Raw genomic sequence first — 86,070 nt, forward strand, 5'->3', positions numbered from 1 at the left:
GCACACGCCGGAGGGCGCCGGCGTGTGCCCGCATGCTTTTTGGGAAAATCCGGTCGGGCGCCTGTCCCGGATTAATGCATCCGGGGCGACTTCAGTCGTGCCGCGCGGTTGACCGATTTCACGGTGATGTCGATCAATTCGCCGTCCCGCTGCAGGGTAAGCGGAATTTCGACGCCGGCCTCGCCGGACGACCAGATATTCCGGAACATGCCGGCAAGCTCCTCCACCGGCCGACCGTTGACGCCAAGCACGAAATCCCCAACGCGGACATCCGCTTCCTGCGCAGGGCCGTCTTCAACCAGCCCCGCAACGACCAGCACGTCTTCCATTTCGGTCGTCATCATGCCAAGCCAGGGACGCGGCGGCTTCTGCACTTTTCCGTAGGTCAGCATGTCGTCCATGATCGGCTTCAGGATGTCGATGGGGACGACCATATTGCCGTCGACCTGCCCCTTATCAGGCACAACCTGCTGCACGAACAGCGACCCGATCCCGCACAGGCTGCCGTCACCCCCGATCAGGCCGGCGCCGCCCCAGTTCGGATGCGGCGGCGCGGTGAAAATCGCTTCTTCCAGCAGATACTCCCAGTAGCCGGCGAATTCCCGCTTGGCCTGGATCTGGGTCTTGATCGCCTGCGACCGCCCGCCATGCCCGGCGAGAATGGCGATATCGCCTTCCTTCAGATCCTTCGCGCTGCCGAGCGGCATCGCCGGCAGGTTCAGGGACCCCAACGCCTGAACAAGCGCGAATCCGGTTTCCTGGTCATAGGCCAGGGCGTGGCCTTCTATGGCCCTGCCATTGATATCGACAATCCAGATCGTTTCCGCTTCCGTGACCAGATAGCCGATTGTCAAAATCAGGCCGTTGTCGCGGATGACAACGCCATGTCCCGCCCGCTCCGTGCCCAGCATCCGGGCCGTCATAGCGTCTGCGGGAATCTGCGTCCGAACGGATACGATGGAGGAAAGCGCCCGATCGAGATCGTAGGAGACGTCCTCAGGCTTTGGCTGCGCGCTTCCCGGGATTTGCGGTGAGTTTTCGATTGTTCCAGCCCTCTAACAATTCCGTAATTTCGATAATACACTATATGGCAATTTTCCCCGAAATTTCACCTGTTTTCAATGTACACATACGTGATCGGACGATTGCGTCACCGGCATATCTGCCGGATGTGCAGACATTGTGCGGGGCAGGCCTGTATATTCAGGTATGACTGTCACGAACACACAATCGATTGTCGTCCTCGGCGCAGGCCAGGCTGGCGGCCGGGCCGTTGAAGCCATGCGCGCGGCCGGATTCGAGGGGCGGATCGATCTGGTCGGCGCGGAACCGTATCTACCCTATGAGCGTCCGCCCCTGTCGAAGGAATTGCTGGCGGGCGACCATGTCCCGTTTCAGGTGATGTTCGCCGCAGACTGGTTCGCGGACCGGAACATCAACCTCCATCTCGGGCAGTTCGCCGTTGAAATTGACCGCGCGGCGGCGCGTGTTCGGCTGGACGACGGAACAGAGCTTCCCTATGACCGCCTTCTGTTGACCACCGGCGGTTACGCCCGAACGCTCGACATCCCCGGCGCCGGACTGCCGGAAACGCGTACGCTCCGCACCATCGACGACAGCCGCGCCATCGCCGGGCTCCTTGCGCGCCAGGGCCACATTGTCGTTGTCGGCGGCGGGTTTATCGGGCTGGAGATCGCTGCAAGCGCGCGAACCCGCGGCTGCACCGTCACGGTCCTGGAATTTGCGGACCGGCTGATGGGTCGCGCCCTGCCGATGGCGGTAGGTACGGTCTTCGCGGAACTGCATCGGAAAAACGGCGTCGATTTGCGGCTGGGGACCGGCATCGCGCGTATCGAGGGCGCCGGCCGGGTCGAACGGGTTATCACGTCATCCGGCGACAGTCTGAACGCCGATGCGGTCGTCGTCGGCATCGGAATCGTGCCGGATACCGCACTGGCAGAGGCTGCGGGTCTTGCGGTCGATAATGGTATCACCGTTGACGAATACTGCCGGACCTCGGATCCCGCCATCTATGCGGCAGGTGATGTCACGCAACATTTCAACCCGCTGCTGGGCCGGCATATCCGGTTGGAATCCTGGCAGAACGCACAGAATCAGGCAATTGCCGCCGCGCGGAATATATGCGGTGCGGATACACCCTTTGCCGAGATCCCCTGGTTCTGGTCGGACCAGTTCGATGTGAACCTTCAGGTCTGCGGCGTGCCGCTGTATTGGAACCGGACGGTGATGCGCGGCGATATCGTCGCCCGGGACGGCATCCTGTTCCAGCGTGACGGCGACACGATCACCGGCGCCATCGGACTGAACCGCGCCCGCGACATGCGTATGGTCAAGCGCCTGATGACGGCAAAACGGACGCCCTCTCCGGCGGAACTGGCCGACGAGTCGGTCGGGATTCGCGACCTGCTGCGATAGAGCACACCTGATCTAATTCGTGAAAACCAGCAACAGCGTCCACGCATAGGACGCCACCGTCGGCAGGAAGGTCGCCGCGAAGCCGAAGGCGCGCGACGCCCCGGACCGGCGATAACCGATCCAGAAGCACAGACGCGCGAAGACGAAGGACACTGCCATCGCCGGGATGACGCCGAGATGGAACGATGGTAGCGCCAGCGCCAGCACGATCCAGCCGATGGCGGCCAGCACGACCTGTTCGAGCGTGTTCTGCAGACAGCGGCGGTCAATTTCCGCGTGGCTGCCGGCTGGCGGTGGCGACCCGTCAAATGTGGCGGAATCGTTGAAACGTGACATGCCAACGCGAACAATGGCGGCCAGCAGGCACAACCCCGGCAGCAACAGCCAGCCCAGCACGAAAGGCAGCCGATTGGTCGTCACAGCCGGGTCGACGGCAAGCTGTGTCGCGCCGACCCACATCACGACGGCCGAGTAGACCGTGGCCGCGGCGATCTGGACAACGACCCGGCGCTGATCCGCCGACAGCGCGGTCATGCGACGAGCTTTGCCGTAACGGTCGCCAGCGCCGCGCCAGCCGCCCGAACTGCCTTCTGCTGCCCTTCATCGGCCAGACTGCCATCCTCCTTGAAAGCCGATCTGGCGCCTGGCACCGTCACCTGGTTCGGCAGGACCGTCACCTGGATATTACCGAGGATCTGACGGACATGGACCAGACCCCGCAGCCCGCCCAGCGCGCCCGGCGCGGTTGCGACCAGCGCCGCCGTCTTGCCCGCGATGTATTTCAGCGCCGCATCGTCACCGGACGGACGCGACACCCAGTCGATGACATTCTTCAGCAACGGGGTGATCGAACTGTTGTATTCCGGCGCCGCGATCAGCAAGCCGTCATGTTCCGCAAAAATGCCGCGCAACCTGAGAGCGTTTTCCGGAAGACCGTTGTTCTCCTCCAGGTCGCCGTCATAGATCGGCATCTCGTAATCGCGCAGATCCAGAAGGATAACCGCCGCCCCCGCGTCGCGCGCGCCATCGGCCGCGATGCGGATCAGTTTCTTGTTGAAGGAGCCGTCACGGGCGCTGCCCGCGAAAGCCAGAATTCGAGCCGTTCCGCCCATGTCACCGATCCTTTGTGAAAATGAGGTTATGCAGAAATTACGTATCGATACGACGTGATACCACCAGTCGCCGCGCGGCGCACCGAATGGTTGTTCACTGCGGCGTGACGATCTTCCAGTAACTGTCCTTGGTCGCGATAAACCCGTCACGCAGCGTGTAGATATCCACCCCGCGAACATCGAGCGCCTGACCGGTGGCGTATTGCCCTGTTGCCCGAAATGTCCCGATGACCCGGTCCTCGCCCGCCATGAAGACCTCCGCCTCGGAGAAACGCATATCGCGGTACATCGTATCCCGCTCGGCAAGCGCCTGCCGCACCGCTTCCCGCCCGGACACGACATTGCCGTCCGGCGCATTGGGTCCGGCGGCCTGGCGCCATTCAAAATCCTCGGTGACGCAGGCCAGTATGCCGTCGATATCGGCCCGGTTGAACGCCTTCCCGAACGCCCGCATCAGGGCCATGACGCTTTCCGGCAATGCCGCCATACCACGCTCCCGATATTTTGCCTTTCAGTCCCTCACGCGATTATACCCATGTGCCCCTTTCGTGCTATGGGTTCCGGCATGTTTCGAATAGTTAAGATAACTGGAAAGAAGCCATGCCCGATACGACAACGACAGAGACCAGCCCGACAACGAGCGAAACCATCGAATGCCTGCTGCACCGCGTCAGCGTTCGCCGATACAGCGATCAGGAAGTCACAGAAGAAACCATTGAAGCTGTCCTGAAGGCGGCCTTTCGCTCCCCGACTTCCTCGAATATCCAGTCCTACACCGCCATCGTGGTCCGCGATCCGGAAACGAAGCAGAAACTGTCGGTACCGACCGGCAATCAGAAACACGTCGCACTGGCGCCTGTTTTCATCGCCTTCTGCGCCGATTTGCGGCGGATCGAATACGCGCTGAACCTGCATCAGCATAATCTCAACGATAACAACCTCGAAGTCGGCCTGGTGTCCAGCATTGATGCCGCCCTCGTTGGCATGTCAGCCTATCTCGCCGCGGAATCCATCGGGCTGCGCGGGCTGATGATCGGCGCCGTCCGCAACGATCCGGAAAAAATCGCTGAAATTCTGGGGCTGCCGCAGCGGGTCTATTGCGTGTTCGGCATGTGCCTTGGCTGGCCGGCGCAGGCGCCGGACCAGAAGCCGCGCATGGATACCGGCATGACCATCCATTACGAAAAATACGACGAAAAGGCGACGGTTGCGTCCATGGAGGCGTACGACTCCGCGCTCGCGGAGCACTACACGTCGCATGGCGTCAAGACCACGCCGGATTCATGGACCCATGACATGGACAAGAAATTCCACCCGCCGCAGCGCGACAAGCTGCGCCAGCAGCTCAAGGGACGCGGGTTCGACTTCCGTTAACAATGCGACAAGGGGCTAATCTATGATAAAACGCATGGGATTACTGAAACGGAAGCCGGAGTTCACTTCGGAGCAGTTCCGCGAGCACTGGCTGGAAATTCACGGCCCGCTGGGTCAGAACGTGCCCGGTGTCCGGCGCTATGTTCAGCATCATGTGGTCGGCGACGCACGCCATCCCGACCTGCCGCCGGCAGACCAGTCCTATGACGGGATCGTTGAAATGTGGTTCGATGACGAGGAGGCGATGAAGACGGCGCTGGCGACGCCGGAAGCGAAGGCCATGTTCGCCGACGGCGCACTGTTCATCGAATCCGTTACGTCATATATCGTCGAGAGCGAAGTCCTGGTGCACGAATAGGTCTCCTCCCGACTTGTATAAGAAACCGGCCCGCGCCCTTTTGACAGCAAGCGGACCGGTTTGTTCACAGCCGGTTATTCGTTGACAATCGGATTCCGCAGCACGCCGATACCGGAAATTTCGACTTCAACCGTGTCGCCATCCTTCATCCACAAGGGCGGCGTACGATAGGCGCCGACGCCGCCGGTCGTGCCGGTCACGACCACGTCGCCGGGCACCAGTTCGGTAAACGTCGTGATATAGGCCATCAGTTCCGGTACGCCGAAAACCAGGTCGTCGATGGTCGCCCGCTGCATTTCCTCGCCATTCAATCGCGTCACCAGCGACATCACCTCCGGGTCGGGAATTTCGTCGGTGGTGACCAGCCAGGGACCGAAACTGCCGGTGCCTATAAAGCTCTTCCCCGGCATGAACTGGATCGTGTGGCGCTGCCAGTCACGGATGCTGCCGTCATTGTAACAGGCGTAGCCGGCCACGTGACCGTAGGCATCCTCCTTTGCCACATGGCGGCCCGCCTTGCCGACCACAAAGGCCATTTCGCCTTCGAAGTCGAAACATTCCGACACTTTCGGCCGGATCATCGGCTGGCCGTGACCGACCTGGGAATTGGCATAGCGCGGAAACAGCATCGGGTATTGCGGCTTGTCACGCCCCGTTTCGGCAATATGCGTCGCGTAGTTCAGCCCGACCATGATGATCTTGTCCGGTTTGCCGATGGGCGGCAGCAACGTGACATCGTCCAGCGCCGCATCCGCCGGCCGGCCGGCGGCGAAATCACGCACCGCGTCCAGCGCGTCCGCTTCCAGGACAGATTTCAGATCCGCATGACCAAGCCCGGAAGCCCGGCCGACCTCTATGATGCCGCCGCCATCGGCGACCCCGTAGGTGTCGCCGGAGGCATCGCGATAACTGACGAGTTTCATGCGGGTTCCTCAGATGATGTTCTTGATCCGGCCGCCATCGACACGCCAGATCGAACCGGTGCAGTAGCCGGCCTGCTGCGAGCACATGAACGCCGCGACACCGCCGAATTCGTCCGGATCGCCGAACCGGCCCATCGGCACGGTCGATACGCGGCGCGCCAGCGCTTCCTCGAAGGTAATGCCGAGCCGCTTGGCGTCGTTTTCCGACGACGACCGCGTCCGATCGGTCAACACGCCGCCCGGGGCGATGACATTGACGGTCACGCCGTCCCTGCCGATTTCGTTCGCCAGCGTCTTCGAATAATTCACAATTGCACCGCGAAGCGTGTTCGACAGCACCATGTTGTTGAGCGGTTCGATATTGCCGGAGGAACCGATGAACAGGACCCGGCCCCATTTGTTTTCGATCATGCCCGGCACCAGCAGGCTGGTGATCCGGATGATGCTGACCACCATGGAATCGAACTGCTGGCGCAGCACTTCCTCCTTCAGGTCCATCGCGAAACCCAGCGCCGGACCGCCGTGATTGTTGACCAGGATATCGACCCCGCCCAGCGCCTTCACGGCGGCATCGGCGAGCACGTTCATGTTGTCCGGATTTGACACATCGCCGACCAGACCGACGACTTTGGCGCCGGTTTCGGCGGCGAGTTTCCTTGCGGCTTCATCGGCGCGCTCCTGGCTGGAGCTGCTCAGCGCGATGTCCACGCCTTCCTGCGCCAGCGCCCGCGCCGTCGAATAGCCGAGCCCCTTGCTGGCGCCCAGTACGAGGGCGCTTTTCCCCTTGATTCCCAGATCCATCGGTTTCTCCCGTAAATAGTGTTATTCGTCACGCTGTCCGTTTTTGCGGCACATCCAGCCCGACGCCGTATAAATGGCCGAACAGTTCTTCGAGCTTTGCCACGTCTTCCTTTGGCAGCGGCGGCGCCAGAATCGACGCCAGATTGGTTTTCAGATGCTCCACATTGCCGGTACCGAACAGGATGATATCGGCGCCCGGCTCATGCCGCGCATAGCGATATGCCGCGTCGATCACGCTATCCGCGCCGCCTTCATGGATGAGAAAGTCCAGGGGATTTTCCTTGTCCGCCAGCCATTGCGGCACCTTGCCCGCGGCCGCCAGTTCCTTCATGTCCGACTGCAGGCGTCCTTCAATACTGAAGATGCTGCGGACAACAAACATCAGCAGCGTGCCGATCCCCTTCTCCTGTGTATAGGGGAACGCGTTGTGCCGCGCATTCTGGTGCATCATGTGGAAGCCCAACATGATCGCCTCCCAGACATCGTCCTTCGCGGCGCGCTTCAGCACCTCCTGGTTCGGATCGTTCGGCGGCGATTCGGAGAAGCCCAGGAAGCGCAGCTTGCCCTTTTCCTTTTCCTTCAGCAGCGCCGGCGCATAGATATTCAGCGCATCGTCATACGTTTCCGGCGTGATCGCATGAAACTGGAACACATCGACATAGTCCGTGCCGAGTTCCCGCAGCGAATTCTCCAGGCTCGCGATGACCTCCTCAACCGACAGCATCCTGCCGTCCCTGCGGATTATCGATTTGGTGCCGACGTAAATCTGATCGCGCGGCATCGCCTTTATCGCCTCTCCGACGATATCTTCCGTCGTATAGTTATGCGCGGTATCGAGGTAATTGACGCCCAGGTCCATCGCCGTCCGCACCAGCGCCACCGATTCCGCCTTGCTCATGCCGCGGTTCTTGCCAAGCCGGCTGCCGCCGCCACACCCCAGACCGGCAACGCTCACGCGCATCCCGGTTTTTCCGAAATTTGTATATTCCATCGAAGCTCCTGATTATCGGGGATTCGCTCTGGTCACCCTTATAAGGGGGGATTCCCGACCGCGCGAGCGCGCAATCGGTGAAATAACAATAAACAGGCTATACCGTCCCTGTCAGGTCCTGCAGAAGCGGAATGACATCTCCGGCGAAACGTTCGATCTGCGCCGTCCGCTGCTCATAGGGCCCCAGCAGGTCGAGCACTACATGACGGGCGCCCGCCGCATGGAACGCCCGGATGGTTTCCGCAACCTGTTCCGGGGTTCCCAGCGCCGCATAACGGGCCGCCGCTTTCCTGAAATCCATATTGTAGCGAATGCTCAGCGTTTCGGTCGCCGCGTCATGCGCCGCCTCGTAACTGTCGTCCAGCCGGGCGAACAGCAGGTGCCCGGTGCCATAGCGTTCCATCCGGCGATTTGCCTGTTGCGAGGCTTCAGCGATCCGGGCCAGCGATTCGGCATACATCTGCGGTGTCACGACATAGGAAATCCAGCCATCCGCCTGCTGTCCCGCGCGGCGCAGCGCGGCCTCGGAACGCCCGCCGCACCAGATCGGCGGCCCACCCGGCTGCCGGCCCGGCGGCTTCATCGGTATATCGGTGAAATTGTAGAACCTGCCATTATGCGATACCGGTTCCCCGGTCCACAGCTTGCGCAACACGTCGATGCCTTCGCTCAGCCGCGCGCCGCGTTCGGCCCTGGGCACGCCGCAGAGTTCGTATTCCTTGGGAAACTCCCCGCCGACGCCGACGCCGAAAATCAGCCGCCCCTCGGTCAGGTGATCCAGGGTGGATACCTGTTTGGCCACCGGCGCCGGATGGCGCAAGGGCAACAGGTAGACGCCCGTACCGAAAGTCAGCCTGCGGCTGACCACCGCCGCCTGCGCGATCATCATCAGCGGGTCGAAAAACGGGATCGGAAACGAGACATGATCGCCGAGCCAGATCGAATCGTAGCCGCAGCGGTCGACCATTTCGACGAACGACACCAGTTCGTCGATACGCGGCTCCCATACCCCGGTCGCCGGTTCGGTCCGGCGATGGATCGTCTGGATGCCAAGCTTCAGCGTCGCGTCGAGAGGCAGGGTCATGGCGTCCTCACACAGGAGTCGTGCGGCCGTCGGGGGCCTTGGCAAGGAAGTCGAAATCCGCGCCTTCATCCGCCTGCCGCACATGGTCCATATACAGTTTCAGATAGCCGCGTTCGGACCCTTCATGCGGCGGCGGCGCGGTCCATTCGGCCCGGCGGCGCGCCAGTTCCGCATCGTCCACCAGCAGTTCCAGCGACCGGTTCGGCACGTCCAGTTTGATCATGTCGCCGTCGCGCACCAGCCCCAGCGGCCCGCCGACATAGGATTCCGGAGTTATATGCAGGACGATGGACCCGAAGGCCGTGCCGCTCATCCGCGCATCCGACATCCGCAACATGTCCTTCACACCCTTCGAGGCCAGCTTCTTCGGAATCGGCAGATAGCCGGATTCGGGCATGCCCGGCGCGCCTTTCGGCCCGGCATTCTGCATGATCAGGACATCGTCCGCCGTGACATCCAGGTCCGGGGAGTCGATCCGCGCGGCAAGGTCTTCCTGATTTTTGAATACGACGGCGCGACCGGTATGCGTCATCAGCCGCTCGCTTGCCGCCGACTGTTTCACAATGGCGCCTTCCGGGGCGAGATTGCCGCGCAACACGGCGATACCGCCCTGCGGATAAAGCGGGTTACCGAACGGCCGCACCACGTCCTGTTTGAACGGCGGCGAGGCCGCCTCGATCTCTTCGCCAAGCGTCCGGCCGGTGACGGTCATGCAGTCGAGATGCAGCAGCGGCTTCAGTTCCCGCAACACCGTCATCAGCCCGCCGGCTTTCTCCAGGTCCTCCATATAGTGCTGCCCCGAAGGCTTGAGGTCGACCAGCACCGGCGTTTCCTGGCCCAGGCGATCGATCGCCTCCAGGTCGACCTTGATTCCAAGCCGCCCGGCGACCGCCGTCATATGCACCAGCCCGTTGGTCGATCCGCCGATTGCCAGCAGCACGCGAAAGGCGTTCGAGAACGCTTCCGGGGTCATGATTTCGGCCGGGGTTGGCCCGCCCGTTTTCGCCATTGCCACAGCGCGGGTGCCGGCGGCTTCCGCATGGCGCAGCCGGTCGGCCGCCACCGCCGGGATCGCGGCGCCGCCGGGCAGCATCATGCCCAGCGCTTCGGTCATGCAGGCCATCGTGCTGGCCGTGCCCATCACCATGCAGGTGCCCGCGGTCGGCGCCAGCCTGCCGCTGACCTCCTCGGTCTCCGCCTCGTCGATTTCGCCCGCCCGGTACATGCCCCAGTAACGCCGGCAATCGGTGCAGGCGCCCAGCCGCTCGCCCCGGTGGCTGCCGGTCATCATCGGCCCGGTCACCACGGAGATCGCCGGGACTCCGGCGCTGGCGGCGCCCATCAACTGCGCCGGCACGGTCTTGTCGCAGCCGCCGATCATGACGGTCGCATCCATCGGCTGGGCGCGGATCATTTCCTCCGTGTCCATCGACATCAGGTTCCGCATGAACATCGAGGTCGGGTGGGAGAAGGACTCATGGACGGATATGGTCGGAAACTCGACCGGCAGCCCCCCCGCCAGCATCACGCCGCGCTTGATCGCCTCCACAAGGTCCGGCGCGTTTCTGTGGCATGCGTTGTAGCCGCTGAACGTATTGATGACGCCGACAATCGGCCGGTCGAGCGCATCGTCGCTGTAGCCCATCGCCTTGATGAAGGCCTTGCGCAGAAACAGGGAAAACCCGGCATCCCCGTAGCTGGTCAGCCCCTTGCGCATTCCCTTGCCGTCATTGCTGTCCGTCATATTCCCCATCCGTATTTTAATATCCCTCTGACGCCTATCCTATCAGGCGTTTCCCGAAATCAAATCGTGGTAAATCAGAATCGCCCGAGGTGATTCTGATTTACCACGTGAATTTGCTTTAATTCCATAAAGATAAAGCAGATCGCCTCGTCCGGCACATCGTCCTTTTTCGAGAAGCAGAAGCGGACGAAATGTTCCGGACCATCGGTCGTATAAAAGGCGCTGACGGGAGCGGCGGTCACCTTTGCCTCAACCGCAATATCACGGCAGAAGGCGGCATTGGCCGATTTCAATCCCCGTCCCCGTCCTCGCGATTGCCGACAGGCGCGTAGGTACAGCACCGTCCCTGACAAGGCAACAAAGACGTGTCGTGTTGTGCTGTCAGGCGTTTTCGCCCAGGGCGGCGCGGATCATGGCGCGGGCCTCGCCAACGGCAAGGAAGGGATGACGCTGCAGATAAACCGCCGTCGCGTAATTGAGCGCGGCCCGGCGAGCCTGCCCGCGCTGCAATTCGCCGGTAAAGGCGTCTGTCACAAGGCGCCGGTCTTCCGAATACAAAACGGGTGCATATATCATTTTGCCGCCACCATCCCAACTTCCGTCGGGGGTCAATTGACCATCCGCGTCGATTCGAGGATACCGTCGACAACGTTGCGCGCTTCCGCAACGGGGACGGCAGGGTGCCGTTGCTGATACACAATAGTCGCCAGATTCACCGCCGATTCAGGCCGGCTGCCGAACTCGATCTGTTCCCAATACGCATCCAGGATGGCGCGGTGTTCAGTAGCGCTGATAACGGCCTTGCCCATATTCGGTTCCTCATTGATTGGTTTGACGATTTGCATTGGAGGGTAATGTCTCCCGGCCGAAATCGCCCAAATGAGGGAGAAAATGACAATATGCGGATGCAATGCTGGCTCTGGCCAATTTTCGGCCAGGCTTGTAGCGTACGGGTCTGTAACCGATTGGGGGAAAACATGGGCAGGATCAGTCACAGTTCTCACTGGGGCGCCTTTACCGCGACGGAGCCTGCCGCATGAGCCGGATCGACGACATCGCCATAATCGACGCGCATCATCACCTATGGGACCTCGACCATCTGGACTATCCGTCTCTGTCCGGGCCGCCGCGGACCGACTTCTTTCTGGGCGACAACACGGCGATCCGTCGCAACTACCTGCCGGAGGATTACCGGAGGGATTCCGCGAAGCACAATGTGATCGGCACGGTGCATTGCGAAGCGGAATGCCACCGCGATTCCCAGGTCCAGGAAAGCGAATGGATCATGGCGCTGAATGCGCGCTACGGCTTCCCCAACGCCATTGTCGGCCACGCCTGGCTCGACCGGGACAACAGCGAGGAAGTTCTGGCGAAACAGGCGGCCATTCCCCTGATGCGCGGCATCCGCTCGAAACCGGTCACCGCATCCTCGAAAGATTCCATGACTCCGGGTGCGCCCGGCACCATGCAGCATTCGCGCTGGCTGGAAGGATTCTCCCTGCTGGAAAAATACGATCTGTCCTGGGATCTTCGGGTCCCGACGTGGCACCTGGAGGAAGCGGCCGCGGTGGCCCGCGCCTTTCCCGGCACGCGTATCAACCTCAACCATACCGGCTTTCCCTGGGACCGCAGCCCGGCGGGGCTCGACATGTGGCGGCGCGGTATGCACGCCCTGGCCGATTGCCCGAATGTGGTGACGAAAATCTCCTGCCTGTGCCTGCCGGACGGGCCCTGGCTGCTCGAAGACAACCGGCCCATCGTTCTGGAAACCATCGAAATTTTCGGCATCGACCGTTGCATGTTCGCCAGCAACTATCCTGTCGACGGGCTGCGCGCCAGCTACGACATGATTTACGATTCCTTCAAGACGATCGTCGCTGATTTTCCCCGCGAGGATCAGGAGAAACTGTTTTCGAAGAACGCCTCGGCGTTCTATCGGATTGATCTGTGAATTTCGGAAAGGATGCGTGATGCCTGCAAGCCATGTGGTCGACGCCAGCCCGGAAACCGTTCATTGGGGCATCTTCGATGCGGCCCTGCCGCCAGTACTGGAAATCCAGTCCGGCGATACCGTAACCCTGCATACCGTTTCCGGCGGACCTGACATCATGCCGCCCGACGGGTTCGAAATCCTGCCCGAACATCCGGTTATTCACCGGAAAGTCGCGGCCGCCCAGGCCGGCCATATCATGACCGGTCCGGTAGCGGTGCAGGGCGCGAAACCGGGCGATATGCTGGAGGTGAAGATCCTCGACGTGTCGCTGCGACAGAACTGGGGCTGGAACCGTATCCGGCCGCTTTCGGGAACCCTGCCCGAGGATTTTCCCGCAATGACGCTGGTTCACATTCCGCTCGACAGGGAAACCATGACCGGGCGCATGCCCTGGGGCGTCGATCTGCCGCTCAGCCCCTTCTTTGGCGTCATGGGCGTCGCGCCGCCGCCCGAATGGGGCCGCATCACCTCGATCATACCCCGCGCCCATGGCGGCAACCTGGATATCAAGGCGCTCGGTAAAGGCACAACGCTCTTCCTGCCGGTCTTCAACGACGGCGCGCTGTTTTCCGCCGGTGACGGCCATGCGGTGCAGGGCGACGGGGAGGTTGACGGCACCGCCATCGAAACCTGCCTGTCGGGAACGTTTCAGTTGACCGTGCACAAGGCCGGCGCGATTTCCATGCCGCGAGCCGAAACCGAGACCCATTATCTCACGACCGGTATCGATCCCTCGCTCGACGCCGCCGCGAAGCAGGCGCTGCGCGAGATGATCGTCCTCATTCAGGAGAAAGCCAACCTGTCACGCGAAGAGGCCTATATGCTGTGCAGCCTCGCGGCGGACCTGCATGTGAGCCAGACCGTAAACGTCCACAAAGGCATCCATGTCATGCTGGCCAAAGCGGCGCTGCACGGCTGAGTCGTTCGGGCATTCAGGCCGCTACGGACGGCAGCATGAAACTGACTTTCGTTCCCTTGCCCAGTTCGCTTTCGATCCTGAGCTTGCCGCCATGCATTTCGACCAGCGACTGGACAATCGTCAGACCAAGGCCGGCGCCTTCCTCGCTTCTATAGGGGTCGCGCTGACCACGTTCGAACGGGTCGGTAAGCCTGGGCAGATCTTCCGGCGGAATGCCGGCGCCGTTATCCGTAATCGCGACATCGAACCAGTCCCCGGTCAGACGCACCGATACCGTGACCAGCCCGCCATCCGGCGTAAACCGGGTCGCGTTGGACAGCAGGTTCAGCAATATACGCTGTATGGCCTTGCGGTCTGCACATAGCGGCGGCAGGTCCTCCGGGATGTCCCGCTTCAGGGAAACAACCCTGTTCGGCGCCTGTTGCCGGGTAAGTTCGAAGCATTCGTCGACGATTTCCGCGAACGAAAAGGTCTCGTTCGCATACGGATGCTCGCCCGCCTGGATTGTCGTGATATCCATGATGTCGGTGATCAGCTTCAAAAGTTGACCGGCGCTGTCATGAATATTCCTTGAATATTCCCGATAGCGCACCGGGTCATGTTCTCCCAGCAGCGACTGACTCATGATATCGGAAAAGCCGATGATCGCGTTGAGCGGCGTCCGCAATTCGTGGCTGACATTCGCGAGGAACTTCGATTTCGCGAGATTGGCTTCCTGCGCCTGGTCGCGATGCATGCGCAATTCCATCTCGCGCTGGCGCAATGCCAGTTCGGCCGTAACCTGATCAGTCACATTGGCGCCGGTGCCCCGGTAGCCCTTGAAGCTGCCGTCGTCATCCCAGACCGGTTTGCCGCTTATCGACATGTAGCGAACCTGGCCATCGGGCAGTATTCGGGGATGGAGAAAATTCCGGAACGGTCGACGGGCATCCAGGTCGGCCAGATGCTTCTCCCAGTCCTCACGCGTCGTCATCGGGCCATAGACAGTGTCACCCTGTTCGATGAATTCCCGGCGGCTCTTGCCAATAAATCGGGAAGGCGGATGCCCGGTCGCATCCTCGAACCGGCCGGAAAAATAGGTCCAGCGCAGGCTTTCATCCATTTCCCACAACCAGTCGGTAGCCGACTCGGCATAGTCCCGGAACCGCCGCTCGCTTTCTCGTAAAAGCATTTCGGTTCTCTTCCGGTCGGAAATATCCGTCGCCGAACTGAAAATTGCGGGTACACCGCCCCAATCGACAAGACGTACGAAATTTTCCAGCCAGACGAGCGTTCCGTCAGCGCGCAGTCCCTGGTATTCGTATGACGACGGCGCGGGCATGCCCTGCAGCCGGGCATCGCGGTAACCACGCAGCCGTTCGCGTTCATTCGGCGCGTAAAGCTCCATGATAGAGTCCTTAGCCATGATCGCTTCAGGATCTGAATACCCGAACAATTCGGCAAACGCCTTGTTGGCGAAGATCGGCTTGAAGTCCTGGTGAACAAGAAAACCCTGTACGGCGTTTTCCATCGCCTCACGAAATCGGAGTTCTTCGGTTTTTTGCTGATTATTCACCGGCACGTCCCTCGGCATCGCGCGATCGCGGAGGAAATGCCCGTGGCGGCCGGAACCCGCCCGCCAGAGCCATTGCAGTTCCCGGCACGGAGAACACATGACCGAATGCCCTTTTAACCAACCCGCTTGCCCGCCCCTTGCATGCCGTACCGGTACACTCGCAACCTGTACTATCATGGTATGGTAACAAGTCATACTTCCTGGTAGCGCCCTGAACAAGCCCATCGCGCGGAAATACTATTTTAACGAGCATTTCGATGTCTCGCAACAATGCGGCGTTTCCGTGCTAACGTTAAAAGTACCAAGGGACTTGAGGGAGAGAACCTATGACCGATTCCAGCGTCGATGGCGCGACACTGAAGACACTTGCGGGCAAGCTTCTGGAACTGCTGAAAATCCGGACTTTGCCTATTGCCATGAAACAATTTACCCGCCGGGAAGATATGGAGAAAATTCCCGGATTGCGGTGGCCGACCGAGGGCAGGCGACACACGACATGCCAACTTGTCACCCAGGCCCGAATGGCCGGATTCACGCTTGGAATCGGCGCAGATAATGTCCGGCCCGGCTCCAATTGCGGCGGCGTCATGGGTATCGACCAGCCGGTCGAGGCCTGCCTGTCCGGCGAACATATGGACGGTGTCTGGTTCGAGAACCGGGAGGCAGCCCACCAGCATCAGCTGCAAATGACCCGCGTACCAGCCGGAAAATTCATGGGAACCGTCGTATCGCCGCTGCGGTCGGGGCGTATCGACGATCCGGACATCGTGCTGTTTTATGGTACGCCGGGCCAGATCATCCTGTTCGTCAACGGGTTGCAGTGGAAGCGCTACAAGCGTTACGACATGACGATTACCGGCGAAAGCGCGTGTTCCGATTCCTGGGGCCGAGCACTGGCGACGAAGGAAACCAGCATTTCCATCCCCTGCTTTGCCGAACGCCGATACGGCGGCGTCGCCGATGACGAATTGCTGATCGCCATGCCGCCCGATGAGTTCGTCCGCGGCATCGAGGGACTGGAAGGCCTGTCCAAAGTGGGCTTGCGTTACCCGATCGTCCCCTACGGCCCGCAGGCCGACCCGTCGGAGGGCATGAGCCGCAGCTATAGTTGATTTTATGTCTTCCCCTCAGACGCCGGACAACCGGCGCCTGAGGGCAAAAACTAAACTCTTACCGGCGTCTTCAGCGGCTTGCCGGCGAAATGCAGGCGCAGGTTTTCCAGCACCAGGTCGGCCATCGCCCGGCGGGTTTCACCGGTGGAACTGGCGATATGCGGAGTCATGATGATGTTCTCGACATCGAACAGTTCTTCCGGCGCGTTTGGTTCGTCCTCGAATACATCCACTGCCGCACCGGCGATTCGCTTCTCCCTGACCGCGGCCACCAGCGCGTCCTGATCGACGATGGTGCCTCGCGCGACATTGACGAGGAACCCTCTGGGGCCCAGCGCATCGAGCACCTCGGCGCTGACCAGTTTCCGCGTGCTTTCCCCGCCCTGGCAGGAGACAAACAGAATATCGCTGTCTTCCGCCATTTCCAGCAGGCTGCTGTAGACGCGGTAGGGCGTGTCGTTCTTCGGCACGATGTCATAGAAACCGATATCGAGGCCGAAACCCTGCGCCCGCTTCGCCAGCGCGCTGCCGACCCGGCCCAGCCCCAGAATGCCGAGCTTCTTACCCCGCAGATTGGTCCCCAGTTCCATCCGCCCCTGCTGCCATTTCCCGGCGCGCAGGAAGCGTTCGGCTTCCGCGATCCGGCGCGGCGCCATGATAATGAACGCCATGCCCAGATCGGCCACGTCATCCGTCAGCACATCCGGCGTATGGGTCACGGGCACGCCGCGCGCATTCGCCGCCGCCACGTCGGTCGCATCGTAACCGACGCTGTTGGACGCGATGATCTCCAGATTCGGCAGCCGGTTGATCAGCGCCGCGTCCGGCCCCTGCATGCCGCCGGCGAGGATGCCGCGAATGCGGTCCCCCACCTCGGCCAGCAGCGCTTCCCTGTCGTCGGCAAGGAACAGGTTATGCAGCGTGTATTCCGCCTCAAGGTCGGCCAGCAGGAACGGCGCCGTGTGGCAGACGACCAGAAGGTCGGGCTTGTCCCCGCCAGCCATCAGCCTCGGCCTATGAAGGGCATCTTGGTCGCCATGATGGTCATGAACTGGATATTCGTATCCAGCGGCAGGTTGGCCATCATCACAACCGCGTCGGCGACATGCTGCACATCCATGCGCACTTCCGCCGCGGTCGAGCCATCCGCCTGCAGCACGCCGGCGACCATGCGGTCGGTCATCGGCGTTGCGGCATTGCCGATATCGATCTGGCTGCACGCGATATTGTATTTGCGCCCGTCCAGCGCGGTCGACCGGGTCATGCCGGTGATCGCGTGCTTGCAGGACGTGTAGGGCAGTGAGTTCGGCCGCGGCACATGCGCGGAAATCGAACCGTTGTTGATGATGCGGCCGCCCTGCGGCGTCTGGTCCTTCATGATGCGGATCGCATGCTGGGTGCACAGGAAAGTGCTGAACAAATTCACCGCGACGCAATTCTGATACTGCTCGAAGGTCAGCTCTTCCAGCCCGATCGCCGGGGTGCCGCCGCCCGCATTGTTGAAGATAACGTCCAGCCGCCGGCCGAATTTTTCGATCACTTTGGCGAACATGTTATCGACCTGATCCTGCTTGCCGACATCGGTCGGCACCGCAAGCGCGCGTTCCCCATCGGCGCCGGCCGCGTCGATGGTCCCCTGCAGCCCTTCCATGCCCCGGCTGGCAATTGCCACCGAATATCCCGCCTTGAGCAGCGCCACGGCGGACGCCCGCCCGATCCCGCTGCCCGCCCCTGTCACAATCGCAATCCTGCCGTTACCAGCCATGTCCGATACCCCTTGTAAATTGCCACCCGTCCGGGCGCTTACTGAACATATGCCGCCGCCCGCAGACGCGGCCCTGTATGGGCAAAATCTATACGCGGGCACAACCCGGAACAAGCGACGTCGATGGCACGCCGATTCTATAACGATGAGGATAGCAACACGTTGGTGCGGCATCGTATGCTGACGAAGATGGATACAACCGACCCCTCCCCCCTGCCCCATGGCGGCGATATTGCCGATGCCGAAGCCCGTTTCGGCGTTCCCGCGGCGGGATGGCTGGACCTTTCCACGGGGATAAATCCCGATTCCTATCCCGGCCTGGATGTCATGGCGGAAACCTGGCAGCGCCTGCCGCAATCCGGCGCGATGAACGGGTTGCTGGCGGCGGCCCGGCGCTACTACCGCGTGCCGGACGGCGTTGCGCTGGTCGCGGCGGCCGGGTCGCAGGCCGTGCTGCAATCCCTGCCCGGCATCGCCGCGGCGGGGCGGATTGCGATTGTCGGACCGACCTATGCCGAACACGAACGTGTCTGGCGGGAACGGGGATATGAAATCCGGAATGTAGCCAGCATTGCCGCGTCGGGCGCGGCGGATATCGTCGTGGTCGTAAACCCGAACAACCCGGACGGCCGGACCGCCCGGCCCACGGAGTTGCTGGCGCTCGCCGCGGCGATCACCGCATGGCGCGGCCTGCTGATCGTCGACGAGGCCTTTGCGGATGTTGCGCCCGAATCAAGCGTCCTGCCCCATCTTAGCGAGGCGCACCGCGTCGTGGTGCTGCGCAGTTTCGGCAAGTTCTTCGGACTGGCGGGACTGCGGCTCGGCTTTGCCGCCGGACCGCCGGAACTGATCGAACCGCTGGCGCGGCGGCTCGGTCCCTGGGCCGTCTCCGGCCCGGCGCAGGAAATCGGCGCACGGGCGCTGACCGATGACGGCTGGATAGCTGGCGCGCGCAAGCGGCTTGCCGAACGGCGCGCCGCGCTGGACGCCGTTCTGGCCGCCGCGAACCTGCACGTCACCGGCGGCACCGATCTTTTCCGGCTGGTCGACGATGCGCGCGCCCCGGAAATTTGCCGGCGGCTGGGCGCGTCCGGCATTTTGATCCGCAATTTCGACCACAACCCGAACTGGCTGCGCTTTGGCGTTCCGGGCCGCGCCGGAGACCTGAAACGGCTGGAAGCGGCGCTTGCCGGGCTACGCTGAATTACTTTAGCCTTCCCCCTTGCGACAATGCCGGGAAAACCGGCGCCGGGGGCATGCGGGAGGATTGCGGCTATGGATTACGATTATATCATCGTCGGCGCGGGTTCGGCCGGATGCGTGCTGGCGAACCGGCTGAGCGCCGAACCGAAGAACAGGGTGCTGCTGCTGGAAGCCGGTCCGGAAGACCGGAATTTCTGGATCCATATACCGCTCGGTTACGGCAAGAACGTCATCAACCCGGATGTGAACTGGTGCCTGGAATCAGAACCCGAAGAATATAACCACGGCAAGAAATACTTCCTGCCGCGCGGCAAGGTGCTGGGCGGTTCCAGTTCCATCAACGGCATGGTCTATGTGCGCGGGCAGGTCGAGGATTTCGACACCTGGGCGCAGATGGGCTGCCGGGGCTGGTCCTATGACGAGGTCCTGCCCTATTTCCGCAAGGCCGAAGACAACGAACGCGGCGAAAGCGATATCCACGGCGTGGGCGGGCCGCTCAGCGTCTCCAACGTCAATGAAAAAGCCGATATCTGCGAGGCGATGATCGCGGCCGGGATCGAGGCCGGCATTCCCTATAACGAGGATATCAACGGCCGCGTGCAGGAAGGCATCGGCTATCATCAGGCGACAATCCGCAACGGCAGGCGCTGCAGCACGGCGGTGGCCTATCTGAACCCGGCGAAATCCCGGCCCAACCTGGATATCCAGCCGGAAGCGACCGTAAAACGGGTCATTTTCGAGGGCAAGAAGGCCGTCGGCGTAGAATACGACCAGCGCGGCCAGGACCGGGAGGCGCGGGCCGGCGGCGCGGTGATCCTGTCAGGCGGCGCCTTTGCCTCCCCGCAGATTCTGGAACTGTCCGGCGTCGGCAATCCCGAACGGCTGCAAGGGCTGGGGATTCCGGTTGTCCATGACCTGCCGGGCGTCGGCGAAAACCTGCAGGACCATTACTGTGTGCGGATGCGCTGGCGCACCAAGGGGGCGCTGACCTTCAACGACCGGGTCCGGGGGCTGCGCGGCCTCCGCGAAGGGATCGACTATTTCCTGCGCAAACGCGGCGTGCTGTCGATGCCGACCCTGCCGATCGGGGCCTTCGTGCGCACCCGGCAGGAACTGGCCTCGCCCGACGTGCAGTTCCAGATCCTGCCCGGCACCTACAAGTCCATTCAGGATCGCAGGCTCGACCCGGAACCCGGCGTGACCATCGGTGTGACCATGCTGCGGCTGGAAAGCCGGGGCTATGTACATGCGAAATCGCCGGATTTCCGGGCGCAACCGTCAATCTGGCACAATATGCTGAGCACCGAGAACGACCGGCGGACTGCCGTCGAAGGCATGAAGATCGCGCGCCGGATGATGGAAACCAAGGTGTTCAGCCCGCACTACGATTACGAACTGACGCCGGGCAAGGATACCGCCGATGACGCGGCGCTGCTCGAATACGCCCGCGCGGACGGCGCCTCCAACTGGCACCCCGCCGGCACCTGCAAGATGGGCGTCGATTCCATGGCCGTGGTAGACCCGAGGCTGAAGGTGCACGGCATGGAAGGGCTTTATGTCGTCGACGCCTCGGTGATGCCGAATGTGATCTGCGGCAACACCAACGCCCCCACCATCATGATCGCGGAAAAAGCCGCCGACATGATCCTGGCTGAACCGTGACACCCGCGACGGCCCGCCAGTTCACCCGCCGGTGCGAACGAGTTTCCGCAGGCTGACAAGGCCCTTCGGCGCCTCCCGATTGGTATTGCGGTGATTGGTGAAGGACACTTCGCCGACATAAATATCGCCATGCCGGTCCACCGCGAGCCCGTGCGGCGCGATGAACTGTCCGGCCCCGTAGCCGCCGGGCTGCACGCCCAGCCGCGCCAGGGTTTCCCCCTTGCTGGTGACAATGGAAACGCGCGGCCCGATATTCGGCATGTTCATGTTCACGTTCATGCCCGGGCCCAGTTCACCGATATAGAAATTCGGATCGCCGGCCATGCCCATGCACAGTCCGCAGGGCCGGTGCATGTTGTACCACTGGGTTTCGTATTTGCCGTCACCGTTGAACACCTGCACCCGGTGATTTTCCCGGTCGGCGACATAGACCCAGCCGTCGGCGTCGCAGCAGATGTTATGCGCGATGTTGAACTGGCCGGGGTCGGTGCCGGGCTCGCCCCAGGAAAACAGCAGCCTGCCGTCCGGCGCATATTTGTGCACCCGCGCATTGCCGTAGCCGTCGGACACATAGATATCGCCCTGCGGCGACTGCGCGGTATGGGTGCAGCGGTGGAAGGGTTCGCCGCTCATATACGGCGCCGGCTGGCCCGGCACGCCGATGGTCATCAGCACCTTGCCGTCCGCCGTGCATTGCCGCATCGTGTGGTCGCCGTCATCGGTGCAGTACAGCGTGCCGTCCGCCGCCACGGAAATCCCGTGCGGCCGGTTGAATACACCCTCGCCCCAGGATCGCAGGAAATTGCCGTCCCGGTCGAACACGATCATCGGGTGTTCGCCGCGGTTGAAGACGTAAACCTGATCCTTGTCATCGACCGCGACGGCCGCCACGTCGTCAAAATACCAGCCGTCCGGCAGCTTCGCCCAGTCCCGTTCCTCTCGATAGGTGAATTCGCCACTCCCCAGCATGACCGCCATTTCAGCCTCCCCTTTCGAAATATGCCCCCGGGTCAGTACGCCCAGCCCAGCCAGTCGCAGATTCCCGTTCCCATCACTCGTTCCAGATCCTTCCCCTTCAGGAAGGGCAGTTCCTCGGTAAAATGGGTAACGCCCTGCCGGTAGCTGCATGGCAGGCGTGTCAGATCCGTACCCCAGAACATGCGGTCGGGACCGAACCGGTCGAATACCGCTTCTATATGATGGCGGATTCCCGCGAACGGGTACGGTTCGTCCGTATAGCCCGGCAGGCATGTCGTCTTCACCGCCACGTTGCCGTGCCGCGCCAGGGTCAGGACGTCTTTCACCGCTTCAAACGGATCAGCGACGTCGCGGGACATGGCCAGATGGTCGATGACCAGCCGCAGTCCCGGATGCCGCGCCGCCACTTTGTCGATCTGCGGAACCTGGCCCGGCGGCAACACCATGATGGGGATGCCTAGCGCCTCCGCCTTCGTCCAGAACCAGTCGACCGATCCGTCCTTCAACCACTGCTGCTGTTCCGCGCGCAGGAATGTCAGGCGAATACCGAGCATGCCCGGTTGCCGTTTCCAGTCCGCCAAGCGCGCCTCGTTCGCGCGGTCGCCGATTTCAAAGCGGCCCATGACCGCAAAACGGTCCGGATAGTCCTGCGCCGCCGCGATGGCGAGATCGTTGTATTCCCCTTCCCAGGAGGGCGGCACCAGCACCGCGCGGTCGACGCCGGCTTCGTCCATATCCGCCGTCAACTGCGCGGCGGACAGGGGAACGGGCCGGTGCTCCTTGCCAAAACCGTATTCCGGCCAGGGCCGTTCGGGCGTATGGGCGGCCCAGACATGCACCTGCGCGTCCGTGATCAGCATGAAACATCCCCTCCCAGGGTCCTGTCTGGCTCGTTAGCCGCTGACTCTGAACGATCACGTAAAACTTGCAAGCCGGAAAGCGCTATAGCACATCAGGTTTGAATGGAACCGCAACAGGTTCCATTCAAACCTGTGAAGGTGCTATATCTTCATAAGATAGATCAGATTCACGTGTCTGGTTGGGTCGCCAGAGGCGATCCCAATCAAACACGATCTGATCTAGGCTGTTTCAGGTAACCTGAAACGGGAGGAAGCAAGATGAACGACGCGAAAATCAGCCTGGAAGAGCGCGAGGCCGTGTTTGCCACGCTGAGACGGTACCTTTGGTGCATGGACACCGGAAACATCGACGGCGTGCCGGCGAATTTTACCGACGACGCCACGATCCGCGACGTTACCGGCAAGCTGTGGAACAGGGAAGCGGGCGGGGTTTTCGGTTTCGCGACCCATTTCCTCAGCCCCTCCGACAGGCCGACAGGCCAGCACTGGATCCAGCATATGGCGGTGAAGGATCCGGGCGACGGCACGCTTCTGGTCATTTCCTACTGGGCGGGCATGAGTTGGGACAACGAAACGGACGAAAAATCCGTACGGCTGATCGGCTGCTATCGCGACACAATGGTCAAGGTCGATGACAAATGGCTGATCCGGCACAAGATCATCGACCCCTGGAACGCCGCAACGATTCAGGAAGTCGGCCCATTGGCCTGAATAATTCGGCCGTATCCGCTTCATCTCCGTTCCGTCAGCGGCCGGGCAATCAGGCGGTTAAATAATGCCGTCGATCCCCGGACATGGCATATTCGGTCCGGGTAGCGAAGAACGGACCGGGGACCATGGAATGCAACAACTGACCGAATGGGCCCAGGCCGCCCAGAAGGATGCGCTCGCCCATCTGGTGAGTTCCGCCTTCTATCTCCAGATTGGCATTGTACTGACGGCCCTGATCGTATCGTGGATCCTGTCAAAAAGCGTCGTTTCCCGAATACGGATTTTCCGCGAAGAACCGCAATCGGGCAATTACCTCGACCTCCGCATGACGATACACAATGCCGGCGCACTGGTGCCCGTGCTGATGGCCGCCATAATGCTCGGCATCGCCACGCCGGTCAGCGCCGAAGCGATAGGCAGCTTCTGGCTTGTCCGAGCGGCGCAGGGCGTGGCCTTTATCTACCTCGTCTACAGTCTCGCCAATCACTTCATAAGCAACAAGACGATCACCTTCATCCTGAAATGGATCGGCGTTCCCATTGCCCTGCTGTATATCGCCGGCTGGTTGAGCATATTTACGGAACATCTCGACAGCATCTCGTTTGAAATAGGCAACATCCGGATATCGCTTTACGCGGTCCTGCGCACCTTCATTTTCGGCATCGTCCTGTTCTGGCTCGGCCGTGTGTCGAACGCCACCGGCCAGCGGCTGATCCGCAATCGCGACGCAATGGACGCCGGCACGCGCGAGGTCATCGCCAAGCTGTTCGAGATCGGCATTTTTGTGCTGATCTTCCTGTTGCTGATGAATGTGATGGGCATCGACCTGACGGCGCTGGCGGTGTTCGGCGGCGCGCTTGGCGTCGGCCTCGGTTTTGGATTGCAGCAGATCGCCTCGAATTTCATTTCGGGTATCATCATCCTGCTCGACCGCACCATCAGTATCGGCGACTACATCGAACTGGAAGACGGCCGTACCGGTGTCCTGCGCGAACTGACCATGCGTTCAGCAACGCTGGAAACCTTCGACGGCAAGGACATCATGGTCCCGAATGAACGCTTCATCACCACCGCCTTCACCAACTGGACCCACAACAACCGCAAGCAACGATATTCGCTGTATTTCCAGGTTGCCTATGACACGGACCTGGAAAAGCTCTTCGACATCGTTCGCGACGTCGTCGCGAGCCATCCCAAGGTGCTCAGCGGCAACGACCTGCCCATTGAAGAACGGCCCGATGCCGAAATCGAAAAATTCGGCGATTCCGGGATCGAAATCCTTGTCGAATTCTGGATGATCGGTATCGATGACGGTGAAAACCGGGTCGGCGGCGACCTGAACCTGATGATCTGGACGGCGCTGAAGGCCAATGGCATCAATATTCCGTTCCCGCAGCGGGAAGTCAGGGTACTGGGCGAGAAGGTTCACTGATCATTGGCCGGGAAGCGGCGCCGCTGCTTGACAGGCGCCGCCCCATCAGATCAGCATAACTTCTGAATCACGCATAACGCGCAGGGAGAGACACATGGGAAAACTTCGACATATCGGCGTCACGGTTCCCGATCTGGAAGCGGCGGCGCAGTTCTACGAGAAGACCTTCGACATGCACCGGGTCCGGGAATCGGACATTGCGATCATTCTGTCAGACGGTACGGTCAGTCTCGCGATCCTGAAATTCAGGACGGACGAGCAGGCCGGCGACGAGCGCGGCAAGGACTTCCACGGTTTGCACCACATGGGATTCGTCGTCGACGATATCGGAGAATCCAGCAAGACGGTTGAGGCCAATGGCGGCAAGTATCACATGAAGCTGCCGTCGCGCCCGGAAAGCATGTCGGAGCTCAAATTCCGCGACCCCAACGGCGTCGTATTCGACATCGTGACACCGGAATACGGCAAGAAGTCCTGGCACGCTTCATGAGCAAGCTCAGCCGGGGCCGCCAAGGCATGTGCGCAGTCCGGCTGCGAGATTTTCCAGCAGTGTGAAATAGGCGTCCGGGCCCGGCGGAATTTCCGCGCCGACCGGGTCCAGGGTGCCAGCCTTCGCCTGTGTACCTTCCAGCACCGTCGCAACCAGCGCCGGCGCGAATTGCGGTTCGGCGAATACGCAGCGTGCGCCGGTCGCGTGGATTTTTTCCCGGATTTCATACAGCCGCTTCACACCAGGGCTGCGCTCCGGGCTGATGGTCAGGGACCCGACAGCATTCATACCGTAACGGCGCTCGAAGTACTGGTACGCATCGTGAAACACGATGTAGGGGATTGTGCGGACTGGCGCCAGGGTATCGCGCAAACCTTTATCCAGCGTATCGAGCCGCCGCAATAGCGCTTCACCATTGGCGGCATAGGCCGGGGCATTCGCCGGATCGGTTTTCTGCAGCGTCGCGACGATGACTCGAACCATCGCCTGCGCAGTCACCGGGTCAAGCCAGACATGCAGGTCCCTGGCGTGATCGTGATCGTGATCGTGATCGTGATCGTGATCGTGATGCCCTTCATGCCCGTGATGCCCGCTTTCACTTCCGGAATGGCGGGTAGCCCCGTGGTCGGCTTCCCGGTGTCCTGAATCCTTGTGGTCCGTATGATTATGGTCGGCTTCTTTGTGTTCCGATTCCTGATGGCCGGCCTCGTCATGCGCCTCCCAACTACCGCCTTCACGGCCTTCCAGCAGAGGCACATGTGTGCCGAGCGCCACGACGGCCGCGTCCTGCGACAGGGCCGCCAGCGGCTTTACCAGGAAGGTTTCCAGGCCGGCGCCGACCCAGAATACCGCACTGGCGGATTGCAGCGCCCGCGCTGCGCTGGGAGTCAGGGCGAAGTCGTGCGGCGACGCGGCGCCGGTAACGAGCAATTGCGGCGCGCCAACACCCTGCATCACCCCGGCCACCAGCGAATGCACCGGCAGGACGGACGCCACCACCCCGGATGACGCTGTGGCGGTAACGGGGAGCAGGAAAACCATCGCGAGTGCAGGGACGGCGCGGCAGAGGAAGCAAAGCATCGGTTGATCCTTTAAACAATGTTATATTATAACATTATGGGATAGAGGATAACACGTCAACTGATATCGAATAGATGCGCCTGCTACAGCGCGGCGATTTCAGACTCAGGGAGATCGCCAACCCGAATTTGCATTGCGGCTTTCCGGCACTTCACGGCAGGAGGGGATGGGCCGGTCCAAGCGATCCCCAAAACAGCAGGATGCCCATCAGGGCAATCATGGATCCGCCGACCGTGGCGAAAAGATGCGTCGCCAGCGCCAGGTTGTCATACCGGGTTCGCGCCAGCGACGTGGCCAGATTGCGGGCGCCGACCGCAAGTACGGCAAGCCCCGCCACGGCCGCCGCCGTGCCCAGCGACATCGCCAGAACGGCCAGCATGCCCGGCACTCGCAGCCCCATCAGCCCAGCGACGATCAGCACCATAACCGCGCCGCTGCAGGGCCGGATACCGATGGACAGCACCATGCCCGTAATCGTCCGCCAGCCCTGTTGCGCCAGTTGATCCGGTGTCGGAACATGAACATGGCCCCCATGACAGGTTGCATGGTCATGGTCATGGTCATGGTCATGGTCATGGTCATGCGCTTCCAGCGGATGACCGTGATGATCATGGATCACAGCCGCCCGGCCAGCCCCGCGGGACCGGCGGAACGCCTGCATCCCACGCCAGGCCAGCATCGCACCCAGCGCCGCGACCAGCGCGAAGCTAAGGCTTTCCAGCGTTCCGGACGCGGCATAGGCATCACGAGTGGACCAGCCAATCAGTTCCCGTGCCCCTTCGACCAGTATCACCGCCGTCACCCCTTGCAGCAATGCCGCGGCCAGCGCGATCCAGACACCCAGGCGGATCCGACTTTCATGGGTCAGCAGATAGGCGGAAAGGATCGCCTTGCCATGTCCGGGACCGGCAGCGTGAAACACCCCATAGACGAAACTGCCGAGGATCAGCGTCCATATTGTGGCAACCGACGCATCCGCCTTCACCGCCCGGACCGATGACGTCAGTTCCCTGTGGTACTGGCGCTGGGATTCGAAGACCCAGGCGGAAAACCGTGTCCACTGATCGCCTGCCCAGTCGAACGCTCCAATGGCATGCGCCGCATCCGGCACGAGTACCGCGCCAGCGGCGCCGACAGCCAGCACGACCGCCAGACACCGGCCAATAGCAACTTTGCTCATGGACAATGGAGCGTCACTGTTTCCGCAAAATATTCGCCCAGGCCATCCCCGGCGCTTTCGGACTGGTCGAGCGACTGGGCCAGTGACAGAATATTCATATCCGGCTTCGGTTCCGCGATGGCGTAGGTACAGCTTTCGGGCGCATCGCCTTCAAACAAAACCGGGCGGTCTTTGATATGCGCCACCTCAATGTAGTAGGTGGGGTCGTAGATCCGGTACACCAGCGTTTCCCGGCGGAGGTCGATCGGCTGCGCCAGCGGCAGGATAAAGGCGAGACCCAGTCGCCCCTGAAAGAAGGTCGATTCGACATCGCGCGCGGGGCCGGTCGCCACCGTCTTTCCCGCCACTTTCATGAAGGTAAAGTAGGAATAGTCCTTCAGGCCCTTCGCCGATTCCTGCGCCAGCGCCTGCAGCGCGGGGTCGTCCGGGATACCGTCGCCGTCCTTGTCCATTCCTTCGGTGGCGAACGCCGTATAAAATTCGTCAAATGTCCACAGAACGCGCAGCGCCGCAATCCGCCCTTCCGCATCGACCATCGCCGCGGTGCGCAGGTCGATCCAGGTATGGGGATGCGCCGATACGTGCGCCGGCCAAAGCGATATCGCCATGCCGACGGCGATCATGCGGCACCACCACGCTGAATGTTTGCGCATCCGCTTTTCACCGGTCCTGTTCGTTTCAATGTTTATACACCTAATCGATCAGCATATTCTTGCAAGGTTAAAATTGAGCGACGCAAAATTGCCATATTGCCAAAGGATAGTCCCTGAATGCGCGTGATACTGATATTGCTTCTGTGTTGGGCCGCACCGTCTTTCGCGAAACAGTCCCCCCGGGATTCCGACGCGAACGCGGTTCAGTCCTTCATTCACGATGTCTCGCGGACCTGCGTCTCGCAGCGTGCACAGCAGTGTATCGATGCCGGCTGGAGATTCGCCGCCCGCTCCCCGGAACAGGGGCTGACCCTTGTGGAACTGCAGGAACTGCGGCAGAAACTGGGCGGCTGGTTTAACACGTTTCAGAACTCCATGACGCCACAGGAACGCGGATCGGTCATGATGGGCCTGCTACTGGCCGATGGCATCGGCATACAACGGCTGCACTCGGCGTTCGACACCGACGGCAACGGCAGGGTGACCCAGCGCGAACTGCTCGCCGACGTGAAGCTCGACAACCGGCCGCTCGGCGCCGTTCTACTGGACGAAGACGCCGTCAACCGTAAGGCCCTTGCCGGCCGGCTGGGCATGCCACCCGACATGATCGAAGGGCTGTTTACACCATAGGTTCGCGGCCCCTGTCAGACCCGCACCACAAAGTCGAACCGTCCGGTCCGCCGCCCGTTTCCACCGTCGAGCGTCAGTTCCAGTTCCGGTCTGTAGCCAAAATCGCTGAGCCTACGGGGATCGTCCGGAAAATATAGCTGTGTCGTCAGCAAGAGGCCCTTCGGCGCGCGGACCTTCACATGGAAGTGGCGGGCGCGGCCGGGATAGTCACCCGGCGTGCAGGTAGTGAAACGGTAACGGCCGGAATCATCGGCATACTGGTGGCCGCGAAGGTCATAGCCGCTGTTGTCGTAGCGCCCGCGCCGGTCCGCATGCCAAAGATCGACCATTGCGCCGGCCACCGGCCGGCAGGCGCTATCGAGCACGAAGCCCTGTAGCACAAGCACTTCGCCCGGTGCTGTATCGCCGGTGAAATCCCCTTTCAACGGTGAATCGGGCGTGTAAAACGGTCCTTCGCTCTGGGACGCCGTGACATCGACGGGATCGTTGCAGGATGGCGTCAGCGCCGATTCCGCACGAAGCGGCAGGGTAGCCAGCGTCAGCCCCGCGCCGGCGCCCGCCAGAAGCCAGCGCCGTCGAACGCCCCGAATCTGATCGTCCGTCATCTTGCCTCCTTTCGGCGATGCCCGCGGCTTTCCGGCGCGGTGACGCCGTTTCGATGCCGGTGGCCCGCCCCAACAACAATCGTCAAGATGAAACCGCGCACACGGCGCGGCAGCCTACCAGGCATATTTGACGCTACAGCCATATGCCCTGGTGACCGGATTGGAGACTGGCTTGCCTGCCGCCAACTCGTTCAGCGCCACGGTGACGTAATTTGTCGCCTTCGGGATATCGGATTGACGCGCGGAAGGAATACTGTCGATCCCGCCCATGTATTTCAGGACTCCGTCAGGATCCACGATATACATATGGGGCGTGGTGCGTGCGCCGTACATCCGGCCGATCTCGCCCTTCGGATCGAGGATGATCTCGGTCGGGTTCGCGTCATGCTGTTTCACGATATCCATCGCTTCGGCCGCTTCGACGTAGCCTTCCTCCCCCGGTGCGGAGGAGATTACCGTCAGCCAGACGGCGCCCTTGGCCAGCGCGTCCCGCTGGGTCTGCTGCATATTGCCGGCGCCGTAATGTTTGCGGACATAGGGGCATTCATGGCTGGTCCATTCCAGAACAACCGTTTTGCCCCGATATGCGTCCAGCGAGATCGTCCGGCCGCTGGCCGCGACGCCTTCAAAACCCGGCGCCGGCGCATCGACCTTCGCCGTACCCGCCGCCTGTCCGGTCCCGCTTGTGAAGACGGCAGCGACCGCAACCGCCAAGCCGAGCATTATTCGCCGGTTCAGTAATTTCATGGGCGTCTCCTTTCCGTGGGAAATGGATCGTTCAGATTTGGTGCAGTGCATCGACCACCATCGATACGGTTAGAATCTGCGGCAGCACCATTGGCGGCCGTTCGTCGGGATAAAACAGCACGTACAGGGGCACGCCCGCCCGGTCGTGACGGCGCAGCAGCGCGGTGATTTCCGGATCCTCGCGGGTCCAGTCGCCAACCAGATAGGCGGCGCCCGATTTGGCAAGGGCGGCATGAAACGCTTCGCTGGACAGGGCCACGCGCTCGTTCACCTTGCAGGTGATGCACCAGGCCGCCGTCATGTTGACCAGCACGGGCCGGCCTTCCGCCCGCAGCGCCTCGAGCCGCGCCTCCGAATAGCGCTCGGCCCCATCGGGTTGGATAACGGCGACGGCGGTATCGGCAGGCTGGATTGCGCCAGCCAGAAACAGCGCGGCGGCAACCGATACCATCGCCACGCCGCGCCGGACGGCGCCGCCGCCCTGCCCGAACAGCCACAGGGCGAAACCCAGCGCGGTCATTCCCAGCAGGACCGCGAACACCGCATCCGGGTCCGTCTGCTGCGCCAGCACCCAGATCAGCCAGGCCGCCGAAGCAAACAGGGGAAAGGCCAAAACCTGCTTCAGGGTATTCATCCATGCCCCTGGTTTCGGCAGCAACCGCGCCGCGCCGGGAACCGCTGTCAGCAGCAGGTACGGCATGCCGAGCCCGAGGCCAAGCATGAGTATCGCCGCCATCGCGACCGGCCCGGACTGGGTGAACGCAACGCCAAGAGCGGCCGCCATGAACGGCGCGGTACAGGGCGCCGCCACGACAGCAGCCAGAATACCGGTAAAGAAGCTGCCGGTCGCACCGGATCGCCCCGCCAGCGACTGTCCCATTCCGGTCCAGGAACCGGCGATGTGAAACACGCCCGCCAGATTCAGCCCGACCGCGAACAGGATATAGGCCAGCACCGCCACAACGACGGGGTTCTGCAACTGGAAGCCCCATCCGACACTGGCGCCGCCGGCCCGCAGCGCGAGAAACACGATGCCCAGCAGGGCGAAGGCCAACAATACGCCCGCCATGTAGGCAAGGCCCCCGCGCAGCCGCCCGGCGCGGGAATCCGCCGCATGACCGACCAGCCCGAGCGCCTTTACCGCCAGCACCGGGAAGACGCATGGCATCAGGTTCAGCAGGAGCCCGCCCAGAAACGCGAATGCCAGGATCAGCGGCAGGGACAGCGTTTCGGCGGAAATCATAGAAGGTGCTGACGCAGCCGGATCGAGTGCCACCTCGTCGATGGCGAAGGCCAGGCGAACCTGTTCGCCCCCGATATCCTCCCGTAGCGTCAGCACGCCGGAAAGCCGATCCGGCGCAGGGATTTCGCCACGCTGCATCGTCAGGCGCAATACTGGCGCGTCATAGCTTAAATGCTGCGCCGCAGCGTGTTCTATCACACCCCACGCTTCGGCGAAGAAGTGCGCCTGTGACAGTCGCGCCATCGACAGGCCCGGAGCATCGAACGCCAGGGTTACCGCGTTGCCGGATACGGTCGCTGAATACGGCCAGGGCGATGCGGCCGGGACGGTGCCGCGCACCGCCGCGAACAATGCCGCATCGGCGCTGTTCGCCACGGTTTCGCCGCCCGTGGGCAGGTCAATCGCGAAGACACCGGATTCAGGAATGCAGATCTTCTCGCAGACCAGCCAGGTCGCTTCCGCCTTTACCGGAAACGCCGTTCCGGCCGGCCAGTCCGCCGGAACCGTGATATCGCTGATCAGTCCGACACGGCCGCTGTAACCATGATTGACCAGCCCGGCGAACTCGATTCGTTCCGGCGCCGCCCAGCGGATCGGCGTCGCGACGGCACCTTCCGGCAATGACCATTCAAGGGCGATTTCCTGACCGCTGTCGCCCGGATTTTTCCAGTAGGTATGCCAGCCGTCGCGGATGTCCTGATGCAGCATGACCGACACGGTATCGCCGGGCTTCACGCGTTCCGCAGACGCGACCAGCCGCGCCGTCACATTGTCGGTGCGTACCGTATCGACCGATGCGCGAACAGCCGGCGACGCCTGCATTCCGGCAAGCGCCAGCAGGAGAAAGACCATTTTCCGCCTGAAAACCGATCGCCGCACCTGCATCGCCCTGTAGATTCAGTTCCGTTTCCGGCCCGGAATTTAGGCCGCTATCTGGTCAATACAAAATCAAGTTTTCTTTACCGATACAGGGCTATTGCGCATGCCGCCGGGTCAGGTTTCGCGGGTGAGACCCGAATCGACCCACAATTTCACGGCCAGCGACATGCTGCTGAACAGGGCAAACCCGCCGATCAGCGGCAGGACCGTGCCGTCATAGGATTGTCCGATAACGGTACCCAGGACGACGCCGGAAATGGTCGTGAACGACGTCACGACCCCGGCGCCGACTCCCGCGATATGGCCCAGCGGCTCCATTGCCATGGCATTGAAATTGCCCATCAGCATGCCAAAGCAGAAGAAATTGACCATTCCCCAGGTCATCAGCGACCACAGGGGCGGATGGCCCGCCTGCCAGAAGGACACGCAGAAAAAGGTGATCGACGCGGATCCCATCACCGTCAGGGCAATCGTCGTCAGCCGCCGCATGCCGAACCGCATGACGAGCCTGGAATTGGTGAAGGCCGCCGCACCGATCCCCAGCGCCAGGGCCCCGAAATAGAACGGAAACCGGATACCGAGGCCATATTGCACCTGCATCACCTGCGCCGCCGAGGACAGATAGCCGATGAAGGCGCCGAACACGAGTCCCGCCGAAACCATATAACCCAGGGATTGACGGTTGCGCAGAATTTCCAGAACGCTGCGCAGGATGACGGCGAGGGAAAACGGCTTGCGGTTCTCCGGCGCGAGGGTTTCGGGCTGGCGCAGTGCGAACCAGACAAAACCGATTGCCGAAAGCGTCAGCAACATGCCGAATATGGCGCGCCAGGACGCGACCAGCAGAATCGCCTGCCCCAGCAGCGGCGCCAGCGCCGGCACGATGATGAAAACCGACATCACCAGGGACATGATACGGGCCATTGCGCGCCCGGAATACTGGTCGCGCACCAGTGCGATCGTCACGATCCGGGATGCCGCCGCGCCCAGCCCCTGCAGGACACGGCCGGCCAGCATCACCTCGAAATTCCACGCCATCGTCGACAGCACGCAGCCGGACATATACAGCGCCAGGCCCGCATAGATGGCGCGTTTGCGCCCGATACTGTCGGACAGGGGGCCATAGATAAGTTGCCCGATCATCAACCCGACGAACAGGAAGGTCACGACAAGCTGGCTGTCATTGGCCTGCGCAACGCCGAGGTCCCTGCCGATTTCCGACAGGGCCGGCAGCATGGCATCGATCGAAAGCGCGACCAGCGAAATCAGCAATGCCAGCATGACGACAAATTCGCCCTGCGACAGGGCGCCGCCCGACCGCACACCTGCGCTATTGCCGTTACTCAAACCTTTTCTCCGCGTTTGGGCCGACACATGATGGCGGGCCCGTAAAAAGCAGGGATGACTGACCGTGCCGGGCGACACGGCGACCATGCCGGAGAGATTTCAAGCGGCTCCCAAGCCAGGACTAGACACGATTCTGTCTCTAAGCCGAAAGACTCCGCAGGGCAAGGCTCTCCCGCCGCGGGCGTACGGCAACGCCGAAATTCAGGTAGCGCCGGCATATCCCATCCGGGACGCCCAGAAACTCCAGCGTCCCAACTCACTGATTACCAGCCGTCCGCCCGTGCAACGGACAAGGGCTATTTCGACGAAGCCCTCGGTCGGATCGTCCATGAAACAGAATATCGTCTTGGCGAACAGAAGCCTGTCTTCAAGGCTTTCCGTGATACTGCCCGGTTCGGACGCCCGCCATTTCACGTAGACGTCGGGCCCCAGATTGTCTGTAATCCCGGAATCACACACGCTTTGGCGGCTTCTTCGGTCATCGGCAATCGGCGCGCAGCATTCGGCAGACCATGAAAATGAACGTCCTGCGCATAACGCCTCTTCAGAAACCACGCCGTCTTGATCCAGGCCAATCAGTTTGCCCGTGACCTCTATAAGCACATCAGTTCTGGTGAGATCGCCAGAGTCGATTCCCCGTCAGGCACGATCTGATCTGACTTCCCTTTCAGGATTCCTTTGCCGGACTGTCGCCAATCCCGCCATGTTTGGTCGGGCCTGTCTTGGTTTCGCCGTCGCTGGCCAACAGGGTGTCCAGGGCCTGCTGCACACGCTGAATCATGGGGGGATCGCCGCCGATCATCCCCTCTTCCTGAGCCACGGATTCCTCGACCGCATCGTACTCCCAGCCGCGCAGTATTTCGATTTTCTGCCCATTGCTCAGCGACGCATCGTTCAGCACCGCCTCGGGCGTTCCGAATTCGGTCCTCGGGTCACGCTTTACCTGCTCGCGATCGTCTCCGGCACTGTTCACCTTTCACCTCCTCGGGTTGGATTTGGGATTATTCCGTGAACGACCCGCCGGTCATTTTGTTCCTGGAACGGTCGGCGCCATTGCAGCTGTTACGGTGCCGCAACGCCGGGACGACCGGCAGATCGTGATCCTTCCGCAACGGCGCTGAGTTCATCGCGCGCCGAAAATCCGCTCGTAGGCGGCCTGGGTCACGGCACCGCCCTGGTTGATCGGCATATCCTTCGCCTTGTCGCGCAGTCGCAGGCGATAGGCGTATTCATGCGGCATCTGGCCATAGGGATCGGGCGCGCCCAGTTCCTTGGCGCAATGCGCCGCCCAGTCCGCATTCCAGATAAATTCCCGCGCGACGCCGACCAGATCCGCCTGACCCTGCCGCAATATCGTCTCGGCTTCCTGTGCGGTGGTAATACCGCCAACAGCGATCGTCATGATACCGGCTTCGCGACGGATGCGTTCGGCGAAGCCCGCCTGAAACTGGACGATGCGCGGCACCATCGGCATATCGGTATCGCCGGTGATGCCCCCGGAGGAACAATCGACCAGGTCGATGTCCCGTTCCTTCAGGGCCCGGGCCAATTGAACGGTGTCCTCCAGCCCCCAGATTCCGCCCTTCCCGTCGACGCAGGACACACGGAAGAACACCGGCTTGTCGGACGGCCAGGCGTCGCGGGTGACTTCCGCCACTTCCAGTGCGAACCGCATGCGGCCTTCCAGGTCGCCGCCATAGGCATCCGTGCGATGATTGCTGATGGGCGACAGGAACTGATGGATCAGGTAGCCATGCGCGCCATGCACCTCGACAATATCGTAGCCCGCATCCATCGAGCGGCGCGTCGCCTCGCGCCAGGCATCCAGCACCGTGCGGATATCGTCACGGTCCATTTCCTTTGGTGTAAACCGGCGCGGCAACTGGTCCAGCGCGCTGGGCGCCAGCCCTTGCCACGGCACAAACCCGTCCTTTGCATCTTCATCCGTCAGCGGGCGCCAGTCCTCGGTGGCGCCGTGACAGGACGCCTTGCGTCCCGCATGGCCAAGCTGGATTGCCGGCACCGCGCCCTGTTGGCGGATGAAATCGTTGATACGGCTGTATTGCGGAACATGACGGTCATGCCAGATTCCCGCGCAATCATAGGTCTTGCGGCCGCGCGCCTCGACGGCTGTTTCCTCGCCGAAAATGATTCCCGCGCCGCCGAAAGCCAACCGCCCGAGATGCGCCATCTGCCAGTCGCCCGGCCCGCCGTCTACGGAATTGTACTGGCACATCGGCGACACCACGATCCGGTTCTTCGCGGTCACGCCACGCAGGCTGACGGGCGTGAACAGGAGTGGCGGGACGGTATTGCTGTCGGCTGTCATCTGGGGTCCTCCGGTCCGGCGCGTCGTGCCGGACAAAGCTCGCACTTGTCGTATTTGGGTCAACGCGGATCGTCATGCCGCCTGTGCTGGACGCGCGCCATCAGCAGGCCGACCAGTATACCAGCCCCGAACAGCACGAAAAGAAGTAGCGCGCCTGGCAATGACAACGTCCAGAGCAGAAAATTCACCTCGACCGTCGCAGTATTCTGCAACGTGAACAGAATCACGATACCGGCCACAACGATGACCAGCCAGTACCGGAAATTTTTCACTGCCCGCACCGCGCCGGCAAGGTTAGCGCGATATCCGGGCCGATCGGTTGTTCGGCCATATCCAGGATGTTCGGGTCGCGGGCGTAGTTCAGGAAGGCCAGGTCATAGGACAGCAGCGCCGAACAATTGTCCCGGAACGCTGGATATCGCGCCAGCAGGCGGTCGTGGTCCTTTTTGATGGACTCCAGCGTTTCTTCGCAAAGCCGGTAATCGGGCACGACATAGCCCTTTTCCCGATATTGTGCGATCTGCGCGTCTGTCAGCATTCACCCGCTCCTCCGCCCGCTTTGGGACGCATTGTAGCGGCTGCCCGGAAAAAAGAAACCGGAGCATCGGCGCCAAATCAAAAAAGGGCGCCGGCTTGAAGGCAGTCCGGCGCCCTTTTTCTGACCTGAATATCCGATAGCATCAGCTTCGCGAATATTGCATTGCAGCAATTCCCGAAATGCATGGCTTCGATCAATCAGACGATATCGTTCGCCTTCCGTCCGGCTGCGATGCCTTCGCCGAGCGCCTTGAAGAAGTTGCTGAGTCCACTCCAAAGGGATACCATAACTCTATGGAACTCCTCGCTCCTTAACTGGTGCGCATTGCGGATCGCCTGATCGAGGGTCTTCGGGTCAACGGGGCCAAATTGTGTCATCATTTTTTCCTTTCCAACTCCACTCTGGTAGAACGCACCATGACGTCCTCTGTTGCAATGCAACATAATATTTTCTTGTTGATTAACAATCTCGAATTATTCAAATATATTGTGAAATACGGGAACCAATGGAGGCCACATGGATCAAAGCAGTGAAATGGCGGCCTTTGTGACCGTCGTCCGGGAAGCCGGGTTTTCATCGGCGGCGCGCACGCTCCACCTGACGCCATCGGCCGTCAGCAAGCAGATTTCCCGGCTGGAGGACCGGCTCGGCGTCCGGTTGCTGAATCGCACCACGCGCCGGTTCAGCATGACGGACGAGGGCGAGGCTTATTACCAGCGGGCTGTCTCGATCCTCGCCGAAATCGCCGAAACCGAGGCCATGATCTCGAACCGTGGCGGCGCGCCCCGCGGCATCCTGCGGGTCAGTTGCTCAACGACTTTCGGGCGGCAACAGGTCGTACCGCTACTGCCGGAATTTCTCGGCAGGTTCCCGGAAATAAGCATGCAGCTTTCGCTGTCCGATACGATGGTCGATCTGGTGCAGGAAGGCGTCGATGTCGCGATCCGTATCGCCGAACTCAGCGATTCGACATTGGTGGCGCGGCGGCTTGGCATGGACCGCCGGATCGTCTGCGCCGCGCCCTCCTATGTCGAGAAACACGGCCTGCCGAAAGTTCCCGAAGACCTGCGCGATCACAACTGCCTGATCCTGAATACGGCCCAGGCGATCAACGACTGGGAATTTTCATCGAACGGTGAGAGCCGCCGGATCCATATAGAAGGCACGTTTGAGGCAAACAGCGGCATTGCAGTGCATGCCGCCACCCTCGCCGGGCTGGGCATAGCGCAGCTGGCATCCTACGTCGCCGTCCCGGACCTGAAGGCCGGGCGGCTGATATCGTGCCTGGATGAATTCGTCGTCTCCCAGCGGCCGATCTACGCAATCTATCCGCATCGCCGGCACCTGTCGCCCAAGGTGCGGGAATTCGTGAATTTCCTGATCGACAAGTTCACCCCGACACCGCCTTGGGGCCACTGGCCGGTGGAGCACGAAGAGTGATCCGGACCGCTTTCCATGAAAGGCCGGAATAGCATAATCCAAAGTTCCTGACGTATGCTTCAAACCTGTTGCAAACGCAGCATCGAAAAAAAGCATGAAACGGGGGAAACACGGATGTCCTGGCAGCCGGAACTGGAAGAACTGAAGCGCCGCGAAGCCTTTGCCGAGGAACTCGGCGGACCCGACCGGGTCAAACGCCAGCATGACGGCGGCAGGCTGACCATCCGCGAACGGATCGACATGCTCGCCGACAAGGGCAGCTTCCGGGAGTTGGGCAAGATCGCCGGCATGGCGGAATATGACGGCAACAACGACCTGGAAAAGCTGACGCCGTCCAATTTCGTGTTCGGCCGCGCCATGGTGGATGGCCGCCGCGTGGTTATCGGCGGCGATGACTTCACCGTGCGCGGCGGTTCGGCCGATGCGACGATCAAGGACAAGCACCTGCTGTGCGAGCGCATGGCCAACGAATTGCGCCTGCCGTTGCTGCGGCTGGTCGAAGGGTCCGGCGGCGGCGGTTCGGTCAAGACGATCGAAACCACGGGCCGCGCGAATGTGCCCGGCACGGCGGGCTGGGAAATGGTCGTGTCCAACATGGGCACGGTGCCGCGGGTCGGGCTGGGGCTGGGGTCGGTTGCCGGGCTGGGCGCAGCGCATCTCGCCGCCACGCACTACTCCGTCATGCTGAAGGACAAGGCGGCGGTGTTCGTCGCCGGACCGCCGGTGGTCGAACGGCTGGGTCAGAAAGTCACAAAGAACGAGCTGGGCGGCTACAGGATCCAGTTGCGCGCCGGGGCGGTCGATCATGCCGTCGATACCGAAGCGGAAGCCTTCGCATGCGCGCGGCGTTTCCTGTCCTACCTGCCGTCATCGGTCTTTGAACTGCCGCCGCGCGCCGAATGCCATGACGACCCGAACCGCCGCACCGAATGGCTGATCGACGCGATTCCCCGCGATATCCGCAAGGTCTACAAGATGCGGCCCATTGTCGAGGCGCTGGTCGATGAGGGCTCGTTCTTCGAAATGGGCCGGCAATACGGCAAGTCTGTCATTACCGGCTTCGCGCGGTTTGACGGCTGGCCGGTCGCGCTGATGGCCAGCGATCCGTATTCCTACGGCGGCGGCTGGACAGCGGATGCCTGCCGCAAGGTCGCCAAATTCGTCGATCTGGCGGAAACATTCCACCTGCCGGTCGTCTACCTTGCCGACTGCCCGGGATTCCACATCGGCAAGGAGGCCGAGGAAGCCGGCACGATCAAGGAAGGCGTGCGCGCCATGCACGCCATGTGGCAGACGACCGTGCCCTGGTGCGCTGTCGTCATCCGCAACCTGTTCGGCGTTGCCGGCGCCGCGCATCGCAGCGGCGGGCGGTTCTGCACCCGATACGCCTGGCCGTCCGGACGCTGGGGTTCGCTGCCGCTGGAAGGCGGAATCGAGGCCGCCTACCGGGGCGACCTGGACGCGGCAGACGACCGCGACGCCAAGATGGCGGAAATCGAGGAAAGGCTGGGCAAGCTGCGCTCGCCCTTCCGCTCTGCGGAGGCCTTCCTGATCGAGGAAATCGTCGACCCGCGCGACACGCGTTCGCTGCTCTGCGATTTCGCGGACATGGCGGCGCCGCTGCGCGAAACCGGCAGAAGCTCCCACACGATGCGGCCCTGACCGGCGCCGTTCGCGATTGCCCCGCCGCGCCAAACGCGGGCGGCGAGGCGAACCATGACCCGATCTACCCGAAATTCGGCATCGAATTGGCGAGCGACGGACGCTTGACGATGTCCGCGTACCAGGCGGCCAGTTTCGGCCGACCGTCGCGCCACTTGTCGCCGGGGTGGCGACCGTCGGCATAACCGAGCGACGCCGCAGCGCTGAGGATCCCCATGTTCATCGGGCCGCTCAATTCGCCGGCAAAGCCTTCCAGCGCATCGTAACACCGTGCGGCCCGGCCCGTTTCCTTTTCAATGAGGGCGGGCGATTTTTCGGAAGGATCGCGCCGGTTTTCATGGGACCGCAGGAACAGCGAATCCATCAGCAGGGATGCGATACCTTCGATCTGGAAAGCGGTGCCCCGTGCCGCCGGATCGGACGGATACATCTTGCTGCCGGACGCTTCGTCCAGAATTCGCAGGATCAGCAGCGTCTCGCAAACGAAGGCGCCCGTATCGGTTTCCAGCGCCGGCACCTTGGCCCCCGGGCCGTAGCTGTACAGGACATTGTTCGGGTCGGTCAGTGGGTTGACGTCAACCAGTTCAACCTTGTCGCCTAGTCCGAATTCGGCGACGGCCAGCCGCGGGCGGCGGGCATAGGGTGAGTTTCCCGTGTAGAAAAGCTTCATGAAATGGCTCCCTTGCATGTTGGCTGCAGGCGACCCGTATTTCGCCCATCAGTGGAATTTCAGCGTGGACACGTCAGCATCCTTGTATAAGGTGACGACTATCTTATTTGACCGGTCGCGCGCAACTGCCATGCCGACCCGGACAACCGGGAACCGAGGCGAAACCCATGAAAATCACCGGGATTGTCGTCCACCCGCTCTTCATTCCCGCCGCACGCCCGGGTGGACTGCGCGGCTGGGACGGACTGCCCGCGCCCCTGCCCCGCGGCCCAGCTGCCCCAGGCCATGGCGGCCCGGCGCTATGTCGATGGCCGATGAAATCACACGGATCCGGCTGACCCGCGACGCCATCGGCCCCGACGTGATGCTGATGCTGGACATGAACGCGCCCTACGATGTCGCGAACTGCATCCGCTTCGCCCATGCGGTTGCGCCCTATGACATCTGCTGGCTGGAGGAACCGCTGTTCTGGCACCTGCAGCCGACGGATTTCATGCGGCTGGCGAATGCCTCGCCGATTCCGCTGGCGCATGGCGAACGGGAATGGACGCGCTTCACAGTTCGCGACTTCATCGATTCCGGTGCGCTGAAATTCGTCCAGTTCGATTCGACACGCCATGCGGGTTTCACCGAATCCCTGCGTATCGCCCATTACGCCAAAATGAACGGCGTACTGATCGCGCCGCATTCGGCGACACATTTTCACGCCCATCTGGTCTCGACCTTGAAATCGACTGGGAATTTGCGAAATCGGTCCGCAACGACGCGTAAAGTAATAATCTCGCCGGTCGTTCAGGCCGGCTTGGCGTCAATGCCATTGCGTCGATATAGTAATGGCCAAATACAACAACGAATTGGGACAGGATCATGAAATTCGGCGTAAGCTGCGGTTATATCAATCATATCGGCTATGTTTCCCATGCGGAAAACCTTGGATTCGACTATGCGTGGTTTTCCGATACGCATCTGATCCGTTCCAACATCTGGGCGACGATGGCTGTCGCCGCGCAACAGACGCGCACCATCAGGCTCGGCTCCGGACTGGCCATTCCGGGGTTGCGGCTGGCGCCGGTGGCCGCCTGCGGCATCGCGACGATCAACCGGATCGCGCCGGGCCGCGTCTTTTTCGGTACCGGCACCGGCAACACCGCGATGCGCACCATGGGACAGGCCCCCATGCGCATCAGGGAATACGGCGAATATATCCGCGTCGTGAAGGCGCTGCTGGCGGGTGAGGAAACGGACTACACGCTGAACGGCACCACGCACCCGATCCGGTTTCAGAATGTCGAGCTGGGCTATATCGACATCGAGCATCATATTCCGATCATGGTCGGCGGCTTCGGACCCCGGGCACAGGGGCTGGCGGGCGAGTTGGGCGACGGGCTGATCACCGGCATCCCGCGCGGCGGTTCCATTCCCGAAGCGTTGGCCAATGTAAGGAAGGGCGCGGACAGGGCCGGGCGCAAACTGGAAAACTTCCAGACCTATGCGCTGGTCAACCTGCTGATGCTGGAAAAGGGAGAGACGCTGGAATCGGAACGGGTCGTCGCCGAATGCGGCTCCGCGATCATGGCCAACGTGCATTACCTGGTCGACTTCGTGAAGGAAACCGGCCGCGAGCCGCCGGATTACGTCATGCCGATCTGGGAAGAATACATGGATTTCCACATGTCGCGCGACGAAGCCACCCGCCACCAGAAACTGCATGAAAGCCATTACAGCTATCTCGACCCGGAGGAGGCCCGCTTCATCACACCGGAAATGATCCGGAATTTCTGCATCGCCGGACATCCGGAGGAAATCGTCGATCAGCTGCGCGGGCTGGAAAAGCAAGGACTTAACGCCGTCACCTTCAGCCTGCCGGTCGAGAAGATGTACCGCCAGATCGAGGATTTTTCCCGCAACGTCATGTCAAAAATGTAGACGAAATGCCGTTACCCGGCGAAACCCTGCAATCGGATCGCGTCATTGCGGAATCCCGCCATCAGGCCCTGCACGCCAGATGTAACGAAAATTATAACGCACCGAAAAAAGTGTTAAAGGCGGATTTCAGAATTGGAAAGCCGGCCTTTTTTTATGCACACGCTCATATAATAGCCAGCCCGCGCCGTTTCCTGAATTAGCGCTATATTAGAACATTATTATATTTCAATGACTTGAAAATCCTTACTTCCTCCAACTCTTTGGCATTGAAGTTGCACAAAGTGCGATGACGTCAAAATGCGTAATCCGCAAGGAAAAAACACTGGAGGAGAGAGTAATGAAGTTCAAGTCCTGGCTTTCGGCGAGCGCCATGGCGCTAGCGGCAGGGTTCTCGGGAAGCGCGATTGCAGCAGATGGTGAAGCCGATATCGGTACCTTCTCGGCGAATATCGGGCTGTTTTCCGACTACACATATCGCGGCATATCGCAGACCACGAACGAGCCGGCCATTCAGGGCGGGATCGACTGGTCGCACGATGTCGGCCTGTATGCCGGCATGTGGGGCTCGAGCGTCGATTTCGGCGACGGCGATCAGGCGTCGCTCGAAGTGGATGTCTATGGCGGGTACGGCGGCAGCATCGGTGGTTTCACCTATGATCTGGGCTTCATCTATTACGCCTATCCCGCTGCGTCGTCGGCCCGCGAATACAATTTCTGGGAATTCTCCCCGAAAATCGGCTATGATGCCGGCTTTGCTTCCTTCGGTCTTTCCTATGCCTATTCGCCCGATTTCTTCAACGAAAGCGGCGATGCGCATTATTACGAAGCCAATGTGGAAGTGCCCCTGCCCGTCGGCTTTACCGCCAGCGCATTGATCGGCCGCCAGAACATCGACGACAACGCCGTCTTTGCCCTGCCGGATTACACGACCTGGACAATCGGCCTCAGCTTCGACCTTGGCACGCTGCATTCGAAGATGTCCAACCTGTCGCTCAGCGCCAATTATGTCGACACGGATATCGACGAGACCACCTGCGGCAGCAATATCTGCGATTCCCGCGGCATTATCGGGATTTCAGCCTCCTTCTGACCAACCGGAGACGGGACCCGCTTCCCTCCCGCTACTGTTGCGCGTTTCTCCCTCCCAAACTGACGCGTGTCTAAAAGGGAAACGTCTCCGGCTCCACCGTCACGTCATGGCAGCGTGACGGTGGAGCGTCAGAAAGTCAGTTCAGGCGGCTGGCGCATCCCATTCCGCAATCACATCGGGGTCCGTTTCGGCATCCCGCCATGCCTGCCGGATACCGGCAAATTCGGGCGGCGGCAGCAGCCGGCGCAACGCCCAGACAGCCATGGCGCGGACCAGCGGCGATTCATCCCCCAGCCTCTCGCGAACGACGACGGCATTGTCCGGGTTGCCCGAATTGCCGATGGCGATCAGCACATTGCGCACAAACCGGTCGCGTCCCGTTCGTTTTACCGGCGAGGCGGCGAAACAGGCTCGAAACGCCGCGTCGTCCAGCCGGGCCAGTTCCGCCAGGCGCGGCGCGGAAAGCGTGTCGCGCGGCATCAGCGCAGGCTCCCCAGTGGCTCGGGCGAACTTGTTCCAGGGACACACCGCCAGGCAGTCGTCGCAACCATAAATCCGGTTGCCCATGGCTTCGCGGAATTCCGCCGCAATGTGGCCTTTATGCTCAATCGTCAGGTAGGAGATGCAGCGCCTTGGGTCGAGCCGGTAGGGTGCGATAAACGCCTGCGTCGGACAGATATCCAGGCAGCGGGAACAGGCGCCGCAATGATCCGTTTCCGGAGGATCGGGAGGCAGTTCCAGCGCCGTGAAAATTTCACCCAGGAACAGCCAGGACCCGAATTCCCGGGATACCAGGTTGGAATGCTTGCCCTGCCAGCCGATCCCGCCCTGCATTGCCAGCGGCTTTTCCATCACCGGCGCCGTATCGACAAAAACCTTCACCTCTGCGGAGAAATATTCGTGCATCCAGCGCGCCACGCGTTTCAGGCGTTTCTTGACAACGTCGTGATAGTCGCGCCCCTGCGCATAAACGGAAATGCCGCCCCGGTCGCGCCGGTCCAGGATCGCCAGCGGATCGCACTCCGGACCGTAGTTCATACCCAGCACCACAACGGATCGGGCGTCCGGCCACAGCGCATCCGGACAGCCCCGCCGGTCCGCCGTCGCTTCCAGCCAGTCCATGTCGCCCTGCATCCCGGATGCGAGGAATTCCTTCAGGCGGCCGGCGGATTGCGGCGCGCCCGTCGCGGGCGCGAAGCCGACCGTATCGAATCCCGCGGCGAGCGCGAAGGTGCTAATCTCTTCGCGCGCGGCAGCCCCCGTATTCCGTCTATCCCCGCCCACGATAGGGTGCCACGCCCTGGTCGGGAATCCAGAGGTCCTCCGGCGCCGGACCGGTCTGGTAGAACACGTCGATCGGCATGCCGCCGCGCGGATACCAGTAGCCGCCGATGCGCAGCCATTGCGGTTCGATGGCCGCGACCAGCCGCAGCGCCACGGCGACAGTGCAATCCTCGTGGAAGGCGCCGTGGTTGCGGAATGACGCCAGGTAAAGCTTCAGCGACTTGCTTTCGATCAGCCAGTCGCCCGGCAGGTAATCGATGACCAGATGAGCGAAATCCGGCTGACCGGTCACCGGGCAGAGCGAAGTGAATTCCGGGCAGGTGAAGCGCGCCATGTAGCGCACACCCGGCTGCGGATTCGGCACCCGTTCCAGGACCGCCGCGTCGGGCGATTCCGGCACGGCCGACAGGGCGCCGAGTTGGGTAAGGGAATGCGTTTCCGTCATGGGGTCACCGGTTTGCCTTCTTCCTGCGGTTCACAGCGGGTCAATATCGCCCTGGCCCTGCCCGGCGCGGAAACCGGCGACGAATCCATCCAGCCTGTCCGCCTCCAGCGCCTGGCGCAGCCCCGCCATCAATCGCTGATAATAGGTCAGGTTATGCCACGTCAGAAGCATCCCGCCCAGCATTTCCCCGCTCCGGTGCAGGTGATGCAGATAGGCGCGGCTGTGTCCGGTGCAGGCGGGGCACGGGCAGTCCTCTTCCAGCGGGCGGGGATCGTCCGCGTGGCGCGCATTGCGGATATTCAGCATGCCGCGCGCGGTAAAGGCGCGGCCTGTCCGCCCGGACCGGGTCGGCAGTACGCAATCGAACATGTCGATTCCGCGCAGCACCGCGCCGACGATATCATCCGGCGTGCCGACCCCCATCAGGTACCGAGGCCGGTCTTCGGGCAGGTGCGGCACGGTGGCGTCCAGCACCTCGAACATCGCCGCCTGCCCCTCCCCAACCGCCAGTCCGCCGACCGCGTAGCCGGCGAACCCGGTTTCGATCAGCGCCGCCGCCGATTCCGCCCGCAGGTCCGGATAGACGCTGCCCTGCACGATTCCGAACAGCGCATGGCCGGGGCGCTCCACAAACGCCTGCCGGCAGCGCGCCGCCCAGCGCATCGACCGCGCCATGGACTCCGCCGCTTCCGCATGGGTCGCCGGGTGCAGCGTGCATTCGTCCAGCACCATGGCGATGTCGCAGCCCAGCAGGTGCTGGATCTGCACCGCACTTTCCGGCGTCAGGCTATGGGGCGACCCGTCCACATGCGACTGGAAGGCGACTCCGTCCTCCGTAATCTTGCGCAGTTTCGACAGGGACATGACCTGAAACCCGCCGGAATCGGTCAGGATCGGGCCCTGCCAGCCCATGAACTTGTGCAGCCCGCCGAGCCGCGCAATACGCTCCGCCCCCGGGCGCAGCATCAGGTGGTAGGTGTTGGCCAGCACGACCTCCGCCCCGGTGGATCGCACCGCGTCCGCCGTCATCGCCTTGACCGTCGCCGCGGTGCCGACCGGCATGAAGGCGGGCGTTTCCGCCGTACCGTGCGCCGTGTGCAGCCGTCCCCGCCGCGCCCTGCCCCGTGTTACCAGCTTTTCGTATGCGAAGCTCATACACCGGTTCCTTCCGGCGACAGCAGGCAGGCATCGCCATAGGAATAGAACCGGTAACCGCTTTCGACCGCATGGGCGTACGCGGCGCGCATACGGTCCCGGCCGGCGAAGGCGCAGACCAGCACGAACAGGGTCGATTTCGGCAGGTGGAAATTCGTCATCATCCGGTCGACGGCGCGAAACCGGAAGCCCGGCGTGATGAACAGGGCGGTTTCGCCTTCGAAGGGATGCACCACGCCCTCATCGTCCACCGCGCTTTCCAGCAGGCGGACGCTGGTGGTGCCAACCGCGACAATCCGCCCGCCGGCCTTGCGCGTCGCGTTGATCGCCGCCGCCGTAGCCTCATCGACTATTCCGTATTCGGCATGCATGACGTGGTCCTTCAGGTCGTCCGCCTTCACCGGCAGGAACGTCCCGGCGCCGACATGCAGGGTCAGCCGGGCGCAGCCGATCCCGCGCGCCGCCAGCCGCCGCAGCAATTCCGGCGTGAAATGCAGCCCGGCGGTCGGCGCCGCGATCGCCCCGTCCTTTTCAGCGTATACTGTCTGGTAGTCGGTCAGGTCGCCGCCGTCGAATTCGGCCCTGCGGATATAAGGCGGCAGGGGCATCGCCCCGTACTGCTGCAGCGCCGCAACGAATGCGTCCTGCGGCAGGTCGAACCGCAACAGGATATCGCCGGAAGGCTCCTTCGCGTCCACGGTAGCGAAGAAATCATCGGCGAAATGGACCCGGTCGCCGACCCGCAGCCGCCGGCCGGGCTTCGCAAAGGCGCGCCAGCAGCCATTGCCCGTATCCGTATGCAGCGTCACCGACACCGCGACGTCGCCGCGCTTTCCCGCCAGCCGGACCGGCAGGACCCGTGTATCGTTGACGACCAGCAGATCGCCCGGTTGCAGCAGGTCCGGTAAATCGCGCACATGCCGGTCGGCTGGACCGTCGCCGACGACCAGCAGCCTGGCGCTGTCGCGCGGGATCACCGGATGCTGGGCAATGGCCTCGCGCGGCAGCTCGAAATCGAAGTCGTCCAGCCGCACGCGATCAGTCGCCGGTTGCGACCGCGGGCCGGATACGGGCGCGCAGTACGCCGTACGGGATCAGCATGATCGCGGCCATCGCGAACTTGGCAAAGACATCGCCGATGGCGAGCGTCACCCAGGGCACCGGCGTCAGGGCAAAGGCGAGCGAGAAGAAAAGCGTCGTATCCAAAATCGCGGCAATCGCGGAGGAACCCAGCGGCGCCTGCCACCAGGACCGGTTGCGCAACCTGTCGAAGACGTAGACATCGGAAAGCTGCGCGACGAGGAAGGCCGTGCCCGAGGCCAGGGCGATCCGCGGCGTCGCCAGCCAGATCGACAGAACGACCGCGCAGGCGAACCCGGCATATACGACATGGCGCGTCCTTGCCGCGCCGAAACGCCGATTGGTCAGGTCCGTGATCAGGAAGGAAACCGGATAGGTCAGCGTGCCCCAGGTCCACCAGTCGGACAGCGGAAACTGCACCGCGACATTGGAAACGGCGACAATGACCGTCATGGCGACAATGGCGAATACGATACCCATGAATGCTCCCTCGCGCCGACGCCGGCGCTTTAACCTGAATTTCGAAGGTGCCCGAATTTGTGCCGTCGCTAATACTATTTTCCGGCAATTGCCAGAGTTTTCCGCCAAACGATGCGACGCCATCCCATTTCCGTGAAAAAACCGCGATTTGCAAGATTATTTCAATTACCTGGCGGCCTCGTGGAAAAAGCTGACGGATAATGGTAAATATTGCGTGTAATACCGCCGAACGTTAACGCCGCAACTTGCAATTTTAACGATTTCGGACTAAATAATCTCCATGGTTCAGTCAGTCGGATTCGATCCGCTTCAGGTGAGTTTCAGTTCCGCGGACCAGCGTCGTCCCTCGGAACGGGAGCCCGATTCAACCCGCATAACGCCCGCAACGGAAAATGAAGCTGCTACGGCCGACAGACGCCAGCGGGACACGGCGGACACGTCAAGGCCGTTGCCGGAACTGACCCGCATTGCCTTCACCGCGAAATTCGGCCCGGATGCCAATGGCCAGCCGTTACAACTCATTCGCGGCGAGCAGGTGGCCGCGGCCGAGGAAATCGATTTACAGGCTATCGCGGCCAACCGCGTTCCACAGGAAGAACGCCAACCGGTGCTGCTGCAGGCGCAGGAATCCCGGGTGTCGGCGACCGACGCGACACGCCGCCAGCAGGAAGCCGATGCTGACCGGCAACGTGAAACGGAAACGGCGGTTGGCGCGGAGCGGCAGGAAACGGCGCGGGTGGAACAGCAGCAGGACAACGCTACCGCGCAGTCTGGTGAACGGCGGCCGTCAGCCGGCTCGTTCCTGGATCTGCGGGTCTGAAATTTGGGCCGAAGGCCCGGTCTTCATATATTCTCGCATATCACCGGAATATTCGATCACGAGGGGGAAAGCGCCATGCGCGTAGCGATACTTGACGACTACCAGAATGTTGCACTGACGATTGCGGACTGGAGCCCGCTGAAGGGTAAGGCGGACCTCACCGTCTTCAACGACACCATTACGGGCGAGGACGCAGTCGTCAAACGGCTGACCGGATTCGACGTGATCGTCTGCATGCGCGAACGCACACCAATCACCGCCGGCATCGTCAACCGGCTGGACGACCTGAAGATGATCATCACAACGGGCATGCGCAATGCCTCCATCGACGGCAAGGCGGCGCGGGCGCGCGGCATCGACCTCTGCGCCGCGGCCGGTGCGGGCGCACCCGCGGCGGAACTGGCCTGGGCGCTTGTCATGGGGCTGATGAAGAATATCGCGCGGGACGACAGGTCGATGCGCGATGGCCAGTGGCAGCCCAATCTGGGCCTGACCATGGCCGGCAAGACGCTGTCCTGTCTGGGGCTTGGCAACCTGGGCGCAAGAGTTGCCAAATACGGTCAGGCCTTCGGCATGGACGTTATCGCCTGGAGCCAGAACCTGACCCAGGAACGCTGCGCCGAACTGGGGGTCCGCAAGGTAACCAAGGAGGAAGCGCTGTCGCAGGGCGACGTCGTCTGCATCAAGCTGGTGCTCAGCGACCGGTCGCGCGACCTGATCGGCGCGCCGGAACTGGCCATGATGAAGCCGACGGCCTTTCTGGTAAACACATCGCGCGGCCCCATCGTTAACGAGGCCGCGCTGATCGACGCGCTGCGCAACCGCACGATCGCCGGCGCGGGACTGGACGTCTACGACGTGGAGCCGCTGCCGGCCGACCACCCGCTTCGCAGCCTGGACAACACGCTGCTGTCGCCGCATACAGGCTATGTCACGCAGGAGAGCCTGTCGGCAATGTACACCAGCGTGGTCAAGGATATCGTCGCCTTTACCGACGGAAACGCGATCAACGTCATAAACTGATCCGAGCCCGCCATGCCGCGCAGCAACCGGTTGCGCGGCTCGGTGGCCCGGGGGGACCGCACATGAAAAAGAATATCGATTATTTTATATCGCATGGCTCGCCATGGACCTATCTCGGCAGTGTACGCTTCCATGAAATTGCGAAACAGGCGGGGGCGTCGATAAACTACCGTCCGGCGTCCTTTCACAGGATATTTTCGGTTTCCGGCGGCCTTCCCCTTGGCAAGCGCGCGCCGCAACGCCAGCGCTACCGGATGGCGGAACTGGCGCGGTGGCGCGATTATCTGGGCGCGCCGCTGACCCTGGAGCCAAAATTCTTTCCGGCCGCCGATCAGGCGGGAAGCCAGATGGTTATCGCCGCGGACCTTCAGGGCCTGGACACAGGCGCCCTGTCCAACGCTATCCTTCGCGCCATCTGGGCGGAGGAACGCAACATCGCCGATGACGATACCCTCGTCGCCATCGCCAATGAACAGGGCATGGACGGCGCGGCGCTGCTGGCCGCCAGCAAGACGCCGGAAATTTCGGAAACCTACGACGCCTATACGCAGGAAGCCATCGACCGCCATGTGTTTGGCGCGCCAACCTATATTTACAATGGCGAACTGTATTGGGGACAAGACCGGCTAGGATTCCTCGAACGGGCGCTGGCCGGGTAGCTCCTGTTCGGCGACCCAGGTAATGACGCAAATAAGTGATTTAAGGGATGCGGGTGGCTTGCGGATGGCGAGTCAGATACGCCTGCGCCGCGCTTCCCGGTAAAAAAATATAAAGGCCGCTTGCTGTCACGATGGCCGTACCCGCAAACGTCTGCACGCTTTCCTAATCCGATGCGCCGCTTTAACCTTGCCGGTGACAAATATGGCGGCTGCACGGGGCGTCCGGCGCAGCCTAACGGTAGGCGGCATTGACCCCGAACATTCGAATAGCGCATTTCCTCGCCGGCCGCCTGCCATTCTATTACGGCTGGGTGATCGTCGGCTGCGCCATGTGCGGCGCCTATGTGAAGCAGGGCGGCGCGGTTGGCACATTGTCGGTATTCGTGTCTCCGATGACCGAGGAACTTGGCTGGTCCCGGACGGAAATTTCCGGCGCCGTCTCGCTTGGCGGAATCCTCGCGGCGCTCTCGGCGCCGATGGTCGGCACCCTGGCCGACCGGCGCGGCTCGGGATTCATCCTCGTTGCGTCTGCCCTGCTGCTGGGTGCGGCAACGCTGTTCCTGTCCCTGACGGAAACGCTGATCTGGTTTTACGCGGCCTTCTGCATCGCCCGGATGACGTTCGCCGGGCCGTTCGATATCGGCACGACAAGTGTCGTCGCGAAATGGTTCGTGCACTCCCGGGCGCGGGCCATGTCCTACGTCAATGTCGTTTCCAGCGCCAGCCTGGCCACCATGCCGATCATCGCGCACGCGGCAATGCAGGGCAGCGACTGGCGCGCCGGCTGGATCGCCATCGCGGCCGTGGTTCTGACCGTCGGCGTGCTGCCCAACCTTGTCCTGATGGTCCGCCAGCCCGAAGATATCGGCATGCTGCCGGATCGTTCGACGGCGCTGCCGGCGGTGAGTGCCGGCGAAGCCGCCGCCGCACCACCGCCCGCCGCGCCGGAATTCACGCGCAAACAGGCGCTGCGCACACCGGCCCTATGGCTGATCATGGGATATACGGCCATGATATTTCCGGTTCAGGCCGGCATCAGCCTGCATCAGGTGCCGCATCTGATCCAGCGCGGATTGTCGCCGCTTGTGGCGGTCAGCGCCGTCAGCCTGTTTGCGATCATTTCCGCCGTCGCCAGCCTGGGGTTCGGCTATTTCGACCGGCGGGTCAGCAGCCGCATCGGCCTGTGTGTCGCCGCCGCCTTCATGAGCGCCAGCGCCGTGATCCTGATCGGGGTTACCCAGGCATGGCACGCCTATGCCTCGATGCTGCTGTTCGGCGCGGGGATCGGCGGCATCTTGACGCTGACGCCGGTCATCCTCGCGGACTATTTCGGTCGCAACAATTACGGCGCCATCCGCGGCATCGCCCTGCCGGTCCAGGTGATTTTCCAGGCGGCGGGCCCGCTGATCGCCGGGGCGCTGTATGACTGGAAGGGCGTCTATACCTATTCGCTGATACTGTTCGCCGGCTGCGCGCTGCTCGCCGCCCTGCTGATCCTGTTTACGCGGCCGCCCAACATGCCGGAGCCCCACATCCGGTAACAAGCTCGCGGTAGAATCCGGCAAAAAGCGTTGCTATAGTCGATTACTCATCAAGTACGATTGTGCGGGGGAAATTCCCATTCGCGAACCGTTGACATCCGACGAGCAGGAACGATTCCACAACCTGCTCAAACTGGCCAGGGAAAGCCCGTTCGAAGGCGAGCGCCGCAATGCGCTTGCCGCGGCGGAACGGCTGGCCAGTCGCCGGGGGATGACGCTCGAGGAAGCGGCGATGCGCCAGGCGCAGCCACGGCCCGGCGCGTCGAATTGGGAACGCGAAGTCCAGGAGCGGGCGCGGGAATTTGCCGCCTTCGTCCATATGACCGATTACCAGATCTACCTGGACAAGCAACGGCGCGAGGTGGCCCGGCAGGAAGCCGAGGCGCGCGGCCTGGACGGCGCGGAAAAACGCGCCGCGGCACGGGCGCAGGCGCGATCGCCCCGCCAGACACGGCGCAGCACCGTGTGCATGGCGCCGGAGAAACACGCCTGGGCGCTGGTCCGCGAAACGCAGCTGTCCTATCGGGAAATCGCCCGAATCACCGGCCTGGGCCAGCATGAAATCCTGCACATGAAGATACAATTGCTGCGGGCCGCCTGATTGCAGCCGCGGATGCGGCGCGCCGTTATCTTTTCTGCCCCACCCGGCGCAGGGCCGCATTCATCAGGATCACGGGACCGACACCGGACAGCACGACGAACAGCGCCGGCAGGGCGGCCTGTTCCAGCAGTTCATCCTTGGCGAACTGATACACATAGGTCGCCAGGGTCTCGAAATTGAAGGGCCGCAACAGCAGGGTCATCGGCAGTTCCTTCATCACGTCGACAAAGACCAGCAATCCACCGGCCAGGAAGGAACTGCGCACCAGCGGCAGCACGACCTCCCGCAGGCTTTGCGGAAAATTCCGGCCCAGGACACGGCTGGCGTTCAGCATGTTGGGGGGCAGCCTGCCGACACCCGAGGTTACCGCGCCATAGCCGACCGCCAGGAAGCGGACGGTACAGGCCAGCAGGACGAGACCGATTGTCCCGGTCAGGAAGCCGCCGGTCGCATCCCCTAACACCCAGTCGCGCAGCGTGTCGAGCCCGCTGTCCAGCGCGCCGGAAAACGCCACGACGCCGATGGCCAGAATGGTGCCCGGAAAGGCGTAACCGGTCGAACTGACCGCCGTCATGACTTTCAGAAACGGGCTGGCGCGAAAGGTCGAAACGAAAACCATGAAACCGGCCAGCGCCATGACGATAACCGCCACCATCAACGAGATTCCGATGGAATTGAAGGCAACGGTGGTGACCGCCGCCAGATCCGTGTCCGTATAACCCCGCAATACGAAATGAATGAGCACCGATACTGGCACCAGGAAGCCGATCACCACCGGTGTCAGACAGATGAACAAACACGCGGCGGCGCGCGGCGGCGGCGCCCGTTCAGGCGCGAACCCGACCGCGCGGCGGCTGGTATCCGTGTAGCGGCGGCGCGAACGTGCGAAATACTCCAGCGCCAGCAGGGCGATCACGAACACGAATGACATGGCGGCGATCTGCGCCGCCGCCGGCAGGTTGTTCATGCCCAGCCAGACGTTGAAGATGCCCAGCGTCAGCGTCTGCACCGCGAAATAATCGACCGTGCCGAAATCGGAGATGGTTTCCATCAGCACCAGGGCCAGCCCGGCGACAATAGCCGGCCGCGCCATCGGCAGCCCGACCTGGCGGAACAGACCCTGATCGTGGATCTGGGCGATCTCGAACAGCGAATAGGGCGTCAGCTTGAACGCCGTACGCGCCATCATGTAGACATAGGGATACAGCACCGACCCCATGACCAGGATCGCCCCGCCCATCGACCGTATCTCGGGAAACCAGTAATCCCGCGCGGAGTGCCAGCCGAACAGCGCGCGCAGCATGCCCTGCACCGGCCCGGCATATTCCAGGAAGTCCGTATAGGTATAGGCGATGATATAGGCGGGGACGGCCGCGGGCAGCAGCAGCAGCCATTCCAGCGACTGCCGCCCGAAAAATTCGTAGCGCGTGACGACCCAGGCGGAGCTGACCCCGAACAGGAGACTGAGCGCCCCGACGCCAGCCATCAGGACCAGCGTATTCGCGATATAGCCTGGAAGGACGGTTTCGGACAGATGCCGCCACAATCCTTCGCTGTCGCCCGTGGCGGCATAGAAGACCGCCAGGATCGGGCCCAGCAGGAACGCCGCGCAAAGCAGCGTCAGAACCGACCAGCGGTTGGGCATGCCAAAGGACCGCCCCCTCGCCCGCTGCGTCGGGGCGTCGGTGGTTACCATCCAACCCTGTCGATAATTTTCTGCGCCGCCGGCGCCAGTTGCGCGATCCTGCCAATCGGCAACTGGTCTTCACTGAAATCCCCCAAAGCCTTCAGTTCCGGCGCGGCAGGCACTTCCGGATTGACCGGGTATTCGAAATTGATCTCGCCATACAGCCGCTGGGCTTCCATGCCGCTGAGGAACTCAAGGAAACCGACAGCAAGCTGTTTTCGCTGTGAATATTTGGCGACGCCGCCGCCCGATATATTGATGTGGTTGCCACGGTCATCCTGATTGGTGAAAACGATGTTCACCGCGTCCGCCCATGCGCGTTTTTCCGGGTCCTCGTCAACCATCAGTTTGCCGAAATAGTAGTTGTTAATGATGGCGATATCGCACACGCCCTCGAATACCGCCTTGACCTGGGCCCGGTCATCACCCTGCGGCCGGCGGGCCAGATTGGCGACGAAACCGCGCGCCCATTCCTCAGCCTTTGCCTCGCCATGCGCTGCGATCAGCGACGCCATCAGCGCGCGATTATAGACATGGCTGCCCGGACGCGAACAGATGCGGTCCTTCCATTTCGGATCGGCGAGATCCTCGATCCGCGCGATTTCGGACGGATCAACCCGGCCCTTCGCCACGGCCACGACACGCGCCCGTTTCGACAATGCAAACCAGCGCCCCTTCGGATCGCGCAGATGCTCCGGAATATTCTTTTCCAGCAGCGCCGATTCCACCGGCGCCAGCAGGTCCTTGTCCGCATAGACCATCAGCCGCCCGATATCGACGGTCAGCACCACATCGGCCGGACTGTTTTCCCGTTCGGCCTGCAGACGCTGCGCGAGCCCACGCGAGGCATAGACGATATTCACCTTTACCCCGGTTTTTGCGGTGTAGGCATCGATAAACGGGTTGATCAGGAAAGGCTGCCGGTGCGAATAGATGTTCAGTTCTTCCGCCGCGCGTGTTCCGGCGGGATAGAATACAGCAGACAAGGCAAGGAGGAGCGCGAAGAGACGCGCCCTGGAACGAATTGCCGGGCCGACACGGCCCGTTGCCAAAACTAAGGCGTTCATCATTTTTCTTGTTCCCGTGTGACAGGTGTCGTGGATGACCCGCGCAGCCTCCTGCAGGGGTTGCCCGTACAGGCTTTTAATGCCATGCGCGGTTTCACTCAATTCCGTCCCCAGGCCGAAGCGCAGGACGGTGTTTTTTTCCGATAGATGCAGGCTGCCGCCGACCCAGTCCCAGACCGCCAGCGCCATGCCGAAATTGCGGTCATGGTGGCGCGGATCGGATGAATGGTGCAGCTGGTGCTGCGCCGGTGAAATCAGCAGGCGCTCCAGCACCCGGCCATAGCCGATCGATATATGCGAATGGCGGAGGTTCGCCCCCGTCACGTTGAATACGAACACGAACAGGTTCGCGCCCAGCACCGTGACCAGATCGACCCGGTCCCCGAAGTAGTATACGAACACCGCGATGACGACCGCCTGCACAAAAATCCCGCGCAACGTAAACAGCAGCCCCTCCACCGGGTGGGTCCGGTATACCGTCAGCGGCGTCATCGTTTCGGCCGAATGATGCACCTTGTGAAAGGCCCATAACACGGGCCAGCGGTGCAGCGCGCGGTGCACCAGGTATTTCGTGGCGTCGTCGAGGATAAAATGCGCGACCGTGAATAGCAGCGCCACGCCCCATCCCGGCAACGCCGCCCATAGCATCGGGCGGCCGCCTGCCATGCCATGCAGGGTTTCGAACAGCACCGCCGCCAGGGCGACCTGCGTGACGAGGAACGGCACCAGGGCCATCATCACCGCCTGGTTCGCCAGGAACAGCCGATAGTCGCCCCTGGCTGACGCCGACCACCAGATTTTCCGGTCGAAGACCCGGCGCCAGCCTTCGCCCAGCCCCGCGCGCAGGCCGGTCCCGGCCGAAAACGCGATGACCGCACAGGCGATTGCCAGTGCGGCCAGCAGATATCCGATAAATACCCGTTTCTGCGGATTGACGAACGCATCGCCGAGTTCCGCCAGATAATCAAGGACCGCCGTTTCCATGTTCTCCCCTGCTCGATGCGGCCGGCTCCCGGCGGGGAACCGGCCGTACCGGAAAACAGTCAGTCGTTTTCGGCGCTTTTGCCCGATCCCAGCTTCTTCGCCAGGCCGGCCATGCCCGCCATTACATCGTTGTTGCGCGCACGCACGCCGAATTCATCCACCATCAGCTTCTGAACCTTGAGCATGTGCAGTTTGTATTCGTCCAGCGATACCGCCTCGCCCTTGACGTAATTACCGTTGCTGTCGACGTCGATGACCTGGCTCAGATTCGGCATGACCGGACCGAACCCGATCAGCCGATTCAACACGACCGACGTCTCGCCGAGATTCTTGCGGCCGGCCTGAAGACTGAGCGAGAATCCCTTCAGTTCGCCCCAGTGATTGACGTAGTCCCTCAGCACCGTGGCGGTGTCGCCTTTTGCTTCGAGGATCGTCTGCAGCTTGTCGACGTCCTTGTAGACCGAACCCGCATACTTGAACGCGGCTTCCGCCAGAACCTTTTCCCAGTTGCTTTCGATCGTCGCTGCGTATTCGCGCAACTTGCTGCGCTGCGCATCCGTCAGCTTCTCGCCATTTGCCGCGACCAGCAGCTTGCGGCCGTCCAGGAAGGCCCGCGTAATCGTGTGCAGATACGTGGTGCCGTTACCCGTGTCATAGACCGAGGCATCGAACCCGGCGGCGTAATACGCCGGCCCGAACGCCATTTCCCGGTACAGGTCTACCTTGCCGTCCTTGTTGTAATCGGCCTTGGCGAGGGTCGCTTCCGGGTTTTTGCCGCCCAGCTTGTTGATATCGTAGATATCGCCGGCAGTCAGCTTGAGCGTATGCGCCGGCGTGCCGAAATAGCCGAAAGCCTCGTCCCAGGAATGCTCCTTGCCGGTATAGGCCGCGCCCTTGCCATAGGGTTCGTTGTTCGGCTTCTTGTCCGCCGACAGGTTTTCATCCAGATAGCCGTCAACCACCTGATTGTAGAACACCGCACCCATAACGAACTTGGAAATCAGCTGGGCGTAGCTGTAACCGTTGGCCATGTCGAAGCCCTTGTCGGCCGCCGCGGCCTTGTCGATCCAGAAGGCGACGACTTCCGGACCGGTCATGTTGTTCGGCCACCCGGCGATCGCGCCCTTATAGGTCTTGCTCGCCAGTTCGCGGCCCTTGCTGATGTCATCGACCATGGCCTGCTCGATGACGAATGGTCCGTTCGAGACCGGCGCCAGGATGGCGCGACCCGGTTCCGTACCCTCGAAATAGGCCAGCATCTTCGCCTTGAGCGCCGGGTCGGCGCTGCCATTGCCGCTGCCGGCCAGCTTCTTGAGCGAGTCGTGCAGAACATGGCGGGCGATCTGTCCCTTGTAGGAAACGGAATCTTTTGCCGAACCGGAATATCCCTTTAACGTTACGGGGAACCCGGCATACACGTCTTCATCGGCATGCGCCGGCGCTGAAAAGGCAAGCAGCCACGCAAAACCACAAAGACCTGTCGATATGTAACTCAATTTATTGATCATTCTTCCCACTCGGTTGCATGTGGATCGGACAAAATGCGAATAGTTATGCAAATCATTCGCATAGCTACTCGCATTCTGATATCACCGATTAACCGCAGTTGCAACGCAGTTGCAGATAGAATCTTTTTTTTCGGCGGCTCAACGCCGCAATACGCCGCCGGAATCTGTTTTGCAGAATGGGCGCAACGACGCCGAGACGGATCAGGCCGGCGCAGCGTGACCGTGGCGCATGGCTGCAAACGGAATCGGCTCCACGGGATCGGCGCCCGGCGCCTGTAGTTTGAGCCCCCACCAGCCCACATCCCGCCAGGCCCCCGACTTGTAGCCAACGCCCTTGAACACGCCGACGCGCGTGAACCCGCAACTTTCATGAAGCCCGACACTGCCCGCATTTGGCAGGGTTATGCCCGCATAGGCGGTCTGCAGCCCCTGTGCGGCCAGGATGGTAAACAGCCGGCCATACAGCCGCCGCCCCAGCCCCCGCCGCCGCGCGGAAGCATCGACATAGACCGTCACGTCGCAGGACCAGCGATAGGCCGCCCGGACACGGTGCTGGCTGCCATAGGCATAGCCCAGAACCCGGCCCGCATCCTCGGCCACCAGCCAGGGATGGGTCGCCAGCGTTGCCTCGATCCGCGCCGCCATTTCTGCGGCGCCCGGCGGTTCGGTCTCGAAAGAAATCGCCGTATCGCGCACAATCGGCGCGTAAATAGCCGCGATTGCTTCGGCGTCTCGCGGTTCTGCTACCCGTATCTTCATGAAGGACCCGTCGCGGCTTGCTGCAGCACAGCAATTCTAATTCTGCAACCGGCGTACCGGCGCGTCAATTACAGTGTCGAGTCACCGCATTTTCGCCGGCGCCTGTAGCCCCGTTCCGTTGCGGGCAATCGCATCGTACCCTGCCCGCATGGATCCCCTGCTCCTCACGCTTTCCTTCGGCGCCGCCTTCTGCTTTGCGCTCGCGCTGGTCCTGACCCAGTACGGGTTGCGCACGGTCGCGCCGATGGACGGCGCCCGGATCAGCGTGCCGGTGACCGCCGCGATATTTCTCGCATTGTCACCGCTGACCGTCAGTTTCAGCCAGTGGCACGCGGGCAGCCTCACCCTGTTCGCCGCCGCCGGCCTGTTCTTCCCCGTCGCGGTGACACTGCTGACCTTCGCCGCCAACCGGTTGATCGGGCCGAACCTGACCGGGACGCTGGGCAATATGACGCCGCTCTTCGCCGTCGGCCTCGCCGCCCTGCTGCTGGGCGAGGTTCCGGAATCCGGGCAGCTTGCGGGCATCGCCGTCATCTGCCTCGGCGTCGTTCTGCTGTTCGCCCGACGGCAGCGCCGGCCGGCCGGTATTCCGGCCTGGGCCGTGCTGCTGCCGCTGGCGGCGGCGCTGATACGCGGGCTGGTGCAGCCGGTCGTCAAGCTGGGGCTGGAAGACTGGCCCGACCCGTTCGCCGCCGTCACGGTGGGCTACCTGGTATCGGCGGTCGTCATGATGACGCTGGGGCTTGCCAGCAACAGTACCGGCGGCGCGTTCGTCCCCGCCGCGACGGGGCGTTTATGGTTCGTCGCCGTCGGCATCGTCAACGGGCTGGCGGTTCTGACGCTGTACGCCGCCCTCGCCCGCGGCCCGGTCACCCTCGTCGCCCCGCTGGTCGCCTGCTATCCGATCTTCACCCTGCTGCTGAACCGGATCCTGCTGGGCGACCGGAACCTCTCGCTACGCCTTGCCGCCGGTGTGGCGGTAACCGTGGCCGGCGTGGCGCTGTTGCTGGCGTCATAGGGCAATTGCGGCCGCTTGCGGGCCCGGCCGCACATGTCGCAATATGCAGCGTTGCCGCAAACGCCGGTTACGCTGTCAGGGAGGCTACCATGAAAACGAAATTCAACCGCGCCGACGAGGATCTGGCCAATATTGTCGGCCTGGAGCATGTCAATCTGACGGTGCCGGACCAGCGGCTGGCGACGCTTTTCTACATCACCGGGATGGGCTTCACGCGCGATCCCTATCTTGTCACCGGGGTGGTGAACATGTGGGTCAATATCGGCCGCAACCAGTACCACCTGCCGATCGGCAAGCCGCAGGTGCTGCGCGGGCGGGTCGGGCTGGTCGTGCCCGACCTGAAAGACCTCGCCGCCAGCCTGAAGGCGGTGCGCCCGGAGCTAAAGGGCACGAAATTCGCCTTCAAGCCGGCCAAGAGCCATATCGACGTCACCTGCCCCTGGGGCAACAGCATCCGCTGCCATCAGCCGGAAAAGAAATTCGGCCCGATCCGGCTGGGCATGCCCTATGTCCAGTTCGATGTTCCGGCCGGCGCCGCAAAGGGCATCGCGCAGTTCTACCGGGACATCCTCGGCGCCACCGCCAATGTCGGGAAGTCCGAGAAGGCGCCGGCCGCGCAAGTCGAAGTCGGTTACCACCAATACCTTGTTTTCCGCGAAACCAAGGGGAAGCTGCCGCAATATGACGGGCATCACCTGCAGCTCTACGTCAATAACTTCTCGGCGCCGCACGCGAGCCTGTCCGAACGCGGGCTGATTACCCAGGAAAGCAACCAGCACCAGTACCGCTTCACCGATATCGTCGACCCGAAAAGCGGCAAGCTGCTGTATCAACTCGAGCACGAAATCCGGTCGATGACCCATCCGCTCTATGGCCGGCCGATGATCAACCGCAATCCGGCCCAGACCAACAACGCCTTCGCGCCCGGCTATGACGACCGCGCCTGGGCAATGCCGTATTCGGCGTAATCCCGCGAACCGAAGGAACAGACGTGACAACGAAACAGCGCGCCCATCTTATCACCGGGGGATTTCCGCCCGGCTCACCCGGCGGACACGACATGGATTACGCCCGCCTTCAGCTTCTGCAGCAGTTGAAGAACGGCGGCAACCTGACGGTCACCACCGCGAACGACTTCCAGGATATCGAACGCTGGCTGCCGGGAACCGACCTGCTGGTCACCTATGTCGCGGGCCCCTACCCCGTCGGTAGCGGAATCGACGCGTTGCAGAACTGGCTGGAGCAGGGCGGGAAATGGCTCGCCCTGCATGGCACCTCCGGGGGCAAGGCGGTCAAGACCGAGCGTGACGGCCGCATTGTCAAACAGATGGTCAAGGACAAACATCACGAAACCCTTGGCTGCTTTTTCCTCAATCATCCGCCGATCTGCGCCTTCGATGTCGCCGTCACCGGCGACCATCCCGTGACCCGGGGCCTGCCGGCACGCTTCACCGTGCAGGATGAGCTCTATCTGATCGAACTGACCGATCCGACGGCCAGCCGCATCCTGCTGACAACGGAACTGGCAAAGGACCCCTCGCCGCCCGGCTTCGGCTTCATCTTCGACGAGGATACGGCGCTACAGCCCGACGGCAAGACGCGCGTGCTGGGGTATGCCCGCGATGTCGGGCGCGGCGAAGTAGTCTATGTCGGGCTGGGCCATTGCCACAGGGACCGTAACGGCAGCACGTCGAAGGTGGATGCAAGCATCAATCCGGACGGCGCCATGCCTGCCGTGTTCCATGCTGTCTGGGAAAATGACGCTTTCAACAAATTGCTGCGAAACGCCGTCGCCTGGGGAACCGGGGGGCGCTGACAGCAACGGGCCAGCGGCAACAAACCGCACAAGCTGCGTTCGGGACTCCATTATTCATTCCCCGGACAACCTGCTATACGATCATCCCTGCTGAAACGAGGGTCCGGCCGGCATGACGCCGCCGGAGACGGCAACAATGGCTAAGGCACAATATTCGTGGAGATTCAGTCGTGCGTAATTCAAGAACGGTTCTTTTCGACAACAACCCCGGCCGCAATGCGCAGACGGTCGGCATCGCAAGGGAACTTGGCACCGACATCGAACTCATTCACGAACCCTCCGTCGGCGTGGTCGGCACCAAGGGCGATTCCCAGTGCTATCTGGGCGTCCAGCGCAAGGTCGAGACCATTCATGACTGCCTGCGGGACAGGATCGGCAGCGGCAGCGGCCAGATGCGCCTGCGGCTGGTGCAGCCGGAATACACGGTCGCCACATCGGACGGCATGCGCAACGGCACCAGGGAGATGCGCTATTCGCTGATCGGGCGCGAGGTCACCAACGACACGCTGTGCGAACATCTGAGCGCCAGCGGCCTGGAAGGCACCATCGCCGTGGTCGCCTGCGACAAGCCCCCCGTTGGCACCCTGGCGGCGCTGCTGGAACATGACCGGCCGGCGATCATCATGTCGGACGGCCCCATCCACCCTGGCCGGGATTCGGTAACCAACGAACCGCTGGATATCGTGTCCGGCTTCCAGGTCGCGGGCAGCCATGACGAGGAATTGAAAAAGCGCATCGCCTGCGAAGCCTGCCCCGGCTATGGCAGTTGCAGCGGCATGTTCACCTACAACACGATGCAGACCTTCATCGGCGTCGTCGGGCTGCAACCGCTTGAAATGGTGTCGCCCCCGTCGGACGATCCGCGCCGGCTGGAAGTGTTTCCGGGCGAGCTGGTGACCTATCTGAACGCGATGATCGAAGCGGACCTGTCGCCGAGAAAGATCGTCAACCGCGATTCCATCCGCAACGCCATGATCGTCGCGCTGGCGATCGGCGGTTCGACCAATGTCGTGCTGCACGCGCCGGAAATCGCGCGCGCCGCCGGGTTCGGCGATTTCTACAAGGACATCATGTCTGCGGAGGAGTTCAACCATCTGTCGCAGAACGTGGTGCCGGTGCTGGTCGACGCGCGGCCCTTCGGCAATTACTCGATGGTCGATATCGACGAAAAGGGCGGCGTGCAGGTGATCGTCAGGGAATTGCTGGATGCCGGGCTGCTCAACGGCAACTGCATGACCTGCACCGGGGAAAGCCTGGCCGAACAGGTGGCGCGGCTGAACCCGCCGGCGCCCGATGGCACGGTCATCTACTCCGTTGAAAAACCGTACAAGCCGACGGGCGGACTGCGGCTGCTGGGCGGCAACCTGTCGCCGGATTTCAGCGCGGTGCTGAAGCTGGCCGGCGTCGAGGGCGGGCTGGAAGGCAATGTCTTCGTCGGCAGGGCCCGTTGCTTCGACAGCGAACTGGACCTGCTGGATACGCTGGAGAACACCCCCGAGGTATTCGAGAACCACGACATGGTCATCATGCGTTATGAGGGGCCGAGCGGCGCCCCCGGCATGCCGGAAATGCTCGACTCCACCTCGCGCATCACGACTCTCTGCCGGGAAAAGGGCATCATCGTCGGGTTGATGACCGATTCCCGCTTCTCCGGCGGCTCGGTCGGGCTGGTGATCGGCCATGTGGGGCCAGAAGCCGCCCTGGGCGGACCCATCGCCTTTGTCGAGGACGGGGACGAGATCACCGCCGATCTGAATACCAACGAGCTGAACTGCACGGCCCTGTCCGACCCGGCGGTGCTGAAGGCGCGCAAGGCGGCCTGGGAGAAGATCGTCGCCGACAACGGCGGCACCCACCCGAAGGTCGGCGTCGCGGATACGCGCCTGCTGAACCGCATGCGGCGATCCGCCGTTTCCGCCGTATACGGCGCCGGCATGCATCCGGATCGGGTGCTCTGGGTGCCCGAACCGCGCAAACCGGAAATAACGGGCTTCGTGCCGTCGAACCGGTTCCGCGAAGGCTCCGGGAAAGCGTTCTAGGCAGGACGAATACAGCTTCGCGTAGCGCAGCAGGGTAACCCGGGATGACTGACTTCGCGCTGCATGAAACGCTGGCCGCCGACACGGTCGAAGCCGCGCGCTGGCCGCTGTGCCGGGTGCGGCTGATGAATGACAGCCGCTATCCTTGGCTGATCCTCGTGCCGGCGCGGGCGGGCATGACCGAAATACATGGCCTCGACGCCAACGATCAATTGCTGCTGATGACGGAGATCGACCGCGCGTCGCGCGCCCTGGTCGCGCTTTATGCGCCGGACAAGATCAACGTCGCCGCCCTCGGCAACATGGTGCCGCAACTGCATGTCCACATCGTCGCCCGCTTCCGCACCGACGACGCCTGGCCCGGCCCCGTCTGGGGCGCCCGTCCGCCGATTCCCTATGGGGAAGCGGAACTGAACGCCGCGCTGCAGTCATTGCGGCCCGTGCTCGATCACGTCGAAAAGGCGGATTAGAGCACCATTCACCGCGCCCTCTGTCGTATACTGGCATGGCGAACCGGACTCACAGGGAGCATCATACCATGCCGCGTTTACCGATACCGACAGATTCCAAGGGGTTTTCTGACGAAACCCGCGCGGCGATGCGTCATATTCACGCAACGCGCACGACCGTGCCGCCGCCGAGCAGCTACCTGACCTATGCCGGGAAAACCGGAGCCCTGCTGTCGGATCTCGTCGAACACCTGCGCTACCACACCTCACTGACCCAGGAGGAAACCGAACTGGCGGTCTGTACCGCGGTCCGGGCGGCGGATGTGGACTATATCTGGGCCGCCCATGTGAAGCTGGGCCTCGCCGCCGGCGGGCGCGAGGAGGCCTTCCACACCATCGATACCTTCGCGCCGCTGGACGGGCTGAAACCCGACGAGGCGCTGATTATCCGCTACGGCCGCGAGTTGCTGGAGGACCGGAACGTCACCGACGAAACCTTCGAGGCTGTGCGGGCGCGCTACGGCGAGAAGGGCCTGATGGAACTGACGGCGCTGATGGGCGCGTATACGGTGAACGCGATCACCCTGCGGGCGGTCGACCACCGCGCCGCGCCGGATGCCAGGCATCTGACGCCGCGCCCGGAATGAAAGACATCGAATGCATTCATCCCCGCGACGTCAGGGAAAAACAGATCATCAGTCTCATGAATAACGGGAATGAAAAAACGCACATTGCTGTAAGTAGATTCCGAGGCTACCGCGCCCCGTTGTCCATTGACTATGGTCTCCATTGAGTTTTTTTTCAGAACGAACTATGGTTTCCACTGAGCTTTCGTCAGGACCAAAAGTGGAGGGCTTCACAATGAACGTACCAGCATCGGTGAAACCTGCGGCATGGGGCGCGGTCGGCGGCGCGGTCGCCGCGATTGTTATCGGATTCGCCTGGGGCGGCTGGGTAACCGGCGGAACGGTCGGAGAGATGGAGTCGGCAAGCGCGGAGGCGGCTATCGTCAAGGCATTCACGCCACTCTGCGTCGCCAGGACGGAGCAGGAGCCGGAACAACTTCTGCTCCTGAAGGAGGAAAACAACTGGCAGCGTGACGACTTTGTCGTCAAGGCCGGCTGGGTCGATAACGTGAGCGAAAAATACCGCTCCGACGTTGCGGAAGAGTGCGCGTCGATAGTGGTGGAAGGCATGAACGCGCCGAATACGGCGTCCGGCGGCTGATACCGGCAGCGCCACAGCAGAGATCGCATCGACTGCGTCAAATAGGGCGGGTTCCCCTGACGCCTGCTCTGGACTGGCAGCAATACCTCAAATATAGATTTCGTGAGCCCCTTGCTCCGATTTTCCGGCCGTATCAGCGATGGTGCGATGGCGCGCGAGGATTCCTTGGTCAGGAACAGGCCGATACGGGACTTTGCACTTTCTAACACCCGGTGTAACTTCGTATTCCTGACGGTCGTTAACCACCCATTTCGCAGGACACTCTTGGTCAGGAGCTTCCGCAATGGAAAACGAACTGCAATCACCTGCTGACGTGTTTTCGTCAAGGGCGACCCCCTTGAACGGGAAAGCCGTGTATTCGCAAGACTTCGACCCCAATCAAAGCGGCCTTCCCGCGATAGCGCCGTTCCTGCTCGACACGCCGGACGCCGATCATCTCAGGCGGTTGTGCGAAAGCAATCCGGATTATGTCTCATACATGCTGCGGCAGCTTGCCCGGCAGCTTCAAAACGGCGAGGAAACGGTCCGGGAATATTTCTCGGAAGAGGACGGCATCATTCTCAATTCAGGGCGGATCGCCCAGTTCTGCCTCCTGTTCCAGGGTTTCGTCGCCACCGGCGGCGTCATCACGCAGGAAATCGGCGTACCGGTCTTCGACATAGAGGTGCCGAACGGCTGGGTTTTCGATCTTACCGCCAGTTCCACACAAGGAAACAAGGCTTCCTTCGCCATCAAGATCATGGGGCTTGCCGGCGGTTACGGTTCGAACAGGACCGTTCACGGATCCGTCTCCGTGCCCAGGATCGGTACAAGCTGTCAGGCGCAGGTCTGGGCGACAATCCAGTGGCGCAAATATGAGCGGGCCGGGACAGGCGAAACGATCTATGTCGGGAATGTCACCAATGTCGTCGACGGCATGATCGTCCGGCGCCGGGATGATCCCGACTTCCGGCCGGTCTACGCGGACCGCTATGCCCGTACCATTCGGAAATTCGGCGCCACGCCCGGCGGCGAGAGCGGAAAATACGATTACTTTATCGAACGGGAAGCCTCTGATTCGTACAGCTTCGACATGCCGGTCGCGATCGGCGAATTCGCGGTAAGCACGTTCACGGTGACCATGTCATCGACCTGCCAGTCCAAAATCGCCCTCGCGGCGGAATTTCCGATGGCGGTGTACGAAATCAGGGGACCGACCGACAACCCGGTCGTTGTCAGCATCATGAAGGCCGAATAGCCGGCTTGCAGCCATACCGCATATAATTCGCCCTGCGGACCCCTATATGTTTGGTCCGGGATTGACCGGGCGCACTTCGACGAAGGCGGTATTGTAGGTCGTCGCCCCGCAGGCCGCGGTGATGTCGCCGGTGATCGAATTAGCCGCGCCCTCCCGGTCGATACCGTCCGCGTCGGGCGCATACCAGCGCCCTTCCTTCATCGACACGCAGCCATTGGCGATATCCTCCGTCACCCGCACCGGCATGATCGTGGCGCCGTAGCCGCTAAACACCTTTACCGGCTGGCCGTCCTGGATACCGCGCGCGGCGGCGTCCGCCGGATGCATCCAGATGTCGTCGGGATCGACCCGGTTCAGCTTTTCCTGATTGCCGTGGATCGAATGGGTGCGCGCCCGCGACTTGGAACTGAGCAGGCTGAGCGGGTATTCCGCGCTGGTGTCGATATGAGGCACCCAGGTCGGGATGGCGGAAATCGCGCCGAGGCCGAAGGGGTCGGGATTCTCGCCGAGACGCGTCGAATAGATCTCGATCTTCCCGGAAGGCGTGGCGAATTTATGGTTTTCCGGGTCGCGTATCTGCTTTGCGAAGGCGACGGCATCCTCCGGCGCCGGAAACCGCACCACGCCCTCTTTCACGAAGCTGTCGAAATCGTCGACCGCATCTCTGGTGAAGTCACGCAGCCAGTCCATTTCGCCTTTCTCCGCGAAGCCCTCGATGCCGACTCGCGCGGCAAGGTCCGCCAGGATGTCCATGTCGTTTCGGCATTCATGCATCGGCTCGATAGCCTGGCGCATGAAGATGGCGTAATGCCCCGCGCCCGCCCAGGGAGTCTGGATGTCGTTGCGTTCCCAGAAGGTCGTGGCCGGCAGGACGATATCCGCATGACGCGTCGTCGGCGTCAGGAAATGGTCCTGACCGACGATGAATTCCACATTCTCCAAAGCCCTGGCGATTTTCGGGGCGTTCGGGCACTGGTTGAAGATGTCGCCGCACATGGCATAGATCAGCTTGATATCCGCCGGGTAACCGCCGGCCGTCCCCTTCTCCAGGAAATCCGCGAGCAACGGCGTCGCGACCTGCGAGTCTATGGGGTTTTTCCCCGACGGCAGCGACTTGATCCCCGCCCGCCCGGTGGCGCCGTTGCTGACCCCGGAATTGCCGCCGACGATGCCTACATTGCCGGTTATCGCCGCCAGCGCATAGGCGGCGCGGTGGAACTGTTCGCCGTGCAGTGTGCGCCCCGGCGCGTAGCCGCACTGTATCGCCGCCGGCTTGGCGGCGCCGAATTCGACGGCAAGGCGGCGGATCGTCTCCGCCGGGATGCCGGTGATCTCCGACGCCCATTCCGGCGTCTTCGCGATACCGTCCGCCGCGCCCGTCAGATAGGCGCGGTAGGAACCTCCCTTCGGCGCCCCTTCCGGCAAAGTCGCCTCGTCGAAGCCCTGTACGTAGCGGTCCAGGTACGCCTGATCGTGCAGCCCTTCGCTCACGATCACATAGGCCATGGCGATCAGCGCGGCCGCGTCGGTCGAGGGGCGGATGAAGATATGCTCGTCCGCCAGCATGCGGCTGGAGCGGTGGCGGCGCGGGTCGATGCAGACGATCCGCACGCCCTTTTCCTTCGCATGCTTCAGGTATTGCGGCGTGCCGGTGCCGAAGGTGCCGTCGGCGGGGGACCAGCCCCACATCAGGATCAGCTTCGAATTGACGTAATCGGTCGGCTCGCGCCCCGCGGCCTTGTAGCCCACATCGGTGCCGTAGGTCTGGCGGATGGCGAATATCTCCGCCTCGCAGGACATGTTCGACCACAGCCCGCTGGACCCGCCGAACAGGTTGAGGAAGCGCGCCAGGGCGGCCCGGCTGTGCAGCGCGGCGGTGTTGCCGGAGCGCGAACCGTCGAGGATCGCCGCGTTACCGTATTTTTCCCGCACGCGCAGAAGCTGCGCCGCGATTTCGTCCAGCGCCTCATCCCAGGAAATCCGTTCGAACTGACCGGCGCCGCGCGGTCCGACCCGGCGCATGGGGTATTTCAGGCGATCCGGATGGTAGGTGCGCTCGATCTGCCCAACGCCGCGCGCACAGGCGGGCAACGGCGGCAACTCCGGGTTCCAGGCCCGCTTGTCGGTGGAGATCCTGACAATCCTGTCGTCGACCACATGAGCATTCACCACGCAGCGGCCGCCGCAATTGTGGCCGCAGGTGCTCGTCACCACCGTTTCACCGGCGCGCGCCGCCGGACGCGGCGCCTCATAAATCGACTGCATCGGCATCTTCTGTCTCCTCCACCAGCCACTCGGGCAACGCGCCCCTCGCAGAATACTCCCGAAACTATACGGCTGCGGCTCGACTGCGTACATCCTGCCCGCATCAGCCTTTAGATCAGATCGTGTTTCAGGGGAGCCAGGCTACACTGGAACCGCCTATCGCAAAAGCGGGCCGGACGCCGCCCTTCAATCCCTCCGGCGCTACCCCGCCGGACAGTTCGCCCGCAGGAATGTGTGCACATGGCGCAGGGCAAGCCGCGTTCGCTGCGGCGCGTCCTTCCAGGGGTAGAGGCTGCTCTCGGCATTCGGCGCCAGCAGCGCGGTTTCCATGGCCATCGCATAGGGGTGCGCCGGAATGTCGTCCGGCAGGATCAGAATCGGCGTCTCGCAATTACGCACGAATTTCCGGTCGACCGTAAAAACGAAATCGGCCCGGGCGCGGTACATGTTGTTGAGAAACGGTTCGATCATGTCCATCGTGACATCCGGCCGGCTGGCACAAAGCGCCGGCCCCCAATCCGCGATATTGTTCTGGTAAAACAGGTCCGGTATTTCCGGACGGAAGCCGCTGGGCTGCACCAGCACGGCGGCGTCGACCCGTTCCGACGCCCGGCGCAGCAGGTTCCAGATCAGCGGGCCGCCGATGCAGAATCCCATCACCATGAATTTCTCGATCCCCAAATGGTCCATCAGGCCGAGGTGATCGTCGGTAAAGGCGTCCCAGTTCCGCTCTGCATCCACCGGACCGGTCGACTCGCCGCCATTGGCGTTGCGCTGGTCCAGCGTGATACAGCGGTATTCGCCGGAAAACTCCACCAGCGGGTTGAAGGGCGCGACCAGGGTGTGGTCCCCGGTAAAATTTCCGATGGTCGCATTCAACCCGCCGCCGGGGATGAGCAGCAGCGGATAGCCTGCGCCAACTTCTTCATAGTGGATTCGGACGGGTCCCTTTTCGTAGAACGGCATGGCATTGTTCCTTTCCCGGATAAATCAAGTGTCGCGTGTACGCCGGTTGAGGCGCCCGACCCGAAAATAAATCAGATCGTGAAGTGCTGGAACGGCTTCTGGCGAGTCGGCCGCCGCACGCCCCGAAGGGATTGCGGCGACCGGTCTTGCGCGATGTTTCGAACCGCCAGCCCCTATTGGAGGGTACGGCAATGCGGTTTGCGGATTATTTTTCGTAATTGGCCACGAGGCCCTTCACGAAATCCAGCATTTCACGGCCGGGACGACCCTTTTCTTCCTGGTCGGCGACCCACTGTTCCCAGATCTTCTCCGAGCCCCTGGCGATTTCCGCCCGGACTTCCGGCTTGATCGTCACGACTTCGAGCCGCTCTTTGAAGATCGGGATCCATTTCTCGTCCGCTTCCGCATAGGCCTTGAGCATTTCCTGCTCGCCGCGTTCCTGCGCTGCCGGCAGGGCATTGCGGACCGCTTCGGGCGCCTTGTTCCAGGCGTCGATGCTGACCCCCTGGAAGCACATAAAACCGCTCATACCCAAGCCTTCGGTCACGTATTTGGAAACTTCATACATCTTGTAGGAACCGAACGCATAGGAATAGGGGAAGCCGAAACTGTCGATCGTCCCGCGATCCAGCGCCGTATAGCCTTCGGGAGCGGTCACCATTGTCGGTACGGCGCCGAACACCTGCAACGCCTGTGCGTTCAGGCCTGAAATACGCATTTTCACGCCCTTCATGTCGGCCGTGGTTTCGATTCGCCTGTTGCCCATGAATTCGTAACCGGGAAGGAATTGAGGTCCGAGATACATGGAGTTCCAGCGGTCCTTCAATTCGGCGACGATCAGCGGATGCGCCATTACCGCCTTCTGAACCTTGGCGCTGGCCTCCGTATCACGCGGCGCGAGGAATGGCAGTTCCATTACTGAAAGTAGCGGATACTTGTTCGGGTAATATCCGACGCAATGTGCGCCTGCTTCGTACGCGCCAATCTTGACGTTTTCGGGAATCTGCTTTTCTGGGCCAAGCGCCGAGGCATAATGGATCTTCATTTCAAACGTGCCGGCGCCGGCCTTGCCGAGGTCTTCCTGGATGACTTCCATGCCCTTGGTCATCGCACGCTTGCCGCCGAAGACGTTGAAGTTCCAGATTGTTTCTGCACCGGCTTCGGTTGCTGCGCCTATCCCTGCCGCAATCACGGCCATGGCGAGAACCGAGCCCAGAGTCATTTTACCGTAAATACGCATATTCATTTTTATCCTTATGTTTGAGAGACCGCCGTTCGGGAAAATTCCCCGCCTGCGACATTTTCGCGCACCGATTCAGTAACATGGCGCTTCTTGTGCCGTCAAAGGAAGCAACCCGCGGTACAGGGGCGCCGACCCGTTGTGATAGCCCTGCAAGGTAAAGTCTGTTTTTTCGCCGGCGATCTCCAGCGCTTTCCCGCCTTCCCCCGCCCCGCTATAGCACCTTCAAATGGTTGTTGCGGATCGCCAAAGGCGATTCCAACCAACCATGATCTGATCTAGTATGCGACGAACGCCGCCGCCTTCCCCCCTGCCCGGCGGCAGCGGAGTTTCCATGTGCGGCATTGCCGGTTTTATCGACCTGAAGGGCCAGACCGGCGGCGGCGTGCTGGACAGCGAGGCGCGCGCCATGGCATCGGCCATGGTGCATCGCGGGCCCGACAGCGACGGCTTGTGGCGCGATGACGAAGCCGGGGTCGCCTTCGCCTTCCGGCGCCTGGCGATCATCGACGTGACCGATACGGGCAGCCAGCCGATGGTCTCCGCCAATGGCCGCTTTGTCATCGTGTATAATGGCGAGGCCTATAATTTCCCGGCCCTGCGGCGCGAACTGGAAGCGACCGGGATAAACTTTCGCGGCGGTTCCGATACGGAGGTGCTGCTGGAAGGCTTCGCGCTGTGGGGCGTCCCGGCAACGGTGAAGCGGGTGGTCGGCATGTTCGCCTTCGCACTGTGGGACCGGGCGGAAAGGCGGATCTGGCTCGGCCGCGACCGGCTGGGCATCAAGCCGCTGTATTACGGGCTGGTCGACGGGCTGTTCCTGTTCGGCTCGGAACTGAAGGCGCTGCGCGCGAAATCCGGCTGGCGACCGGTGCTGGACCGCGATGCGCTGGCATCCTACGCCCGGTTCAACTATGTCCCCGCACCCCGGACCATCTACCGGGGCATCCGCAAGCTGGAAGCGGGCACGCTGCTGTCCTTCCGCGCCGGGGGCGAACCGGAAATCAGCCGCTACTGGGACCTCGCCGGGATCGCCGCCCGGCCGAAGCGGGACATCTCGGACGGCGACGCCATTGCCGAAGCCGAGACGCTGCTGCGCGAGGCGGTGTCGATGCGGATGGTCGCCGATGTGCCGCTGGGCGCGCTGCTGTCGGGCGGGGTCGATTCCGCCAGCGTCGTGGCCCTGATGCAGCAGGCGAGCGACCGGCCGGTAAAGACCTTCACCATCGGCTTCGACGAAGCCGGATTCGATGAATCCGCCCATGCAAGCGCGGTGGCGAAACATCTCGGCACCGACCATACGGAAGTCATGCTGTCGCCGGACCGGGCGCGGGACCTCGTGCCCCGGCTGGCCGACTGGTATGACGAACCCTTCGCGGATTCCTCCGCCCTGCCGACCCGGCTGGTCTCCCAGATCGCGCAGCGGCATGTCACGGTCGCGCTGAGCGGCGATGGCGGCGACGAGGTTTTCCTCGGCTATAACCGCTACCGGACGGCGGCTTCGGCCTGGCGGCGCAGCCGCGCCCTGCCCGGCCCGCTGCGCAAACTGGCCGCCTGCGCCCTGCAATCCGTGCCGACCGGGGCCTGGGACGGCATGGCGAACCTGCTGCCCGCGTCGCGCCGGCCCGGCCTGCCCGGCGACAAGATGCACAAGCTGGCGGGCCTGCTGCGCGCCGGAAATTCCGATGCCGCCTATCGCGGTCTGGTCAGCCACTGGACCGATCCGGACGCGCTGGTGACGGGCGGGCGCGAACAGACATCCGCGGCATGGGAAGCCGCACAAGCGATCCCGGATTTCTCCGAGCGCATGGCCTTCCTCGACAGCATGACCTATCTGCCGGACGACATATTGCACAAGGTCGACCGGGCCAGCATGTCGGTCAGCCTCGAGGCGCGGGTGCCGCTGCTGGACCACCGGCTCGTCGAATTCGCCTGGTCGCTGCCGCGGCACATGCGGCTGCGCGACGGGCAGGGCAAATGGCTGCTGCGTCAGGTGCTGTACCGCCATGTCCCGCGCGAGATCGTCGAGCGGCCCAAGGCCGGATTCGCCGTGCCCGTCGGCGCCTGGCTGCGCGGCCCGCTACGCGACTGGGCGGAGGATCTGCTGGACGAACGCCGGCTGCGTGAGGAAGGCTGGTTCGACGCGAAACTCGTCCGCAACGCCTGGGACGATCACCTGGCCGGACGCGGCAATCACTGGCAGGCGATCTGGGGCGTCTGCATGGCGCAGGACTGGGCCGCGCGCTGGGCCGACGGCATGAGCGCATGAGCGATGCGGATGACACGGCGGACCTGACCGGAAAGAAGATTCTCTTCCTGGTCAGCGAGGACTGGTACTTCCTCTCTCACCGCCTGCCCATCGCAAGGGCGGCGCGGGATGCGGGCGCCGAGGTCGCGGTGGCGACGCGGGTGCGCGGCCGGGGCGCCGATATCGAAGCGGAGGGCTTCCGGCTGGTCCCCGTCGAACTGTCCCGCAGCGGCCGCAACCCGCTGCGGGACCTGGGCACGCTGATATCGCTGGTCCGCCTGTACCGGCGCGAGCGCCCGGACGTGGTGCATCACGTGGCGCTGAAACCGGCGCTGTATGGCAGCATCGCCGCCTGGTGGACCGGCCTGCCCGCCACCGTCAACGCCTTCGCCGGGATGGGCTTCGTGTTCATTTCCAACGGGCTGTTGGCGCGGCTGCTGCGGCCGGTGATCGCAGAACTGTTCCGCTTCCTGCTGAACCGCTCCGCCAGCCGCGTTATCGTGCAGAATCCGGATGACCGGGCGCTGTTCGCCGGCCGCATCGGCGTCGCGCCTCACCGTATCACCGTGATCCGCGGCTCCGGCGTCGATATCGACAGCTTCCGTCCGCAGCCCCAGGAACCGCCCGGCCCGCCGGTCGCCGTTTGCGTGTCGCGGATGCTTTGGGACAAGGGCATCGGCGAACTGGTCGCGGCCGCGCGGTTGCTGAAAGAACGCGGCGTCGCGATCCGCATCCGGCTGGTCGGCCCCGGCGACGACAACCCCGCCGCCATCCCGCAGGCCACGCTGGATGCATGGGCAACCGAGGGCGCGGTCGAGGTCGCGGGCCCCAGCCGCGACATCGCGGGGGAGTACGCAAAGGCCCATATCGCGGTGCTGCCGTCCTATCGCGAGGGGCTGCCGAAATCGCTGCTCGAGGCGGCGGCGGCGGGGCTGCCCATGGTCGCCACCGACGTACCCGGCTGCCGCGAGGTCTGCCGAGACGGCGAAACCGGGCTGCTGGTCCCGCCGCGCGGTATCGATCCGCTCGCCGATGCGCTGGAACTGTTGGCCACGGATGCCGGCATGCGCCGCCGATTCGGCAATGCCGCCCGCCACGCCGCCGAAACCGAATTCGCCGAAGCCATCGTGGTCGCGCAGACGCTTGCCTTGTACCGTGAACTGACCACGGGGACAAAATTATTGGCATAATATGCCATAATTGCTAGGGTAACGACGAACAACCGGGAATTTTCGATGCCGACCCGCAACATCGTTTTGACAGACCGACAGGAAGCCCTGATTGACGCGCTCGTCAGGGATGGCCGCTACCAGAATGCCAGCGAGGTGCTGCGCGACGGGTTGCGGATGCTCGAAGCCACGATATCCCGGCAGGATGCGGAACTCGAAGAAATCCGCGCTGGCATTCTGGAAAGTCTGGCGCAGGCGGAGCGCGGCGCGTTCGCCGAGGGGTCGGTCGAGGATATTTTCGACACCGCGCTGGAGTACGCAAGGCGGCGCGCCGCGACGTGAAGTCGATCCGCGTCACGCGCCGCGCCCAAGCGCAACTGGCCGATATTTTCCTGTATTCCATCGAACATTGGGGCGATTCCATCGCCGAACGATACAGGGACAGCCTGATCGCCCGGCTGCACGCGCTGGCTGCCGGGGAACCGCCGGCCGGCCGGTCCTGCGGCCTGCTGATCTCACCCGGCCGGTCGGACATCGGGCTGAAATACTTTCGCGAAGGCGGCCATTTCATCGTATACCGCGAAACGGCGGACACGCTGATCGTACTCGATTTCATTCACCAGTCGCGGAAGCTCGACGATATTATCGACCGGCTGACCAACAGCGACGACCAGTAACAACAAAACCGGAAGGAAACGCACAGTGCCGAAAATGACGGGCGGACAGGCTATCGTGGGGACGCTGACCGAGCATGGGGTCGATACGGTTTTCGGCCTGCCGGGGGTGCAGCTCGACAACACCTTCGATGCGCTCTACGAGGCGCGCAACAAGGTCCGCCTGATCCACACGCGGCACGAACAGGGCGCCGCCTATATGGCGCTGGGCTATGCCCAGGCCAGCGGCAGGGTCGGGGTGTGCATCACCGGTCCCGGACCCGGCCTGCTGAACACGGGCGCGGCGCTGTCCACGGCGGCGGCGTCCAACGTGCCGGTGCTGTGCCTCGCGGGGCAGATCCCCTCGACCCAGATCGGGCTGGGAATCGGCATGACCCATGAAATCCGCGACCAGTCCGCCGCGATGCGCGGCGTGGTCAAATGGGTCGGCCGCGCCGACAGCGCCGGCGAGGCGCCGGGCGTGATGCGCGAGGCGTTCTCGCAAATGCTGGAAACCCGCCACCAGCCGGCGGTGTTCGAGATGGCGCCGGACATCATGGGCAAGGCGGAGAACGTGACCCTGCTGCCCGCCGAAGACTATGCGATCGACCCGCCGCTGGACGAGGCCGCGCTCAACGAAGCCGCCGCCATCCTGAACGCCGCCGGCACGCCCGCCATCTTCGTCGGCAGCGGCGTCTTCGGCGCGGAAGCCGAACTGCTGCGCCTCGCCGAACTGCTGCAGGCCCCGGTCATCATGAGCCGCACCGGGCGCGGCGCGATCAGCGACCACCACCCGCTGGCCCAGACCATGATCGCCGGCCAGGAATTATGGCCCAATGTCGACGCGGCCATCGCCATCGGCACGCGGTTTGTCGCGCCCAGTATGGCCTGGGGCCGGATGGACGAGGTGAAAACGATCCGGCTGGATATCGACGCCGAACAGGCGCAGAAACCCCGCGCCGCCGATGTCACCGTGGTCGCCCGCGCGTCCGCCGGCCTCAAGGCGCTGGCCGACCGGATCGCGGCGATGGGCCGCGTCCGCCCCTCGCGATTGGACGAATACGCCGCCAACCGCGCCGCCGCGCAGGAAAAGCTCTCCGGCCTTGAACCGCAATACGGCTTCGCCCGGGCGATCCGCGACGCCCTGCCCGAGGACGGCATCGTCGTCACCGATGTGACCCAGATGGCGACCTTCCTGCAGAACTGGATGCCGGTCTACCATCCGCGCACCCTGATCACGCCCAGCTACCAGGGCACGCTCGGCTACGGCTTCGCCACCGCGCTGGGGGCGAAGGTCGGCTGCCCGGACAAAAAGGTCGTCTGCGTCTCCGGCGATGGCGGCTTCATGTACAACGTGCAGGAACTGTCCACCGCCATGGCGCACGGCATCGACCTCGTCACCATCGTCTTCAACGACAACACCTTCGGCAATGTGAAACGCTTCCAGAAGGAGCATTTCGGCGGCCGGCATATCGCGGTCGACCTGCACAATCCGGATTTCGTGGCGCTGGCCGGCACCTTCGGCATGAAGGGCGTGAAGGCCGAAACACCGGCAGCGTTACAGGCGGCGCTGGAGGACGCCTTTGCCGGCAGCGGGCCGGTGCTGATCGAGGTGCCGATCGGCGAGGTGCCGAATACCTGGGCGCTGGTCAAGCGTCCCCCTTCGGCCGCGACCAGTTAAAGCGTAAGCCCCCTCACCCCGATCCGCTCCACCCGAACAGGGCGGAGCAGGAGACGGGACCGGATCAGGAACCGCCTTTCGGCCATTCCACCGAAGCCAGCGCTTCGTAATGCTCCATGATCTGGGTGGAATCTTCCGTCGCCGACCCCTGCGCCATCGCGAAGGACCAGGCCTGCCGCGCGCCGCTGCCGACAAACATGGTGACGCCCTGCGCCTCGGCTTCCTCCAGGCACAGCCGGATGTCCTTGAACATCAGGCCCGTGCCGAAGCCGCCGTTAAATTTCCGCGTCAGCACCGAATTGGGAAATTTTGTTTCGGTCGCGGTGTTGCGGCCGCTGCTGGCGTTGAAAATATCGATCATCAGCTTCGGGTCGAGCCCGGCCTTGATGCCCAGGGTCACCGCCTCCGCCGTCACCGCCAGCGCGGTGCCGGACAGCAGGTTGTTCAGCAGCTTCATCGTCTGGCCCATGCCGATCTTGGCGCCGACATAAAAGACGTTCTTGCCGATCTTCTCCAGCATCGGGCGATGGTGGCCGTGCTCGTTATGCGGCCCCGACACCATGACCGCCAGCGTTCCCGCGACTGCACCGATCACGCCGCCGCTGACCGGGGCATCCAGCGCGACGATGCCCGCTTCGGCCAGCGCCTCGGCAACCGGGATCGACGTGCGCGGACCGGTCGTCGACAGGTCGATATAGGTCTTGATCATGCTGCCTTTGCTGAGCCCGTTTTCACCCAGCGCAACCGCCTGGACGATGGCCGGCGTCGGCAGGCAGACCAGAACCGTTTCGACCTTGTCGGCCAGGTCCTTGGGCGAAGACGCGGTCGTCGCGCCCTTGGCCACGCAGGCATCGACCGCGGCCTTGTTCGGGTCATAGACCCTCACCGCGTAGCCGCCCGCCAGCAGGTTGTTCACCATCGGGCCACCCATGTTGCCGACGCCGATAAATCCGATTTCCGTTGCCATTATGCTCCCCGTCCAAAGTTGTCGCTGTTCATGCGCGGCGGTCGATTCGATAATCCCCCGCCCCCGCCTACTCTATCGCACCATAACCATAAGCGCACGGACCCGCAGCGAAAATGGCGCTTATCCCTGCCATGCGCCTCCCGCAATGCTGCGCTGCACAAAATAATTCTCACACAAATTCCATAACTCGTATATAAAGCTGTCCTTCTGACGGTACCCAAGATTTTAAAAAAGTAATTTTACGCGCTAATTAGGATATGAGATGAGCAACAATACGAAAAAGCCGGAAGCTGACTACAGCTATCGGTCCGAAGACGACCGCCCGAAGAAGCGGACCTGCCTGAATTGCCGTGGCAACTTCACCAGCGAAGGCTGGGGAAACCGGCTCTGCGCGTCCTGCCGGTCGCGCACCTAGCCAAAACCGCCTGCAAATCGTTTAGTATCGCGCGAGTGTGGAAATATTCGCGCGTTGCTTCGTTGTGTCCGGAAGCCAGCGCGTCAGGGAGTACATGACATGCGCCGACGCCTGCTTCGCGGACTTGCCTGTTCCGCCATCGCGGCGATCCTGTCGCTGCCGCTGGCCGCCGAGGAGAATTTCGATCTCGGCGCCTGGCGGGATATCGAAAGCCGCGCCGCGCAGAACGACCCCCGCGCATCCGGATTGCGGGACGGCTATCTGGCGGGGGTCCGCGACGCGCTGCGCTTCTACAGCAAGGTCAGCGAGACCTTCCCGATCTGCTGGCCCAAGGATCATGAAATCGATATCGGGCTGATCCGCAACATTATCGGCGCCGTACAGCGCGAACATCCGGACCTGGCCAACGCCGATGACAATTTCGCCTATCTGGTCGTCCTGTCGCTCTATGACGCCTATCCCTGCCGCTGATCCATCGGTTCGGCGTGCCGGGTCATTCGCCGCCGCCCTTCCTGTCCAGCTGGTTCCAGTCGAAGGGCAGCGGTTCCTTGGCGATGAAGCGCCGCGTCGCCTCCTTGTGATAGTCGGAATGCATCGCCACGCCCTGCGCGTATGATTCCAGTTCGCCCAGCGCCTTCTGGTCCATGTGGAAGGCGTTGTTGAGGATATTCTTGGACATGCCGATGGCCTCGCGCGAGGCGTGCCGGAAGCGGCCGGCGAAAGCCGTCGCGCGGGCCATCAGGTCGGCGGATTCGTGGATTTCCTTCACGATGCCCAGCTCCTTCGCTTCGGCGGCGTCGAAGGTGCGGGCGGTGAAGATCAGGTCCTTCGCCGCCTGCAGCCCGACGATGCGCGGCAGCAGGAAGAACCCGCCCGCATCCGGCACCAGCCCGATCCGCCCGAACACGGCGCAGAACCGGGTGCGCGGCGTCGCCAGCACGAAATCCGCCGCCAGCGCCAGGTTCAGCCCCGCGCCGAAGGCCGGTCCGTCGACCGCGGCGATCACCGGCAGTTCCAGGTTGACCAGTTCCGGCAGCCAGACATGGATGTTCTGGATCCGCTTGCGCGCGTTCTGAACATTGCTGCGCTGACTGGTCATGCCCTTGATGTCGCCGCCGGCGCAGAAGGCGCCGCCAGCGCCGGTAATGATGGCCGCCTTCAGCGCCGGATCGTTGCGCATGACCATGACCGCATCGGCCAGTTCCTCGCGCATCCGGATGTCCAGCGCGTTGCGCGCCTCCGGGCGGTTGAGGGTGACCGTGGCGATTTCGTCGCGGACCTCGTATTCGATCGCTTCATAGGGCATGGCGGGGATTCCGATGTTGTGTGCGGGTGGGGGCTGGGGAATAGTGACGGCAGCGAACGGAAACGAAGTGTAGAGGATCGACATGGCCGACGGGAAGATGCTGGACGGAAAAGTTGCGGTTGTCACGGGCGCGGGGCGCGGAATCGGGCGCGGCTTCGCGATGCTGATGGCGGCGCATGGCGCGAAGGTCGTGGTCAACGATATCGGCGGCTCGGTCGCCGGCGAGGGGCAGGACAGCGGCCCGGCCTATGAGGTGGTCAACGAAATCCGCGGCGCCGGCGGCGAGGCCGTCATGAACGCCGACAGCGTCTCCGACTGGGACAGCGCCCACCGCATCGTGCAGCAGGCGGTCGACGAGTTCGGCAGGATCGACATCGTCGTCAACAATGCCGGCATCCTGCGCGACCGCATCTTCCACCGCATGACGGAGGAGGACTGGGACGGCGTCATCGATGTCCACCTCAAGGGCAGCTTCAATGTCAGCCGCGCCGCCGCCGACCATTTCCGGGCGCAGGAATCGGGCTGCTTCGTGCATATGACCTCGACCTCCGGGCTGATCGGCAATTTCGGCCAGGCCAACTATGCCGCCGCCAAGCTGGGCATCGCCGGGCTGTCGAAATCCATCGCGCTGGACATGGCGCGCTTCAACGTGCGGTCCAACTGCATCACGCCCTTCGCGTGGAGCCGCATGATCGGCTCGATCCCCCAGAACACCGAGGCGGAACGCGCCCGCGTCGCCAAGATCCAGGAGATGACGCCGGAGAAGATCGCCCCGATGGCCACATATCTGGTCAGCGACGCGGCCGCCGGGGTGACCGGCCAGATCTTCGGCGTGCGCAACAACGAGATCTTCCTGATGGGCCAGTCGCGGCCGATCCGTTCGGTGCATCGCGGCGAGGGCTGGACGCCCGAAACCATCGCCAGCCACGCCATCCCGGCGATGAAGCCGCATTTCTATGCGCTGGACCGGTCGGAAGACGTGTTCAGCTGGGACCCGATCTAGAAAGGAGAGCCAGCCATGAACGCCACGGTCACGGCGGTCAGCCGCAACGCCGAATACAGCTTCACCAAACCGAACCGGGACAGCATCACCCTGCTGGCCGGGCTGGGAGTGGAGGGCGATTCGCACCTCGGCGAAACCGTCCGCCACCAGGCCCGGGTGAAGAAGGACCCGAGCGTCCCGAACCTGCGCCAGGTCCACCTGATCCATGCCGAGCTGTTCGACGAATTGCGGGAGCAGGGTTTCGACCTCGCCCCCGGGCTGATCGGCGAGAACGTCACCACCGCCGGGATCGACCTGCTGGGCCTGCCGCGCGGCGCGAAGCTGCATCTCGGCGCCGACGCCGTCGTCGAAATCACCGGGCTGCGCAACCCCTGCTACCAGCTCGATAACCTGATGCCCGGCCTGATGAAGGCGACGCTGGGCCGCGACGCCGACGGCAACCTTGTCCGCAAGGCCGGCGTCATGAGCATCGTGCTGGCCGGCGGCGCGGTGCGGCCGGGCGACGCGATCCGCATCGAACTGCCACCCGGACCGCACAGGGCGCTCGAACCCGTTTAGCGCGCCGCCACGACCATGATCTCGATGCTCAGCTTCGGGTTGGCCAGCTTGGCCTCCACCGTCGCGCGGGCCGGCGGGTTGGCCGGGTCGATCCACTTCACCCAGATTTCGTTCATCGCCGCCCAGGTGCCGATATCGGTCAGCCAGATCTGCGCCGACAGGATCTTCGTCTTGTCGGAACCGGCCTCGCCCAGGTAGCGGTCGATCTTGTCGAGGATCTGCTGGCACTGGCCCTGCACGTCGAGCGACGTGTCGTCGGCGGTGAGCCCCGCCAGATAGACCGTGTCGCCGTGCACGACGGCCCTGCTCATCAGCTTGTTGGTGTCGATGCGTTTGATGGCCATGATGGTATTCCCCCGTGTAAAATGATTATGCGTAATATGGATTAGTAAGCGGCGCGGGCCTTGCGGACAAGATGGAAGGATATCGGACGTGATCGAAACACTGGCGGAACGGGCGAACGCGGATGACTGGCTGGTCCATCGCGGCCGGCGGCTCACCCTGCGATTCCTGCTGGGCGTGGGAACGGCGGATTACATCGTTTCGATCCGCGACGGCCGGATCGAATCGGTGGCGCCCCGGAAACTGCCGACCGATACCGGCGCCTTCTCGATCCGCGCCGCCGGCGATGTCTGGGCCGATTTCTGGTCGGCGGAGCCGCCGCGCGACCGGCACGACATCTTCTCCATGGTCGCGGCGGGCCTCGCGACGCTGGACGGCGACCTGCTGCCGCTGATGCAGAACCTCCAGTATTTCAAGGACCTGCTGGCCGCGCCGCGCGCCGCGGCGGTGGAGGCTTAGATCATGGCCAAAGCAGGCGGAGGCAGATAAATGGTCCAGTACGAACCGATCACCGGGCGCTACTTCACCATGCGGGTCGCGGGCGAGGATTGCCGCGTCTATGTCGAGGAAGCCGGTTCCGGCATTCCGCTGGTCTGCCTGCACACGGCGGGCGCGGATGCCCGCCAGTTCCGCCACCTGCTCTGCGATTCCGCCGTGACGGACAATTACCGCGTGCTCGCCTTCGACATGCCCTGGCACGGCAAGTCCAACCCGCCGGTCGGCTACCAGAACCGCGACTACCAACTTACCACCGCCCTCTACCGCGAGACCGTCAACGCCTTCTGCCGGGCGCTGGAACTGGACCGGCCGGTGGTCATGGGCTGCTCGATGGGCGGGCGGATCGTGCTGCACCTGGCGCTGGAACAGCCGGACGATTTTCGCGCCGTCATCGCGCTGGAAGGGGCGGACCGGCTGGAGCCCTATTACGACACCGACTGGCTGCACCGCCCGGACATCCACGGCGGGGAAATCGCCGCCGCGTTTGTCTCCGGCCAGGTCGCGCCGCAAAGCCCGGACGAGTTCCGCCACGAGACCCTGTGGCATTACAAGCAGGGCGGCCCCGGCATCTTCAAGGGCGACCTGTATTTCTACTGGACCGACGGCCATTTCGACGACCGCTCGCACCGGATCGACACCAGCCGCTGCCCGGTCTACCTGATGTCCGGCGAATACGACAGCTCCTGCACCCCGGAACGCACCGAGGCCACCACGAACCGCATCCCCGGCGCGAAGGGCAAGGTGATGGCGGATATCGGCCATTTCCCGATGTCCGAAAACCCGGCCCTGTTCCGCCGCCACCTGATGCCGGTGCTGGAGGAAATCCGCAACACGGTGGGATGAAGAGGATCGTTTCGATTGGTATTTACAGGCATTTATCGGCATCGCAACCCCCGCCTCACCCCGGCCCTCTCCACCCCCGGGGGGTAGAGAGGGAGAAAATGGCGGCTTCGCCACCTTCTTTTTAGGAACCCTCTCCTCCCCGGAGGAGAGGGCAGGGTGAGGAGGGCCGCGCCATACTCGAAAATCTCCGCAACCGCTGTCATACTGCGCCCCCGCCGTTCACGATGGAGCATCCCCATGCCGCCACAGCGCCCCCGCGCCCTGCGCCGTAACGCGACGGATGCCGAGGCGCTGCTCTGGTCGCGTCTCCGCAACCGCCAGATCGGCGGCCGCAAGTTCCGGCGCCAGCATCCGGTGGGTCCCTGTATCGCCGATTTCGCCTGCCCGGAAGCCATGCTGATCGTCGAACTGGACGGCGGCCAGCACCGCCCGGAAACCGACGCCGCCCGCACCGCGTATCTGGAAGCACGGGGCTTTACGGTGCTGCGCTTCTGGAACAACGAAGCGCTGGGCAATCCCGACGGCGTGCTGGAAACGATCCTGGGCCATCTCGAAGGCAAGCCGTAACCCGCCAGCTCCCGCCTCACCCCGGCCCTCTCCACCCCCAGGGGTAGAGAGGGAGGAAATCGCGGCTTCGCCACCTTCTTTTTAGGAACCCTCTCCTCCCCGGAGGAGAGGGCAGGGTGAGGAGGGCCGCGCCGGCGCTTCAATCCGCGACTACCCTTCCAGCTTCGGCTCCTGCGTTACCGCCTCCAGCCCGTCGCCGTCGCCGGGTCCGCGCGGCCGGGGGGTGCCGTCGGGAAAATCGCGGGAGGATATACATCGGTTAACATCGCTTAACATCGCCGCCATGTTCGCCAGTTTCCGCCTGCTGTATTCCGCGTCGCGAAGCCAGCCGTCGCGGTCCCGGGATAACGCGGGCAACGGCGCGGCATTGTCGGCGGGGACGGTCCCCACCACAGGATCGGGGTCTTCCGCCGGCCCGGTTTCTCCGACCGGCGTTTCCGTGACCGGCATTTCCGTTTCCGCCGTTTCCGCCGCTACCGGCTCCGCCGTCCCGGTTTCTCCGGTCGCCGGTTCCGTGACCTCCGGTTCCGCCGCGACCGTTTCCGCCGGTTCCGCCGGTTCCGATACCGCCGCTTGCCACGCCGGCCTTGCCCGGTCCCCGGCGCCGGCGGACGGGAAGGCCCGCTCCGTCTCGGCCCTGATCTTCGCGGCAAGTTCTTCCGGGCCCCACCCGTCGGCCGGTGCCGGTTTCGCCGCCGCGCGGCCCGCGCCGCGTTCCGGCATCAACCCGGCGAGCCGCGCCTGCAGGGTCACGACGCGGACGGCGGCGTGAAGCTGTTCGCGCCGGATCGCCATCTCGCAGATCGCCTCCAGCCGGGCCAGCAGCGCATCGGTATCGCGGGCGTGCTGCCCCGCCACCTGCACGCGCCGTTCGGCGATCCGCGCCTGGACTTCCGGCCGGTCGAGCAGCCGGCTCGCCTGCACCGCCGCGCCGCTGCGCTCATACCCCGCGGCCACCGCCGCCCAGGACCCGACGCCCTGGCGCACATATTCCCGGCAGAACATCTCCTGCCGCTCGTTCAGTTCCGCCATATCCCTTGCCTCGATAAATTGTCTAAAAAAGGAATATTAGCATATTTTACGGGAAGATGCAATATTTTAGCGTTGGCCGGGATGGGCGGCGCACAGGTCGCGGATCTCAAAGAGGTCGAGAACAACACCACATCCGCTCTTACCCCGGGTATACGGGAAGGCAAGCATATTAATGGACACCCATTTAACATCGCTTTTCGAAGAACCTGCATCACGAAACATCACCGAGGGACGGCACCAAGGATAGGCAAGGGCAGGGCATTTCCCGCCAGGAAAACGTTTTTACTTGGTTACCGTACGGTTTTACCGTACAATCATGAAATGAATATCAGGAGCATCCGCCATAAAGGTCTGGAACGCTACATTGAGACAGGCGACAGCCGGGGAATCCAACACGATCTGGTGACGCGCATTCGCCGCGTGGTGACCTCCCTGGGAGCCGCATCGAGCGCCGAGACCATGCTGGGACCGCCGGGATGGCGCATTCACCAGCTTTCAGGCGACCGGACGGGAACCTGGAGCATCAGCGTTTCGGGCAATTGGCGAATTACGTTCGAAATCGAAGATGGAGACGTTTTGAATTTGGATTTGGAGGACTATCACTGATGAACGAACCCGTAAAAATCGGCATGAAGCCGTCTCATCCCGGAGAATTTATCCGGGAGGAAATTCTCAAGGAACTCGGCCTGAGCGTCACCAAGGCCGCTGAAATCCTGGGCGTGCGCCGCGCGACCCTATCGGACCTGGTCAACGAGAAGGCGTCACTCTCGCCTGAAATGGCGCTCAGGATCGAAAAGGCGTTCGGCCTGAACATGGATACGATGCTGCGGATTCAGGCCTGGCACGACACCTACACGATGCGCGAACAGGCCGACGCGATCGACGTGCAGCCCTACGAGCCCGCGTGAGAGAAGCCTGATCTGTCTTCTTAGCCTTCTTGCCCCTCACGCCCCCACAAACGTCACCGCCACCACCCCCAGCGTCCCGAAATCCGCATGGGCCGTGTCGCCCGGCTGCACCGGGTAGATCTTCGTGCAGCTGCCGGTCGAGACGATCTCCCCCGCCTTCAGCCCGTCCCGGGTCCGCTGCCGGTTGGCGAGCCAGACCAGCGCGCGGAACGGGTTGCCCATGACGCGGGCCCCCGTGCCGGCGCCGCGTTCGGTCCCGTTCACCGACAGGCGCATCGTGTGGCCGGCCAGATCGAAATCCCGCCAGTTGTCGCGGAACGTGCCGGTGACGATATGCATGCCGAAGCCGCTGTCGGCGGTCAGCGTCGCGCGGGACAGCACCTCGCCGATGGCGCCCTGGAACCTTGTGCCCGCGACCTCGATGGCCGGCGCGAGGGCGGATACCGCCGCCGCGACCTCCGCGTCGCTGTAATCGGTCGCGCGCGGCGGCAGGTCCCTGCCCAGCCGCAGGGCGAATTCGCATTCGATGGCGGGGCTGTGCGCCGGGTGCACCGGCATGTTGGCGTAGTTGGGGAAGAAGCCGCCGGCGGGGATTTTCGCCGCGCCCGGTTCGCTGGTGCCCAGCCGCTGCTGCGATTCCTGGCTGGTGCCGCCGATCTTCCAGCCGCCGCAGCGTTCGTCCAGCAGGGTCCAGACCCGGTCCTGCACCGCCTGCGCCGCCGCCATGTCGTCCGGCAGTTCCCCCGGCGCCAGCGTTACCGTATCGCCGCCGCGCCGCGCCGCAACCAGCCGTGCCGCCAGATCCGCCATGATGTCTGTCTCCCCCGTCGATTGAGCCCGGCGCGTTCCGCCGCCGCATAAGAGGGAAGCGTAGCGCATCTTCGGGCGGCAGGGGAATGGGGGGCGGGGCGGGGCGAGGCGCCCTGTTTCCAGCGGGCCGCCGTCCCTCCTCATGAGCAACCGGATACTTCATTGACATTTTGGACCGGATACATCGTTGACATGTTT

92 protein-coding genes are annotated in these 86,070 nt (G+C 62.8%); 44 read left to right on the plus strand and 48 right to left on the minus strand.

What is annotated here, in order from left to right:
- Positions 1–71: 71 nt before the first annotated feature.
- A complete protein-coding gene (locus tag WD767_13055) occupies positions 72–923 on the minus strand; it encodes a S1C family serine protease (protein MEX2617017.1) in 852 nt (283 codons plus the stop codon).
- Between the two features lie 286 nt (positions 924–1,209).
- Here WD767_13055 and WD767_13060 point away from each other — a divergent pair, with 286 nt between their 5' ends.
- Positions 1,210–2,436 carry an FAD-dependent oxidoreductase gene (locus tag WD767_13060; GenBank protein ID MEX2617018.1) on the plus strand — a complete coding sequence of 409 codons (1,227 nt, stop codon included), beginning with the start codon at positions 1,210–1,212 and terminating at the stop codon, positions 2,434–2,436.
- A 12-nt stretch (positions 2,437–2,448) separates the two neighbouring features.
- Here WD767_13060 and WD767_13065 read toward each other — a convergent pair whose 3' ends face one another.
- The 3 genes from WD767_13065 to WD767_13075 form a co-directional block, all read right to left on the minus strand.
- Positions 2,449–2,970 (minus strand): MAPEG family protein, encoded by a 522-nt coding sequence (locus tag WD767_13065; protein ID MEX2617019.1) that lies wholly within the window; start codon positions 2,968–2,970, stop codon positions 2,449–2,451.
- The gene (locus WD767_13070; GenBank protein MEX2617020.1) at positions 2,967–3,548 is read right to left on the minus strand and encodes an NAD(P)H-dependent oxidoreductase; all 582 of its coding nucleotides are present in this window, start codon (positions 3,546–3,548) and stop codon (positions 2,967–2,969) included. The genes WD767_13065 and WD767_13070 overlap by 4 nt, the downstream gene beginning before the upstream one ends.
- A gap of 94 nt (positions 3,549–3,642) precedes the next feature.
- The gene (locus WD767_13075; GenBank protein ID MEX2617021.1) at positions 3,643–4,035 is read right to left on the minus strand and encodes a nuclear transport factor 2 family protein; all 393 of its coding nucleotides are present in this window, start codon (positions 4,033–4,035) and stop codon (positions 3,643–3,645) included.
- Positions 4,036–4,148: 113 nt separating this feature from the next.
- Between WD767_13075 and WD767_13080 the strand changes: the two genes are divergently transcribed.
- Both WD767_13080 and WD767_13085 read left to right on the plus strand, forming a co-directional pair.
- On the plus strand, positions 4,149–4,922 hold the full coding sequence (locus tag WD767_13080) for a nitroreductase family protein (GenBank protein ID MEX2617022.1): 774 nt from the start codon (positions 4,149–4,151) through the stop codon (positions 4,920–4,922).
- 34 nt (positions 4,923–4,956) lie between these two features.
- Complete coding sequence (locus WD767_13085) at positions 4,957–5,280, plus strand: EthD family reductase (GenBank protein ID MEX2617023.1); 324 nt, start codon at positions 4,957–4,959, stop codon at positions 5,278–5,280.
- A 74-nt stretch (positions 5,281–5,354) separates the two neighbouring features.
- Here WD767_13085 and WD767_13090 read toward each other — a convergent pair whose 3' ends face one another.
- The 8 genes from WD767_13090 to WD767_13125 form a co-directional block, all read right to left on the minus strand.
- Positions 5,355–6,203 (minus strand): fumarylacetoacetate hydrolase family protein, encoded by an 849-nt coding sequence (locus WD767_13090; GenBank protein ID MEX2617024.1) that lies wholly within the window; start codon positions 6,201–6,203, stop codon positions 5,355–5,357.
- Positions 6,204–6,212: 9 nt separating this feature from the next.
- Positions 6,213–7,004, minus strand: coding sequence for an SDR family oxidoreductase (locus WD767_13095; protein MEX2617025.1), 792 nt, complete (start codon positions 7,002–7,004; stop codon positions 6,213–6,215).
- Positions 7,005–7,032: 28 nt separating this feature from the next.
- The gene (locus tag WD767_13100; protein MEX2617026.1) at positions 7,033–7,995 is read right to left on the minus strand and encodes an aldo/keto reductase; all 963 of its coding nucleotides are present in this window, start codon (positions 7,993–7,995) and stop codon (positions 7,033–7,035) included.
- Positions 7,996–8,092: 97 nt separating this feature from the next.
- On the minus strand, positions 8,093–9,079 hold the full coding sequence (locus tag WD767_13105) for an LLM class flavin-dependent oxidoreductase (protein MEX2617027.1): 987 nt from the start codon (positions 9,077–9,079) through the stop codon (positions 8,093–8,095).
- 7 nt (positions 9,080–9,086) lie between these two features.
- Positions 9,087–10,823, minus strand: coding sequence for an IlvD/Edd family dehydratase (locus WD767_13110; protein MEX2617028.1), 1,737 nt, complete (start codon positions 10,821–10,823; stop codon positions 9,087–9,089).
- Between the two features lie 74 nt (positions 10,824–10,897).
- Positions 10,898–11,116: a hypothetical protein gene (locus tag WD767_13115; protein MEX2617029.1), complete on the minus strand. Its 219-nt coding sequence runs from the start codon at positions 11,114–11,116 to the stop codon at positions 10,898–10,900.
- A gap of 88 nt (positions 11,117–11,204) precedes the next feature.
- Entirely contained in the window at positions 11,205–11,399 is a 195-nt protein-coding gene (locus WD767_13120; GenBank protein MEX2617030.1) for a hypothetical protein, read from the minus strand.
- Positions 11,400–11,431: 32 nt separating this feature from the next.
- Complete coding sequence (locus tag WD767_13125) at positions 11,432–11,632, minus strand: hypothetical protein (GenBank protein ID MEX2617031.1); 201 nt, start codon at positions 11,630–11,632, stop codon at positions 11,432–11,434.
- A 227-nt stretch (positions 11,633–11,859) separates the two neighbouring features.
- On the opposite strand from WD767_13125, the gene WD767_13130 reads away from it, so the two are divergent.
- Positions 11,860–12,774, plus strand: a complete 915-nt coding sequence (locus WD767_13130; GenBank protein MEX2617032.1) for an amidohydrolase family protein — start codon at positions 11,860–11,862, stop codon at positions 12,772–12,774.
- A gap of 19 nt (positions 12,775–12,793) precedes the next feature.
- Entirely contained in the window at positions 12,794–13,735 is a 942-nt protein-coding gene (locus WD767_13135) for an acetamidase/formamidase family protein (GenBank protein ID MEX2617033.1), read from the plus strand.
- A gap of 13 nt (positions 13,736–13,748) precedes the next feature.
- On the opposite strand, the gene WD767_13140 is transcribed toward WD767_13135, so the two are convergent.
- Positions 13,749–15,290, minus strand: a complete 1,542-nt coding sequence (locus WD767_13140; protein ID MEX2617034.1) for a PAS domain S-box protein — start codon at positions 15,288–15,290, stop codon at positions 13,749–13,751.
- Between the two features lie 326 nt (positions 15,291–15,616).
- Between WD767_13140 and WD767_13145 the strand changes: the two genes are divergently transcribed.
- Positions 15,617–16,402, plus strand: coding sequence for a DUF169 domain-containing protein (locus WD767_13145; GenBank protein MEX2617035.1), 786 nt, complete (start codon positions 15,617–15,619; stop codon positions 16,400–16,402).
- 50 nt (positions 16,403–16,452) lie between these two features.
- Here the strand turns inward: WD767_13145 and WD767_13150 are convergent, their stop codons facing one another.
- Positions 16,453–17,406, minus strand: coding sequence for a 2-hydroxyacid dehydrogenase (locus tag WD767_13150; protein ID MEX2617036.1), 954 nt, complete (start codon positions 17,404–17,406; stop codon positions 16,453–16,455).
- Positions 17,406–18,167 (minus strand): SDR family oxidoreductase, encoded by a 762-nt coding sequence (locus WD767_13155; GenBank protein ID MEX2617037.1) that lies wholly within the window; start codon positions 18,165–18,167, stop codon positions 17,406–17,408. The genes WD767_13150 and WD767_13155 overlap by 1 nt, the downstream gene beginning before the upstream one ends.
- 165 nt (positions 18,168–18,332) lie before the next feature.
- Here WD767_13155 and cobD point away from each other — a divergent pair, with 165 nt between their 5' ends.
- The gene (gene cobD / locus WD767_13160) at positions 18,333–19,370 is read left to right on the plus strand and encodes a threonine-phosphate decarboxylase CobD (GenBank protein ID MEX2617038.1); all 1,038 of its coding nucleotides are present in this window, start codon (positions 18,333–18,335) and stop codon (positions 19,368–19,370) included.
- Between the two features lie 72 nt (positions 19,371–19,442).
- The gene (locus WD767_13165; protein MEX2617039.1) at positions 19,443–21,032 is read left to right on the plus strand and encodes a choline dehydrogenase; all 1,590 of its coding nucleotides are present in this window, start codon (positions 19,443–19,445) and stop codon (positions 21,030–21,032) included.
- 21 nt (positions 21,033–21,053) lie between these two features.
- Here the strand turns inward: WD767_13165 and WD767_13170 are convergent, their stop codons facing one another.
- Positions 21,054–22,010, minus strand: a complete 957-nt coding sequence (locus tag WD767_13170; protein MEX2617040.1) for a peptidyl-alpha-hydroxyglycine alpha-amidating lyase family protein — start codon at positions 22,008–22,010, stop codon at positions 21,054–21,056.
- A gap of 32 nt (positions 22,011–22,042) precedes the next feature.
- Complete coding sequence (locus tag WD767_13175) at positions 22,043–22,870, minus strand: amidohydrolase family protein (GenBank protein MEX2617041.1); 828 nt, start codon at positions 22,868–22,870, stop codon at positions 22,043–22,045.
- A gap of 258 nt (positions 22,871–23,128) precedes the next feature.
- On the opposite strand from WD767_13175, the gene WD767_13180 reads away from it, so the two are divergent.
- The 3 genes from WD767_13180 (at position 23,129) to WD767_13190 (ending at position 25,503) form a co-directional block, all read left to right on the plus strand.
- Entirely contained in the window at positions 23,129–23,581 is a 453-nt protein-coding gene (locus WD767_13180; GenBank protein ID MEX2617042.1) for a nuclear transport factor 2 family protein, read from the plus strand.
- 130 nt (positions 23,582–23,711) lie between these two features.
- Positions 23,712–25,013, plus strand: a complete 1,302-nt coding sequence (locus tag WD767_13185; GenBank protein MEX2617043.1) for a mechanosensitive ion channel domain-containing protein — start codon at positions 23,712–23,714, stop codon at positions 25,011–25,013.
- A gap of 94 nt (positions 25,014–25,107) precedes the next feature.
- Positions 25,108–25,503, plus strand: coding sequence for a VOC family protein (locus WD767_13190; protein ID MEX2617044.1), 396 nt, complete (start codon positions 25,108–25,110; stop codon positions 25,501–25,503).
- Between the two features lie 6 nt (positions 25,504–25,509).
- On the opposite strand, the gene WD767_13195 is transcribed toward WD767_13190, so the two are convergent.
- The 3 genes from WD767_13195 to WD767_13205 form a co-directional block, all read right to left on the minus strand.
- Positions 25,510–26,583, minus strand: coding sequence for a zinc ABC transporter substrate-binding protein (locus tag WD767_13195; protein MEX2617045.1), 1,074 nt, complete (start codon positions 26,581–26,583; stop codon positions 25,510–25,512).
- A 151-nt stretch (positions 26,584–26,734) separates the two neighbouring features.
- Positions 26,735–27,763 (minus strand): high frequency lysogenization protein HflD, encoded by a 1,029-nt coding sequence (locus tag WD767_13200; GenBank protein MEX2617046.1) that lies wholly within the window; start codon positions 27,761–27,763, stop codon positions 26,735–26,737.
- On the minus strand, positions 27,760–28,416 hold the full coding sequence (locus WD767_13205; GenBank protein MEX2617047.1) for a DUF1007 family protein: 657 nt from the start codon (positions 28,414–28,416) through the stop codon (positions 27,760–27,762). Before WD767_13205 ends, WD767_13200 begins: the two co-directional genes overlap by 4 nt.
- A 117-nt stretch (positions 28,417–28,533) precedes the next feature.
- Here WD767_13205 and WD767_13210 point away from each other — a divergent pair, with 117 nt between their 5' ends.
- A complete protein-coding gene (locus WD767_13210; protein ID MEX2617048.1) occupies positions 28,534–29,046 on the plus strand; it encodes a hypothetical protein in 513 nt (170 codons plus the stop codon).
- A gap of 14 nt (positions 29,047–29,060) precedes the next feature.
- Here WD767_13210 and WD767_13215 read toward each other — a convergent pair whose 3' ends face one another.
- The 10 genes from WD767_13215 to WD767_13260 form a co-directional block, all read right to left on the minus strand.
- A complete protein-coding gene (locus WD767_13215; GenBank protein ID MEX2617049.1) occupies positions 29,061–29,651 on the minus strand; it encodes an intradiol ring-cleavage dioxygenase in 591 nt (196 codons plus the stop codon).
- A gap of 114 nt (positions 29,652–29,765) precedes the next feature.
- Positions 29,766–30,398, minus strand: a complete 633-nt coding sequence (locus WD767_13220) for a redoxin domain-containing protein (GenBank protein MEX2617050.1) — start codon at positions 30,396–30,398, stop codon at positions 29,766–29,768.
- A gap of 31 nt (positions 30,399–30,429) precedes the next feature.
- Positions 30,430–32,493 (minus strand): thioredoxin family protein, encoded by a 2,064-nt coding sequence (locus tag WD767_13225; GenBank protein ID MEX2617051.1) that lies wholly within the window; start codon positions 32,491–32,493, stop codon positions 30,430–30,432.
- A 141-nt stretch (positions 32,494–32,634) separates the two neighbouring features.
- Positions 32,635–33,801, minus strand: coding sequence for a multidrug effflux MFS transporter (locus WD767_13230; GenBank protein ID MEX2617052.1), 1,167 nt, complete (start codon positions 33,799–33,801; stop codon positions 32,635–32,637).
- A 267-nt stretch (positions 33,802–34,068) separates the two neighbouring features.
- Positions 34,069–34,326: a hypothetical protein gene (locus WD767_13235; GenBank protein MEX2617053.1), complete on the minus strand. Its 258-nt coding sequence runs from the start codon at positions 34,324–34,326 to the stop codon at positions 34,069–34,071.
- A 208-nt stretch (positions 34,327–34,534) separates the two neighbouring features.
- The gene (locus WD767_13240; protein MEX2617054.1) at positions 34,535–34,840 is read right to left on the minus strand and encodes a hypothetical protein; all 306 of its coding nucleotides are present in this window, start codon (positions 34,838–34,840) and stop codon (positions 34,535–34,537) included.
- A gap of 150 nt (positions 34,841–34,990) precedes the next feature.
- Entirely contained in the window at positions 34,991–36,196 is a 1,206-nt protein-coding gene (locus WD767_13245) for an NADH:flavin oxidoreductase/NADH oxidase (protein MEX2617055.1), read from the minus strand.
- Positions 36,197–36,255: 59 nt separating this feature from the next.
- Positions 36,256–36,468 (minus strand): LapA family protein, encoded by a 213-nt coding sequence (locus WD767_13250; protein MEX2617056.1) that lies wholly within the window; start codon positions 36,466–36,468, stop codon positions 36,256–36,258.
- Positions 36,465–36,734 (minus strand): hypothetical protein, encoded by a 270-nt coding sequence (locus tag WD767_13255; protein ID MEX2617057.1) that lies wholly within the window; start codon positions 36,732–36,734, stop codon positions 36,465–36,467. The genes WD767_13250 and WD767_13255 overlap by 4 nt, the downstream gene beginning before the upstream one ends.
- A gap of 197 nt (positions 36,735–36,931) precedes the next feature.
- Positions 36,932–37,114, minus strand: a complete 183-nt coding sequence (locus WD767_13260; GenBank protein ID MEX2617058.1) for a hypothetical protein — start codon at positions 37,112–37,114, stop codon at positions 36,932–36,934.
- A gap of 136 nt (positions 37,115–37,250) precedes the next feature.
- Here WD767_13260 and WD767_13265 point away from each other — a divergent pair, with 136 nt between their 5' ends.
- A complete protein-coding gene (locus tag WD767_13265; protein MEX2617059.1) occupies positions 37,251–38,174 on the plus strand; it encodes a LysR family transcriptional regulator in 924 nt (307 codons plus the stop codon).
- Between the two features lie 114 nt (positions 38,175–38,288).
- On the plus strand, positions 38,289–39,836 hold the full coding sequence (locus tag WD767_13270; GenBank protein ID MEX2617060.1) for a carboxyl transferase domain-containing protein: 1,548 nt from the start codon (positions 38,289–38,291) through the stop codon (positions 39,834–39,836).
- A gap of 64 nt (positions 39,837–39,900) precedes the next feature.
- On the opposite strand, the gene WD767_13275 is transcribed toward WD767_13270, so the two are convergent.
- The gene (locus tag WD767_13275) at positions 39,901–40,506 is read right to left on the minus strand and encodes a glutathione S-transferase N-terminal domain-containing protein (GenBank protein MEX2617061.1); all 606 of its coding nucleotides are present in this window, start codon (positions 40,504–40,506) and stop codon (positions 39,901–39,903) included.
- 301 nt (positions 40,507–40,807) lie between these two features.
- Here WD767_13275 and WD767_13280 point away from each other — a divergent pair, with 301 nt between their 5' ends.
- The 3 genes from WD767_13280 (at position 40,808) to WD767_13290 (ending at position 43,522) form a co-directional block, all read left to right on the plus strand.
- Positions 40,808–41,377 (plus strand): enolase C-terminal domain-like protein, encoded by a 570-nt coding sequence (locus WD767_13280; GenBank protein ID MEX2617062.1) that lies wholly within the window; start codon positions 40,808–40,810, stop codon positions 41,375–41,377.
- Positions 41,374–42,432 (plus strand): LLM class flavin-dependent oxidoreductase, encoded by a 1,059-nt coding sequence (locus tag WD767_13285; protein MEX2617063.1) that lies wholly within the window; start codon positions 41,374–41,376, stop codon positions 42,430–42,432. Before WD767_13280 ends, WD767_13285 begins: the two co-directional genes overlap by 4 nt.
- Before the next feature lie 337 nt (positions 42,433–42,769).
- Positions 42,770–43,522, plus strand: coding sequence for a TorF family putative porin (locus WD767_13290; protein ID MEX2617064.1), 753 nt, complete (start codon positions 42,770–42,772; stop codon positions 43,520–43,522).
- 141 nt (positions 43,523–43,663) lie between these two features.
- Here WD767_13290 and queG read toward each other — a convergent pair whose 3' ends face one another.
- From queG to WD767_13315, 5 genes are read right to left on the minus strand one after another with little or no spacing between them, the layout of a single operon-like run.
- Positions 43,664–44,806, minus strand: a complete 1,143-nt coding sequence (gene queG / locus WD767_13295) for a tRNA epoxyqueuosine(34) reductase QueG (GenBank protein MEX2617065.1) — start codon at positions 44,804–44,806, stop codon at positions 43,664–43,666.
- Positions 44,793–45,251: a preQ(1) synthase gene (gene queF, locus WD767_13300; GenBank protein ID MEX2617066.1), complete on the minus strand. Its 459-nt coding sequence runs from the start codon at positions 45,249–45,251 to the stop codon at positions 44,793–44,795. The genes queG and queF overlap by 14 nt, the downstream gene beginning before the upstream one ends.
- Before the next feature lie 30 nt (positions 45,252–45,281).
- A complete protein-coding gene (gene tgt / locus WD767_13305) occupies positions 45,282–46,406 on the minus strand; it encodes a tRNA guanosine(34) transglycosylase Tgt (protein MEX2617067.1) in 1,125 nt (374 codons plus the stop codon).
- Entirely contained in the window at positions 46,403–47,440 is a 1,038-nt protein-coding gene (gene queA / locus WD767_13310) for a tRNA preQ1(34) S-adenosylmethionine ribosyltransferase-isomerase QueA (protein MEX2617068.1), read from the minus strand. Before queA ends, tgt begins: the two co-directional genes overlap by 4 nt.
- A 4-nt stretch (positions 47,441–47,444) precedes the next feature.
- A complete protein-coding gene (locus WD767_13315; protein MEX2617069.1) occupies positions 47,445–47,966 on the minus strand; it encodes a queuosine precursor transporter in 522 nt (173 codons plus the stop codon).
- A gap of 280 nt (positions 47,967–48,246) precedes the next feature.
- On the opposite strand from WD767_13315, the gene WD767_13320 reads away from it, so the two are divergent.
- The 5 genes from WD767_13320 (at position 48,247) to WD767_13340 (ending at position 52,610) form a co-directional block, all read left to right on the plus strand.
- Entirely contained in the window at positions 48,247–48,786 is a 540-nt protein-coding gene (locus WD767_13320; protein MEX2617070.1) for a hypothetical protein, read from the plus strand.
- A gap of 75 nt (positions 48,787–48,861) precedes the next feature.
- Complete coding sequence (locus WD767_13325) at positions 48,862–49,809, plus strand: D-2-hydroxyacid dehydrogenase family protein (protein MEX2617071.1); 948 nt, start codon at positions 48,862–48,864, stop codon at positions 49,807–49,809.
- Between the two features lie 62 nt (positions 49,810–49,871).
- Positions 49,872–50,468: a 2-hydroxychromene-2-carboxylate isomerase gene (locus WD767_13330; GenBank protein ID MEX2617072.1), complete on the plus strand. Its 597-nt coding sequence runs from the start codon at positions 49,872–49,874 to the stop codon at positions 50,466–50,468.
- A gap of 248 nt (positions 50,469–50,716) precedes the next feature.
- Complete coding sequence (locus WD767_13335) at positions 50,717–52,009, plus strand: MFS transporter (protein ID MEX2617073.1); 1,293 nt, start codon at positions 50,717–50,719, stop codon at positions 52,007–52,009.
- A 91-nt stretch (positions 52,010–52,100) separates the two neighbouring features.
- The gene (locus tag WD767_13340) at positions 52,101–52,610 is read left to right on the plus strand and encodes a hypothetical protein (protein ID MEX2617074.1); all 510 of its coding nucleotides are present in this window, start codon (positions 52,101–52,103) and stop codon (positions 52,608–52,610) included.
- A 25-nt stretch (positions 52,611–52,635) separates the two neighbouring features.
- On the opposite strand, the gene WD767_13345 is transcribed toward WD767_13340, so the two are convergent.
- From WD767_13345 to WD767_13360, 4 genes are all read right to left on the minus strand, one after another.
- Entirely contained in the window at positions 52,636–54,306 is a 1,671-nt protein-coding gene (locus WD767_13345; protein MEX2617075.1) for an iron ABC transporter permease, read from the minus strand.
- A complete protein-coding gene (locus WD767_13350) occupies positions 54,300–56,348 on the minus strand; it encodes an extracellular solute-binding protein (GenBank protein ID MEX2617076.1) in 2,049 nt (682 codons plus the stop codon). Before WD767_13350 ends, WD767_13345 begins: the two co-directional genes overlap by 7 nt.
- A gap of 59 nt (positions 56,349–56,407) precedes the next feature.
- Positions 56,408–57,856: a DUF4856 domain-containing protein gene (locus WD767_13355; protein MEX2617077.1), complete on the minus strand. Its 1,449-nt coding sequence runs from the start codon at positions 57,854–57,856 to the stop codon at positions 56,408–56,410.
- A 201-nt stretch (positions 57,857–58,057) separates the two neighbouring features.
- Positions 58,058–58,615, minus strand: coding sequence for an arsinothricin resistance N-acetyltransferase ArsN1 family B (locus WD767_13360; GenBank protein ID MEX2617078.1), 558 nt, complete (start codon positions 58,613–58,615; stop codon positions 58,058–58,060).
- A 148-nt stretch (positions 58,616–58,763) separates the two neighbouring features.
- Here WD767_13360 and WD767_13365 point away from each other — a divergent pair, with 148 nt between their 5' ends.
- The 8 genes from WD767_13365 (at position 58,764) to WD767_13400 (ending at position 66,401) form a co-directional block, all read left to right on the plus strand.
- Complete coding sequence (locus WD767_13365) at positions 58,764–59,633, plus strand: DMT family transporter (GenBank protein ID MEX2617079.1); 870 nt, start codon at positions 58,764–58,766, stop codon at positions 59,631–59,633.
- Positions 59,634–59,722: 89 nt separating this feature from the next.
- Positions 59,723–60,601, plus strand: a complete 879-nt coding sequence (locus WD767_13370) for a hypothetical protein (protein ID MEX2617080.1) — start codon at positions 59,723–59,725, stop codon at positions 60,599–60,601.
- Between the two features lie 23 nt (positions 60,602–60,624).
- The gene (locus WD767_13375) at positions 60,625–61,449 is read left to right on the plus strand and encodes a ThuA domain-containing protein (protein MEX2617081.1); all 825 of its coding nucleotides are present in this window, start codon (positions 60,625–60,627) and stop codon (positions 61,447–61,449) included.
- 170 nt (positions 61,450–61,619) lie between these two features.
- Positions 61,620–63,488: a dihydroxy-acid dehydratase gene (locus WD767_13380; protein MEX2617082.1), complete on the plus strand. Its 1,869-nt coding sequence runs from the start codon at positions 61,620–61,622 to the stop codon at positions 63,486–63,488.
- Positions 63,489–63,532: 44 nt separating this feature from the next.
- The gene (locus WD767_13385; protein MEX2617083.1) at positions 63,533–63,958 is read left to right on the plus strand and encodes an HIT family protein; all 426 of its coding nucleotides are present in this window, start codon (positions 63,533–63,535) and stop codon (positions 63,956–63,958) included.
- A 68-nt stretch (positions 63,959–64,026) separates the two neighbouring features.
- Positions 64,027–64,584 carry a hypothetical protein gene (locus WD767_13390; protein ID MEX2617084.1) on the plus strand — a complete coding sequence of 186 codons (558 nt, stop codon included), beginning with the start codon at positions 64,027–64,029 and terminating at the stop codon, positions 64,582–64,584.
- 214 nt (positions 64,585–64,798) lie between these two features.
- On the plus strand, positions 64,799–65,164 hold the full coding sequence (locus WD767_13395) for a hypothetical protein (protein MEX2617085.1): 366 nt from the start codon (positions 64,799–64,801) through the stop codon (positions 65,162–65,164).
- 352 nt (positions 65,165–65,516) lie between these two features.
- A complete protein-coding gene (locus WD767_13400; GenBank protein MEX2617086.1) occupies positions 65,517–66,401 on the plus strand; it encodes a hypothetical protein in 885 nt (294 codons plus the stop codon).
- Positions 66,402–66,443: 42 nt separating this feature from the next.
- Here WD767_13400 and WD767_13405 read toward each other — a convergent pair whose 3' ends face one another.
- The 3 genes from WD767_13405 to dctP form a co-directional block, all read right to left on the minus strand.
- Positions 66,444–68,666, minus strand: coding sequence for a molybdopterin-dependent oxidoreductase (locus WD767_13405; protein ID MEX2617087.1), 2,223 nt, complete (start codon positions 68,664–68,666; stop codon positions 66,444–66,446).
- A gap of 201 nt (positions 68,667–68,867) precedes the next feature.
- On the minus strand, positions 68,868–69,632 hold the full coding sequence (locus WD767_13410) for an alpha/beta hydrolase (GenBank protein MEX2617088.1): 765 nt from the start codon (positions 69,630–69,632) through the stop codon (positions 68,868–68,870).
- 205 nt (positions 69,633–69,837) lie between these two features.
- Positions 69,838–70,872 carry a TRAP transporter substrate-binding protein DctP gene (dctP, locus tag WD767_13415; protein ID MEX2617089.1) on the minus strand — a complete coding sequence of 345 codons (1,035 nt, stop codon included), beginning with the start codon at positions 70,870–70,872 and terminating at the stop codon, positions 69,838–69,840.
- A 334-nt stretch (positions 70,873–71,206) separates the two neighbouring features.
- Here dctP and asnB point away from each other — a divergent pair, with 334 nt between their 5' ends.
- The 5 genes from asnB to WD767_13440 are packed head-to-tail and all read left to right on the plus strand — an operon-like array spanning position 71,207 to position 76,623.
- Positions 71,207–73,141, plus strand: coding sequence for an asparagine synthase (glutamine-hydrolyzing) (gene asnB, locus WD767_13420; protein MEX2617090.1), 1,935 nt, complete (start codon positions 71,207–71,209; stop codon positions 73,139–73,141).
- Positions 73,138–74,310 (plus strand): glycosyltransferase family 4 protein, encoded by a 1,173-nt coding sequence (locus WD767_13425; protein ID MEX2617091.1) that lies wholly within the window; start codon positions 73,138–73,140, stop codon positions 74,308–74,310. Before asnB ends, WD767_13425 begins: the two co-directional genes overlap by 4 nt.
- A gap of 45 nt (positions 74,311–74,355) precedes the next feature.
- On the plus strand, positions 74,356–74,631 hold the full coding sequence (locus tag WD767_13430) for a type II toxin-antitoxin system ParD family antitoxin (protein ID MEX2617092.1): 276 nt from the start codon (positions 74,356–74,358) through the stop codon (positions 74,629–74,631).
- Positions 74,628–74,966, plus strand: coding sequence for a type II toxin-antitoxin system RelE/ParE family toxin (locus WD767_13435; protein ID MEX2617093.1), 339 nt, complete (start codon positions 74,628–74,630; stop codon positions 74,964–74,966). Before WD767_13430 ends, WD767_13435 begins: the two co-directional genes overlap by 4 nt.
- Positions 74,967–75,000: 34 nt before the next feature.
- Entirely contained in the window at positions 75,001–76,623 is a 1,623-nt protein-coding gene (locus tag WD767_13440; GenBank protein MEX2617094.1) for a thiamine pyrophosphate-dependent enzyme, read from the plus strand.
- Positions 76,624–76,687: 64 nt separating this feature from the next.
- Here the strand turns inward: WD767_13440 and WD767_13445 are convergent, their stop codons facing one another.
- Positions 76,688–77,590 carry an NAD(P)-dependent oxidoreductase gene (locus tag WD767_13445; protein ID MEX2617095.1) on the minus strand — a complete coding sequence of 301 codons (903 nt, stop codon included), beginning with the start codon at positions 77,588–77,590 and terminating at the stop codon, positions 76,688–76,690.
- Between the two features lie 262 nt (positions 77,591–77,852).
- Here WD767_13445 and WD767_13450 point away from each other — a divergent pair, with 262 nt between their 5' ends.
- Both WD767_13450 and WD767_13455 read left to right on the plus strand, forming a co-directional pair.
- The gene (locus tag WD767_13450) at positions 77,853–78,005 is read left to right on the plus strand and encodes a hypothetical protein (protein ID MEX2617096.1); all 153 of its coding nucleotides are present in this window, start codon (positions 77,853–77,855) and stop codon (positions 78,003–78,005) included.
- Between the two features lie 99 nt (positions 78,006–78,104).
- Positions 78,105–78,476, plus strand: coding sequence for a Rap1a/Tai family immunity protein (locus WD767_13455; GenBank protein ID MEX2617097.1), 372 nt, complete (start codon positions 78,105–78,107; stop codon positions 78,474–78,476).
- 22 nt (positions 78,477–78,498) lie between these two features.
- Here the strand turns inward: WD767_13455 and WD767_13460 are convergent, their stop codons facing one another.
- A complete protein-coding gene (locus WD767_13460; protein ID MEX2617098.1) occupies positions 78,499–79,311 on the minus strand; it encodes an enoyl-CoA hydratase/isomerase family protein in 813 nt (270 codons plus the stop codon).
- A gap of 97 nt (positions 79,312–79,408) precedes the next feature.
- Between WD767_13460 and WD767_13465 the strand changes: the two genes are divergently transcribed.
- Together WD767_13465 and WD767_13470 are read left to right on the plus strand one after the other, a co-directional pair.
- On the plus strand, positions 79,409–80,314 hold the full coding sequence (locus WD767_13465; protein ID MEX2617099.1) for an SDR family NAD(P)-dependent oxidoreductase: 906 nt from the start codon (positions 79,409–79,411) through the stop codon (positions 80,312–80,314).
- A 15-nt stretch (positions 80,315–80,329) separates the two neighbouring features.
- Positions 80,330–80,872, plus strand: a complete 543-nt coding sequence (locus WD767_13470; protein MEX2617100.1) for an MOSC domain-containing protein — start codon at positions 80,330–80,332, stop codon at positions 80,870–80,872.
- Here WD767_13470 and WD767_13475 read toward each other — a convergent pair.
- Positions 80,869–81,216: a RidA family protein gene (locus tag WD767_13475; GenBank protein ID MEX2617101.1), complete on the minus strand. Its 348-nt coding sequence runs from the start codon at positions 81,214–81,216 to the stop codon at positions 80,869–80,871. The genes WD767_13470 and WD767_13475 overlap by 4 nt on opposite strands.
- A gap of 88 nt (positions 81,217–81,304) precedes the next feature.
- Here WD767_13475 and WD767_13480 point away from each other — a divergent pair, with 88 nt between their 5' ends.
- From WD767_13480 to WD767_13490, 3 genes are all read left to right on the plus strand, one after another.
- Positions 81,305–81,673 carry a hypothetical protein gene (locus tag WD767_13480; protein MEX2617102.1) on the plus strand — a complete coding sequence of 123 codons (369 nt, stop codon included), beginning with the start codon at positions 81,305–81,307 and terminating at the stop codon, positions 81,671–81,673.
- 30 nt (positions 81,674–81,703) lie between these two features.
- Positions 81,704–82,555, plus strand: a complete 852-nt coding sequence (locus tag WD767_13485) for an alpha/beta hydrolase (protein MEX2617103.1) — start codon at positions 81,704–81,706, stop codon at positions 82,553–82,555.
- A gap of 237 nt (positions 82,556–82,792) precedes the next feature.
- Complete coding sequence (locus WD767_13490) at positions 82,793–83,122, plus strand: endonuclease domain-containing protein (protein MEX2617104.1); 330 nt, start codon at positions 82,793–82,795, stop codon at positions 83,120–83,122.
- Between the two features lie 150 nt (positions 83,123–83,272).
- On the opposite strand, the gene WD767_13495 is transcribed toward WD767_13490, so the two are convergent.
- A complete protein-coding gene (locus tag WD767_13495; protein MEX2617105.1) occupies positions 83,273–84,154 on the minus strand; it encodes a terminase small subunit in 882 nt (293 codons plus the stop codon).
- 81 nt (positions 84,155–84,235) lie between these two features.
- Between WD767_13495 and WD767_13500 the strand changes: the two genes are divergently transcribed.
- The gene (locus tag WD767_13500) at positions 84,236–84,760 is read left to right on the plus strand and encodes a type II toxin-antitoxin system RelE/ParE family toxin (protein MEX2617106.1); all 525 of its coding nucleotides are present in this window, start codon (positions 84,236–84,238) and stop codon (positions 84,758–84,760) included.
- On the plus strand, positions 84,760–85,062 hold the full coding sequence (locus WD767_13505; GenBank protein MEX2617107.1) for a HigA family addiction module antitoxin: 303 nt from the start codon (positions 84,760–84,762) through the stop codon (positions 85,060–85,062). Before WD767_13500 ends, WD767_13505 begins: the two co-directional genes overlap by 1 nt.
- A 36-nt stretch (positions 85,063–85,098) precedes the next feature.
- Here the strand turns inward: WD767_13505 and WD767_13510 are convergent, their stop codons facing one another.
- On the minus strand, positions 85,099–85,872 hold the full coding sequence (locus WD767_13510) for a fumarylacetoacetate hydrolase family protein (GenBank protein MEX2617108.1): 774 nt from the start codon (positions 85,870–85,872) through the stop codon (positions 85,099–85,101).
- Positions 85,873–86,070: the final 198 nt, after the last annotated feature.

It is taken from the genome of Alphaproteobacteria bacterium, from assembly GCA_040905865.1.
Lineage (GTDB): Bacteria > Pseudomonadota > Alphaproteobacteria > UBA8366.

Excerpts from the sequence above, each read along its gene's own strand:
- WD767_13055 (MEX2617017.1), bottom strand. The coding sequence starts at position 923 with ATGACGGCCCGGATGCTGGGCACGGAGCGGGCGGGACATGGCGTTGTC.
- WD767_13060 (MEX2617018.1), top strand. The coding sequence starts at position 1,210 with ATGACTGTCACGAACACACAATCGATTGTCGTCCTCGGCGCAGGCCAG.
- WD767_13065 (MEX2617019.1), bottom strand. The coding sequence starts at position 2,970 with ATGACCGCGCTGTCGGCGGATCAGCGCCGGGTCGTTGTCCAGATCGCC.
- WD767_13070 (MEX2617020.1), bottom strand. The coding sequence starts at position 3,548 with ATGGGCGGAACGGCTCGAATTCTGGCTTTCGCGGGCAGCGCCCGTGAC.
- WD767_13075 (MEX2617021.1), bottom strand. The coding sequence starts at position 4,035 with ATGGCGGCATTGCCGGAAAGCGTCATGGCCCTGATGCGGGCGTTCGGG.
- WD767_13080 (MEX2617022.1), top strand. The coding sequence starts at position 4,149 with ATGCCCGATACGACAACGACAGAGACCAGCCCGACAACGAGCGAAACC.
- WD767_13085 (MEX2617023.1), top strand. The coding sequence starts at position 4,957 with ATGGGATTACTGAAACGGAAGCCGGAGTTCACTTCGGAGCAGTTCCGC.
- WD767_13090 (MEX2617024.1), bottom strand. The coding sequence starts at position 6,203 with ATGAAACTCGTCAGTTATCGCGATGCCTCCGGCGACACCTACGGGGTC.
- WD767_13095 (MEX2617025.1), bottom strand. The coding sequence starts at position 7,004 with ATGGATCTGGGAATCAAGGGGAAAAGCGCCCTCGTACTGGGCGCCAGC.
- WD767_13100 (MEX2617026.1), bottom strand. The coding sequence starts at position 7,995 with ATGGAATATACAAATTTCGGAAAAACCGGGATGCGCGTGAGCGTTGCC.
- WD767_13105 (MEX2617027.1), bottom strand. The coding sequence starts at position 9,079 with ATGACCCTGCCTCTCGACGCGACGCTGAAGCTTGGCATCCAGACGATC.
- WD767_13110 (MEX2617028.1), bottom strand. The coding sequence starts at position 10,823 with ATGACGGACAGCAATGACGGCAAGGGAATGCGCAAGGGGCTGACCAGC.
- WD767_13120 (MEX2617030.1), bottom strand. The coding sequence starts at position 11,399 with ATGATATATGCACCCGTTTTGTATTCGGAAGACCGGCGCCTTGTGACA.
- WD767_13125 (MEX2617031.1), bottom strand. The coding sequence starts at position 11,632 with ATGGGCAAGGCCGTTATCAGCGCTACTGAACACCGCGCCATCCTGGAT.
- WD767_13130 (MEX2617032.1), top strand. The coding sequence starts at position 11,860 with ATGAGCCGGATCGACGACATCGCCATAATCGACGCGCATCATCACCTA.
- WD767_13135 (MEX2617033.1), top strand. The coding sequence starts at position 12,794 with ATGCCTGCAAGCCATGTGGTCGACGCCAGCCCGGAAACCGTTCATTGG.
- WD767_13145 (MEX2617035.1), top strand. The coding sequence starts at position 15,617 with ATGACCGATTCCAGCGTCGATGGCGCGACACTGAAGACACTTGCGGGC.
- WD767_13150 (MEX2617036.1), bottom strand. The coding sequence starts at position 17,406 with ATGGCTGGCGGGGACAAGCCCGACCTTCTGGTCGTCTGCCACACGGCG.
- WD767_13155 (MEX2617037.1), bottom strand. The coding sequence starts at position 18,167 with ATGGCTGGTAACGGCAGGATTGCGATTGTGACAGGGGCGGGCAGCGGG.
- WD767_13165 (MEX2617039.1), top strand. The coding sequence starts at position 19,443 with ATGGATTACGATTATATCATCGTCGGCGCGGGTTCGGCCGGATGCGTG.
- WD767_13170 (MEX2617040.1), bottom strand. The coding sequence starts at position 22,010 with ATGGCGGTCATGCTGGGGAGTGGCGAATTCACCTATCGAGAGGAACGG.
- WD767_13175 (MEX2617041.1), bottom strand. The coding sequence starts at position 22,870 with ATGCTGATCACGGACGCGCAGGTGCATGTCTGGGCCGCCCATACGCCC.
- WD767_13180 (MEX2617042.1), top strand. The coding sequence starts at position 23,129 with ATGAACGACGCGAAAATCAGCCTGGAAGAGCGCGAGGCCGTGTTTGCC.
- WD767_13185 (MEX2617043.1), top strand. The coding sequence starts at position 23,712 with ATGCAACAACTGACCGAATGGGCCCAGGCCGCCCAGAAGGATGCGCTC.
- WD767_13190 (MEX2617044.1), top strand. The coding sequence starts at position 25,108 with ATGGGAAAACTTCGACATATCGGCGTCACGGTTCCCGATCTGGAAGCG.
- WD767_13195 (MEX2617045.1), bottom strand. The coding sequence starts at position 26,583 with ATGCTTTGCTTCCTCTGCCGCGCCGTCCCTGCACTCGCGATGGTTTTC.
- WD767_13200 (MEX2617046.1), bottom strand. The coding sequence starts at position 27,763 with ATGAGCAAAGTTGCTATTGGCCGGTGTCTGGCGGTCGTGCTGGCTGTC.
- WD767_13205 (MEX2617047.1), bottom strand. The coding sequence starts at position 28,416 with ATGCGCAAACATTCAGCGTGGTGGTGCCGCATGATCGCCGTCGGCATG.
- WD767_13210 (MEX2617048.1), top strand. The coding sequence starts at position 28,534 with ATGCGCGTGATACTGATATTGCTTCTGTGTTGGGCCGCACCGTCTTTC.
- WD767_13215 (MEX2617049.1), bottom strand. The coding sequence starts at position 29,651 with ATGACGGACGATCAGATTCGGGGCGTTCGACGGCGCTGGCTTCTGGCG.
- WD767_13220 (MEX2617050.1), bottom strand. The coding sequence starts at position 30,398 with ATGAAATTACTGAACCGGCGAATAATGCTCGGCTTGGCGGTTGCGGTC.
- WD767_13225 (MEX2617051.1), bottom strand. The coding sequence starts at position 32,493 with ATGGTCTTTCTCCTGCTGGCGCTTGCCGGAATGCAGGCGTCGCCGGCT.
- WD767_13230 (MEX2617052.1), bottom strand. The coding sequence starts at position 33,801 with ATGCTGGCATTGCTGATTTCGCTGGTCGCGCTTTCGATCGATGCCATG.
- WD767_13245 (MEX2617055.1), bottom strand. The coding sequence starts at position 36,196 with ATGACAGCCGACAGCAATACCGTCCCGCCACTCCTGTTCACGCCCGTC.
- WD767_13255 (MEX2617057.1), bottom strand. The coding sequence starts at position 36,734 with ATGCTGACAGACGCGCAGATCGCACAATATCGGGAAAAGGGCTATGTC.
- WD767_13260 (MEX2617058.1), bottom strand. The coding sequence starts at position 37,114 with ATGATGACACAATTTGGCCCCGTTGACCCGAAGACCCTCGATCAGGCG.
- WD767_13265 (MEX2617059.1), top strand. The coding sequence starts at position 37,251 with ATGGATCAAAGCAGTGAAATGGCGGCCTTTGTGACCGTCGTCCGGGAA.
- WD767_13270 (MEX2617060.1), top strand. The coding sequence starts at position 38,289 with ATGTCCTGGCAGCCGGAACTGGAAGAACTGAAGCGCCGCGAAGCCTTT.
- WD767_13275 (MEX2617061.1), bottom strand. The coding sequence starts at position 40,506 with ATGAAGCTTTTCTACACGGGAAACTCACCCTATGCCCGCCGCCCGCGG.
- WD767_13280 (MEX2617062.1), top strand. The coding sequence starts at position 40,808 with ATGTCGATGGCCGATGAAATCACACGGATCCGGCTGACCCGCGACGCC.
- WD767_13285 (MEX2617063.1), top strand. The coding sequence starts at position 41,374 with ATGAAATTCGGCGTAAGCTGCGGTTATATCAATCATATCGGCTATGTT.
- WD767_13290 (MEX2617064.1), top strand. The coding sequence starts at position 42,770 with ATGAAGTTCAAGTCCTGGCTTTCGGCGAGCGCCATGGCGCTAGCGGCA.
- queF (MEX2617066.1), bottom strand. The coding sequence starts at position 45,251 with ATGACGGAAACGCATTCCCTTACCCAACTCGGCGCCCTGTCGGCCGTG.
- tgt (MEX2617067.1), bottom strand. The coding sequence starts at position 46,406 with ATGAGCTTCGCATACGAAAAGCTGGTAACACGGGGCAGGGCGCGGCGG.
- WD767_13315 (MEX2617069.1), bottom strand. The coding sequence starts at position 47,966 with ATGGGTATCGTATTCGCCATTGTCGCCATGACGGTCATTGTCGCCGTT.
- WD767_13320 (MEX2617070.1), top strand. The coding sequence starts at position 48,247 with ATGGTTCAGTCAGTCGGATTCGATCCGCTTCAGGTGAGTTTCAGTTCC.
- WD767_13325 (MEX2617071.1), top strand. The coding sequence starts at position 48,862 with ATGCGCGTAGCGATACTTGACGACTACCAGAATGTTGCACTGACGATT.
- WD767_13330 (MEX2617072.1), top strand. The coding sequence starts at position 49,872 with ATGAAAAAGAATATCGATTATTTTATATCGCATGGCTCGCCATGGACC.
- WD767_13345 (MEX2617075.1), bottom strand. The coding sequence starts at position 54,306 with ATGGTAACCACCGACGCCCCGACGCAGCGGGCGAGGGGGCGGTCCTTT.
- WD767_13350 (MEX2617076.1), bottom strand. The coding sequence starts at position 56,348 with ATGGAAACGGCGGTCCTTGATTATCTGGCGGAACTCGGCGATGCGTTC.
- WD767_13355 (MEX2617077.1), bottom strand. The coding sequence starts at position 57,856 with ATGATCAATAAATTGAGTTACATATCGACAGGTCTTTGTGGTTTTGCG.
- WD767_13360 (MEX2617078.1), bottom strand. The coding sequence starts at position 58,615 with ATGAAGATACGGGTAGCAGAACCGCGAGACGCCGAAGCAATCGCGGCT.
- WD767_13365 (MEX2617079.1), top strand. The coding sequence starts at position 58,764 with ATGGATCCCCTGCTCCTCACGCTTTCCTTCGGCGCCGCCTTCTGCTTT.
- WD767_13370 (MEX2617080.1), top strand. The coding sequence starts at position 59,723 with ATGAAAACGAAATTCAACCGCGCCGACGAGGATCTGGCCAATATTGTC.
- WD767_13385 (MEX2617083.1), top strand. The coding sequence starts at position 63,533 with ATGACTGACTTCGCGCTGCATGAAACGCTGGCCGCCGACACGGTCGAA.
- WD767_13390 (MEX2617084.1), top strand. The coding sequence starts at position 64,027 with ATGCCGCGTTTACCGATACCGACAGATTCCAAGGGGTTTTCTGACGAA.
- WD767_13395 (MEX2617085.1), top strand. The coding sequence starts at position 64,799 with ATGAACGTACCAGCATCGGTGAAACCTGCGGCATGGGGCGCGGTCGGC.
- WD767_13405 (MEX2617087.1), bottom strand. The coding sequence starts at position 68,666 with ATGCAGTCGATTTATGAGGCGCCGCGTCCGGCGGCGCGCGCCGGTGAA.
- WD767_13410 (MEX2617088.1), bottom strand. The coding sequence starts at position 69,632 with ATGCCGTTCTACGAAAAGGGACCCGTCCGAATCCACTATGAAGAAGTT.
- dctP (MEX2617089.1), bottom strand. The coding sequence starts at position 70,872 with ATGCGTATTTACGGTAAAATGACTCTGGGCTCGGTTCTCGCCATGGCC.
- asnB (MEX2617090.1), top strand. The coding sequence starts at position 71,207 with ATGTGCGGCATTGCCGGTTTTATCGACCTGAAGGGCCAGACCGGCGGC.
- WD767_13425 (MEX2617091.1), top strand. The coding sequence starts at position 73,138 with ATGAGCGATGCGGATGACACGGCGGACCTGACCGGAAAGAAGATTCTC.
- WD767_13430 (MEX2617092.1), top strand. The coding sequence starts at position 74,356 with ATGCCGACCCGCAACATCGTTTTGACAGACCGACAGGAAGCCCTGATT.
- WD767_13440 (MEX2617094.1), top strand. The coding sequence starts at position 75,001 with ATGACGGGCGGACAGGCTATCGTGGGGACGCTGACCGAGCATGGGGTC.
- WD767_13445 (MEX2617095.1), bottom strand. The coding sequence starts at position 77,590 with ATGGCAACGGAAATCGGATTTATCGGCGTCGGCAACATGGGTGGCCCG.
- WD767_13450 (MEX2617096.1), top strand. The coding sequence starts at position 77,853 with ATGAGCAACAATACGAAAAAGCCGGAAGCTGACTACAGCTATCGGTCC.
- WD767_13455 (MEX2617097.1), top strand. The coding sequence starts at position 78,105 with ATGCGCCGACGCCTGCTTCGCGGACTTGCCTGTTCCGCCATCGCGGCG.
- WD767_13460 (MEX2617098.1), bottom strand. The coding sequence starts at position 79,311 with ATGCCCTATGAAGCGATCGAATACGAGGTCCGCGACGAAATCGCCACG.
- WD767_13465 (MEX2617099.1), top strand. The coding sequence starts at position 79,409 with ATGCTGGACGGAAAAGTTGCGGTTGTCACGGGCGCGGGGCGCGGAATC.
- WD767_13470 (MEX2617100.1), top strand. The coding sequence starts at position 80,330 with ATGAACGCCACGGTCACGGCGGTCAGCCGCAACGCCGAATACAGCTTC.
- WD767_13475 (MEX2617101.1), bottom strand. The coding sequence starts at position 81,216 with ATGGCCATCAAACGCATCGACACCAACAAGCTGATGAGCAGGGCCGTC.
- WD767_13485 (MEX2617103.1), top strand. The coding sequence starts at position 81,704 with ATGGTCCAGTACGAACCGATCACCGGGCGCTACTTCACCATGCGGGTC.
- WD767_13490 (MEX2617104.1), top strand. The coding sequence starts at position 82,793 with ATGCCGCCACAGCGCCCCCGCGCCCTGCGCCGTAACGCGACGGATGCC.
- WD767_13495 (MEX2617105.1), bottom strand. The coding sequence starts at position 84,154 with ATGGCGGAACTGAACGAGCGGCAGGAGATGTTCTGCCGGGAATATGTG.
- WD767_13500 (MEX2617106.1), top strand. The coding sequence starts at position 84,236 with ATGGGCGGCGCACAGGTCGCGGATCTCAAAGAGGTCGAGAACAACACC.
- WD767_13505 (MEX2617107.1), top strand. The coding sequence starts at position 84,760 with ATGAACGAACCCGTAAAAATCGGCATGAAGCCGTCTCATCCCGGAGAA.
- WD767_13510 (MEX2617108.1), bottom strand. The coding sequence starts at position 85,872 with ATGGCGGATCTGGCGGCACGGCTGGTTGCGGCGCGGCGCGGCGGCGAT.